The 81,351-nt window shown below is 60.0% G+C and carries 77 protein-coding genes, 1 tRNA gene and 1 pseudogene; 38 read left to right on the top strand and 41 right to left on the bottom strand.

Annotation, left to right across the window (positions count from 1 at the left end):
- The 3 genes and pseudogenes from K2Q04_RS05085 to K2Q04_RS05075 form a co-directional block, all read left to right on the top strand.
- Window positions 1-310 (top strand): annotated as a pseudogene (locus K2Q04_RS05085) (hypothetical protein); the annotation flags it as partial.
- A gap of 201 nt (window positions 311-511) precedes the next feature.
- Window positions 512-1,216: a phosphoribosylformylglycinamidine synthase subunit PurQ gene (gene purQ / locus K2Q04_RS05080; RefSeq protein WP_291160156.1), complete on the top strand. Its 705-nt coding sequence runs from the start codon at window positions 512-514 to the stop codon at window positions 1,214-1,216.
- Between the two features lie 288 nt (window positions 1,217-1,504).
- Window positions 1,505-1,738, top strand: a complete 234-nt coding sequence (locus tag K2Q04_RS05075; protein WP_291160153.1) for a hypothetical protein — start codon at window positions 1,505-1,507, stop codon at window positions 1,736-1,738.
- A 424-nt stretch (window positions 1,739-2,162) separates the two neighbouring features.
- On the opposite strand, the gene K2Q04_RS05070 is transcribed toward K2Q04_RS05075, so the two are convergent.
- Complete coding sequence (locus K2Q04_RS05070) at window positions 2,163-2,552, bottom strand: hypothetical protein (RefSeq protein ID WP_291160151.1); 390 nt, start codon at window positions 2,550-2,552, stop codon at window positions 2,163-2,165.
- 271 nt (window positions 2,553-2,823) lie between these two features.
- Here K2Q04_RS05070 and K2Q04_RS05065 point away from each other — a divergent pair, with 271 nt between their 5' ends.
- The 5 genes from K2Q04_RS05065 to K2Q04_RS05045 all read left to right on the top strand — a co-directional run bounded on the left by K2Q04_RS05065 (window position 2,824) and on the right by K2Q04_RS05045 (window position 6,977).
- Window positions 2,824-3,207: a DUF305 domain-containing protein gene (locus tag K2Q04_RS05065; RefSeq protein WP_291160168.1), complete on the top strand. Its 384-nt coding sequence runs from the start codon at window positions 2,824-2,826 to the stop codon at window positions 3,205-3,207.
- A 124-nt stretch (window positions 3,208-3,331) separates the two neighbouring features.
- The gene (locus tag K2Q04_RS05060; RefSeq protein WP_291160149.1) at window positions 3,332-3,745 is read left to right on the top strand and encodes a DUF305 domain-containing protein; all 414 of its coding nucleotides are present in this window, start codon (window positions 3,332-3,334) and stop codon (window positions 3,743-3,745) included.
- Between the two features lie 214 nt (window positions 3,746-3,959).
- Complete coding sequence (gene purL / locus K2Q04_RS05055) at window positions 3,960-6,188, top strand: phosphoribosylformylglycinamidine synthase subunit PurL (protein WP_291160146.1); 2,229 nt, start codon at window positions 3,960-3,962, stop codon at window positions 6,186-6,188.
- Window positions 6,189-6,215: 27 nt separating this feature from the next.
- The gene (locus K2Q04_RS05050) at window positions 6,216-6,443 is read left to right on the top strand and encodes a hypothetical protein (protein WP_291160144.1); all 228 of its coding nucleotides are present in this window, start codon (window positions 6,216-6,218) and stop codon (window positions 6,441-6,443) included.
- A gap of 75 nt (window positions 6,444-6,518) precedes the next feature.
- Entirely contained in the window at window positions 6,519-6,977 is a 459-nt protein-coding gene (locus K2Q04_RS05045; protein WP_291160142.1) for an FKBP-type peptidyl-prolyl cis-trans isomerase, read from the top strand.
- A gap of 107 nt (window positions 6,978-7,084) precedes the next feature.
- Here K2Q04_RS05045 and K2Q04_RS05040 read toward each other — a convergent pair whose 3' ends face one another.
- The 4 genes from K2Q04_RS05040 to K2Q04_RS05025 all read right to left on the bottom strand — a co-directional run bounded on the left by K2Q04_RS05040 (window position 7,085) and on the right by K2Q04_RS05025 (window position 9,326).
- A complete protein-coding gene (locus K2Q04_RS05040; RefSeq protein ID WP_291160141.1) occupies window positions 7,085-7,870 on the bottom strand; it encodes a glycosyltransferase family 2 protein in 786 nt (261 codons plus the stop codon).
- A gap of 168 nt (window positions 7,871-8,038) precedes the next feature.
- A complete protein-coding gene (locus tag K2Q04_RS05035) occupies window positions 8,039-8,308 on the bottom strand; it encodes a hypothetical protein (RefSeq protein WP_291160139.1) in 270 nt (89 codons plus the stop codon).
- A 21-nt stretch (window positions 8,309-8,329) separates the two neighbouring features.
- Window positions 8,330-8,650: a hypothetical protein gene (locus K2Q04_RS05030; protein ID WP_291160137.1), complete on the bottom strand. Its 321-nt coding sequence runs from the start codon at window positions 8,648-8,650 to the stop codon at window positions 8,330-8,332.
- Between the two features lie 382 nt (window positions 8,651-9,032).
- Complete coding sequence (locus tag K2Q04_RS05025; protein WP_291160134.1) at window positions 9,033-9,326, bottom strand: hypothetical protein; 294 nt, start codon at window positions 9,324-9,326, stop codon at window positions 9,033-9,035.
- Between the two features lie 304 nt (window positions 9,327-9,630).
- Between K2Q04_RS05025 and K2Q04_RS05020 the strand changes: the two genes are divergently transcribed.
- Entirely contained in the window at window positions 9,631-10,464 is an 834-nt protein-coding gene (locus tag K2Q04_RS05020) for a DUF2147 domain-containing protein (RefSeq protein WP_291160131.1), read from the top strand.
- Window positions 10,465-10,624: 160 nt separating this feature from the next.
- Here the strand turns inward: K2Q04_RS05020 and pqqA are convergent, their stop codons facing one another.
- Window positions 10,625-10,714, bottom strand: a complete 90-nt coding sequence (pqqA, locus tag K2Q04_RS05015; protein WP_015598411.1) for a pyrroloquinoline quinone precursor peptide PqqA — start codon at window positions 10,712-10,714, stop codon at window positions 10,625-10,627.
- Window positions 10,715-10,910: 196 nt separating this feature from the next.
- Between pqqA and K2Q04_RS05010 the strand changes: the two genes are divergently transcribed.
- Together K2Q04_RS05010 and grxD are read left to right on the top strand one after the other, a co-directional pair.
- Window positions 10,911-11,147: a BolA/IbaG family iron-sulfur metabolism protein gene (locus K2Q04_RS05010; protein WP_092865398.1), complete on the top strand. Its 237-nt coding sequence runs from the start codon at window positions 10,911-10,913 to the stop codon at window positions 11,145-11,147.
- 82 nt (window positions 11,148-11,229) lie between these two features.
- The gene (gene grxD / locus K2Q04_RS05005) at window positions 11,230-11,574 is read left to right on the top strand and encodes a Grx4 family monothiol glutaredoxin (protein ID WP_291160127.1); all 345 of its coding nucleotides are present in this window, start codon (window positions 11,230-11,232) and stop codon (window positions 11,572-11,574) included.
- 50 nt (window positions 11,575-11,624) lie between these two features.
- Here grxD and K2Q04_RS05000 read toward each other — a convergent pair whose 3' ends face one another.
- Complete coding sequence (locus tag K2Q04_RS05000) at window positions 11,625-12,704, bottom strand: P1 family peptidase (protein WP_291160124.1); 1,080 nt, start codon at window positions 12,702-12,704, stop codon at window positions 11,625-11,627.
- A gap of 152 nt (window positions 12,705-12,856) precedes the next feature.
- Between K2Q04_RS05000 and K2Q04_RS04995 the strand changes: the two genes are divergently transcribed.
- Window positions 12,857-13,954, top strand: a complete 1,098-nt coding sequence (locus tag K2Q04_RS04995) for a paraquat-inducible protein A (RefSeq protein ID WP_291160165.1) — start codon at window positions 12,857-12,859, stop codon at window positions 13,952-13,954.
- 184 nt (window positions 13,955-14,138) lie between these two features.
- On the opposite strand, the gene K2Q04_RS04990 is transcribed toward K2Q04_RS04995, so the two are convergent.
- The 4 genes from K2Q04_RS04990 to K2Q04_RS04975 form a co-directional block, all read right to left on the bottom strand.
- On the bottom strand, window positions 14,139-15,857 hold the full coding sequence (locus K2Q04_RS04990) for an MFS transporter (protein ID WP_291160122.1): 1,719 nt from the start codon (window positions 15,855-15,857) through the stop codon (window positions 14,139-14,141).
- 229 nt (window positions 15,858-16,086) lie between these two features.
- Window positions 16,087-16,704: a 30S ribosomal protein S4 gene (gene rpsD, locus K2Q04_RS04985; RefSeq protein ID WP_092865383.1), complete on the bottom strand. Its 618-nt coding sequence runs from the start codon at window positions 16,702-16,704 to the stop codon at window positions 16,087-16,089.
- Window positions 16,705-16,913: 209 nt separating this feature from the next.
- Window positions 16,914-17,564, bottom strand: coding sequence for a hypothetical protein (locus K2Q04_RS04980; RefSeq protein ID WP_291160117.1), 651 nt, complete (start codon window positions 17,562-17,564; stop codon window positions 16,914-16,916).
- 144 nt (window positions 17,565-17,708) lie between these two features.
- On the bottom strand, window positions 17,709-18,989 hold the full coding sequence (locus K2Q04_RS04975; RefSeq protein ID WP_291160115.1) for an RNA methyltransferase: 1,281 nt from the start codon (window positions 18,987-18,989) through the stop codon (window positions 17,709-17,711).
- Between the two features lie 207 nt (window positions 18,990-19,196).
- Between K2Q04_RS04975 and K2Q04_RS04970 the strand changes: the two genes are divergently transcribed.
- Window positions 19,197-20,417 carry an NADP-dependent isocitrate dehydrogenase gene (locus K2Q04_RS04970; protein ID WP_291160112.1) on the top strand — a complete coding sequence of 407 codons (1,221 nt, stop codon included), beginning with the start codon at window positions 19,197-19,199 and terminating at the stop codon, window positions 20,415-20,417.
- A 272-nt stretch (window positions 20,418-20,689) separates the two neighbouring features.
- Window positions 20,690-21,052, top strand: coding sequence for a nuclear transport factor 2 family protein (locus K2Q04_RS04965; protein ID WP_291160109.1), 363 nt, complete (start codon window positions 20,690-20,692; stop codon window positions 21,050-21,052).
- Window positions 21,053-21,282: 230 nt separating this feature from the next.
- Here K2Q04_RS04965 and K2Q04_RS04960 read toward each other — a convergent pair whose 3' ends face one another.
- From K2Q04_RS04960 to recA, 3 genes are all read right to left on the bottom strand, one after another.
- The gene (locus tag K2Q04_RS04960; RefSeq protein WP_291160107.1) at window positions 21,283-21,756 is read right to left on the bottom strand and encodes a hypothetical protein; all 474 of its coding nucleotides are present in this window, start codon (window positions 21,754-21,756) and stop codon (window positions 21,283-21,285) included.
- 119 nt (window positions 21,757-21,875) lie between these two features.
- A complete protein-coding gene (alaS, locus tag K2Q04_RS04955; RefSeq protein ID WP_291160104.1) occupies window positions 21,876-24,575 on the bottom strand; it encodes an alanine--tRNA ligase in 2,700 nt (899 codons plus the stop codon).
- Between the two features lie 206 nt (window positions 24,576-24,781).
- Window positions 24,782-25,918, bottom strand: coding sequence for a recombinase RecA (gene recA, locus K2Q04_RS04950; protein ID WP_291160101.1), 1,137 nt, complete (start codon window positions 25,916-25,918; stop codon window positions 24,782-24,784).
- Window positions 25,919-26,132: 214 nt separating this feature from the next.
- Here recA and K2Q04_RS04945 point away from each other — a divergent pair, with 214 nt between their 5' ends.
- The 3 genes from K2Q04_RS04945 (at window position 26,133) to fae (ending at window position 28,105) form a co-directional block, all read left to right on the top strand.
- A complete protein-coding gene (locus K2Q04_RS04945; RefSeq protein ID WP_291160098.1) occupies window positions 26,133-26,681 on the top strand; it encodes a hypothetical protein in 549 nt (182 codons plus the stop codon).
- A 199-nt stretch (window positions 26,682-26,880) separates the two neighbouring features.
- A complete protein-coding gene (locus K2Q04_RS04940) occupies window positions 26,881-27,384 on the top strand; it encodes a hypothetical protein (protein WP_291160096.1) in 504 nt (167 codons plus the stop codon).
- Window positions 27,385-27,532: 148 nt separating this feature from the next.
- Window positions 27,533-28,105: a formaldehyde-activating enzyme gene (gene fae, locus K2Q04_RS04935; RefSeq protein ID WP_092865367.1), complete on the top strand. Its 573-nt coding sequence runs from the start codon at window positions 27,533-27,535 to the stop codon at window positions 28,103-28,105.
- 64 nt (window positions 28,106-28,169) lie between these two features.
- Here fae and K2Q04_RS04930 read toward each other — a convergent pair whose 3' ends face one another.
- The 3 genes from K2Q04_RS04930 to dksA form a co-directional block, all read right to left on the bottom strand.
- Window positions 28,170-30,731: a PAS domain-containing sensor histidine kinase gene (locus K2Q04_RS04930; RefSeq protein ID WP_291160090.1), complete on the bottom strand. Its 2,562-nt coding sequence runs from the start codon at window positions 30,729-30,731 to the stop codon at window positions 28,170-28,172.
- 610 nt (window positions 30,732-31,341) lie between these two features.
- Window positions 31,342-31,614 carry a hypothetical protein gene (locus K2Q04_RS04920; protein WP_291160086.1) on the bottom strand — a complete coding sequence of 91 codons (273 nt, stop codon included), beginning with the start codon at window positions 31,612-31,614 and terminating at the stop codon, window positions 31,342-31,344.
- Between the two features lie 115 nt (window positions 31,615-31,729).
- Window positions 31,730-32,167 (bottom strand): RNA polymerase-binding protein DksA, encoded by a 438-nt coding sequence (gene dksA / locus K2Q04_RS22175; RefSeq protein ID WP_339086892.1) that lies wholly within the window; start codon window positions 32,165-32,167, stop codon window positions 31,730-31,732.
- Window positions 32,168-32,779: 612 nt separating this feature from the next.
- Between dksA and K2Q04_RS04910 the strand changes: the two genes are divergently transcribed.
- From K2Q04_RS04910 to asnB, 3 genes are all read left to right on the top strand, one after another.
- Complete coding sequence (locus K2Q04_RS04910) at window positions 32,780-33,625, top strand: MoxR family ATPase (protein ID WP_291160079.1); 846 nt, start codon at window positions 32,780-32,782, stop codon at window positions 33,623-33,625.
- Between the two features lie 177 nt (window positions 33,626-33,802).
- On the top strand, window positions 33,803-34,054 hold the full coding sequence (locus K2Q04_RS04905; RefSeq protein WP_291160076.1) for a hypothetical protein: 252 nt from the start codon (window positions 33,803-33,805) through the stop codon (window positions 34,052-34,054).
- Window positions 34,055-34,398: 344 nt separating this feature from the next.
- Entirely contained in the window at window positions 34,399-36,438 is a 2,040-nt protein-coding gene (asnB, locus tag K2Q04_RS04900) for an asparagine synthase (glutamine-hydrolyzing) (RefSeq protein WP_291160073.1), read from the top strand.
- Window positions 36,439-36,464: 26 nt separating this feature from the next.
- On the opposite strand, the gene K2Q04_RS04895 is transcribed toward asnB, so the two are convergent.
- Window positions 36,465-37,142 (bottom strand): TetR/AcrR family transcriptional regulator, encoded by a 678-nt coding sequence (locus tag K2Q04_RS04895; protein WP_291160070.1) that lies wholly within the window; start codon window positions 37,140-37,142, stop codon window positions 36,465-36,467.
- Between the two features lie 164 nt (window positions 37,143-37,306).
- Between K2Q04_RS04895 and K2Q04_RS04890 the strand changes: the two genes are divergently transcribed.
- Window positions 37,307-38,587 (top strand): HlyD family secretion protein, encoded by a 1,281-nt coding sequence (locus K2Q04_RS04890; RefSeq protein WP_291160067.1) that lies wholly within the window; start codon window positions 37,307-37,309, stop codon window positions 38,585-38,587.
- A 23-nt stretch (window positions 38,588-38,610) separates the two neighbouring features.
- On the top strand, window positions 38,611-40,197 hold the full coding sequence (locus tag K2Q04_RS04885; protein ID WP_291160064.1) for a DHA2 family efflux MFS transporter permease subunit: 1,587 nt from the start codon (window positions 38,611-38,613) through the stop codon (window positions 40,195-40,197).
- Between the two features lie 9 nt (window positions 40,198-40,206).
- Here K2Q04_RS04885 and K2Q04_RS04880 read toward each other — a convergent pair whose 3' ends face one another.
- Complete coding sequence (locus K2Q04_RS04880; RefSeq protein ID WP_291160061.1) at window positions 40,207-41,424, bottom strand: MFS transporter; 1,218 nt, start codon at window positions 41,422-41,424, stop codon at window positions 40,207-40,209.
- Between the two features lie 342 nt (window positions 41,425-41,766).
- Between K2Q04_RS04880 and K2Q04_RS04875 the strand changes: the two genes are divergently transcribed.
- On the top strand, window positions 41,767-42,168 hold the full coding sequence (locus K2Q04_RS04875; protein WP_291160058.1) for a hypothetical protein: 402 nt from the start codon (window positions 41,767-41,769) through the stop codon (window positions 42,166-42,168).
- A 386-nt stretch (window positions 42,169-42,554) separates the two neighbouring features.
- A complete protein-coding gene (locus tag K2Q04_RS04870; RefSeq protein WP_291160055.1) occupies window positions 42,555-45,605 on the top strand; it encodes an EAL domain-containing protein in 3,051 nt (1,016 codons plus the stop codon).
- Window positions 45,606-45,919: 314 nt separating this feature from the next.
- Here the strand turns inward: K2Q04_RS04870 and K2Q04_RS04865 are convergent, their stop codons facing one another.
- The 3 genes from K2Q04_RS04865 to K2Q04_RS04855 form a co-directional block, all read right to left on the bottom strand.
- Entirely contained in the window at window positions 45,920-46,288 is a 369-nt protein-coding gene (locus K2Q04_RS04865) for a hypothetical protein (protein ID WP_291160053.1), read from the bottom strand.
- 207 nt (window positions 46,289-46,495) lie between these two features.
- Window positions 46,496-46,699, bottom strand: coding sequence for a hypothetical protein (locus tag K2Q04_RS04860; protein ID WP_291160051.1), 204 nt, complete (start codon window positions 46,697-46,699; stop codon window positions 46,496-46,498).
- A gap of 361 nt (window positions 46,700-47,060) precedes the next feature.
- Window positions 47,061-47,312: a hypothetical protein gene (locus K2Q04_RS04855; protein ID WP_291160048.1), complete on the bottom strand. Its 252-nt coding sequence runs from the start codon at window positions 47,310-47,312 to the stop codon at window positions 47,061-47,063.
- 205 nt (window positions 47,313-47,517) lie between these two features.
- Here K2Q04_RS04855 and K2Q04_RS04850 point away from each other — a divergent pair, with 205 nt between their 5' ends.
- Complete coding sequence (locus K2Q04_RS04850) at window positions 47,518-48,321, top strand: SPFH domain-containing protein (protein WP_291160044.1); 804 nt, start codon at window positions 47,518-47,520, stop codon at window positions 48,319-48,321.
- A 137-nt stretch (window positions 48,322-48,458) separates the two neighbouring features.
- Window positions 48,459-49,049, top strand: coding sequence for an NAD(P)H-dependent oxidoreductase (locus K2Q04_RS04845; protein WP_291160043.1), 591 nt, complete (start codon window positions 48,459-48,461; stop codon window positions 49,047-49,049).
- Window positions 49,050-49,146: 97 nt separating this feature from the next.
- On the opposite strand, the gene K2Q04_RS04840 is transcribed toward K2Q04_RS04845, so the two are convergent.
- The 5 genes from K2Q04_RS04840 to K2Q04_RS04820 form a co-directional block, all read right to left on the bottom strand.
- The gene (locus K2Q04_RS04840; protein WP_291160040.1) at window positions 49,147-50,517 is read right to left on the bottom strand and encodes a hypothetical protein; all 1,371 of its coding nucleotides are present in this window, start codon (window positions 50,515-50,517) and stop codon (window positions 49,147-49,149) included.
- 36 nt (window positions 50,518-50,553) lie between these two features.
- Window positions 50,554-51,594 (bottom strand): hypothetical protein, encoded by a 1,041-nt coding sequence (locus K2Q04_RS04835; protein ID WP_291160037.1) that lies wholly within the window; start codon window positions 51,592-51,594, stop codon window positions 50,554-50,556.
- A complete protein-coding gene (locus K2Q04_RS04830) occupies window positions 51,591-53,579 on the bottom strand; it encodes a hypothetical protein (protein WP_291160033.1) in 1,989 nt (662 codons plus the stop codon). The genes K2Q04_RS04835 and K2Q04_RS04830 overlap by 4 nt, the downstream gene beginning before the upstream one ends.
- A 63-nt stretch (window positions 53,580-53,642) precedes the next feature.
- Window positions 53,643-56,258 (bottom strand): glycosyltransferase, encoded by a 2,616-nt coding sequence (locus K2Q04_RS04825; RefSeq protein ID WP_291160031.1) that lies wholly within the window; start codon window positions 56,256-56,258, stop codon window positions 53,643-53,645.
- Between the two features lie 647 nt (window positions 56,259-56,905).
- A tRNA-Lys gene (locus tag K2Q04_RS04820) sits at window positions 56,906-56,980 on the bottom strand.
- Between the two features lie 284 nt (window positions 56,981-57,264).
- Between K2Q04_RS04820 and K2Q04_RS04815 the strand changes: the two genes are divergently transcribed.
- Window positions 57,265-57,462 (top strand): hypothetical protein, encoded by a 198-nt coding sequence (locus tag K2Q04_RS04815; RefSeq protein WP_291160029.1) that lies wholly within the window; start codon window positions 57,265-57,267, stop codon window positions 57,460-57,462.
- A gap of 125 nt (window positions 57,463-57,587) precedes the next feature.
- Window positions 57,588-58,490, top strand: coding sequence for a DMT family transporter (locus tag K2Q04_RS04810; RefSeq protein WP_291160026.1), 903 nt, complete (start codon window positions 57,588-57,590; stop codon window positions 58,488-58,490).
- Here the strand turns inward: K2Q04_RS04810 and tgt are convergent.
- The 10 genes from tgt to K2Q04_RS04760 form a co-directional block, all read right to left on the bottom strand.
- Entirely contained in the window at window positions 58,459-59,649 is a 1,191-nt protein-coding gene (tgt, locus tag K2Q04_RS04805; protein ID WP_291160023.1) for a tRNA guanosine(34) transglycosylase Tgt, read from the bottom strand. The two genes, K2Q04_RS04810 and tgt, sit on opposite strands and share 32 nt — an antisense overlap.
- A 76-nt stretch (window positions 59,650-59,725) precedes the next feature.
- Window positions 59,726-60,919, bottom strand: a complete 1,194-nt coding sequence (locus K2Q04_RS04800) for an alpha/beta hydrolase (protein WP_291160021.1) — start codon at window positions 60,917-60,919, stop codon at window positions 59,726-59,728.
- An 86-nt stretch (window positions 60,920-61,005) separates the two neighbouring features.
- A complete protein-coding gene (gene queA, locus K2Q04_RS04795; protein ID WP_291160019.1) occupies window positions 61,006-62,106 on the bottom strand; it encodes a tRNA preQ1(34) S-adenosylmethionine ribosyltransferase-isomerase QueA in 1,101 nt (366 codons plus the stop codon).
- A 12-nt stretch (window positions 62,107-62,118) separates the two neighbouring features.
- On the bottom strand, window positions 62,119-62,526 hold the full coding sequence (locus tag K2Q04_RS04790) for a DUF423 domain-containing protein (protein ID WP_291160016.1): 408 nt from the start codon (window positions 62,524-62,526) through the stop codon (window positions 62,119-62,121).
- The gene (locus tag K2Q04_RS04785) at window positions 62,526-62,993 is read right to left on the bottom strand and encodes a peptidylprolyl isomerase (protein WP_291160162.1); all 468 of its coding nucleotides are present in this window, start codon (window positions 62,991-62,993) and stop codon (window positions 62,526-62,528) included. Before K2Q04_RS04785 ends, K2Q04_RS04790 begins: the two co-directional genes overlap by 1 nt.
- 97 nt (window positions 62,994-63,090) lie before the next feature.
- Window positions 63,091-63,630, bottom strand: coding sequence for a peptidylprolyl isomerase (locus tag K2Q04_RS04780; RefSeq protein WP_291160013.1), 540 nt, complete (start codon window positions 63,628-63,630; stop codon window positions 63,091-63,093).
- A gap of 159 nt (window positions 63,631-63,789) precedes the next feature.
- A complete protein-coding gene (locus tag K2Q04_RS04775; protein ID WP_291160010.1) occupies window positions 63,790-64,191 on the bottom strand; it encodes an MGMT family protein in 402 nt (133 codons plus the stop codon).
- Between the two features lie 9 nt (window positions 64,192-64,200).
- Complete coding sequence (gene coaD / locus K2Q04_RS04770) at window positions 64,201-64,704, bottom strand: pantetheine-phosphate adenylyltransferase (RefSeq protein WP_291160009.1); 504 nt, start codon at window positions 64,702-64,704, stop codon at window positions 64,201-64,203.
- A 157-nt stretch (window positions 64,705-64,861) separates the two neighbouring features.
- On the bottom strand, window positions 64,862-65,260 hold the full coding sequence (locus K2Q04_RS04765) for a c-type cytochrome (RefSeq protein ID WP_291160005.1): 399 nt from the start codon (window positions 65,258-65,260) through the stop codon (window positions 64,862-64,864).
- A gap of 146 nt (window positions 65,261-65,406) precedes the next feature.
- Window positions 65,407-66,000 (bottom strand): PRC-barrel domain-containing protein, encoded by a 594-nt coding sequence (locus K2Q04_RS04760; protein ID WP_291160002.1) that lies wholly within the window; start codon window positions 65,998-66,000, stop codon window positions 65,407-65,409.
- A 324-nt stretch (window positions 66,001-66,324) separates the two neighbouring features.
- Here K2Q04_RS04760 and gyrA point away from each other — a divergent pair, with 324 nt between their 5' ends.
- Window positions 66,325-69,081 carry a DNA gyrase subunit A gene (gyrA, locus tag K2Q04_RS04755; RefSeq protein ID WP_291159999.1) on the top strand — a complete coding sequence of 919 codons (2,757 nt, stop codon included), beginning with the start codon at window positions 66,325-66,327 and terminating at the stop codon, window positions 69,079-69,081.
- On the opposite strand, the gene K2Q04_RS04750 is transcribed toward gyrA, so the two are convergent.
- Complete coding sequence (locus tag K2Q04_RS04750; protein WP_291159996.1) at window positions 69,071-69,820, bottom strand: Crp/Fnr family transcriptional regulator; 750 nt, start codon at window positions 69,818-69,820, stop codon at window positions 69,071-69,073. The genes gyrA and K2Q04_RS04750 overlap by 11 nt on opposite strands.
- 258 nt (window positions 69,821-70,078) lie before the next feature.
- Between K2Q04_RS04750 and K2Q04_RS04745 the strand changes: the two genes are divergently transcribed.
- The 3 genes from K2Q04_RS04745 (at window position 70,079) to K2Q04_RS04735 (ending at window position 71,525) form a co-directional block, all read left to right on the top strand.
- The gene (locus tag K2Q04_RS04745) at window positions 70,079-70,759 is read left to right on the top strand and encodes an OmpW family outer membrane protein (protein WP_291159993.1); all 681 of its coding nucleotides are present in this window, start codon (window positions 70,079-70,081) and stop codon (window positions 70,757-70,759) included.
- A 158-nt stretch (window positions 70,760-70,917) separates the two neighbouring features.
- A complete protein-coding gene (locus tag K2Q04_RS04740; protein ID WP_291159990.1) occupies window positions 70,918-71,334 on the top strand; it encodes a cation transporter in 417 nt (138 codons plus the stop codon).
- Window positions 71,304-71,525, top strand: coding sequence for a hypothetical protein (locus K2Q04_RS04735; RefSeq protein WP_291159988.1), 222 nt, complete (start codon window positions 71,304-71,306; stop codon window positions 71,523-71,525). The genes K2Q04_RS04740 and K2Q04_RS04735 overlap by 31 nt, the downstream gene beginning before the upstream one ends.
- Before the next feature lie 289 nt (window positions 71,526-71,814).
- Here K2Q04_RS04735 and K2Q04_RS04730 read toward each other — a convergent pair whose 3' ends face one another.
- A complete protein-coding gene (locus K2Q04_RS04730) occupies window positions 71,815-72,330 on the bottom strand; it encodes a single-stranded DNA-binding protein (RefSeq protein ID WP_291159986.1) in 516 nt (171 codons plus the stop codon).
- A gap of 449 nt (window positions 72,331-72,779) precedes the next feature.
- Between K2Q04_RS04730 and K2Q04_RS04725 the strand changes: the two genes are divergently transcribed.
- On the top strand, window positions 72,780-73,148 hold the full coding sequence (locus tag K2Q04_RS04725; protein WP_092865282.1) for a YkgJ family cysteine cluster protein: 369 nt from the start codon (window positions 72,780-72,782) through the stop codon (window positions 73,146-73,148).
- 641 nt (window positions 73,149-73,789) lie between these two features.
- The gene (locus K2Q04_RS04720; RefSeq protein WP_291159981.1) at window positions 73,790-74,182 is read left to right on the top strand and encodes a GFA family protein; all 393 of its coding nucleotides are present in this window, start codon (window positions 73,790-73,792) and stop codon (window positions 74,180-74,182) included.
- 75 nt (window positions 74,183-74,257) lie between these two features.
- Here K2Q04_RS04720 and K2Q04_RS04715 read toward each other — a convergent pair whose 3' ends face one another.
- Window positions 74,258-74,875: a hypothetical protein gene (locus tag K2Q04_RS04715; RefSeq protein WP_291159979.1), complete on the bottom strand. Its 618-nt coding sequence runs from the start codon at window positions 74,873-74,875 to the stop codon at window positions 74,258-74,260.
- A 339-nt stretch (window positions 74,876-75,214) separates the two neighbouring features.
- Here K2Q04_RS04715 and uvrA point away from each other — a divergent pair, with 339 nt between their 5' ends.
- Window positions 75,215-78,133: an excinuclease ABC subunit UvrA gene (gene uvrA / locus K2Q04_RS04710; protein WP_291160159.1), complete on the top strand. Its 2,919-nt coding sequence runs from the start codon at window positions 75,215-75,217 to the stop codon at window positions 78,131-78,133.
- A 100-nt stretch (window positions 78,134-78,233) separates the two neighbouring features.
- Here the strand turns inward: uvrA and lexA are convergent, their stop codons facing one another.
- Window positions 78,234-78,821, bottom strand: coding sequence for a transcriptional repressor LexA (lexA, locus tag K2Q04_RS04705; RefSeq protein ID WP_291159976.1), 588 nt, complete (start codon window positions 78,819-78,821; stop codon window positions 78,234-78,236).
- 87 nt (window positions 78,822-78,908) lie between these two features.
- Between lexA and K2Q04_RS04700 the strand changes: the two genes are divergently transcribed.
- Genes K2Q04_RS04700 through K2Q04_RS04690 form a run of 3 tightly spaced genes read left to right on the top strand, consistent with a single transcriptional unit; the run spans window position 78,909 to window position 80,615 of the window.
- Window positions 78,909-79,094: a hypothetical protein gene (locus K2Q04_RS04700; RefSeq protein WP_291159973.1), complete on the top strand. Its 186-nt coding sequence runs from the start codon at window positions 78,909-78,911 to the stop codon at window positions 79,092-79,094.
- A gap of 53 nt (window positions 79,095-79,147) precedes the next feature.
- Complete coding sequence (locus K2Q04_RS04695) at window positions 79,148-80,023, top strand: nucleotidyltransferase (RefSeq protein WP_291159970.1); 876 nt, start codon at window positions 79,148-79,150, stop codon at window positions 80,021-80,023.
- On the top strand, window positions 79,950-80,615 hold the full coding sequence (locus K2Q04_RS04690) for an SLATT domain-containing protein (protein ID WP_291159968.1): 666 nt from the start codon (window positions 79,950-79,952) through the stop codon (window positions 80,613-80,615). Before K2Q04_RS04695 ends, K2Q04_RS04690 begins: the two co-directional genes overlap by 74 nt.
- The last annotated feature ends 736 nt before the right edge of the window (window positions 80,616-81,351 follow it).

The following is an 81,351-nucleotide window of genomic DNA, read 5'->3' as shown; positions in this document are numbered from 1 at the left end:
CGGCGGCTTCATCGATATCTCGCAGAACGCGCGCGCGGTCGTTTTCGCGGGGACGTTCACCGCCGGCGGTCTTGAAGTCGCGATCGAGGATGGCAACCTGCGCATCGTCAAGGAAGGACGCGCGCGCAAGTTCGTGAAGCAGGTGACGGGCGTCTGGACGGCCCAGAGCAAGGCCTGCGGCTACGGCAACCAGGCTCAGTTTGCTGACCTGATGGCGAGCACGAAGGCCGAGGACAGCAGATTGACCAACCTGTCCCGCGCTGAAGTCGAGGAACAAAAGAAAAAACTTTCGCCGCTCGGTTCGCCCTAAGAAAAAGCACCTAATTCAACGTCATCCCCGCGCAGGCAGGGATCCGTCCAAACCGAGGTTCATCGCAGATATCTGGCCTGGATAGATCCCGGCCTTCGCCGGGATGACGTTCGTTTCGAGGAACCAGCCCGTGACTTAGATTTCGAGTCCCTATATTCAGGTCCGTAACAAGCCAACGCTCTCCCAAAGGTGCAACGCCGAATGCTCCGCGCTTCCGTCATCGTTTTCCCCGGATCGAACTGCGATCGCGACGTCCAGACCGCGATCGAGCGGGTAACGGGCTTCGCCCCGAAGATGATCTGGCACGGCGACGCAAGCGTTCCGTCCTCCGACGTCATCGTGCTGCCCGGCGGCTTCTCCTACGGCGACTATCTTCGCTGCGGCGCGATGGCCGCGCATTCGCCGATCATGAAGGACGTCGTCGCCAAGGCAAAAGCCGGGACGCCCGTCATCGGCATCTGCAACGGCTTTCAGATCCTTTGCGAGTCGGGCCTGCTCCCCGGAGCGCTCCTCCGCAACGCATCATTGCACTTCATCTGCCGCGATGTGTTCCTGAAGGTCGAGAACGATCAGACGTTCTTCACGAAGTGCTATCGCGAAGGCGAAGTAATCAAGGTTCCGATCGCGCACGGTGAAGGCAACTACTTTGCCGACAGCGAGACGCTCGACCGCCTCGAAGGCGAAGGCCGCGTCGCCTTCCGCTACGCCAACGAGGCAGGCGAAACAACGCCCGAGAGCTGCCCGAACGGCGCCCAGCGCAACATCGCGGGCATCGTCAACGAGACGGGCCGCGTGCTCGGCATGATGCCCCATCCCGAACGCCTCTACGAAAAGGCCCTGGGCGGCACCGACGGTCGGCGCGTCTTCGAAAGCATGCTGCTGTCGACGCTCGAAGCGGTAGCCTGAGCATACCCACCGTCATGCCGACGAAGAGCCTGCCCGGGCGGAGGCTCTGGATTTCCGCGCCCGCGCGAACGACAAACGCCGGCTTCCGCCGTCCATTGTGATCATTTCGTGGCATTTGCGTTTGCCCCCTTGGACATCGCCGCCACCCTTCCCACCTGTTTAACGATTGCGGGGCCGGGCCCCTCTGGCAGCGCCATAACGGTGCTGCGATGTCGGACCGCATCGGGTGTGCCCGGTGCTGAGTCGAATTGCCCGGACATACCTCCAGTTCGATCCGGAGGAAAATTCATGTCCCGACGTTTTATCACCCTTCTCGAACGCGTCAGCCGCGTTCGTGAAATGATCGATCGTGAGCAGCGTTCGAACGCAGCGAGCCCCGTACGGCTCATCCGCATGAAGCAGCTCTATCTCAACCTTTCAGAAAAGCTTCGCCGCATGACGAAGCAGCAGCTCATCAGGATGGCATCGGCGCCGCGCTTCCACTCCGCACGCTCCGCCCCGGCGTATTCGGGCCGCTGGTAACTTCCAGAAAGTCAGCAACAAAAAAGGGGCCCTAGAGGCCCCTTTTCCATGCAGTCGAACGATCCGCTTAGCGGATGTTCCCGCGCCGCTGATTTTTGCGAGGAGCTGCATACGCAGAACTCATCGAGCTAAATACAGCGAACACGAAGGCCTTCATAACATCACCTGTTTTGAGCTAACCGGCTGGGTTCAATCCCAAACCGGGTCCCGGGATAAGGCCCCCGGGTCGCCTCTTCTACGGTGTAGATATGTGATCCGCATGACATCCGCCAGAGGGCAAAATGCAGATCTCTTATGCGCGCCGCACAAACGAGAAATAGTCAGCAATTACAATGAACTATAGGACAAAAAAAGAGGGCGGGAGTTGTGGCTCCCGCCCCAACTCGAACAGTTTGCAAGCGTGGACTTGAAACCGACGAGGAATTTATTTCGCAACTGCGCTATAAGCGAACTGCTGAACGGGTTGTATGGTCATCGTTGACGCGCCCGTGGAACAAGCGAAAGCCAGTGACCCTTTTAGCGCATCGACCTGAGCTGACGTGCCTTCCCGAACCGTCAGATTGACTCGCACCGGCTCCGACGCGGCCTTGTCGGAATCGGAATACGGATCCGCCAACATGAGCGTCAGATGGCAGGAGCCGCCGGCATTCTGGTAATAGCCAACCGCACGCTTCTGCCCGACCGCCAAGGTGATGCCCTTAAGCGGCTCAACGCGATAACCGGGTGCCTCGTCAGCAGACGAAATGCTGGCACCAGGAAGCAAAGCCAAGCCCGAGAGAAGCACAATACCCGTAAGTTTTGCGGAACGTGTCATGACAGGATCTCCACTGTCCAAGAGCGTCGAGTTCAAATCCGCGCACAATTGTCTGGACGTGACGTCGTCGCTTGAGATCCCAAATAAGGTACTGACTCCCCGCGAAAAATCCCCAGACTGCGCAAATCGGAACTGCGAGTTTTGCAGCGCGGAACGGTCACAGCCCGTACGGGTAGGACGGAAAGTGCCACATCCAATGCGCGCAAATGTATCTTCAAATTCGCAATTGCGAGGTGCGATGCGCCTTAAGCCCACCAGCTTCCCGAAAGGAATGGCGATGAAAAGTATCGCGGCCCTGATCTGCCTCGGCCTTGTTTCCATCACGCCCGCAGTCGCCGGAGAGACGGAAATGAAGGGCATGGATCACATGAACATGGACACGGCCAAGACCGCCGAGGGATCCGCCTCGTCGAAGGGCTTTGAAGCCGCCAATCAGAAGATGCACAAAGCCATGTCGATCCCCTACACGGGCGATGCCGACGTCGATTTCGTCAACGGCATGATCGCCCATCACCAGGGCGCAATCGACATGGCCAAAGTCGAATTGCAGTACGGCAAAGACCCCGAGATGCGGAAGCTGGCCGAGGACATCATCGCAGCGCAAGAGCAAGAGATAGCAGGCATGAATGCCTGGCTCGCAAAGCACAAAATGTAAGCCGCAACGCATCCAATCCGCGCAAAATTCGGATTAAATGCGAGAGTCTGGATTTCGACATCCCCAACACCAGTGAGATAGCGATGTGAGCTTCCAGCGGCCCTTGTGCTCGAAAGGAAGGCCCATGAAAAACTTCACAGCTATGAAAAACTTCACAGCTCTGACTTGCCTGGGCCTCGCTCCCGTTCCGCGCGCCATGACTGCGGAAAGGGTGAAAAAAGACAAGCCCCTCACAATGGATACGGCAGCTGTCATTACGGCGCCGCCTGCCGCGAGCGCGCTGGCCACCGCGATCTACAAAATGGACGAGGCCATGCACGCGTTGACCTACACGGGCAACCCCGACATCGACTTCGTCACCAATCTCATTCCCCACCACCAAGGCGCCTTGGACATGGCCAGGGCTGAGCTCGAGTACGGCACCGATCCCAAAATCAGAAAGCTGGCTGAAAGCATCATCAGGTCCCAGGACAAGCAGATCGCCGAGATACGGGGCTGGCTCGCCAGGCACAGCAAGGCCGCGAGCCCGGTCAACTGACGCCGATAGGCCCCTCTTATCCTTGGATTTTTGGCCGGAAAGGCCAAATGAAACGGCTGGCCGCCGATAGGGCTGGGCGGCGGCCTCACCTCCCGCTATGAGGGCCTCGGCGTTATCGCGACGTTTGGCCGTTGGGCCTACGGGAGCACGAACGCGACAAACCGTTCCCGAGCCCATATAAGCGGACGCAATTCGAGCGCTCGACGGAACCCCGATGACCGATACGACTACGCTAAAGATCACCCCTCAGATCGTTGCCGAGCACGGCCTCAAGCCCGACGAATACGAGCGGTTGCTCGAAATCCTCGGCCGGGAGCCGTTGATCTGCGAGCTTGGCATCTTTTCGGTGATGTGGAGCGAGCACTGCTCGTACAAATCCTCGCGCGTCTGGCTGAAAACCTTGCCGACGAGCGGCCCGAAAGTGATCCAGGGCCCCGGCGAGAACGCGGGCGTCGTCGATCTCGGAGATGGCGATGCCGTCGTCTTCAAGATGGAGAGCCATAACCACCCGTCCTACATCGAGCCCTTCCAGGGCGCCGCGACCGGCGTAGGCGGCATCATGCGCGACGTCTTCACGATGGGCGCCCGGCCCGTCGCCAACATGAACGCGCTGCGCTTCGGCGCGCCCGACCATCCAAAAACCCGCCACCTCGTCGGCGGCGTCGTCGCCGGCATCGCTCACTACGGCAACTGCACCGGCGTCCCGACCATCGGCGGCGAGACGAATTTCGACGAAGGCTACAACAACAACATCCTCGTCAACGCCATGTGCGTCGGCCTCGCGAAGACCGACAAGATTTTCTACTCCGCGGCGAAGGGCGTCGGTCTGCCGGTCGTCTACGTCGGCTCGAAAACCGGCCGCGACGGCATCCACGGCGCGACGATGGCGTCGGCCGAGTTCGACGAGAAGAGCGACGAGAAACGCCCGACCGTCCAAGTCGGCGACCCTTTCACCGAGAAGCTCTTGATCGAAGCCTGCCTCGAATTGATGGCGACGGATTCAATCATCGCCATTCAGGATATGGGCGCGGCCGGACTCACCTCGTCGACCTCGGAAATGGCCGACAAGGGCGGCGTCGGCATCGAGTTGGATCTCGATCTCGTGCCCCAGCGCGAAACCGGCATGACCGCTTACGAGATGATGCTCTCGGAAAGCCAAGAGCGCATGTTGATGATCCTGAAGCCGGAACGGCGCGAAGAGGCGCAAGCCATCTTCACCAAATGGGGCCTCGACTTCGCCGTCATCGGCCAGACGACCGACACCCAGCGCATGGTCATCAAGCACAAGGGCAAGGTCGAAGCCGATCTGCCCGTGCCCGTGCTCGCGAACTCCGCGCCGATGTACAAGCGTCCTTACATCGAACCGAAGAAGCCCTCGAAAATTCTCCCCGAATGGGTGCCCGCGCCGAATTCTATCCTCGGCACGTTGAAGGATCTGATGGCCGGTCCGCATCTCTCGTCGCGCCGCTGGATCTGGGAACAGTACGACCACATGGTGATGGGCGACACTGTCGGCCGTCCGGGTGGCGACGCGGGCGTCGTCCGCGTCCACGGAACGAAAAAGGGCATTGCCGTCGCTTGCGACGTGACGCCCCGCTACGTCGCCGCAGATCCCGAGGAAGGCACCAAGCAGGCCGTCGTCGAAACCTGGCGAAACCTCACGGCCGTCGGCGCTGACCCGCTCGCGATCACCGACAACATGAACTTCGCCAACCCCGAGCGGCCCGAGATCATGGGCCAGTTCGTGGCAAGCGTCCGCGGCATGGGCGAAGCCTGCACCGCGCTCGACTATCCAGTCGTCTCCGGGAACGTCTCGCTCTACAACGAAACGAACGGCGTCGGCATTCCCCCGACTCCCGCGATCGGCGGCGTCGGCCTCGTGCCGGATTGGACGAAGATCGCCGACATTCGCCTGAAGAGCGAAGGCAACGTGCTGATCGTGATCGGCCGCGAGGAAGGACACCTCGGCCAGTCGCTCTATCAGAAGCACGCAACCGGCAAATTCGATGGCGCACCGCCGCCCGTCGATCTCCAGGACGAAATCAAGGCCGGACGTCTGATCCGCACGCTGATCCGCGAGGGCCGCGTTCTCGCCGTGCACGATTGCTCGGACGGTGGTCTTCTCGTCGCCATCGCCGAGATGGCGCTCGCAGGCGGCAGCAATGGCCTCGGCGCCGAGCTCTATCCCTATGAAGGCAAGCTTCCGGCGCACGCCATCTGGTTCGGAGAAGACCAGGGTCGCTACGTCGTCGAGGTGACGCCGCAAAAGGCCGAGGAAGTCTTGGAGCGTGCGCGCCTCCTCGAATTGCCCGCACGCATCGTCGGCCGCATCAGTGGCGATGCCGTCGGCCTCAAGGGTGAAAAGCCTTTGCCGCTATCGGAACTCCGCGCTGCGCACGAAGGCTTTCTGCCGAACCTGATGCAGAGCGAGCTCGGCGTATAACGATCCTTAGCAAAAAGGGCGTCCTTAATGGTGAGCGACGGTGATCCGCAACCCACTCAGGAATTGAGCGAGATCAAAGGGGCGCTCGACGTCCTTTTCACTCTTCGCGAAGAATTCGCGACCTGGGTCGAGGAAGCGCAGAACGAAGACCGCAAGGAAGAACTCGACAACGTCTACCAGCATGTCCTGGCGATGGAGGAAGAGTACAAGCGGCGTCTCGACGATGCCCTGAAAAAGTCCGGCGCATCGGCCTAGACGCTACCTGTTCGCCCGATGAAGATCGTCACCCCCGTCGCCCTCCAAACGGTAGGAAACCTCAAAGGAACTCAAATGCGCCACGCTCGCTTTCCGGCCATAATGGCCATCGCCGCAGTTTTCGCTCTGAGCGGTGCAATCCTTCCCGACCAATACGCATTCGCTGAACCACAAGGATCGTCAATGACCACCACACCATCCGGACTCCAATACGAAGACACCGTCGTCGGCACGGGCGCGACTCCCGAAACCGGCCAGATCTGCGTGATGCACTACACCGGCTGGCTCTATCAGGATGGCAAAAAGGGCAACAAGTTTGACTCTTCCCTCGACCGCGGCAGCCCATTCGAATTCCCGATCGGAACGGGACGGGTCATCAAGGGCTGGGACGAAGGCGTCGCATCGATGAAGGTCGGCGGCAAGCGCACGCTCATCATTCCGGCCGCGTTGGGATATGGCGCACGCGGCGCCGGAGGGGTCATCCCGCCGAACGCGACGCTCATCTTCGACGTCGAGTTGCTCGGTCTGAAATAATGCCTTCGGCGAGAGCGGGCGAAAGATCGTCAGCTCTCGCTTTCATCCCGCCTGCGCCCGGCGGCAAATCTATCTGCGCACTGCAGAAACATTCCACACGCGAACGTTCAAGCGGGCGCGAGCTGCCCGTAACCTTGGTAGCTTGCGAGCTTCGCGATGACCGCGCTCAGGTCCTTGCAGCGCGGCCGATGATAGCGATCGATATTGCCCAAGTATTTCTCGCGCGTGACCGTGTTGGGATGGTCGGTGCCACGAGTCCGGATTTCCTCCGGGCTCATTTTGGTTTGGATTTGCAGCTTCCGCGCGATGCCGTCCTCGTTGAGAACGGAGTATCCGTAGTAGAAGATCGCCAAGTCATTGAGCGTCGGACTCTGATACCAGTGCCGCCCGCCGCACTCCGGATATCGCTGCCCGAAATTGTGAAGACTGCGGCTCGCTCGCAAGCCGAGATTTAGCTTTCTGAAAGACTTGGGATCGTCCTCGTAATAGCCGAAGGTCGCCTGCTCGTGCAGCGGACGGCCGTACACTGGCGCCGGACCATTCATCGGATCGACAAAGACATAATTGCCGATGAAATGCCGCGTCGGCGCGATGATTTTGTCCAACTGCTGGAAGTTGCCATAGAGAAATTCGGTCACGTTGAGCGCCATGCGCCACGACCGGCACGTCCGCTCGTAATCCTCGACTTCGCGATCAATGCAGGCGCTGTCGAAATAGGCGTTCCGGGTGGTGTGAATTTCCCACTCGGGACAGAACTTCTTGATCAGCTCACGGCTTCCGTCCGTCGAATTGTAGTCGATCATGATGCCGTGGTCGAAGACGCGCCGGTGGTGATCGAGCCACCACGGCAGCATGTATTCCTCATTGAAGAAATGGCAGATGACCGTCCGCATTTTTCACCCTGCAATGAAGTATTTTCGCGAGCGCACTCGCGCCGTTCACTCCAATGAAGATTCGACTGCGGATGTTAGGTTGATTCGCACACGCCCTGAAGTAGGACGCCAAGGTGGCCGGCAATTACGGGATCAGCGATCGCCCGCTTGCCCATACCGAGAAGAAATCTAGGCCACCCGCCGCGGCGCCTTTCCGCGGTAACGGTAGATCAAACCCGGTGGAACGATGAATTCGCCGGTTTTCAATGCGTCCTGATCGAACTCCCCGTCGCTCCGGCGCGGCGCAACTCCGGAATAGACAAAGAGACGGCCGAATTCGTCACGAACGAACTCCGAGAAATCGCGCCCATCGAGCCTGCCGATGACCGGACCCTGAAACTCCGTGTTGGGAAGGATGCAGTATTCGAGAAGCTGAGCGCGACGCTGGCTGGCGAGCATGAGAGATGCCTCTTTCGAAAGCTATTTCTTGTCGCCAAGCTGCGTTGGCGGCGAGCCCTTGAAGGGTTCGGATTTCGAATGGCGGGAAAGTTCGTCGAAGCAGGCGAGGCGAGCGCTCTCTGACTGGATCGACGAGCAATCGCTCATTTCCTTGGGCCCAACCTGCGAACGGCTATTCATGACCAACACGATACCGAGCGCTGCGAAGGCACCGATGAGAAGCGCGAAAATAAGCGCTGCCTGGCGGTCTTGGCGATCCTTCTCCTTCATCCGTTGCTCCGCTTCGCTGGTGAAGCGGCTACGAAAATCGGCGTGCTTACGAAAATCGAAGGGCATTACCATTGAACGCTCCTGCAGCGCTGCGGATGCAAGATCAACGTAGAGTGTCGCGCATAAAGATTCGACGGGAGCGCGAGAACGAAAATATAAGCATCCCATAAGCGCGACTGAGCATCGCCCTAAACCGGGACACGCGCTCACCGAACCGCAGGAAACACGGCGCAATGTGATGTGCACATCGCATTAGACGGCATCGCAAATTGTCGATGCTCGAGAATATGATTTGTCACGAACTCTAAGCGAAGCTTCGCTTCGACTTGAGCCGCTTGCGCAAAAAGAAAGGAAGCGACGCTCCGCGCTCGCCTCCCTCCTCAGTTCAACAATGGTTACAAAAAACGCCGTGTGGCGTGTCAGAACGTGTCAGCACCGGCGTTTCACTATCGCGCTATTTCCGCGCGCCCGGGTTCTGATCCATCTCCTCGCGTGAAAGAGAACCGTCGGCCGGCTTCACGTTCGGCATGGCGGTCGTGCCGGTCCTATCGCTGTTGACGCCCGGCTGATGCTGCATTTGACCTTCAGAAAGACTGCCCGAATTGGGCTTGGCCGTCGGTGTGGCCGTCGAACCACCGCCCGAAACGCCGGGATTATCCCTCATTTCCTTCGTCGAGAGGTCGTCAGCTGCGAACACAACCGAGGCCGATAGGACAAGCATCGTCGCGGCCAGAAATGGCTTCATCATCGGGAAAACTCCTGTTTTGAAAGCTAAAACGGCACTTCGATGCGAAAAATTGAAGCGCCGGGCGGACAGTGCGACCGGTCGACGCTTCAACGGGCGCCGATGTTTTTTGGTCTCACACAATCCGGTACGCTAGAGCTTCTAAGATCGTTTCATGCCCGTTCGGGAAATTCCGCACAGCGATACCAAAATATTGGCGTCCGATCCGAAACGGGTTGTCTCCTCCGGAACATCGTTCCTGGAAGGCTTAGGGCAAAAAGACCCGAGAGATGAAACGAACCAGATCATTCACCGAAGGGATCATGTCATGCGCGCAGGAAAATACATCGCATCGGCGTTCGTCGCCTTTTTAATGCCGGTCGTCTCCGGGAGCGCATCGGCAGCTTCCGACCCAACAGGCATCTGGCTGAATGATACCGGCCGCGGTGCGGTCGAAATCAAGCCTTGCGGAGACATGCTTTGCGGCAATGTCGTCTGGGTACAATCGTCAGCTGACGCAGACGGATGCGGCAAGCAAATCATCGGTGACGTTGCCCCCATGGGCGGCGGCCGCTGGGACAACGGATGGATCTATTCGCCGGAACGCGGCCGCAAATACAATGTCGAGCTGACGCCGCTCGCGAACGGCGACCTCAAGGTCCTCGGTTACGCCGGCATGAAGTTCCTGTCGAAGACAATGATCTGGAAGCGCGCGCCGCAAGATTTGCAGCTTTGCGGCCAGCCCGATAACCAGAACGATGCAAAGGCCAATACGCCCGCAGCCAAGAAGCCCGATGTCGCGACCGCTGCATTAGCTCAGCCTGCGGCTCCTGTTGCCCCGAAGGCTGCGCCGGCCGAAGGTCCGTCGACAGCAGCCAAGGAAGCGAGCGCCGAGCCCGCTTCACCGGCTGCTGCTCCTGCTGCGGATGCGCAAAAATCCGATGAAACGAAAGCGCCCGCGCCGTCGTCATCTGAAGCGACGGCCGATACGGCAAAGAATGACCACGCCAGCGACGAAGGCAAAGCCGACGACATCGGCGGCGCTCTCGGCAAAATGAAGATTGGAGACTTGCAGCTGGACAAGGTCCTGACGCGAACCAAATCCGGAAAATGCAAGCTCGATCTTCCCTGGGTGAAGGTCACCATCGATTGCGAGCAGTAGGCTCGCACTAGCCGAGGCGTTCCCCCCTCCTCGGCCAAAGAGAGACACCCGCTGCGTCTGCCTGCAGCGGGTGTCTCTGTATTCAGAGATATCTACGCACAAAAAAACGCGACGGCAGATTTCCTGCCGCCGCGTTCGAATTCAACAACGCAGTATCGACTCAGATCAGGTCGATCTCAGCCGGAAGATACGACGTAACTTCCAGGCCGACTTCCTGCTCGCGAACTGCGGGCTTGGTCCAGGTCTTCATGGTGTCCTCCATTAGACTTCAGGAACTTGACGTTCCCAATAACAAGAAACATAGCTACGCCCCTTGATAACGTCCAATCGCAATCGCGTGACAATTCGATAAGATTGGCTGATCGCAAGGCTTGCCCTACCTGATCGAACGGGGCAATGATCGCTGAGCGAAACAACCCCCCTGCTACGAACCGGAGTGCACGTAAATGCCAATGCCAGCGGCCGACATCGAACGGATGATAAAAACCCGCTTTCCCGACGCCCAGATCGTGCTCAAGGACCTGGCAGGCGACAACGACCACTGGGCTGCTCACGTCGTTTCGGCCGCCTTCAAAGGCAAAAGCCGCGTTCAACAGCACCAGATGGTCTATGACGCCCTGGGCGGCAATATGGGCGGCGTCCTGCACGCGCTGCAGCTGACGACTGCGCTTCCGCCCGATTGACTAAACGGCCCGTCTCGCCCACATCTCGAAACGAAGCGGGTGCGCCGTTTGGGCTGCCTCGCCACCAATAAGGAGCCTCAGGATGGCCTCTGATCCGGTCAAGGATACCATCGCAAAAACCATCGCCGACAATGATGTCGTATTGTTCATGAAGGGCACAAAGCAGTTCCCTCAGTGCGGATTCTCGGCAACCGCCGTGAAGATCCTCGAGCATCTCGGCGTGCCCTTCAAGGACGTGAACGTGCTCGAAGATCAGGGCGTTCGCGAGGGCATCAAGACGTTCTCGAATTGGCCGACGATCCCGCAGCTCTACGTGAAGGGCGAGTTCATCGGCGGCTGCGATATCATGCGCGAAATGTACTCCGCGGGTGAGCTCCACGACCTCATCTGCGAGAAGGGCATTCCCCACTCCCATCAGCACGCCTGAGGCGTTCCTCGGACGCCCATATCGGCATAACGATCAAAGCGCTCGCTGCTTCATTGAAGCACGAGCGCTTTTAGTTTTTCGGCGTCGATCGCCTCGACGACCCGGCCGTGCTTGCCCGTGGTGGTCTCCGCGCCGAGCATCGCATTCAGCACCGCTTCTTCGACGCTCTCCACGACGGCGAGATAAATCGCGTCGAGATCGTCGTTGCTGACGGCGGTGAACGTCAGCGCAGCAGGCTCCGGCAATTGCCCCGGATCGTTCGCTGTCGAAAAGGCCATGAAGATGTCGCCCGAAGAATTGCCTGACGGAGTTCCTCCCCGCCCGATGCCGATCGACGCCCGCCGCGCCAGCCGTTCGAGCTGCCCCGGCAACAACGGCGCATCTGTGGCGATGATGACGATGATCGACCCGCGCTCGTTCTCGTAGACCCGTTCGCCCGGCAAGGCCTCCCCCACCGGTTTGCCGCAGACCGTCAGCCAAGGCCGGATGCCGTGATTGGCCTGCACGAGCACACCGACTGTATGCTCTCCAAGACGCGTTGACGTGCGCCGCGAGGCCGTTCCCGTCCCGCCTTTGAATTCATAAGCGATCATTCCCGCGCCGCCGCCGACGCAACCTTCGGCAACCGGCCCGGACCGCGCCGCCTCGATCGCCGCCAGCACGTGCTCTTCGCTGACGTGAAAGCCTGCGATGTCGCTCAGATACCCGTCATAGGTCTCGGCGGCGACCGGAAGCGCCCAGAGATCTTCCCCGAGCGAAGGAAAGCGCTTCGCCATCCATTTCAGCGTGGCGTGATGCGCAAGACCGACCGAAAACGTATTGGTGATCGTAATCGGCCCGGTGAACCACCCCGCATCGCGCACCCAGTGGGCACCCGTCATCTCGCCGTTCCCGTTCATCGAGAAGACGCCCGCCCAGACGGGGTGCAAGAGATCGGCCGGTGCGCGCGGCAGGATCGCGGTGACGCCCGTATGTACGGCGCCCCCATTGTTGCGAAGCGTCGTATATCCGACCGTCACGCCCGCGACATCGGTGATGGCGTTGAGAGGCCCTGGCACCCCCGGCATCGGCAATTCTAAGCCTCGCGCCCGCGGCTTGCCGTTCGGCGCAAACTTCGCTGGATCGGTCATGAGCCCTCCTGACTGTGCTCTCTTTCCTTACCAGCACCGCACCGCTTCGGCTTGACCGGCCGCTGTCTCAATTTTGCCGAACGGAAGTGCTGCCTCCCGAGAATGGCGGAACGGCTTTCCGTGGCCGCAACAGGAGCCGGATAGTGCAGGTCATGTGGCTGGGCGGCACGCGCTTCATTCTCTCGCTGACCATCCTGACCGCCAGTGTCTGTCTCGCGCTCGGCATCACGATGCCGATCCTGAAGCTCACGACCTTCTCGTTCTGGACGACGGAGCATTCGCTCCTCTCGACTGTGGGCGTCCTCCTGCACGACGGCCAGACGTTCCTGGGACTGATCGTCCTGATCTTCTCGATTCTGCTGCCGGTGACGAAGCTTCTCTACCTGCTGCTCGTCTCGACCTTGCCCCCGGCTGAGATCGTACGCCACCAGAGCCGCCTGCGCGCGCTCGAATGGCTCGGCAAATGGTCGATGCACGACGTGCTCGTGCTTGCCCTGACGATCTTCTTCATCAAGAGCCAAGGCGTCTACGATGCCTCGAGCCTCAACGGCGTCTACTTCTTCACGGCAGCCGTCATGCTGATGATCCTCTCTTACGCCTGGATCCGCACTGACGGGATGGCCGCGGCGCCCGAACTCGTCCCCGTCATTCCTCAGCCCGACGTCGGCCACGCGACCCGGACATCGGGCTGGCGCAACTTCGCGCTGAGCTTCCTGATCATTCTCGCGACCGTATTCTTCGCGCTCGGCCTGATATTGCCGACGATCCGCTTCACGACCGTCTACGTCTGGACGAACGAGCATTCGATCCTGACGATCATGTACGCGCTCTTCGAGAACAACGAATACTTCCTCTGCGCCATCGTGTTCGCGGTATCCGTCTTCTTCCCGTTCCTGAAGCTCTTCTATCTGCTGACGCTGATCACCGCGCACGACATGCCGGATGATTTCCGCCGAAAGTCGTTCGCAACGATGGAATGGATCGGCCGCTATTCGATGACCGACGTCATGGTGCTGGCGCTGATGATCTTCTACGTCAACTCGTCGGGCTATACGGAAGCCCGCGTGTTGCCGGGCGTCTATTTCTTCGCGGCCTCGGCGTTGATGACGATCCTCGCGTACGGCTGGGCCAATGCCGAGCCGCCATCCGGCCGCCGGCGCCGCAAACGCCGGCCCGATGGCGGCCCCGCCATCGCGCCCAAACCCGGCATCGCCATCGCAGGCGGCCGCCCACGCCGCCACGCCGCGTAGTCAGTCGCCCGCCCTTCGTCATCCTCGGCCAAGCACAGCGAAGCTGCGTCGAAGGCCGGGGATCCAGCGTAAGAGTCGTCGAAGACGCAATATCGGGCCTTCGGCGCGCTTTACGCTGGATCCCCGAACAGCCTCGCGATGCTCGCCCGTTCGAGGATGACGGGAGTGCACCCGCAATCGACCGTCAGATCGTATGGATGTCCCGATCCTTCGTTTCCGGAATGAACAGGAAACCGATCACGGCCGTCGCCGCTGCGACCACGATCGGGTACCAGAGGCCGTAGTAGATGTCTCCTGTCGCGGCCACCATCGCGAAGGCGGTGGCAGGCAAAAGGCCGCCGAACCACCCATTGCCGATGTGGTAAGGCAATGACATCGAGGTGTAGCGAATCTTGGTCGGAAAGAGCTCGACCAGCGCTGCCGCGATGGGCCCGTAGACCATGGTGACATAGAGCACCAGGATGAACAGGATACCGATGACAGTGCCGGCCTGAGGGTTGAAGATGTCGAACGGATTGGACAACTTCACGATGCTTGCGTCACCTGCCGTCGGATAGCCCGCTTCAGTGATCGCCTGACTTCCGACCGTGATCTTGTCTTTCGGATCGCCAACGACCTTCTCAAGATCGGCAGCAGCAATTTCCTTGCCCGCGATCACAACCTTGGCCGGCTGACCAGCGGCTCCCGCCTCGGTCGTGTACTTGACCGACGCCTTTGAGAGCCAGTCGCGAGCCTTGTCGCAAGCGGTCGTATATTTGCGTGTGCCGACCGGATTGAACAGCGAACCGCATTCGGCTGGATCGGCTACGACCTTCACCTGCACGGTCTCAATTGCATGAGCGAGCGCCGGATTGGCCGTCTCGGCAAGGAGCTTGAAGAGCGGGAAGTAGGTGAGAGCGGCGATCAGGCAGCCGGCGAGGATCACTGGCTTGCGGCCGATCTTGTCGGACAGCCACCCGAAGAACACGAAGAAAAACGTGCCGAGCAAGAGCGACCACGCGATCAAAAGATTCGCGGTGTAGCCGTCGACCTTAAGGATGCTCTGCAGGAAGAACAGCGCATAGAATTGGCCCGTGTACCAGACGACACCCTGGCCGGCGACGAGGCCGAGCAGCGCTAAGAGAACGTACTTGTTGTTGGGATAGTGGAAGAAGCTTTCGGTCAGCGGCGCCTTCGAGCCCTTGCCCTCCTCCTTCATCTTCTTGAAGGCCGGCGATTCCGACAGCGACAGACGGATCCAGACCGAGACGCCGAGCAAAAGGATCGAGACCAGAAACGGAATGCGCCAGCCCCATTCCTTGAATGCTTCCTCGCCGACGATGGTACGGACCCCTAGGATGACGACGAGCGACAGGAATAGGCCGAGCGTCGCCGTAGTCTGGATCCAACTCGTATACAGGCCGCGCCGTCCGGTCGGAGCGTGCTCGGCAACGTAGGTCGCAGCGCCCCCGTACTCGCCGCCGAGCGCCAGGCCCTGCAGCAGACGAAGCACGATCAGAATGATCGGCGCCGCGATGCCGATCGACGTTGCACTCGGCAACAGGCCGACGACGAAGGTCGACAGGCCCATGATCAGGATCGTTACAAGAAAGGTGTTTTTCCGCCCGACGAGATCGCCAATTCGTCCGAAGATGATGGCGCCGAACGGCCGGACGATGAAGCCCGCAGCGAACGCGAGCAGAGCGAAGATGTTGCGCGTCGATTCATTGTAGATGAAGTCGCCCGCCGGATCTTTCAGCGAGAAGAACTGCGCGGCGATGATGGTCGCAAGCGAGCCATAAAGGTAGAAGTCGTACCACTCGAAAACCGTGCCGAGCGAAGACGCGAAAATGACCTTTCGCTCCGCTCCAGTAATGCCTGCCGTCTGTCGACCGGCGAGAGTTCCCGTTTCGACGCTTGCCATGTGCACTCCCCCCAAGAGCATCGTTTTTATGTACGACACTCTACGCACATAGCGGGTCGAGAGCGAATGACTGTTCCTCATTTGGAAATGACGAACCGCGCTATGCCGATGATTGCGCGACGCAGCAAAAAGGCCGGCGACGAAGCACCGGCCTTTTGCAAAAATCAAAACTCGCTTCGGCGCGGGCAGCTGGCTCCCCGGAGGGGAGAGGCCCACGCCCAAACAAAGATTAGCGCGAATAGAATTCGACGACGAGGTTCGGTTCCATCTGGACCGGATACGGCACATCGCTCAGCGCCGGAACGCGCGTCAGCGACGCCGTCATCTTGCTGTGATCGACGTTGATGTAATCCGGCAGATCGCGCTCGGCGCTCTTGATGGCCTCGAGAACGAGAGCAAGCTGCTTCGCCTTCTCGCGAACCTCGACGACGTCGCCGATCTTGAGGCGGTAGCTCGGAACGGTGACGCGCTTGCCGTTGACGGTCACATGGCCGTGGCTGACGAACTGGCGAGCGGCAAACACGGTCGGCACGAACTTGGCGCGGTAGACGAGCGCGTCGAGACGGCGCTCGAGAAGACCGATCAGGTGCTCCGACGTCGAGCCCTTGAGGCGCGAAGCTTCGTCGTAAGCCGCACGGAACTGACGCTCCGAGATCGATGCGTAATAACCTTTGAGCTTCTGCTTGGCTTTCAGCTGCTGGCCGAAGTCCGACAGCTTACCGGAACGGCGCTCGCCGTGCTGGCCGGGACGGCTCTCGCGGCGGTTGAGCGGGCTCTTCGGACGGCCCCAGATGTTCTCGCCGAGACGGCGGTCGATCTTATGCTTGGCGCGAACGCGCTTAGTCATCTTCTAGCACTCCATGAGTTATGCCACGGCTCGGATGAACCGTGGCTTTGGAGCGCCCCCTCCTCATCCCTCAACTTGAGGGCCGACAGGCATGGACCTTCGACAGTCCCGCCACGGGTGCGCACAAATCAAACGCGGGCCCCAAAGGACCCGCGAAGAAGACAGGGTTTACCGGCGTCCGGCCGCCTCGTCAACGGCCTATCTGCCGCTTAGTTCTTGTTAATCGTCGTTTCCGTGACCGAAGTCGACCCGGTTGCGACAGGAGCGCCCGGAGCGGCGCCGGGAGCCGGAGCCGCAGGCGGCGCGGCAGCGAAATTGGGCGGCGGGCTGGCGGCAACGTAAGCCGCAATCATTTCCTTAACCTTCTTGCGCTGCTCGTCAGAGCACGTCTGAGCCGGCGATTTCTTCTCGTCGACGACGACTTCCTTGTCGCCCTCTTTCTCGACGAGCTTGATCCGGCCCGTCAGAAGCATGACCGTCGTCAGGTGCAACTGGCTGATGTAGACCAGATTTTGCTGGGTCCACTTCTTCTTCGCCTCTTCCCGGCGCATCATCGCCCGATGATTGAGCACCTGATCGTCACGCAGATCGCAGATCTGGGCATGGGCCGAAAGCCGGCCGGCCTTGATCACCTCGCGCGCGACGTCGAGCGGAATCTCGACTTCAGCCTTCTTCGTTTTGTCGATCACGATGACCGACCCGTCAGGCTTGGAGAATTGCTGCGGCGTAAGCGACCACGCATACTCCATAAATGATCTCACGGCGTGTTCGCTGAGCTCCTGCGCGCCGGCGGGTACCACCGTACCCATCAGCGACAACGCCATCGCACCCGCAAACACTACCCCCGCCCTCGTGTTCATCCACATCTCCAGTAGCGCCTCTTCGATTTTCTTTTTTAGTGAATGCGAAATCCAGGCGCGGCCCTTGCAGTAGCCACGTTGCATATTGCCAGTAGACTATCGACTTGGCATCGCTCGGCCCAAAACTTGGCTATATGAAGGCACCTACTCCCCCCGTTTTCTGGCCCTTCCTTTGCCCTGTGAAAGCGTGGCAACTATGCCACGAAGGGTGCGGACTTCCTGCTCCGTCGCATTGAGCCTAGTCAAGAGTGTACGCAGGTTTTGTGACACCGTTGACCTCCGATGGGCGGGATTGAAGAACCCGTTGGCCTCGAGCTCCCGCTCCAAATGTTCAAATAATCCAAGCAGTTCTTCTTTGGTCGCCGGCCGGTCCCGTCCGAGGTAAAGCCCCTCTGTTAGAGGCTTCTCGTAGGTTGTAACCCGGCCGAGACTTCGCCCGGCGTCGCTGCGCATCCATTCGTATCCGGTCAGCAGCACTGCCTGCGCCAGATTGAGAGAAGCGAAACGAGAATTTACTGGAATCATGATGAACGCGTCGGCCACCGCGACCTCGCTCGTCTCGAGACCGTTACGCTCGCGCCCGAACAGCACCCCGCACCGCTCGCCACGACCGATCCGCTTCCGCATTTCGACGATAGCCTGCTCGGGAGTCAGCACGGGTTTGCGAAGATCCCGCTGGCGGGCCGTCGTGGCCCCGACCCAGTTCAGATCGGCGAGACTCTCTTCCAGCGAACCGTACGCCCGCGCATCGTCGATGATGTAGTTCGCACCCGACGCCGCGATCCGCGCTTTTTCATTCGGCCAGCCGTCACGCGGGCTGACGAGGCGCAGATCGTCGAGCCCGAAATTCGCGCAAGCGCGCGCCACCATGCCGATGTTATCGGCGAGTTGCGGCTCCATCAGAATGACGGACGGCGTCTCGCCTTCGCCTGCAACGGGCTCGCCCCGCATGTGCGCGCGACGCAACCCATGCCGCAGCTTGCGAATGACGCGGCGCGCCCAAAACCAGTAATTTTCGCCCGACCACTGCTTGGAAAGCGTTTCGAGGCAAGGCGTCGTAACCGTCTCCGTTCCCTCGCCCTTGAGACGGACGCGGCCGTCACCGACGATCACTTCCTTCTTGCTGAGGATGAACTGATCGAGCGTCTCGATCCCCTGGGCCTCGGTGCGCCGTTTGCAGCCCGGACACGACACGTTGTCGGCAACGCAGCGGAGCCCGGCGCAATACTGCAGCACAGGTTCGAGGGTTTCGCGGTTGAGACCCGGAATGGCGAGCGCCGCAAGCCCCTGGTCGATAGACGCGGAATGGCAGGCGTGCACGACCTCGGCGACCGGAGTGTCCCCGGGGCCGATTACAGGTACGCCGCCCCCGATGCGGATCTCGGGCGCGGCCTCGTTTTTCATCGTTTCGGTTTCGACGTTCAAATGACGCCTCCGCGCGCCTTAAGTGCTTGCCGTTGCTGGGCGTACAATTAGGCGGGATCGTGCCCAACATCCACGCTTCTTTTCGCTTCGAACTTGAACCAATCCGAGATCTGCCGCACGACTGCGGCGAAGGTTCACTTCGTGAGCCGCGACCCTGTCGCTATGGTCTTAATTTCCAGCTTCCATTCTTCTTTGCGAGACATCCCCATGCAAAAAATCAAGGTTGAAGGCACCGTCGTCGAACTCGACGGCGACGAGATGACCCGCATTATCTGGAAGCTGATCAAGGACAGCCTGATACACCCCTACCTCGACGTTAATCTCGAATACTACGATCTGAGCGTCGAAAACCGCGACAAGACCAGCGACCAGGTGACGATCGATGCCGGCAACGCCATCAAGAAGCATGGCGTCGGCATCAAATGCGCGACCATCACGCCCGACGAAGCACGCGTCAAAGAATTCAGCCTGAAGGAAATGTGGAAGAGCCCCAACGGCACGATCCGCAACATCTTGGGCGGCGTTATCTTCCGCGAGCCGATCATCTGCAAGAACGTGCCGCGCCTCGTCCCCGGCTGGACCCAGCCGATCATCGTCGGCCGCCACGCATTTGGCGACCAGTATAAGGCGACCGACTTCAAGTTCCCCGGCAAGGGCGTGCTGACGATCAAGTTCGTCGGCGAGGACGGAACGGTGATCGAGAAGGAAGTTTTCAAGGCGCCGGACGCAGGCGTCGCGCTCGCGATGTACAATCTCGATGAATCGATCCGCGACTTCGCGCGCGCTTCGCTCAATTACGGCCTGTCGCGCAACTATCCCGTTTACCTGTCGACGAAGAACACGATCCTCAAGGCCTACGATGGCCGCTTCAAGGACATCTTCCAGGAAGTCTACGAGGCGGAGTTCAAGGCCGAATTCACGAAGCGCAAGCTCACCTACGAGCATCGGCTCATCGACGACATGGTGGCAAGCGCTCTCAAGTGGTCGGGCGGCTACGTCTGGGCGTGCAAGAACTACGACGGCGACGTCCAGTCCGATACGGTTGCGCAGGGCTTCGGCTCGCTCGGCCTGATGACGAGCGTGTTGATGACGCCGGACGGCAAGACCGTCGAAGCCGAGGCCGCCCACGGCACCGTCACGCGCCACTACCGCGAACATCAGAAGGGCAAGGAAACGTCGACCAATTCGATTGCGTCGATCTTCGCCTGGACGCGCGGCCTCGGACACCGCGCCAAGCTCGACGGCAACGAAAAACTGCAGAAGTTCTGCCAGACGCTCGAGCGCGTCTGCATCGCAACCGTCGAAGAGGGCTACATGACGAAGGACCTGGCGCTCCTCGTCGGCCCCGATCAGAAATGGCTGTCGACGACCGGCTTCCTCCAGAAGGTCGACGCCAACCTCAAAGCCGCGATGGCGAAGACCGCATAAGCAGAAACCTTACCGGCAATTTGAGCACGAGCCGTCCGCGCATCAGCGACGACCGCATCGTCGGTCTCTATGACGGGCACGCTTCCACGTCGGCCACATATGGCTCGCGGGGCACAAATAGCCGCCGCGCGAGTTATTCCTTCCATTCCACCGGCGGCAATTCGTGGAGATCCACGCTGAAGCGTATCGGAGCCCCTTTACATCCGGCAAGTGCACGAAGGCCCCGATAGAGCGGGCTGTTTGGATTTACACGTGAAGACAAGGAGAAATCGATGACGAGCGAAGTAGCGAATAAAGCTGCCAAATGGGACGACACATTCAATAAAGGAGACACGGTGAGCCTCGGCGGTTTCTACGCTCCGGAAGCTTTGGTCATTCCCTCTGGCGGCTCGCCGGTCAAAGGCCCTGAAGCGATCGGCAACTTCTTCAAGGATCTTCGAGCCAACGGTTTCTCGGATCACAAGATCGCCGTCGATAACGTGATCGAAAATGGCGACACGCTGATTGCCAGCGGCAAGTGGCAGCTGAACGGACCGGGCGAAAACGGAGCGTCAAAGCAGTACGGCGGCAACTGGGTGAATGTCGTCAAACGCAACGGCGGCGACTTCCAGATCCTCCTCCACACCTGGAACTAAGGAAGCTTCGGCACCAGCGGCGCCACAAGACTTTTCTCAGAAATAAAAAACGCGGCGCATAAAAGTGCGCCGCGTTTTCAGTTGTCATCCCTGCGAAAGCCGGGATCCATGGCAACGGACAGCGCTACGTTTGCTCGCGGTCCACTGCGGGAAAGCGCAGCGCCTGCGCACGCAAATCGCCACCTCCGCCGGCTCCGCGAAGCGGCGTCGCCAGGCGCAAACAGAAGAGCTTACTTCTTGCCCGCAGCGATCTGCTGATCGACCTCGGCCTGCATTTTCGCCGTCATCACGTTGAAGTCGTTCTGCAGCTTATCGCACGCCTCTTTCTTGCCGTCGCAAACGACCTTCATCTGCACCGTGAGGGCGTCCCCCTCATGCACCACCTTGCGGCAGACAGCAGCGGGATAGGCTGGATTGTTCTTGGTCGTGAACGTGTACATCACGGTCGCGTTCTTCGGATCGTCGCTGAACGCAGTATAGAGTTCGCTCGTATAGACCTGCAGCAAACCCGCTTTTGTGGAATAGCGCGCGATCAGATCTTCCGCCTTCCCGCTGGCATCGCCGCAGAACTCAGTCGCCGCCGCAGTCGTCGGTCCTGCAGAAGGCATCGGCGTCGCCGGCAGCTTGACGATGGCGTCGTCAGCCCATGCTGATGTCGTGACAAGCAAAAAGGCGGCGAAACTGAGCGAACGCGTGCGTGTCATCTGCAATGGTCCTCGGGTTGGAAAGCGGCGGCTATATAGCGCATTTTTCCGGGCTGGCATTAGTGAAATGCCCGAAAGGTAACGCAGCTTCGCAGTGCAGCAAACGTCTATCCGGCGTGTCAGCTCGCGAGGCGAGCCTCGATGGCCTTCAACGCGTCGCCCGCCTTGGCGCCATCCGGACCACCGGCCTGCGCCATGTCCGGACGTCCGCCGCCGCCCTTGCCGCCCAACGCCTCGGCGCCGGCCTTGACGAGATCGACCGCACTCCACGTCTTGACGAGATCGTCGGTAACGCCGACCGCGAGGCCCGCCTTGCCGTCTTCCGTCACGCCGACAACGGCAACGATGCCGGAGCCGACTTGCTTCTTGCCGTCGTCGATGAGGCCGCGCAGATCCTTGGGGTTGAGACCCTGCACCGTCCGCGCCAGCAGCTTGACGTTGCCGATGCTACGAATGGCATCGCCGTTGGCTGCCGCGCCCGCACCGGTGCCGCCGCCACCGAGCGCGATCTGCCGCTTCGCATCCGCCAGCTGCTTTTCGAGAGCCTTGCGCTCCTCGACGAGAGTCTTCAGCCGCTCAATGAGATCCTCGGGACGCGTCTTGAGAACGCTTGCCGCTTCCCTCACACGCGCATCCTGCTCGTCGAGATAGGCACGCGCGCCTTCACCCGTCAGCGCCTCGAGCCGCCGGACACCTGCTGCACTTCCGCTCTCGGCGACAACACGGATGAGACCGATGTCGCCCGTGCGTGACACGTGCGTGCCTCCGCACAACTCGACCGACCACGCCTTGTTGGCGCCGGGGCGCGTCGAGCCCATCGACACGACGCGAACTTCCTCGCCGTACTTTTCGCCGAAGAGAGCCATCGCGCCCGTCGCACGCGCATCGTCGATGTTCATCAGCCGGGTGACGACCGGCGTGTTCTCGAGCAGCACGGCATTCGCCATGTCCTCGACCGCCTTCACCTCTTCCGCCGACATCGGCTTCGTGTGCGAGAAGTCAAAGCGCAAACGATCCGGCGAAACGAGCGAACCCTTCTGCGCAACGTGCGTGCCGAGCACCTGCCGCAAAGCTTCATGCAGAAGATGCGTCGCCGAGTGGTTGGCCCGCGTCGCCGAGCGCCGCGCGTGATCGACCTCGAGCTCCACGGCGTCGCCCGCCTTGAAGCTGCCCTTCTCGACCTTGCCGAAGTGCACGAACAGATCGCCGAGCTTCTTCTGCGTGTCCGTCACGCGGAAAATCGCGCCCTTCGGGCCCTTCACGAGACCCTGATCGCCGAGCTGGCCGCCGCTTTCGCCGTAGAACGGCGTCTGGTTGAAGATCAGTGCGCCTTCATCGCCCGCTTTCAGTTCCTTCGCCTCCGAACGGCCGGAAACGAGCGCGGTGATGATGCCTTCCGCCGTCTCCGTATCGTAGCCGAGGAACTCCGTGGCGCCGATCTTGTCCTTGATCTCGAACCATTGCCCTTCGGTCGCCGCCTCGCCCGAGCCCTTCCAGGCGGCGCGCGCGGCATCCTTTTGCTTCTTCATCGCTTCGTCGAACGCCGCCGTATCGACGGTGATTCCGCGCGGCTTCAGCGCATCTTCGGTCAGATCGAGCGGAAAGCCGTAGGTATCATAGAGCTTGAACGCGACGTCGCCGGGAAACACCGCGCCCTTCTTGAGGCTGCCGGAGCTTTCGCCGAGAAGCTTCAGACCGTTGTCGAGCGTGCGCTTGAATTTCGTCTCTTCGAGCTTCAGCGTCTCGCTGATCAGCGGCTGCGCGCGTGCGAGCTCGGGGTAAGCATCCCCCATCTCGCGCACGAGCGCGGGGACGAGGTGATACATGAGAGGCTCGACGCAACCCATCTGATGTGCGTAGCGCATGGCGCGGCGCATGATGCGGCGAAGCACGTAGCCACGCCCCTCGTTCGACGGCAGCACACCGTCCGCAATCAGGAAGCTCGTCGAACGAAGGTGATCCGCGATGACGCGTTGCGCGACATGCAGGAATTCGGGACTGGCCTCACCGCCGCTCTCCTTCGCCCCGGCCTTCGTAGCTTCCTGGCGAATGGCCTGGATGAGGTTCTGAAAGAGATCGATGTCGTAATTGTCGTGCTTCCCTTGCAGCACCGCCGCAATACGCTCGAGCCCCATGCCCGTATCGATCGACGGACGCGGAAGATCGACGCGGTTCCCCGGCGCGATCTGCTCGAATTGCATGAACACCAGATTCCAGATCTCGATGAAGCGATCGCCGTCGGCATCGGCCGAGCCGGGAGGACCGCCGGGGATCTTATCACCATGATCGAAGAAGATTTCCGAGCACGGCCCGCACGGTCCCGTGTCGCCCATCTGCCAGAAGTTGTCGTTCGTCGGGATGCGAATGATCCGGCTGTCGGGAAAGCCTGTGAGCTTCTTCCAGATCCCGAAAGCTTCGTCGTCGGTGTGATAGACCGTGACGAGCAGCCGCTTCTTGTCGAGGCCGAAGTCCTTCGTCAGCAAATTCCAGGCAAGTTCAATCGCGCGCTCTTTGAAGTAGTCGCCGAACGAGAAGTTGCCGAGCATCTCGAAGAACGTGTGATGGCGTGCGGTATAGCCGACGTTGTCGAGGTCGTTGTGCTTGCCGCCGGCGCGCACGCATTTCTGCGAAGACGTGGCGCGGGGAATGGCGCGCGTCTCCTGGCCTGTGAAGACGTTCTTGAACTGCACCATCCCGGCGTTCGTGAACATGAGCGTCGGATCGTTGCGCGGCACGAGCGGCGATGACGGCACGATCTCGTGCCCGTTCTTTCCAAAGAAATCGAGAAACGAAGCGCGGATTTCGCTGACGCCGGCCATGTGGTGCTTTCGAGCCTGATATTGAGAGTGAATTTGCCCCGAGAGCGTCTCGGAACGGCTTAAGGCCGCCGTTGTAGCGGCGGCCTCTGAACGTGTCCAGAAAAGGCGATAGCGGACGGAATGCCGCGAGGCGCGGCATTTTCAGGACGCCCAGCGCTGGCGGCCGGCTCGACGAAGGAGTGTCGCCGGCGCCAAATAAACAAGCCTTAGCGCTTCGCCTTGGCGATCTTCTTCCCCGAATCCTCGTCCGGGAGAACCCCGTCCTCGTCCGGCTCTTCCCCGTCGTCCTCGCCCGCCGCCGGATCGGCAAGCATCTTCTCGACGATGAGCCCGGCATTGGCGCGGATAGCCCGCTCCAGCTCGGCCGCCACCCTCGGATTGTCTTTGAGGTAGGTCTTCGCGTTCTCGCGGCCCTGGCCGATTCGATCGCCGTTATAGGAAAGCCACGCACCCGACTTCTCGACGAGCCCGGCCTTGACGCCAAGATCGATCAGCTCGCCGACTTTCGAGATGCCTTCGCCATACATGATGTCGAACTCGACCTGTTTGAAAGGCGGAGCCACCTTGTTCTTGACGACCTTGACGCGCGTCTGGTTGCCGACCGTTTCCTCGCGCTCCTTGATCTGCCCAATGCGACGGATGTCGAGGCGGACGGAGGCATAGAACTTCAGCGCGTTGCCACCCGTCGTCGTTTCCGGATTGCCGAACATGACGCCGATCTTCATGCGGATCTGGTTGATGAAGATCACCATCGTGTTCGACTTCGAGATCGAACCCGTCAGCTTGCGCAGTGCTTGGCTCATCAGGCGCGCCTGCAGGCCCGGAAGGCTGTCGCCCATCTCGCCCTCAAGCTCGGCCTTCGGCGTCAGCGCCGCAACCGAATCAACGACGAGCACATCGACCGCGCCCGAGCGCACGAGCGTATCGGCGATTTCCAACGCCTGCTCGCCGGTATCGGGCTGCGAAATCAGGAGTTCCTCGACCTTGACACCGAGCTTCTTCGCGTAGCTCGGATCGATCGCGTGCTCCGCGTCGACGAAAGCGCAGATGCCGCCCTTCTTCTGACATTCCGCAACGACCTGCAGAGCCAGCGTCGTCTTGCCAGACGATTCAGGACCATAGACCTCGATGATGCGTCCCTTCGGCAATCCGCCGATGCCGAGCGCAATATCGAGACCGAGCGATCCCGTGGAGATCGCTTCTATGTCGAGCTTGTCGTTGGCGCCGAGCCGCATGATCGACCCTTTGCCAAAGGCCTTGTCGATCTGCGCGAGTGCCTGCTCTAGCGCCTGCTTCTTATCCATTTTGCCCCCTTCGAGCACAGTCCAATCCGGCCGTTCCATCGTGTCACCCTCAATCCCTATGGCAAGCGCCCTACGCCATCAATTAAGGATGTGTGTACTTGATTTGTTCCGAATCTGTCAATCACGTTTTGTTCTCAAGCTCCGCGAACGCGGAGCTTCGAACGCTATTAACGCTACAGCTGTATCCGGCGAAACAGCGCCACTTGTCGCCGCGGTGCAATCTCCTGTGCATGTTCAAGCCAAGGAGGCTCCCGTGTCCAAGTTACTCGCCGCGCTGATCTCAGTTGCCGTCCTCGCCAGCTCATTCACGTCGGCCGCCCAAGCCGGCCCTGGCCGTCGCCTCGGCTTCTTCTTCGGCGGTATGGCAGCGGCAAGCATGCTCGCCCATGCCGCCGAAGAACGTCGCCGCGAACAAGCCTATGAACGCGAACGTGCCCGTCGTCAGATGATCGCGGCGAGAGAGCGTGCGGCAGCAGCCGCGGCCGCCAAGCGCGAGCGCGCCCGTCAGCTGGCGCTTCAGCAGCAGAAAGCCGCTCAGATTGCAGCGGCCGAGACGACCTCGCCGGTGACGGCCGAGGCCGACAAGCCAATCCTGAAGAAAGGCGATCGCCTGCCTTCCGCTGACAATGATCAGCCGGCGACGACCGACAATACCGCCAAGATAACGACGGCCACGAAAACATCGCCTGACAACGTCGAAACGTCTTCGACGACGCCGGGCACCGACACGGTCGCCGCAGACCAAACCTGCCGCAGGTATTCGGCCGCGACCGACAGCCTGATCGAGACGCCCTGCCACTAACCGTCATCAACAGCCGGAGGACATTCGCGGTTCGCTCATCGGCGTCAGCCGGCCGAGCGAGCCGCGAAACTTTTTTAGAAGCCCGTCAAACTCGCCATGCCGTGTCGCTGCGTTCCGCTGCACGCCTGTTCCGCTTGAAACAGCGGCACATCCCAACCCGCGCAATAGTCTCGTGAACCCAAGCCAAGGAGTTACCTCCGTGCTCAAGATCGCAACGCTCGTCGCAGCACTGGTCGCCGCCAGTGCCTTCGTATCAGAGGCTGAAGCCGCTGGAATGGGCGCCTTCTACGCGAGTTCGTTCTTCCGCAATCAAGGACGCCAGGCTGCCGAGGAGCATCCGCATTGCGCAAGTCACGAACATCGCTTTCAGGCGTTCGAAAGGGCGCGCGAGGAGCAGCTCGAAGAGCTGCGCGCTGAGCGCGCGGCCGCCGCAGCCGCGGCAAAGCGGGCGCGCCTTACGGCTTTACGTCGAGAGCAGGCGGCCGAGGCTGCGAAGGTTGCCGCAAGCAAGCGGGCTGCGCAACAGACTGCATCAGTCAGCACCGGTTCTGATGCGAAGAAGGGCGATCTTTTATCGACCGCAACCGCGTCGACTGAGCAGCCGGTTTCAGGAAGGAAGACAGTCGCAGACGCTGGTCAGCCCGAGGTCTGCCGCAGATATTCCGCCGCTGCCGACGGCCTGATTGAAATTCCTTGCAAATAGGGGCGACAAGCCTTCCCGATCCTCTGAAAACCGCGAGACGCGCCATAACTGGAACTTATGGCGCGTCCACCTGCGCTCTGGGGTATCTCGATATCCGCGTCTAAAACCGGCGCCATAACGATAATCCGAAGCACAAGGTGAACACGTAATGAGCAGTTCGACTTCCCGCCCCGCATCAGGGCGTTTCGGCATTCGCGTCGGCGAAGCCCTCGTTGCAGGCGGCCCCCCGGGAACGGCGGCTGAACCCGAAGTTGCGATCGGCGAGATGGACGGGCCGTTCGGCACCGCGTTTGCGACCCTCCTCGGCGATCAGGTCAAAGGCCACACCCGCGTACTGTCGCTCTTGAACACCGACGTTATGGTTCGCCCGCCGACGATCTGCGTCAGCAAAGTCACCGTCGACAACGAGCGTTATACGAGCATCCTGATGGGCACCGTCCAATACGCGACCGCGATGGGCGTGCTCGATGCCGTTCGCTCGGGAGACCTTCCGAAGGACAAGGTCGACGACCTCGGCATCATCGTTTCGGTATGGCTCCATCCTTCGGTCGCCACGATCGAAAAGCTCGACCACAAAGTCCTGTTCGACATCCACCGCAAGGCGACGAGCCTCGCCATTCATAAGGCGATGAACTACCAGCCTTCGATCGATTGGCTGCTCGAAAACCAGGACAAGATCATCCACAAGTACTTCGAGCGCGGCTTGAAGGGCGAGATCTAAGAACACTTCCGCGCCGGGCGGCCGGCTCCCCGGAGGGGAGTCGCCCGGCGCAGCTAAAAAGAACCTACTTCGCCAGCTCGTCTTTGACCTTCGCCGCGAGCTGCGGCAGCGAGAACGGTTTCGGCAGGAACGCGAAGTCGTCCGAGCCCATCGTCTCGCGGAAGGCTTCATTCGGATAGCCCGAGACGAAGATCACCTTGATCGAGGGATTACGCTTTCTAAGTTCCTTGAAGAGCGCCGGACCGTCCATCTCCGGCATCACGACGTCGGAAACGACGATGTCGATCTGGCCTTCGTTGGCGGCCATCAGCTCGAGAGCCTCCAAGCCGTCGGCGGCTTCGACGACCTGATAGCCTTGCCGGCGTAGCGCCCGCGCTGCGAAGTGCCGGACATCCGGTTCGTCCTCGACGAGAAGCACGCGTCCCGTGCCCGTGAGATCCGTCGCCGTAAGCTGCTTCTTGGCGGCGGCGATCGTTTGCGGAAGAACGGTTTCGACGTCCTCGCCGTCTTCGACGAAGTAACGCGGCAGGAACACCTTGAACGTCGTGCCCTTGCCGATCTCGCTCTCGGGCTGAATGAAACCGCCCGACTGCTTGACGATGCCGTAAACCGACGCGAGCCCGAGACCCGTACCCTTGCCGACGCCCTTCGTGGTGAAGAACGGCTCGAAGATTTTCTCCATCACCTCCGGCGCCATGCCGGTGCCGGTGTCCGCAACTTCGATCACAACGTACTCGCCGGGCGTAAAGCCGGGAACGCCGCTCATCTTCTGGCTTTCGCGCTCAGTCACGTTGCGCGTCTTGATCGTCAGCTTTCCCCCGTTCGGCATGGCGTCGCGCGCATTGCGGACGAGGTTCAAGACGACTTGGTAGAGCTGATTGCTGTCGGCCTTGACGTACCAAAGATCACGCTCGGCCTGAATCTTCAGATCGATTTTCTCGCCGACCTGCGTTTTGAGCACGGGCATCATTTCTGACGTCACGTCGCCGACGTCGACGACCGTCACCTGCTGCGTCTGCTTGCGCGAGAAGCCGAGAAGACCGGCAACGAGGCTCGCAGCGCGGTTCGCCGCCGACTGGATGTTCTTGATGTCCCGATACGCCGCATCGCTCGGCCGGTGCGTTTGCAGCAGAAGATCTGAGAAGCCGATGATCGCCGTCAGCACGTTGTTGAAGTCGTGCGCGATACCGCCGGCGAGGTTGCCGACCGCTTCCATCTTCTGGGCCTGCGCGACGCGGCCTTCGAGCACCTTCTGCTCGGTGGCGTCCATCACATAGAGCGCGGCTGCAGCTCCGCCTTGCACGGCGGCGAGCGGCGACATGTAGATGCGGCGCGTGAATTCGCGTTGTGCGCCGGCCGTGATTTCGATCGGCTGAATGTTGCCGCGGCCCGTGAGAGCTTCGCCAAGTCCCGCTTCGATGCGAAGTCGCTCTTCGGGGTCCGCGGTACGGCACAGCGCTTCCGCCGCGAGCACATCCTGCGCCGGCTTGCCGTCGAGAACCATTCGCATGAAGGCCGTGTTGCAATTCGCGATCCGGCCTTCCGCATCGAGCGCGGCAATGCCGAACGGCGCCGATTGGAAGAACTGCGACGCGCGCACATCCTGCTGTCCGCGATCGACGAGGCCTGCCGTCTGCCGGTTGATCGCCGTAATCGTGAAGCCGAGCTCGGACTGATCGCCGACCGGCTCGACGAGCAACGTGAGGGCGACGATTCGGCCGTCCTGCCGGGTCAAATCGAGATCGATGACGCGCTGATCGGCGTCCGCAATGGTCGCCATCAGCTTGAGAAGCCGGAGGCCCTCGGTGCCCGCGAGTTCAGCAAGGCCGAGATTGCGCACACGCAACGCGCCCGCCGGATAGCCGAGCCATTGTTCGAACGCGGCGTTGACATGAAGGATCGCGCCACCGACGGACGACACCCACATGAAACCGGCCGGCATGGCGTCGAACGCCGCGAGAGAAGCCTCGAGTTTCTCGATGTGCTGAGCCTCGCGGCTCTTTTCGCCCGAAACATCGGTGATCTGCCATGAGACCAGTCGCTGACGCGGCGAGACATCCTCGGATGATTGATCGGACGTCGCGAACGGGCGCACGCTGATGCGCACCCAAGACGGGCGGCCAGCAACGCTCGGCCGCAGTCGAACATCTTCGCGCCGCGCCTCGCCCCGCTCCGCCGCGCGCGTCAACTGGAAGTATGCCTGCGTTCCTTCCGCATCGCTCGTCAGCAAAGTCTCGAGCGCCGAGAATGGCCCCGCCTCATGTCGTCCGAGAATGCGCTCGACGGCAGCGTTCGCGTAAAGAACCGTGCCGTCGGCATTGGCAATGATGTGCGGCTCGTCGTGGGCGTCGATTGCAGCCTTGAGGAAGTCCGAGGGCGTCGCGCGTGCCCCGAGCCTGATGTGCCCGGCGGCGATACCGAAAAGCATGAAAATGCCGAACATCGCCAAAAGCGCGATGACCGTCAAAAGCAACGGCTCGCCCGAGCCGCTCGCCAGCAGCCCGAACAGAACTGAGCCACCAGCGGCGGCGACAATGATAATAGGGAGGAAACCGCCGAACCCTTCCGCTGAGTTCAGCGGATCGACCGGGGCGGCATCGATCCTCAACGCCTCGCGATCCTTCATGGACAGAGAATCTAGCTGATTCTCGAAAATCGAGACGTCGGACTGGGGCATGGACATGGAACTCAGACGCAACTGCAACTGTGCCGCAACGGTGCGGCGCTTTTCGCTTGCATAAGACTTCGCTTAAGAGAGTTAACATGCAGTCAACTCGGGGCTATCGAAGCCTTGAAGTTCGAAAGATATCGGCACAACCGGTAACCCCGGCGGCGAGGCAAAAATGGAAACCTATATTTTTTGGACGTTCTTGCTGGCCGTTGTCGCCCTCCTCTGCGCGGGGGCTGCTGTGTTCATCCGCGCCTATCTCACAGGAACTGCGCCGTCAGCGATTTTGTTTCGGCCGAAAGGTGAGCGCCGCCTTGATGTTGTAGATCAAGCCAGCGTCGATAGCCGCCGCAAGCTCGTACTCATCCGGCGGGACGATGTGGAGCATTTGGTAATGATTGGCGGCCCCGTCGATCTCGTTATCGAATCGGGAATCAATTCATCGAGTGGACGCTCAGCGACCGCATCGCCGAGCGAAGCGGCGTCGGCGCCCGTGCGCCGAAGCCCGATTTTCAGCCGCAGCCCGGAACCCGCGGACCACTCGGATCCGCCCAAATTTTAATTTCAATTAGCGCGACTGCTCGACGTCGCCGAAATCGGCCATCGTGAGCTTGCTGAGGTCGAGCCGCCGCGTTTCGCTTGCGACGGGCGCGCTGATCGACTTGGCGCCGTTGGTAACCAGACTTGCCGGCGATATCTTCCAGCCCGGCTTGGCGTCCCGCAGCTGATGAACCGCAACGGCAGCTTTCAAGGGCTCGGCCTCTGCGCGATTGAAATGCGAAAGGCCGCCTGTCGCGGCCGCGATGACAGCGGACAACACGAAAGTAATACGAGCGCTCACGACGCAACCCCATCCAGACGCATGCACGGCATGACGAAATTGAATGTGAGCCGAAATCTTTAACGAGCCGTGAAGGACTGTTCGCTTTCGATACGGCTCAGCTGGTGGCCGCGAGCTATTCCTCGCGATAGACCTTCTCGCGCCGCTCGTGGCGCTCCTGCGCTTCGACCGATAGCGTCGCGATCGGGCGGGCATCGAGGCGCTTTAGGCCGATCGGCTCGCCGGTATCCTCGCAATAGCCATACGAGCCGTCCTCGATCCGGCCCAGCGCCGCTTCGATCTTGGAAATGAGCTTGCGCTGGCGATCGCGCGTCCTGAGTTCCGTGGCCCGATCCGTCTCGGAGGTGGCCCGATCGGCAAGGTCCGCGTGCTGTGTCGAATCCTCGTGCAAAATCGCCAGCGTCTCTCGTGTCTGACGAAGGATCTCGTCCTTCCAATCGAGCAGGCGCTTGCGGAAATAAGCCTTGTGCATGTCATTCATGAACGGCTCATTCTCCGAAGGCTTGTAGCCCGGCGGGAGAACGATATCTGCAATCTTAACGCGCGCAGCCATCTTGGTGCTTGTACCCTCTGACTTTTTCGGCGCTGCCGGCTTTGCGGCAGCCAATGTTCGTGCCGGCGCGCTTGCCTGGCTCGGCTTCGGCGGCGCCTGCTTGCTAACGGGCGAAGCGGTGATCCCCGTCGGAGCCTTGGTCTGTGTCGCTTTAGCAGCGGTCTTTGCCGCCTTGGCCTTTGACGTATCGGGCTTTTTAGCCTGAGCCGCCTTTCCAACGCTCGCTAAATTTTTGTCATTCTTCGGCGGGGGCCCGGCTTTCGCGACAGGCTTCTTGGCGACCGTCTTAGGCTTCGCCGTCTTCGTTCCGGTTGCCTTGCTCATCGTCCGCCTCTCCAGAGGCTGCGTTCGCTCGAGCCGATTAGTCCTCCGCCGAAAAAAGTCGACCCTGACTCGGCCTCTTTCGGCCGCCCCTTATCTATGGGTGAGGCCCCCCGAGTCAAGCTCGCTACGAAGCCATACTAAATTTGACAGATATAGCTTTACTTCAACGATTACAGGCACTTATACTGAGGTGATGAATTCCTCAGCTCTCAGCCTTTAACAGATCCTTGCCGTGGAGCGCGCTTCAGTCACCTTGCTCCACGCTTTTAAGGCCCCCAAGACACCCTCATGAACTTCGAAGGCACCTCCTCCTACGTCGCCACGCCCGACCTCAAGATCGCGGTCAACGCCGCGATCCGGCTTGAGCGGCCGCTCCTCATCAAGGGCGAGCCCGGCACGGGTAAATCGGTCCTCGCCACGGAGGTCGCGAAGGCCCTCGATGCCCCATTGATCGAATGGCACATCAAATCGACGACGAAAGCGCAGCAAGGCCTTTACGAATATGATGCCGTTTCGCGGCTGCGAGATGGCCAGCTCGGCGACGAGCGGGTTAAGAATATCGCCAACTACATCAAACGCGGCAAGCTGTGGGACGCATTCGAAGCGCCGAAACGCAGTGTGCTGCTGATCGACGAAATCGACAAGGCCGACATCGAATTCCCCAACGATCTTCTACAAGAACTCGATCGTATGGAATTCTTCGTCTACGAAACGGGCGAGACGGTCAAAGCCAAGACGCGTCCCGTGGTGCTCATTACCTCGAACAACGAAAAAGAGCTGCCGGACGCATTTCTCCGCCGGTGCTTCTTCCATTTCATCAAATTCCCCGACGCCGAGACGATGCGCCGGATCGTCGATGTGCATTTCCCGGGCCTGAAAAACCGTCTCGTCAGCGATGCCCTGCGGGTTTTCTATGAACTTCGCGACGTTCCGGGCCTGAAGAAAAAGCCTTCCACATCTGAGCTTCTCGACTGGTTGAAGCTCCTCCTGCATGAGGACATCGACCCGGCCTTACTGAACGAGAAAGATCCACGAAAGCTCGTTCCGCCGCTCGCCGGCGCCTTGATCAAGAACGAGCAGGATACTCATCTCCTAGAACGCCTTGCGTTCATGACGCGCCGCCGCAACGAATAGATTAATCGCGGCCGAACGCTTAAGTTCAATTACCCCTCGCACAGAGGGTTCGCTTTTAACGTCGGATTCACGACCTTTTCTATTGCCTTGATTTCTCCCTCCGGTTGCGCCCCAATGAATGTGCAGCACGCGACTGCTTGCTATAAAAATAGAAGCGCGTGAAAGGGAGAAATTGAAATGAGAAAAGTTCTCGTCGCCTTGAGTGTGATCAGTGCTCTCGGACTTATCGCCTGCGACAATTCCAAGGAAAAAGCCGAAGCCGACAAGGCTGCGACCGAAGCGAAGGCTGCTGCTGACAAAGCCGCTGCTGACACCAAGGCAGCTGCCGATAAGGCTGCAGAAGACGCCAAGGCCGCAGCCGATAAAGCCGCAGCCGATGCAAAAGCTGCCGCCGACAAGGCGACCGAGCCCGCCAAACCGAATCCGTAATGCGCAATCGCTCGCGGGCAGCACTACCCCGCGAGCGCCTAACAAGATGGATGAATGCGCAAATCATCCAAGGCTACGTTACGCGGCTGACGCAATGCAGCGATCCAGCCGCTTTTTTTGAAGGATCAATTATCGAAAATGCCGGGCGACGCGCGTATTTGTCGCGAACGGTAACCACCATTGCGAGCCCTTGTGGCCATATAGGTTTCGGTAAGCCAATCCATTACGATTGGCCCAGTCGCAGAAGCGGCCGCGTCTCAGGTTCCGGCGGAGCGGGACAGCGTCGCACTTTTCATTCCTCGTCAGCAGCCCGGATGGCCTGCGAGAACCGTTGGATAATCCTTATGTGTGGCATTTTCGGAATAATCGATCTTAGGGGCAGGCGCTCCGTTCCGCTGTCCGTCTTGAAACGCGCAGCCGACGCGATGCTTCATCGCGGCCCCGACGAAGACGGCTACCTTCAGCGTCCCGGATTTGGATTTGCATCGCGCCGTCTCAGCATCGTCGGCCTCGCCGACGGCCAGCAGCCTGTCTTCAACGAAGACAAGCAGATCACGGCGATCTTCAACGGCGAGATTTTCGATCACGACGACTGGCGCCAGGATCTGAGAACACGCGGCCACGTTTTGAAGACGCACTGCGATACCGAAATTTTCCCGCACATGTGGGAAGAGTTCGCAGAAGACATGTTCGCCAAGCTCAACGGCCAGTTCGCCGTGGCCCTCGCCGACGAGCGCAAGCAGAAATTCATCCTCGCGCGCGACCGCTTCGGCATCTGCCCTCTCTTCTGGACACGCACGACCCGGTTTGGCAGCGACTGGCTCATCTTCGGTTCCGAGATCAAGACGATCCTCGCGACCGGAATGGTCGACCCGAAGCCCGACCGGCGTGGCGTCGATGCGGTCTTTAATTTCTTGGCTGTGCCCGGACCGTTCAGCTGCTTCGAAGGCATCAACATTCTGCCTCCGGGCAAATTCCTGACGATCTCGCGCGGCCGCAGCGGCGAAGACGCAACGATTAGCGAGCGCACCTATTGGGAAATGGATTTCCCGGCTGCGGGTCAAGAGGCACGCGGACAGAACGAGAAGAAACTAGTCGATGAATTCGAGAGCGTTCTCTACGAGGCTGTGAAGCGGCGGCTGCGCGCCGACGTTCCAGTTGCCTCCTACCTCTCGGGCGGCGTCGACTCGAGCACCGTCGTTGCGATGGCCAAGGATATTCTCGGCGCCGCGCCGGCGACATTCACCGTCAAGATCCGCGACCCGAAGCTCGACGAAACCGAGCAGGCCGCGATCATCTCGAAGCACCTCTCCGCCGATCCCTACATCGTGCCATGCGGATCGGACGACATCGTCGCGAACTACCAGAAATTGCTCGTCGCAACCGAAGCTCCCGTGACGGACACGTCCTGCACGTCGCTGATGATGCTCGCCGGCAAGGTGCACGAAAAGGGTTTCAAAGTCGCGCTGACGGGCGAAGGCTCCGACGAATGGCTCGCCGGCTACCCTTGGTACAAGTTCGATCGCGTCTTCGATTGGATGGGCAAAGCGTCGGGAGGCGTAGCGTCGGCGCTCGCCGAGAAATTCTTATATCGCTGGCTCGGCTGCAACGATGAGACCATCGCTTACTTTGTCCGCAACGCAGAATCGTCAGGCGGCATGCACGCGTTCCAGCGATTCTACAGTCTTCTCGGAGCGTCGCGTTCCCGTTTCTACAGCCCGAGCATGCTCGCCAAATTGAGCAGCCACGATCCCTACGCGGCAATCGCGTCCGACATGTCGCGCGCGAAGACCTGGGATCCGGTCAATCGCGGCGTCTACTGGGCGGGAAAAATCCATCTGCCCGGACAGCTTCTGAGCCTCAAAGGCGATCGCATCGCCATGAGCCAGTCCGTCGAGATGCGCTATCCGTTCCTCGACAACAATGTCTTCGATTTTCTCGCCGGCATCGACCCGAAGTGGAAGTTCAAGGGCCTCACCGAGAAGTATCTGCTTCGCCGCGTCGCCGAAAAGTGGCTGCCGAAAGAAGTCGCATGGCGGCCGAAAGGCATGTTCCGCGCGCCGCTCGACGGCTTCTTCCTCCAGCAGCGCCTGCCGTACGTCGACGAACTCTTGAGCGATGCCTCGATCAAGAAGGCCGGCTATTTCGATCCTGAAGCAGTACGTGAGTGGCGCGGAAAATATCAGGGACTGTCGCCCTGGGGATATCAACGCAGCTCCGCCGAGCTCGGGCTCGTTGCAGTGCTCGCGACGCAGCTCTGGCACCACACCTACATCGACCCGACGCTCGCCAATCTTCCGAGCTGGCGGACGATCGCAGGTGTTCCGGCCACCGAGCCCCGCGATCTCGACTTTGCCGAGAGCGTGCCAGCGCTTGCGAGCTAGCACGTCTCGGGAAAGTACAAGTTCAGTTAGCGCTGTCCGCGCGGTCCGTAGCCCGCCGTCAAAATGGCGATGGCGGACGCGACATTCTTTTCGATCTCGTCACGCGTCGGACGCTCCGTGATCGCGCCGTAAAGCCGCGGACGGATGATCGAGGCCTGTATCAGTTCCAAGAACTGCGTTGCCGCGAAATAGGTGTCGGCAATCTCGAGCCGCCCCGCCGCAACATGATGATCGAAAAATTTGCCGAGCGCGGTTGCAACCCGCTTCGGTCCACGCTCGAAGAACTCGGTTCCGACTTCGGGCATCCGTTCAGCGACACCGATGACGATCCGATGCGCGGCAACGACGAACGGCTCGGACATGATCGTCAACACCTCGATGCTGAATTCCGTCAGAACGGATTCAAACGGCTTCCCGGTATCAAGCAGTGAGAGGATCTCGGAGATGTTGCGATCGCGTCGCTCGGCGCAGATCGCAGTGAAGAGATGCTCCTTATCCTGGAAATAGACGTAGAGCGTCGCCTTTGAGACGCGCGCTTCGCGAGCGACGTCGCTCATGCTCGAAGCATCGAAACCCGCTGTCGAAAATATCCGGCCTGCGCCCTCCAAAATTTGACGGCGTTTCTGCGGATCGGTTCCCGCTGCAGGGCGACCGCCGCGCCGGTCTTCTCTCGTTGGTTCTGGGGTTAAATGCACAGATTCCATGTTTGTCATCCTTACACCTTCTGAACTCGCGGTTCAGTACTCATACAATAAAATCGAACCAAACGGTTCAGTTTCATCTTGATAATCGCCCATCTGCGTTGTATGTCAAGTCATGAACTGAACCAGCCGGTTTAATTTCGCCGGTTTGAAGGGATTTGGGTGTTATGGGTGGGAATTCGAGTAGTCGTCTGGCGCTGCGGCCCAGACCGAATGAGACCGACACCACGTCGGAATCCGATGAACGGCCGCGGCTAGCGTCCAACCCGAGCGCGCTTGCCCAGACGCAGGCGGCAAAACCCAACACCGCGCAGAAGCCGGAGCAGCCGCACGCGCGCGAATCGATATCCGAAACCACGACGGCCACCGGTCCGGCGAAGCCTGCATCGCGCCGCAAGCCGATCTTCCTCGGCATCGGCGCGCTCGCCCTCATGGGCCTCACCTACTTCGCTTATGAATACATCACCGTCGGCCGCTTCCTCGTCTCGACGGACGACGCGTACGTCGGCGCCTACATGGCGATCATTTCGCCGAAGATCCCGGCCATCGTTGCGGAAGTGCCCGTCGTCGACAATCAGCAGGTGAAGGAAGGCCAGACGCTCGTCAAACTAGACGACGGCGACTATCGCCTGGCGCTCGAGCAAGCCCAGTCCAAGCTCGCAACGCAGCTCGCCGCAATCAAGACCTTCGACGCGCAGATAAAAGCGGCGGAAGCTTCCGGCGAACAAGCCCGCGCACAACTCGACTCCGCGAAAGCCAACGTCATCAAAACCGTCGCTGACTTCAAACGCACGGACGCCTTGACCGCCAAGGATTACGCCACGAAAGCATCGCTCGATGCCGCCACCGCCGCGCGCGATTCCGCGTACGCTCAAGTGAAAGCCAATGAAGCCGCGATTCAATCCGCCGACGCCAACGTCGCTCTGCTCCACGCCCAGCGCGATCAGGCTGAGAAGGTCGCGAAGGAATTGCAGGTCGCGGTCGATCAGGCCGCGCGCGATCTCTCCTTCACCGTCATCCGCGCGCCCTTCGATGGCGTCATCGGCAATCGCGGCGTCCAGGTCGGAGATTACGTGACGCCGGGCAAACGCCTCGCCGCGGTCGTGCCGCTCGACAAGGTCTTCGTCAATGCGAACTTCAAGGAAACGCAGCTTCCCGAAATCGTCCCGGGCCAAACCGCGACGGTGCGCGTCGACGCGTTGAACGGCGAATCCCTGAAGGGCACCGTCGAAGGCGTTTCGCCCGCATCGGGCTCCCTGTTCTCGCTGCTGCCGCCAGAAAACGCCACGGGCAATTTCACAAAGATCGTTCAGCGCGTACCGGTTCGCATCACGATCCCCGCGGCGACCGCGCACAACAAATTGCGCCCTGGCCTCTCCGTCGTTGTCAGCGTCGATACGCGGACGACGCCGAAAGACGCCGGCCACGATCAAGCCGCGCTGCAATAGCTTCCGGCAAAAGGCGCCAGGCCATGGCCGAATTGACGAAATCGCCCGACGAAGCTCAGAAGCTCGAATGGATCGGCGTCACGCCGCGCCAGCTCGCGGGCTTCCTCGCCATGGTCTTCGGCATGTTCATGGCGATCCTCGACATTCAGATCGTCTCGGCGTCGTTGACGGAAATCCAGGCGGGCCTCTCGGCAAGCTCTGACGAGATTCCGTGGGTCCAGACGGCGTATCTCATCGCCGAAGTCGTGATGATCCCGCTCTCGGGCTTCCTCGCGCGCGCGCTCTCGACACGAGTTCTCTTCTTTACGGCCGCCGTCGGCTTCACGGCCGCGAGCGCCCTCTGCGCCACCGCGACGACGATCGACCAGATGATCCTCTACCGCGCGATCCAAGGGTTCATTGGCGGCGGCATGATCCCGAGCGTCTTCGCCGTAGCGTTCACGCTGTTTCCGCCGTCGAAGCGCAACATCGTCTCCCCAATCATCGGCCTCGTCGCAACGCTCGCGCCGACGATAGGGCCGACCGTTGGCGGCTATCTCACCGACGCCTTCTCATGGCACTGGCTGTTTCTTATCAACGTCGGCCCCGGCATCCTCGTCGCCATCGCCGTCTACTTCCTCGTCGACTTCGACCAGCCGAATTTTGCCCTCTTCGACCGCTTCGACTACGTCGGCCTCATCGCGATGGCGATATTTCTCGGCTCGCTCGAATACGTGCTGGAAGAAGGCCCCCGCTACGACTGGTTCGACGATCAGACGATCGCAACGTTCGGAGTCCTGGCCGTTATCGGCGCCATCGTCTTCTTCTGGCGCGCCCTGACTGCGAAAGATCCGATTGTCGAACTCAGAGCTTTCAAGAATAGGAACTTCGCGTTCGGTTCGGCTTTCAGCTTCACGATGGGCATAGGCCTCTACGGCCTGACATACGTTTACCCCGTGTACCTCGCCCAGATCCGCGGCTACAGTTCCTTGATGATCGGCGAGACGATGTTCGTCACCGGCGTCGCGATGTTCCTGACTGCTCCGATCAGCGGACGTCTCGCGAGCATCCTCGATCCACGCATCATGATGTTGATCGGCTTCATCGGCTTTGCGGCCGGAACCTACATCGCGAGCGGCATCACCACGGACTGGGATTTCTGGGAGTTGCTGCTTCCTCAGGTCCTGCGCGGTTCCTCGCTCATGCTGTGCATGGTGCCGATCAACAACCTCTCGCTCGGCACCCTGCCGCCCGATCAGCTGAAGAACGCCTCCGGCCTCTTCAACCTGACGCGCAACCTTGGCGGCGCCGTCGGCCTGGCGATCATCAATACTCTTTTGAACAAGCGTCTCGACCTGCATCTCGCGCGCTTGCACGAGCAGGTTTCGTGGGGACATCCCATTGCCGAGGATCGCCTTCAAGGCATGCAGCAGACGTTCTCGAACGCGATGCAGGCCGACGGCGACATGGCGGCGCTGAAGAAGCTCGCGATGATGGTGCGCATGCAGGCGAACGTGTTGTCGTTTGCCGATCTCTTCCTGGTGCTGACTGCGCTATTCGCGTCTGCCGCGTTCTTCACGCTGCTCATGAGAAAGCCCGAAGCGGTCCCAGGCGGCGCCGGAGGCCACTGACCAACTCTGTCACGCTCGCCGCTTGCCGTCGCTCAGTAGCGAAAGCGCCCAGAAGAACAGGCCGCCGATAGCAAGAGCGACACCGACCCACCCGGTCGACGTCCAGCCGTATCCGCCCGCGATGGCCATGCCGCCAAGCCACGGGCCAAGCGCATTCGCCATGTTGAATGCACTGTGATTGAGAGCAGCGGCCAGCGTCTGCGCCTCTCCGGCGACGTCCATCAAGCGTGTCTGCAGCGCGGTTCCGAGACCACCGCCGCAGCCGATCATGAATACCACCAGCGTCACCGCGTAGATGTTGCCGGCCGCAAATGGGAAGAGCGTCAGCGACACCAAGCTCCAAAGCAACAGCCCACCGACCGTCGGCATAAGCGCCCGATCCGCGAGGCGGCCGGTGACGTACGTGCCGACGGTCATGCCAACGCCGAAAAAGACGAGCACGATCGGCACCACGTAGGCAGGAACGTGCGTAACGTCCGTCAGTGTCGATGAGAGATACGAATAGACGGCGAACATGCCGCCGAAGCCGATAGCGCCGATTGCAAGCGTTAGCCACACCTGAGGCCGCTTCAGCGCGCTAAGCTCGCGCAGCATGCTCGCTTCCTTGGTCGGCTGGTCGGCCGGCACATAAAGCCAAATGAGCGAAACAGTCAGAGCTGCAAGAACGCCGACGATTCCAAAACCCGAACGCCACCCGAGCGCCTGCCCGATCCACGTCGCAACGGGAACACCGATCACCGTAGCAATCGTAAGACCGATAAGAACGCGGCCAACGGCCTGCGCCCGGGCGTTCGCCGGAACGAGCGACGCCGCAACGAGCATCGCGACACCGAAGTACGCGCCATGAGGAAGGCCGCTCAAAAAGCGAAAGGCGACCATCGAGCCATACGTCGGCGAAAACGCTGTCATCACATTGAAGACGGCAAAGATCGTCATCAGAGTCAGAAGCAACACCCGGCGCGACCATTTCGCGGCGAGCACCGCAATGACCGGCGCTCCGACAACGACGCCGAGCGCGTAGGCGCTGATGGCGTATCCGGCATCGGGCTCGGAAATTCCGAACGTCGCCGCAAAATACGGCAACAGGCTCATGGCCGCGAACTCAGTCGTGCCGATTGCGAAGCCGCCCATCGCCAGCGCGAAATGTACGAGATTGACCTGACGCGGGGTTAGCTGCTTCGCGTGCGGTGTCTGCACGCTGTCAAAAGCATCCGCCCTCACGTCCATGTGCACCTCTTCTGGCTGCCGAGCTTCGCCGCACCGCAAAAGAGCGAGGGCGTGAATAACTAACGGCCTATGTTACGGAATTTGTTCCGCGTCGAGGGGCGAGTCATCGCCATTTTGCAACTGCGAACTGTCGCACGCTCATAGCTCGCCGCTCATCCCGAGTGATTGCGCACGCGCGCCCCGTCGCTGCGACGGAACGCCCGCCCTCGCAACTGGAGCCTGTTCCAAGCGGAACAGCGGCGCCGGCCCCGCCGCATCAAACGAGATCATCCGGACCCTAGGCCCACCGGCTCAGGCGTCCCGGCAAAATTCTCGCGTTCGAATAATTTCAGGGAGACGGCGATGGAATTGAAGCGAACCAAATTCACGGCGGCGCGCATATGTGTCGTTCTTTCACTTGTCGCAGTCGCGCAACCGGCATGGGCGGCCGATCGCCCGATCAACAAGCTTGGAATCTCCGCACCTGTCGCGAAAGCCAGTCTGCAGAGAACGCCAACCGGCACGGCGAAGCAGTTGGCGGCGCTACGTGCGGCCAAACTTGCAAATCTCAACAACCGCAACCGAGCACAGAAGCCGACCCTGGTCCAACAAGCGCTCGCCATTGCATCCACGGCACGCGACGGCAAAACCGGATCTGAAGCCGAATCCCTTCTTGATCAGCGCACGTCTTGGCGCGCGCGCTTCACATCGGCATCCATGAAAGACGCAATCGGCAAGCTCCGCGAGGCCGCCGGCTTTCGCTGAACCTAAAGCGCCGGAAGACAAGGTGCAGAGGCTAGTCCGCATCTCTCCTGGGTCGTGCCGTGAAAAACCGCGGCGCGGCCATGCCTATACCCGCGCCATCAATTAAAAAAATTAATTCCCTCGAGCTTTCTCCGCTCCAATTTTGCCTCCCGAATTGTCGATCGGCGATTTATCCGACCGAAATCGAATCAATTGCTGCTCCGCAATATCCGCTTTGACCATAAATTAATGATATCGCTTCAGCCTGACTCAAGATTGGAACAAGTGACGGAGACTGCTGAATTAATTGGCATTTCTGCCCGTTAATTAGGCTCCCCCGCCTATCCGATTTGAAATGGGAATATCGCGCCGGTCTTCGGCTCGACGGGGAATGAAAGCTTCAGACAATGTTGAATAGCGGGGAGCCCCTTCGCTCGTTCTCGCAGATGGGAAAGCTCTATGCGGCCGATAACGACGGGCTTACTCGTGCGTTCGCCGTGGCGATCATTTTCGGCATCGTCTCCTATCTGTCTATTTCCTATACCCAGAACGCCGATGGCATAGCGACGGTATGGCCGGCAAATGGAATAACGCTCGCCGCCGTCATCCTCGCGAAACGGCCATGGCGCCGGCACCAAATTCTCTTTCTTTGTTTCATTGCAAATATCGTCGCCAATATCTTCGCGCACCGCGAGTTGGCGACCAACATCGGGTTTGCGCTGACAAATACGCTCGAGACCTATGTTACATTTCGCATAATCAACTTCAAAGAATCGAGGCCTTCCGAATTCAGCAGCCTCCGCTTTCTGATGTCGTTTTCGCTCGCCGCCATTGCAGGTTCGGCCATCGCGGCAATAGCAGCAGCCTTTGTTGCCGGGGCGACGTACGAAGCGGTCACGCTCCATGTGTTCACGTCCTGGTTCCTGGCGGACTTACTCGGTTTGCTGACCGTCACCCCGGCGATCGTCCGCCTTCGTCTGGCCCGCTCGACGCCCTCGCCGACGGCATCGAGCTGGGAAGTGTACGCACTCTTTACGACCCTCGCGATTACGATGGCCCTGGTTGTCGGCCTGCCTGAACGCTACCTCGCGTTCCTCATCATGCCCGTGCTCGTACTGATCGCCTGCCGCCTCGGCCCCAATGCAACGTCGGCCGCGACGTTGTTGATGTCGGCTGTCGTGCTCGTATGCACGGCCGTCGGCATTCAAGGTGCCGAGCAGGCTTCGCAGCTGGCCCTGTTCACAGACGTCCAGATGACGCAGCTTCTTATCCTCACCGCGTTTCTGACGGTCATGCCGCTGGCTGAAACGATTGAATCCCAATCGCGCCTACAAGAGCGCCTGTCGGCGGAAATCGCCCTGCGCGATGGGTTGAACGATCACCTTCAGACTCAGGAACACGCCATTTCCGAGCAGAAGGCCGAGCTTGAGAAGATGCACAACCGGTTGAAGGAGGCGATTGAAATCCTCCCCGAGGGCATCGTGATCCTCGATGCCGACAACCGGTACGTCGCCTGGAACAAAAAGTACGCCCAAATATATCATCGGGCCATCGACACGATCGTCGTCGGCGGCAGCCTCGAAGAAGCCGTGCGCATCGGCCTCGAGCGCCAGATGTACCCGGAAGCTTTCGGCCGCGAAGAAGCCTGGCTTGCCGAGCGACTGAAGAACCTTCGCACACCCGCTCTCCCACACGAGCAACTTCTCGACGACGGGCGTTGCTATCTGATCGAGGAATGCCGGACCAGCGAGGGCGGCCTGATCAGTCTGCGCATCGACATCACCGAGATGAAGCAGCGCGAAGCGTCGATCCGGCTGCTGTTCGAGAACAACCCGTTGCCGATGTTCGTCGTCAGCCGGGACAAGATGGCCATACTCGCCGTGAATAACGCCGCGGTTTCTCACTACGGCTACTCCCGCCGGGATTTCGCGCGTCTGTCGCTACGGGAAATCCAAAATGGCGACCTCGTTTTGCCGTTCGAAAGCAGCGTGCAGCACATTGGCCAGACCGACGATCCCCAGTCGTTCAAGCATTACCGCCGCGATGGACGCTCGATGGAAGTCGAAGTCTACGTCCGTCCGCTCGTACATGAGGGCCGCGACGCCCTTCTGATCGCCGCCATCGATGTGACCGAACGCCGGAAGGCGGATCGCAAGGCGGCCTACATGGCCCGCCACGACGCGTTGACGTCCCTCCCTAACCGCCACTTGCTTGCTGAGCGCATGCAGCTGGCGATGGCACGGGCAAAGCGCGGCGACCGCATGGCGCTTCTGTTGCTCGACCTCGACAATTTCAAAGTCGTGAACGATACGCTCGGCCATGCCGCCGGCGACGAGCTGTTGCAGGTCATGGCCGACCGCCTCACCAAGACGCTTCGCGAAACCGATACCGTGGCGCGTCTCGGCGGCGATGAATTCGCAGTGTTAATTGTCGATCTCGATCACCCATCGAGCGCGACGAAACTGGCGGAACGCCTGATCAGCATCCTCAGCGAGCCAGTACGCATCGGCACGAAGGACGTGATCTGCGGAGGCAGCGTCGGCATCGCGATGGCCCCGGATCATAGCTGTGATCCGATCGAACTCTTCCGCCTCGCCGACCTCGCGCTCTATGCAGCCAAGGAAGATCAACGAGGGACCTATCGGCTCTTCGAGCGCGAACTCGACGCCAAGGTCAAGGCGCGCAATCTTCTCGAAACCGAGGTGCGCGACGCCATCAACAACAACGAGTTCGAACTCCACTACCAGCCGATTTTCTGCGTACAGACGATGACGGCCGTCGGTGCCGAGGCGTTGCTTCGCTGGAAACACCCCCGCCTCGGTCTCGCCTCGCCCGCCGACTTCATTCCGATCGCCGAGGAAATCGGCATGATCGCCGATCTCGGAGCGAAGGTCCTGCGCCAGGCGTGCAAGGAAGCAATGGCGTGGCCCGACCAGACCAGCGTGTCCGTCAACGTCAGCGCCATTGAGCTCGAAGCCGAAAGCTTCGTAGACACCGTCAAGATGGCCCTCGCCGAATCCGGCTTGCCGAGCCACCGGCTCATAATTGAAGTCACTGAATCGACCATCATGAAGGATGTTCAGCTCGCGACCCACATTCTGCGGCAAGTCTGCGATCTTGGCGTGGAAATCGCGATGGACGATTTCGGCACGGGCTACTCCTCGCTCAGCTCGCTAACCAAAGTCCCCTTCCAGAAGATCAAGATCGACCGGTCCTTCGTCCGCGATCTCGCGATCTCGATGGAAGCCCGCGCCATTCTTTCGACCATCGTCGAGCTGGCCCGGACCCTCGGCATGCGGACGACGGCCGAAGGCGTCGAAACGGCCGAGCAGTTCGAAATCGTCAAGGACTACGGCTGCACGTTGGCGCAAGGCTTCCTGTTTCAGAAGGCGCAGCCCGCCGATGTTATACGCGAAATTCTGCGCGCTGAACCGGACACGCGCCAGAACGCCGCCTGACATCGGTAACGGCGTGTGTCAGGACAATGACAAGTTGGTCTGAACACCGATTTTCGTTCCGCGACCGGGCCCGGCCCTGCTCATGTAGCGCGATTATTTTGTCGGCCTATCATCCAAACGGATGATGCCCAACCGCGTGCGCCGCTGCTACGAATATGGGATTGCATCTACCTATGTATTCTAGCGTACTATTGCACGAAGGCCGCCCTTGGCAGAGTTTTATGACAATGCCAAAGGCGGCCTTCTTGATTTCATCGGCGACATTTATGAATGCGCCATCGGGCCGGATCGGCGGCCTCGCCGCAACCGTTGGCTCAATTGCCCAAGTGCCCATTTCTCTCGACAGCAGCGCTGAGCGCCGTCACGTTTGACGGGACAGCAACACGCGGCGTGCAGCAATTGGCGCGGGCAATATAGACCTTCACGCCGTCCGCCCTCACACCAGCGACGGCATCGCCCGAAATCACGGAAGCCTCGATACGCTCGCAGACATCGCGAGACATCCACTGCGTCTGCAGATCGCCATTGGCGAGCGTTGCAACGAGCAGCGAACGATCGTCGAGGGCCACGGGAATTTCGCGCGATGCGGATTGTTCGGGCTTGACCGGAAGGCTCGCCGTCCCGCTTGCCGACGCGACAAGAACGACGGAGGCAACAACCTTAGACGCCGTAGAACCAAACATCACATACTCCCCTCACTCAAAGCGCACTAAGCAGCATGAGAGGCTGGCATCCGCCAACCGCGAGGCGGTCGGATTCCCACACAATTCGAGTAGTACACAGGCTCCTGTGTAAAACCTCGCATCATGCCCGCCGCATTCGAACGAGCGAAAGCAAAGAAAAACCCGGCCTCTTTCGAGACCGGGCAATTCACTCAGGCTTGCGCGGCGTTAGTCGCAGTAGCGATATCCATGCCGCCAGTAGCAATCGCCGTAGGCATCGGCCGCGGCAGCACCAACGATAGCTGCACCGATGCCGAGCGCAATCCAACGGCCATTGTGCCAGTAGCCACGGCCGCGATGATGACCGTAACGGTAACGGCCACGGTCATAGCCGCCGTGAGCGTAATGCCGGCCGCCGTATCCATTATCCATGACGCGGACCTGCATCAGCTGTCGTGGAGATCGTTGCGAGCGGCAGAGCGGATGCCAGCGCGGCGGCAATACCGATATATTTTCTCATCATGTTCCTCCAACTTGGCGGGATGCACCCGCGAGTTCGTAGTCGACCAACACCCAAGAACCCGATTTGGTTTCAAACCGGCGCGTTGCGTCGTGCTCGAATTCGTATATGGAGGCGATTAAAGAGCTATTTCAGATGGCTATACGCCACCGCGGTATCGGCGCCGAATTGCAATTCCATTCATCCGATATTCATATTCCGCCGCGGTTTTATTCTTGATCGATTTTTCCAACTAGCCGCTTGCCGGAAATATGCTCGGAAAGATGCCTCGCCTCAGTACCGGCGGTACCGGCCGTAATAGTGAGGCCGGTCAGGTCTTCCGTTACCGCAGGCCCAACTTCTCGTACCGCTCTCGCAGCCGTAACGTTGAAGCAGCTCGGCGTCGCGAGCGCTTATCGGACCTCCGGCGCGCGCATTCGAGCGGGCCGCCTGCAACTCTGCTGCTTCCCCACCGCCCCCGGCATAGGCCGGAACCGCTGCCGCAAGCATGGCCGTACCGGCCGCTATCGCTATCAATCGAGACATCGCATGACCTCCAGGCTTCAGGGACTTAAGTCATCTCTATGCTTCAGGACTTAAGTTGGAAGCCGCTCAAACAATTCAAGCTCCGCGCAGGACGACAAAATTTTCCCGGCCGGGCTTGCCATGGTGATATCGTGAACGAAACGATCCTCACGCAGACGGATTTTGGGTTGCGCAACGCGGCTATGCCGCCAAAGGAGATCGGAAAATGTTCGGACCTGTCATCCCGATCGTATTGCTCATCTACATTCTCGTATGCCTGCGGATCCTTCGGCAATACGAGCGAGGCGTTGTTTTCGCACTCGGTAAATTCGCAGGCGTTCGGGGACCGGGCTTAATATTTCTTTTGACACCGTTTCAAACGATGACGCGCGTTTCGCTCCGCACTGTCACGATGCAAATTCCATCGCAGAAAATCATCACCAAGGACAACGTATCGATCGATATCGCGGCGGTCGCCTACTACCATATTTCCGACCCCGAGAAGTCGGTCATCGCGATCGAAAATGTCTACGAGGCGATCAATCAGATCAGCCAGACGACTGTCCGCAATGTCGTCGGCCGCTTCTCGCTGGATCAGCTCCTGGCGCAAACGACGGACGTCAACGAGCTGATCAAGGAAGTCATCGACACGCACACAGTGCCGTGGGGTACTGTGGTCACGGCAGTCGAAATCAAGGACATCTTCCTCCCCGACAACATGCAGCGCGCGATGGCGCGAGAGGCAGAAGCGGAACGCGAGCGCCGCGCCAAGATCGTCGCGGCCGAAGGCGAATTCCAGGCCGCAGTCCGACTAGGCGAAGCCGCCGACATCATCACTCAGCACCCGGTCGCCCTGCAATTGCGAACGCTGCAGACGATGGCCGAGATCGCGACCGAGAAGAATTCGACCATCATCTTCCCGGCGCAGTTCATGACCACGGTGCAAGACGCACTCGCGGCATTGAAGCCGGCGCCGAAATCCGAAGAGCTACTCGCCCGGCCCAATGGCGATGATGCGAAGCCGATGTGAAATCACGCGCGAGAAAAGCCGCCAAGGATAGGCAAGGCGAGGAATCCCTGGCACCCTCCCCAAGTTGCACGAGACCGCACGCTCGCGTGCGGTCGCGCCCGTTGAACGTAAGGTGTTGATCGCAAGGAGATGGCTTTATGACGGATACCATCCTCGTCTTTTACGGTTCCTATCGAAGTGGCCGGATGGGCATCCGCCTTGCAGACTTCATCGTTTCCGAACTTCGTGCGCGGGGTCATGACGTCGAACTCATCGATGCCAAGGCGGTCGGCCTGCCGATGCTGGATCGCATGTACAAAGAATATAAGCCGGGATCCGCGCCGGCCGCGATGGAGGAACTCGCGAAGAAGATCAAAGCGGCCCATGCCTTTGTCTTCGTGACGGGAGAATACAATTGGGGAATGCAGCCGGGTCTGAAAAATCTCACCGACCATTTCCTGGAGGAGTGGTTTTGGCGTCCGGCGGCAATAGCCAGCTATTCCGCAGGCCGGATCTCTGGCGCAAGATCGAGTTTTACCTGGCACGGCACGCTGTCGGAGATGGGAATGATCGTCATCTCCTCGACTCTTGCGGTTGGCCCGATAGGCCAGACGCTCAACGATAAGGGCGAGCCCCTCGGCGAACCGGGAGCCGCGCTCAAAAAGGCATTCCCACGGTTTGCAGACGACCTCGCATGGTGGACAGAAGCCGCCCGGAGCCAGCGCGCCCGCAAACAACCGCCATATTGATCAATCTTCGAGACGGCACTGATGCGCACCCCCGTGGATTGCCCCACAGGCGCCATACGACCTTTGGGTCATCCCAGATAGCCGCGATGTCTTCTGATTATTGCTGCCGGATCGTCTTCGTGGGGGTTGCTCCATTCATGGAGAAAAAGAGCCCCTTGGAGTCCGCATAAATTCCCGTCGCTGCTTCGTCTGCACACTCCCGGCACTCCACCAGGATCGCATGCAGATTATGCCGGTTCGGAATGGCTTGCGGCGGTATCACGACCTGCACTTCCTGGCCCTGCGCCATGAGGCGCAGCCCGCCGTCAGCCAGAACGTCCGCTTCACACGTACGCTTCTCAAGCGCATCGAGAGAACATTCGTGCCATGTATTCGGGTCGGCTTTGTAGGCGTATGACACCTTCCGCAATTCACCGACACCCGCATTCGAAAAGAGGTTGATGAGAAAATGCGGATACGCGACCGGCTCGCCTTGAAAGAGATATTGAGAGACGACGACATCCTCCTTCGAAGCTGTTCCGAACATGTGATCGGCTACCTTTGTCTGTCTCCTCTTCAAGACGTCGGATAGCTCGCGCAATTCTATTCGCTTGCTGATAACGGCCTCTCCGTGCAGCTCGAAGATGCTGGAGCAAAACTTCGGATACAGCCGGAGAATTTTCTGGATTGAAACATCCAAATAAGCCGGCGGCGTAACCGCACCAACGATATCTTCGATGTAGCGATAATAGGAATGCACGCTGCCGGCGATGAGGGCAGTCAGATCTCTTGCGTAATGGCCCCAGTCCGCATCTGGTCCGGAAGCAAGATAGGCGGCGATATGTTCGAGCTTAGGGCCGTGAAAATGTAGCACCGAAATGGACCGGTTGAATCCGAAAAACGGTCGCCAATTCAAGCCCGCCGGTAACGGATCAAACTTGTCGCGGAAAAATGCGTTGAAGAGCGGCTCGTCCATCCCCGGAAGGAACTTGAACAAGTTGCTTTGACAAAATGCGAAGAATTCATCCTCAACCGAACGAAACCGCTCGACGTTGAAATAGAGAACCCCGCTGTTGAAGCGATCGGTCTGGCTAAGGAGCTGCCTCGGACCAGCCGAAAAAAAGTCCGGCTTCAATTCCGACGTCTGCGGGTCGCAAAAGAAGAAGACATCGCAGTCGGTGTAAAACGCGTGTTCGTCGCCGGCCGCAATGCGGGGGATCTCCGCGCGAAGAAAAGCGCCCTTTCCGTGGATCGGATAGTTCGATGTGCGGTGCGCGTTTTCAATGACGTCCGCCAAGCGCGAACGCGCGATGATCACCTCGACGTCCAACGCCTTGAGCCGGGCGACAAGCGGATCGTCAGCCGGGCCGTCGAAAAGGCAGACCGGGTGCAGCTTCGTGTTTTTTCGCGCGCTCAGCACTGCGAGCTCCGCCCATGCGCCAATTTCGCGATTGGCGCCGAACGCGTCCAGGCAAAAGTACCACTTCAATGCGTCTCTCCAACGAACGGCCGAGGTGTAATCGCTCTAGCCTGCAGCCCCGGACGTAAGTCCCTGAGCCTGGAGCCACGCGTAGTAAGAGTTTCCGGCCGCCTCAAACGGACGTGGAAAGTGGCGCTGAAGATCCGGACGGTTTCTGTAGAGCTCGCGCGCGTACTGCGGGATTCTCTCCCCGTTATCGTACTGCGCGTAGTGCCACCATCTTTCGGGGATTCTCGTGTCGGTCCAACTCGCAACCGCACGTTTGTACCAGGCCCAGATTTCAAAGACCTCGAAACTGTCACCGGCATATCGCATCGTCGCGGTATCGCCGACCTCGCCGAGCTTCGTGAAATGATAGAATTTGAGCAGCTCACCGTTCACCTTGATCGCTCCATCGACGTCGATGGTCACACGCCGACGATTGAGATTCCAGCTGGCGACGTTGTAACCGGGGTCACGAACGATGCCCAACTCGCTGAAGAATGCGGGAGCTAGATCGCACCACTTTTGATCAACAAAAAGGCCGCTCACCGGATCCGAGAAGCAGAACTTCGTAAGGCGATCCTCCCACCATTCGGCGAAGCGGTCACCTTCAGCGTCACTGCGAACTGCAAGAAACCCCAGGTTGAAAGTACCGTGTTTCAGCGAGCCGAATTCGTTATCGCGAATGGAGCTTTCGGTAACCGCAGGATCGAGCTGGTGAGGCGTAAGAAGCGTCGAGTACTCGTCGAGCCCGTCGACGATCGACGTCATTGGTCCGAAAACAGCAACGTCAGGATCGAGGTAGATGACCTTGTCATACTGCTGCAACAGCCGGCGAAGCGCTCGCCCCTTCACGGCGGTGCAGGCCTCGACGATATCGTGCTTGAACAGCCACGCCGAGGTCGCCGATCCGAATAATTCATCGCCCCAAACGATCTCGTCGAATGGCACCGTCTCCGGGTCGAACGTGTATCCGCTCGGCTCGCGATCGGTAATGACCGCGCACATGACCCAGTCGGGATGATAGCGTTTCACCGAAGCCGCGAGAACGGCAGCTTTCGCCAGATAGCTGAACGTGAAACTCGTGAAGCAACAGACTGTCATTGGATCTCACCGAACAGTTCGCGCGCGAAACAACGAAAATCCAAGCTTCCCCGGTGAGGTTCGATTTCCGCCAGGTGTCGTTCGAAGAAGCCGTCGTTCAGGTGTTCGAGCAGCTCGTGCTCGTCGGCCAGAACCATCCCTAAAGACTTGTTTGCAGCCATTCTCGCGACATTCCCGGAATCGCGATTGGTGACAACGTAAGCGCCGGCGGCAGCAGCCTCGTAGACCGCAAAGCAGAACGTCTCAGGACAGAGAGACCAGATGATTGCGTAATCGATCTCGTGCGCCGCGAGCGCATCGCTCATGGCAGCCCGGTCTTCCAGCGAGACGCTGACCTTGACTTGCTCGATCTGAGACTCGCCGATGTCGGCCATTCCAAAATTGTAGAACTTATAGTTCGGATAAGCGCACGCATCGGCAAGCATTTTGAAAACGGGCCAACCCTTGTGCAGCGTCGGGCTTCCGATGAATGCGAATTTTATCGGCTTCGCGGCGTCTCGCGCCGGCCCAGGCCTGCTGGCCAAGGTGCAATGCGGGTGAACGATCGCCCGTCCCTGGAAAAGATGTGATGCCTTTTTCCAGAGATCCAAGGTGGCGTCGGACGGAGACACGACCGTAAATCGCGCTCTCTCGAACATCGCTGTAAATCGGGAAATGTGCTCGCGCCGGCTGTCGCCGTATTTGCAGATCGAGCAGGCTTGCGAATCCGGAGACGGCGCTCCGCAGTACTTGATGTCATTCCGCAGCAGGTTGTAGCCCGGACAAGCGGAGAAGAAATCGTGCAGCCAAAAAAATGTTTGGCTGTCGGGCACGGCATCCGTGAGCGCGAGAACCATCTCGGTCGTGAGACCGTGCATGGCGTGGACGAAAACGGCGGCCTTCGTGAAGCTGGCAGCCACCGGTTCAATAGCCGCAATCAGATTGGCCGCTGTCGTGACGCCGATCACCTCGCCGTTCAAAACCAATCGAACCAACTGACCCGCCCAGTTCTCAGACGCCGCCAAAATCGGAAGCGGCTGAACCGGATGAATGTTCAAGTATGTGCAGCCAAGAGCCAGGCACTCCTGCTGCTCCTGCCTCAGGCACAGCTGAACGCCGCCTATGCTTTCGGTATAATTGTCGTGGCTCAACGAAATCGCGATGCGGCCGTTCGTGCTTTCCACGGACGAAGAAATGACCTGCGCGAGCGCGGTTGCCGTTTTCGGCAGGTATGGTCTCACAGGAATCGTCCAGGCGGAGACGACTTCCGGCAATGACCTCATCGTCCTCAGATAGCGCGTGCGGAATCCGCCCGGCAAAGTCGGAGACCGTCCCTCTCGCCTGCCGCTTCCGATGTAGTGGTAGAAAGGGTTCAAATTCGCGGCAACAACATCGGGGTTCGCCGCCATGTAGTCGTTCGTGGAAAAATCCGCACGAGGGTTTCGTCCCTCACGCCATCCGTCGGTGATGTAATGCGCAACCGGATCGAAATCCTTTTCCGCCTCTTTGACACGTGCGATGTCGCGGTTCGTACGGAGATAGTACTCGCCATCGAACTCTTTGCAGATGATCTGATAGACGAGATCCGACGCCGATACGGCGCTCCCCTTCTTGAGACTTGGCGATAGGCCCTTCCGTCTGCCGACCGTCAGGAAGTGAAAAAAGGGATTGATCCCGGACGCCGACACTTCCGGGTTCGACTGAATGTAAAATTCGGTCGAGAAATCGGCATTGGGGTCGCGCCCCTCTTTCCAGCCCATTTCCACGTAATGATCTAGCGCATCGAAGCCGACCGCCGATGCTGCAACCGCGCGAACGTCATCGTAGCGAGCCAGGTAATACGTGGTGTCGAATTCCGAGGCTATCACCTCGCGCACGAGTCGCTCGATCGAAGCCGCATCCGATCCGCCTTGATCGCTGTTGATCACAACCGGCTGCAACTCGGCCACGCGACGCCGGTAGCGCCTGCGTTTGTCGCGCTTTCGCGGATGGCGAATAGCAGCCATCAACCTCGACCACTTACGCGAACGCTCTAACCCGTGAAAAGTGACCATTTCCCGCTCGTTGAATTATGCGCTTAAGTGCGACGGTAGGATGTTCGAAACCAACAGATCGTTGAGGGACGCCGGATCCGTCATCAGAGACAACGGAAGCAAGACGTGCTTTGCGTCGCTCGCGAGCCTTTCGGCCGGAGCGCCGAGGTCGAACGCATAGACCGGGAACCCCGCCGACAGCGCGATCGACAGCGTGTAGCAATACGTCTCCGGGCACACCGATGGCATCAAAACGACATGCGCCTTCTGGCGCTCGAGTATCGAGATTACCTCGTGTTCTTCGTAGCGGCCCGTGACTTTCAAATTTGGCGGCAACGTTTGCGCGTCGAGATCCGTGTAGCCGACGACGACGAATTCGAGCGGCAAAGAACGCTTCATTGCGTCCCGCGCGCATTCGAGCAAAACGTTGGATCCTTTGTGCGGGCCGATAGCGCCGATGACGGCGACTTTCACGGGGCCATCCGTATATGTCCGCGCGATCCCGGAATGCGTCTGACGGTCTTCCGGATGCGGCTCGACCCGGATTTCAACATCTGGAAAATACTTGCGCACCCGCCGCCGCGTGTCTTCCGAAGGCGCAACGACGCTCCGGCTAGCGAGCAGGAACCGGTGATAGGTCTCTCGCCAGGCGCGAATGTTCGTCGGGAAAAACCTGTCGGCATCCGGATGGATGCTCCTTAGCCTGTCGGGTTGGGCCAAGATGCAACGATCGCACGCCTGGACGCCGGGCTCGCCGCAATACACGCCGCTCTGATCGATGAGCGTGATCTGCGGACAGATCACGGTGTAGTCGTGGAGGTGAACGTCATAGGCAATGCCGGTCAAATCCTTCATCCGCTCGAGCTTTTCGAACAGCGTCACGGACCATCCGGCCGTGCTGTGCACCTCGATCCTGGTTACGTTCAGCTCGACGAGCAAAGCAGCGAACGCCCGTTCATCGGCATCCAGGTCGAAATTCGGAATGTTGGGCAGGTCGAGGCCCGCTCGGTCGCGGTGCAGCTGAATGCCTTTGCCGCTTTTGTCGGGATACGCCGCCAGGATCGCTTCGCCCGATGGCAAGCGCGCGGACCGGTCGCGGAGAAACTTTTCAACGCCCCCACCGAGCGCGTGAGTAAAGACCAACGTCAGCGCCGCCGGAGCCTGGCGCAGCATCCGGGCCACATCGAGCTTCGTCCGGTAAATGCGAGCCGGATCACGTTCGATGAACTTCCCGACAATCTTTTGATAATCGGGGTATTTTTTCGTCAGTGTACGGATTGCTTTTTGCTTGAGCGTCTTTTCTCTTGTTCCGAAAGACCCCGAACCGGAGTGAAAAACGAAAACGTCCAATGCGTGCTTATTGGAAAATCCTAATTCTTTGACCCTCAGGCAGAAGTCATTTTCCTCGCCATAACCCACTCCGAACAATTCGAAATCGAAATAGCCGGCGCTATCGAGTGCCGCGCGGGTGATATACATGCAAAATCCCACGCCCGTCGGAACTTCGAGAGATCGGCCCTTGTTCACGACGGCGGCCAATTGATCCAATTCCGCGAATTCAATTTCGAGAGCCGCAGGATTGGAAGCGCAGAACGTGGGATAGCTGCAAATCTCGCCATTGTTGGTGAATGGCGTCACCGTCCCGACCTTGGCTCCGTTCGCATGACCGCGAAGCCGGTCGATCCAGTGATTGAAAACCAACGTATCGCTGTTGAGGATGATGACGTCCCGGTTCGATCGGCTCATCCCACGATTGATCGCTTTTACGAAACCAAGATTCACCTCGTTCTCGATGAGCGTGATGAGACCCATGGTGCTCAGGCGAACGAGCGCCTCACTCAGCTTCTCGTCCGGCGAAGCATCATTGATGACCACCAGCTCAAACGCCGTTTGGTTCACACTGGAGAGCACCGACGCGATGCAAGCCAACGTATCGGAATATCCCTTGAACACAGGGATGACCACATCGACAACGGCCGCGCCGCTTGCCTGCTCCGCGCGTCCGCCCTTGGTGCTGAGGATCTCTTCGAAGACACTCCACGCCGGTTCCTTGGGAGCATAGGCGGGTCCCGCAGCCGTATTGTTCGCTTGCCGGAGAAAATGCTTCAGGAGCGCGCCGCCGGCAGTACCGATATCCGGATTTGAAAGGCGATAAGCCGCGGGGTCGAACTTTTGCGACGGCCTTCGGTTCTCCTTCTCTCCGACGCGGATGTAGTGCAGCAGCGGATTGAGACCGCTGGCATACACGTCAGGATTGGCTTTCAAGTAGTAAACCGTATCGAACGCGCGGTTGGGTTTCCGCCCCTCGAAAGCCCCACACAAAATGTAGTGGGCCACGGGTTCAATTCTGGAGGCGCGAACGTCGTCGTATTGTTGCAAATACCAATGACGATCGAAGAGACCGGACCTCTCCAGAGTTCTGCATGTCTTCGCGAGTTTGCTCTTGCCGAACTTGCGAGCCAGCGTTCCAAGCGCGCTTCGTCGCCGGACTGCGAGGTTACTCTTCAGCACGTACTGCATCAAAGTCGATGCTTTGAAGTCAGATAGGCGAAGCTCTTCGGAGAGGGAATTCCGTTCGATTTGCGAAAGCGCAGACCGGTCTTCGTGGTTGGAAAATGTCAGTCGAGGACTGTCCTCATCGTCGTCCCTCACAATAGAATACCCACCCTCAGTTTATCGGATCAACCGCGCTGACCTCAATGAGGCGGTTGTCTGCGTAATCGCTTTCAGGTCGTCATCACTGCAAAGGACCTCGGGCACATACCGACGCCCATATAAACTTTGGGGGAAACAGTGAGTTTCATAGTCGGCAAATCCGGCTACGCGGCACACCCACTCCGTGTCAATTGGCGAATTAAAATTGCCAATGCCCGCCCCCACGGACCGCGCTTAAGTGCCGGGAAAAGAACTAAACACACAACCACAAAGCGTCAACGATCAATTCCATCCTCTCGGGAACGACGCTTCTTCAAATTGCATTCGTGTTTCTATTGCATCATTCGACAGTCTATGCCCAACGGCTGTATCAGTGACGCTTGCACGGCAGACAGGAGTGAATTCCGGCGCGAGTGCTCGAAGGACCAAAGGTGCGTCGGCCGCGAAGGCGGCAGCGGCTCTGAATCGACTCGCACTCCCGTGCGGCCGCGTGACGAATTATTGGGCGATGCAAATAAACGGCCCGTCGGTTGTCAGGCCACCGGGCGCGCGTCTTTCAATTTCGAAAAGTCTTATGTGCGACTCCGAAGGGTCCGCTTTCGCGATCGGTCCTTCCGGCAGGCGAACGAAGTTATTGATGTTGGTGGTGAGCCCGGTTGGGATCGAACCAACGACCCTCTGATTAAAAGTCAGATGCTCTACCGCTGAGCTACGGGCCCTTTTAACGCACCAAATCAATAACTTGGACGAAAGCATTCCGTCCGGCGCCATTCCGGCCCATGCCTCGCCGCAGCCCTTGGAAGGATGCGGCGCGTCGAGCGCCGAAGCGAGCTTATAGAAACGGTGCTCGGAACCCGCAACCCTCATTCCACCAGCTCTTCTGACGGATGGTCGCAGCCCTGCATAAACGTGGGTGGCTCGCGCTCGGCTTGGGCGGTATACCACACCCAACAAGTCGCCTCGCCTTTTCGGCGCTCGCGACCGGCATCGAACAGGAATTGCCATGGCTGACACCGAAGCCCTCGCCGAAATTGAACAGCGCATCGCGATCATCCGCGACAATCTTCGCGAGCTTGTCGAACAAGCCGCCGGCTACTCAGGCGCCGCCGATGACGAACTCAATTCCGACCGGATCGCAACCCAGCAAGCTCAACTCGACGCCCTTCTCAAGGAGCGAGACGCCCTGCTCAAGAAAAAGTAGCCCCTCGCATCGCCGCGCGACTCATCGAGTGACCTGACCCGCTATCCCTCCCGCTAATCCGCAGCGCGCCGCCGGCCTACTCCTCTGGCCGCGTGCTCGCGCACCGCATCTGAAGCCTCGCAAACATGCCCGATCGGCTAAAGGCCATTCTCTTGATGTGCACGGCGGTGACGCTGTTCGCCGCCCTCGACACGGCAGCAAAGTATCTCTGCACGACAACGCCAATTCCGGTTTCGCAAATCGTCTGGGTCCGGTTCGCAGGCCAGGTCTTGTGCATGGCGCTCGTGCTGGGCCCGGCGACGATCCCGAAGCTCCTGAAGACGAAAAATCTCACGCTTCAGCTGACCCGGTCGACGCTCATGCTCGTGACGACGATCTGCAATTTCATTGCCGTCACCTATCTGCGGCTCGACCAGACGCTTTCTATCACGTTCTTGACGCCGCTGATCGTTGCAGCACTTGCCGTTCCCCTGCTTGGCGAACACATCGGCTGGCACCGTGCCGCGGCGATTTTCGTCGGATTCCTCGGTGTTCTGGTCGTCGTCCGGCCGGGCGTCAGCACCGTGCATCCCGCATTCATCGCGGCATTTCTCTCGATGCTCGCCTACTCCCTGCTGATTATCGTCACCCGCCGCCTTTCGGAGTTCGACACCTCACTCGTGACGCTGTTCTACGGAACCGTCGTCGGAAGCATCGTCTCCGCCCCCTTCGCCATCAGCGAATGGCTATGGCCGGACAGCGCTTCGACGTGGGTTCTGCTGTTGGCGCTCGGCGCACTCGGCGGCGGCGGTCACTATCTGATCATCCAGGCCTACAAGCACGCGCCGGTCTCGGCCGTGACGCCGTTTCTCTATTTCGAGCTCATCAGCATGATCACGCTAAGCTACCTCGTGTTCGGCGATCGGCCGGATCGGTGGAGCTTCGCCGGATCGCTCGTTATCGTCGTGTCGGGGCTTTACCTGATCCATCGCGAACGCATCGCACACCGGGAGAGTCTTATTGCTCTTGAGCCGTTGGAGCAGCGGTGATGCGCGCCTTCGTCTCCGCCGCCCATGCATCGAAGCGGCCGTCGTCGATCGCCGACCGCATCGCCGCCATCAGGTCCTGATAGAAGACGGTGTTGACCCACGACAGGATCATCGCGCCGAGATATTCGCCCGATTTGATCAGGTGATGAATGTAGGCGCGGGAATACTCGCGCGCGGCCGGACACGAGCTCAGCGCATCGAGCGGAGACGGATCCTCGGCATGCTTGGCATTGCGCATGTTGACCGGACCGTTCCACGTAAAGGCATAGCCGTGGCGGCCGTTCCGCGTCGGCATCACACAGTCGAACATGTCGACTCCGAGCCGTACGGATTCGATCAGATCAAGCGGCGTGCCCACACCCATCAGATAGCGCGGCTTATCGGCCGGAAGATGCGGTAGCGTCTCGCCGAGCGTCGCGATCATGGCCTCATGCCCCTCGCCGACCGCGAGCCCGCCGACCGCGTAGCCCGGAAAATCCATCCCAACGAGCGCTTCCGCCGACCGCCGGCGAAGCTCCACATCCGTACCGCCTTGCACGATGGCGAACAGCGCTTGCCCCGGTCCAGCGCCGCCGGACGCAAGTTGCATCTCGAACGCGCGTTTCGACCGCTCGGCCCAGCGAAGCGATAATTCCATCGCTCGCTCGACCTCCTTTCGCTCGGCCGGAAGCTCGATGCATTCGTCGAACTGCATCTGAATGTCGGAACCGAGCAGACATTGAATCTCGATCGAGCGTTCCGGCGACAGCATGTGTCGCGAGCCGTCGATATGCGATTGGAAGGTGACGCCCTCTTCCGTGATTTTGCGGATCTTGCCGAGGCTCATCACCTGGAAGCCGCCCGAGTCGGTGAGAATAGGCTTCTCCCAGCGCATGAATTTGTGCAGGCCGCCGAGCTTCGCGACGCGCTCCGCACCGGGCCGCAGCATCAGATGATACGTGTTGCCGAGTAGGATATCGGCGCCTGCGTCGCGCACCTGCTCCGGATAAAGCGCCTTGACGGTCGCGACCGTGCCGACCGGCATGAACGCTGGCGTGCGGATCACGCCGCGCGGCGTAACGATCTCGCCGCGACGCGCGTTGCCGTCCTGCTTCAGAAGGCGATAGCCGAATGCCGGCGAGGGTTTCTCAGTCACGTGTTCCGGTGTCGCAACGTTCATCGATCTCAATTCAAAAAAACAGTGGCCGCCGGCGAGGCGATTGATCCCCGACCGGCGGCAAGACTGGATATACCTCTTACTTCCCGATCTTCTCGACGACGCCCTTGCCAGGCTCGACGATGAGCTTGCTGAAGTTCGGCGCCGCATCGCTATGCACCAGATCCATCGTCGGAGCGCCCGTCGTGATGAAGGCGTTGATGTCCTTCGCAACGGTTTCGCCCGCCGACCATTGGATGTTGTGGCCGATGTCGGTCTCCTGGGCTCCGGAAGCCGGCAGCGGAAGCTTCCCATATTCCTTCCAGTAGAACGTTAAGCCCGACTTGGCGGCAGCCGCCTTGAGCGCCGCTTTGATCTCGTCCTGATCCTTCGCCAGATAGATGCTGTCCTGCGTCGCCCACATGACGAGGGTCGGCACCGACATGCTCTCTAGTCGCGCGGTATTGTCCTGCGCGAGAAGCCCTTTCGTCGCGCCGATCCACGTGCCGAGCTTCGTCTTCGCCGTCTCCGGGGTGTAAGGCTCCAGGAACGAGGCCTCCGCAGCCGGATCGATGGTCCAGTTTGCCGCAATCCACTCGCTGGCCTTCGGATCGGCATCGAGCGGCGTCAACTCGTAGACGTCGGCCGGAAACGCCTTGCCCTGCGCCTCCAAAGATTTCTTCCAGGCTCCTTCGATGGTCTGATTGAGAACGAAATCGCCCAGCGCCGCATTGCCGACGCTCTTCGCCCCCGTCGCATTCAAAATCGCGTGGCCGACCATCTCGGGATGCGTGAGCGCGATCTCTTGCACCACGAACGAACCCATCGAATGTCCGGCAAGATCGGCTTTGTGAATGCCCTTCTCGTCCATGAAGGCGATCACGTCGCCGGCGAGGTCCGATATGCGATAGCAGGTCTCCGGAGCCGCCGCGCATGTCTTGGCGTCGGGCATGCTGCTCTGGCCATGGCCGCGCAGATCGACCGCAATGATGCGCAGCTTGGGATCGAGCTTGTGGAGCGCGTCCATCGTCAGCATCCAGGACCGCGCGCTGTCGGTCAAACCGTGGATGAGAATGACGGGGCGGCCGTCGGCTGGCCCGACCTCGACGTACGCCATGTCGATGCCCGTCGGCAGTTTTTGCACGCAGCGCGGAACATTGACCGAAGTGCAAGCTTCGTCGGCCTTTGCAACGTCCACTGAAAAAGGAACGAGTGGGGCCGCTGCAAACCAAACGAGTGCCGCGAAGGCCCGTGCAATGCCGGTTCTCGATGTAATGCCGGTTCTCGATGTCATGGAAACACCCAGCTGTATGATGACGCGACGCAATGAGTGGCTTCGACCGGATCGCGCGGTCCTTCCTCGCTGCCGGTCCTGCTATATCAGCCGGGGGTGCGGAATAGAAGCGAAGCGTCGCCGTAGGAATAGAACCGGTAGCCGGAGCGGATCGCATGACCGTAGGCCGCGCGCATGGTGCCGAGGCCCGCGAATGCCGACACGAGCATGAAGAGCGTCGAGCGCGGCAGATGGAAATTGGTCATCAAGATATCGATGGTCTTGAAGCGATAACCGGGCGTTATGAAGATCGCCGTCTCGCCCGACCAGGGCACGATTGCGCCGTCGTCCTTCGCCGCGCTTTCGAGAAGACGGAGCGACGTCGTACCGACGGCCACGATCCGCCCGCCGCGCGCCCTGACGTCGTTGAGCGCCGACGCTGTTTCCGGCGAAACCTCTCCCCATTCGGAATGCATCACGTGCGCGTCGGTATCGTCGGCCTTGACGGGAAGAAACGTACCCGGCCCGACATGCAGCGTCACGAAATGGCGCGAGATCCCTCGCGCGTCCAACGCCGCCAGCAGCTCGGGCGTGAAATGCAGCCCGGCCGTCGGCGCGGCAACCGCGCCCTCCTTGCTGGCATAAACCGTCTGATAGCTTTCACGATCGCGAACGTCGCTCTCCCGCTTCAGCGCAATGTAAGGCGGCAACGGCATCAGCCCCACGGCCTTGACCGCATCGTCAAGCGCATCACCCGTCAGATCGAACGCAAGCTCGACCTCGCCCGCCTCGCCCTTCGCTGCGACCGTCGCGTCGAGCGCGCCGAGCATGCAGGAATCCTGATCGTGACCAAAGTGCACGCGGTCGCCCGCCTCGAGGCGCTTCGCCGGACGCGCAAAAGCCCGCCACGAATTTTCGCCCGTCCGCTTCGTCAGATTGAAATCGACCTTCGCCCGCGTCTCGCCGCGAATGCGGAAACCGGAAAGCGCCGCCGGAATAACCTTAGTATCGTTGAAGACGAGCGCATCACCCGGACGCAGCAGGCTCGGTAAATCGCGCACGCTCTGATCTGCAAGATCGGCGTCGTCACGCGCGCAACTGCCTTGAACCGGATGCACGACGAGAAGGCGCGCAGCATCGCGCGGTTCCGCGGGATAAAGCGCGATGGCGCTGTCGGGTAATTCGAAATCGAAGAGATCGGTACGCATGATCGGGCTAGCTCAGCGCTTGGCGAGCGCCTCCGCAATGGCAAGAACAGCGACGAGCAGCCAGCTGACGATCATCAAGCTCCCGCCGACGGGCGCCAGCATCTGATACGTCGCGTCGTTCGTGAACGTATGAAACGCGATCTCGCCGGTGAAGAGCGAAGCAGCAAAGAGCATCAGAAGCGCCGTCGCACTCCAGAGCTTCCGCCAGGCCGCACGCATCGCGACGGCAAAAATTCCGACCGACGCAGCGGCGTGCAGCGTCAGCATCGTCGCCGCCGTTCCGAGCGCTGGACTGTCGACCTTATGAGCGGCCGCCGCGGCAAGCCCGACGCCCGCGGCACCCGCGAGGCCTGCCCATACCAGAATGAGAAAAGGCGCGCTTTGAGGCGCGCCTTGACCGTTGTTGCCGACGTCGCGCATCAGGCTGCGTCCGCTGCGACGCGAACCTTGACCATCTTGTCCGGGTTCTGCGGCGGCTCGCCCTTGGCGATCTTGTCGACGTTTTCCATGCCGTCGATCACCTTGCCCCAGACCGTATACTGCTTGTCGAGGAACGTCGCGTCATCGAAGCAGATGAAGAACTGGCTGTTCGCCGAGTTGGGGTTCGCCGACCGCGCCATCGAGCAGACGCCGCGCACGTGCGGCTCGGCGTTGAACTCGGCCGGCAGGTTCGGCAGATCCGAGCTGCCGGTTCCGCGTCCCTGCGGACAGCCGGTTTGCGCCATGAAGCCCGGGATCACGCGGTGGAAAACGATGCCGTCGTAGAAGCCATTGCGAGCGAGCGTCTTGATACGCTCGACATGCTTCGGCGCGAGATCGGGGCGCAGCTCGATCGTGACGGGCCCTTTCGTTGTCTCGATGACGAGCGTGTTTTCCGGATCTTTGATTTCGGCCATAAGACCATCCTTTCTTGAAGTCTTTTCTTCCCTGCGTCCCCGCGGATATGGCCAGGGATATGGCCAGAGATATGGGAAGGGTCGGAAGTTATTGCACGTAGACTTTCTGCATGATGTCCGGGTTGGTTACCGTTCCGGAACCCGGTGCGCCGCGCTTGATCAGATCGACGAACTCCATGCCTTCGACCACCTGGCCGAAAATCGTGTAGCTGCCCTTGAGGCTCGCGCAGCCGATGCTGTTGAAGCAGATAAAGAACTGGCTGTTCGCGGAATTCGGGTCGGATGTGCGCGCCATCGCGACAGTGCCGCGCTTGAACTCTTCATTCGAGAACTCGGCCGGAAGATCGGGAAGCTTCGAGCCGCCTGCGCCCGTTCCCGTCGGATCGCCGGTCTGGGCCATGAAGTCCTCCATGACGCGATGCCATTTAATGCCGTTGTAGAAACCCTGATTGGCGAGCGTCTTGATCTGCTCGACGGTCTTTGGCGCGAGATCGGGCCTGAGCTGAATGACGACCTTTCCGCTCTTGAGCTCGATGACGAGCTTGTCGCCAGCGGCACGCGCCGGCATGTCTCCGAACGCGGTCATCGCAAGCAACGACGCGAGAATTACCGAAAGAAGTCTGACCATTGGCGCTCCTCGTGGATTTATGATTTCGCCGGCGTTTCCATTTGCCGATCACGGCCATCCGATGTGGCGGCGGGCAGTGTTGCCGCCCTTATGGCGATTTGACGGCTGACCCGCAAGTGACCGCTTGGCCAGCCGGCCGCCACTTACCAAGGCATTGAGCTACGGCCGGAGCTTCATACCCCGCGAGCGGCCCGCGGGCTTGCCCTCCGGCGGGGGAGGCTCCACCCGGGACGCTTTTAATAATGACGCCTCGTCGAGCGTCGCCAGCAGATGCCGGGCAAGATCCTGCACGATGCCCGCCGGAGAAACCGTTACCCCTTCGCGAACGAGCCTGGCGAACTGCTGATCGCGATGCAGACCGCGGCCAATGCCGCCGCCCTTCGCAACCACCCGATGCCACGGAACGAGGTCGCGTTCATCTTCCGAAAGCTGGGATAGCATCGTGACGGCGAGAGGCGCCGGAATGCCGGTCTCCGCCGCAAGGCACTCCGCCGTCGTCACGCGCCCGACCGGAATTTTGCGAAGAAGCGTCAGCAGCTCGGCTTTTGATCGTGAGGCCATGATGTCGGCCTATCGTGTTTTCGTCCCTTTTGCCTTGAGACGCTTCAGCACGGCTTTCGACACGAACGGCGACGGATCGCCCCCCATCGACGCGACGGCGCGAACGAGGTTCGCAGCGATATGCCGGACGGACGGCGATGCCGCCACGTAGACGGTCTGAATCTCCGGCGCCATCTCGCCGTTCATGCCCGCCATCTGCATTTCGTAATCGAAGTCGGTGCCGTCGCGAAGACCGCGGATAATGATCGACGCCTTGTTGGCGCGCGCCGCATCGACCGCGAGGCCCGAGAATGTAACGATGGCGATCTCAGTCTTCGTCGCCTCGGCGATTGCGCGCACTTCGTCTTCGAGCATCGCCACGCGCTCGGCTTCGTCGAACATCGGAGCCTTGCCCGGATTGACGCCGATGCCGATGACGAGCTTGTCCAGAAGGCCCGCCGCGCGCCGGATGACGTCCGTATGCCCGAGCGTCACTGGATCGAAAGAACCGGAATAGAAGCCGATACGGATCATGATAGCCTTCGCAATTCAGGAAACTCCTGAATAGCGTCGGCCGTGCCAATTGCCCAGAGGGATCGGCGAGCAACGGGAAGACTTTAACCGGTAGGATGAACGAACGACCAGGTCGGGCTCTCGACGCACCAATTCCCAACGCGCCGGAATAACGTTCTCAGTCCGGATTCGATTTTAGGAAGTCCACAATATCCTTGCGCGTCTTGATATCGGAAATACCCGTAAACGGCTTCATGCTGTTGTTAGGCACGACACTTTCGGGATTGGTAATGAACTTGTCGAGCGTCCCTTCATCCCAAGTGACGTTGGCTTCCTTCATGGCGGGCGAATAATTGAAGCCTTCGACGGCACCGGCCTTTCGCCCGACGACGCCATGAAGGCTCGGCCCCAGGCGGTTATCGTCTTTCTTCCACGAATGGCATGTCCGGCAGTTGTTGTTGAACACCGCGGCGCCTGACGTGCCCGTGGCGTCGTTTGCGATTTCGGAATCGGCCGCAAATGCCGCCGGAGCGAATGCAAAGGACAGCACGCCCAATCCGATAAGAAGAATACGCACGAGACCTCCTCCCATGGCGATTTTGAATTCGCCGGGTAAAATTTGCTTTTGCAGCGTTCTTGCGCTTTCAACGCAAAAAACCCCGGCAGTGTTCCCGCCGGGGCTTTCGCCAAATCAATGTTCGAATGTTTTGCGCGTGCTCGCGGTCAGTTGGCCTTCGGCGGGTCGGATGGATGCGTCGCGTCCTTTGCCTTGTCGAGAGCTTCGCGAGCCTCCTCCTTGGCCTTTTCGAGCACAGGCCCTGCCGCCTCCTTGGCGGATTCGTAGGCTTCCTTCGCGGCTTCCTTGGCCTTTTCGTAAGCGGGACCCGACTTGTCGCGGATCTCGTCGCTCTTGTCGGCGGCGCGCTGCAGCCAGCCGATCGGCGGATTGGCGCGCTTGTAAGCAGGAGCAGCGGTCAGCGTGTCCTTCGTCGCCGACGGCATCGTAACGTTGACCTTGCCGCCGGCAGATTCAATCCCGAGAGACGGCAGGCTGACGGCAACCTTCTTTTCGCCGACGCCAAGCAACCCGCCGACGCCGATGATCACGCCGACGATTTTGTTGTCGCTGTCGACGACGAGGTCTTCGATGTCGCCGATGATCTTGCCGTCCTTGTCGTGAACGTTCGCTCCGAGCAGACGGTCCCTGGCGAGATATTCCGTCGGCTTCTGTTCGGCGAAAAACGTATCGTCGGCAAGAGCCGGCATTGCGCCGGCGATCAGCGCGCCAAGCGCCAGAGCAACAATCTTAGCGGTCATTTCATGTGTCCTTTCGGGCTAGCGAGCGGGCTCGATCAGGCGCCACGCCGCCCGCGCTGGCGAGCGAATCTGTCGCCAACCTCGCGGGGCTCAGCCTGTAGATCCTGAGTGTGTCTGCAGCAAGTCGTCCACATGTTCCGATCCGGGCACCGGGCGCCCACGCAATGCTTTGTTTTAACAAGATTTTTTCAATAGCCGCGGGGCCGTGGCACGACGCCGCGCGAGTGGCTTTCGCAATTCAATTCTGCTAGAGTATAGCAACGTTTTTTGCACCGGCCGCCGGCGCATCCAGCCCGCCCGACTTTACCCCAGAAAGAGCTCACTTTGACCGACAGAAGCGACGACGACCAACCGGCTGGCCGCGAGCCGAGCGACATCCGTCCAATCCAGATTTCGGACGAGATGAAGCGCTCCTATCTCGACTATGCGATGAGCGTCATCATCTCCCGTGCGCTGCCCGACGTGCGCGACGGCCTGAAGCCTGTGCACCGCCGCATCCTCTTCGCGATGAACGAGCTTGGGCTCGACTGGAACAAAAAGTACGTCAAATCGGCGCGTATCGTCGGCGAGGTGATGGGCAAATACCATCCGCACGGCAACCTCGCGATCTACGACGCCCTCGTTCGCCTCGCGCAGGACTTCTCGGTCCGCGTTCCGCTCGTCGACGGCCAAGGCAACTTCGGCTCCATCGACGGCGATCCTCCGGCTGCAGAGCGCTACACCGAATCCCGCCTCGCCAAAGTCGCGACATACCTTCTCGACGATCTCGAGAACGATACGATCGATTTCAAGGATAACTACGACGGCCAGCTGAAAGAACCGTCGGTCCTGCCCGCCAAGTTTCCGAACCTGCTCGTCAACGGTGCGGGCGGCATCGCCGTCGGCATGGCGACGAACATTCCGCCGCACAATCTCGGCGAAGTCATCGACGCCTGCATCGCCGAACTCGAAAATCCCGAGATCACGATCGACGAGCTTGCCCAGATCATTCAGGGGCCGGACTTCCCGACGGCCGGCATCATCCTCGGCCGCGGCGGCATTCTCTCCGCCTATCACAAGGGCCGCGGCTCGATCATCATGCGCGCGCGCGTTGCGGTCGAGAACATTCGCAAGGATCGCGAGGCGCTCGTCGTCACGGAAATTCCCTATCAGGTCAACAAGCGGACGCTGATCGAGAAGATCGCCGACCTCGTGCGTGACAAGAAGATCGAGGGCATTTCCGACCTCTGGGACGAGAGTAACCGCGAAGGCATCCGCATCGTCATCGAATTGAAGCGCGATGCCGTCGCCGACGTCGTCCTGAACAATCTCTATAAGTACTCCGACCTCCAGACGACATTCGGCGCCAACATGCTGGCGATCAACGGCGGCCGCCCCGAAAGCCTCAACCTCAAGGACTTCGTCACGGCCTTCACCCACTTCCGCCAGGAAGTCGTGACACGGCGGATCAAGCACCTCCTCAACAAGGCACGCGATCGCGCCCACGTCCTCGTCGGCTTGGCGATCGCCGTCGCCAACATCGACGAAGTGATCAGGCTGATCCGCTACTCGGCGTCTCCTGCCGAGGCGAAAGAGCAATTGATGGCGCGCGACTGGCCGGCGAAGGACATGACTTCGCTGATCCTCCTCATCGCCGATCCGCGCCATACCGTTGGACCTGAGGGCACCTACCGCCTTTCGGAAGAGCAGGCGAAGGCGATCCTCGAATTGCGGCTCGCACGCCTCACCGCTCTCGGCCGCGATGAAATCGCCGATGAATTGAACAAGATCGCGATTGAGATCAGGGAATACCTGGAAATCCTCGCATCGCGCGCCCGCGTCGTCGAAATCGTCAAGGGCGAGCTGACATCGATCCGGGACGAATTCGCGACGCCGCGTAGAACCGAGATCATGGATTTCGAGGGCGACGTCGACGACGAAGACCTGATCCAGCGCGAAGATTGCGTCGTGACCGTCAGCCACAAGGGTTACATCAAGCGGGTGCCGCTGGCGGCCTATCGCGCACAGAGGCGCGGCGGCAAAGGCCGCTCCGGCATGTCGACGCGCGACGAGGATTTCGTCACCCAGCTTTTCGTAACGTCGACGCACACGCCCGTGCTGTTCTTCTCATCGCGCGGCATGTGCTACCGCATGAAGGTCTGGCGCCTGCCCCCGGCATCTCCGCAATCGCCCGGCAAGGCGCTCGTCAATCTCCTGCCGCTCGCAGAAGGCGAAGTGATCACGTCGATCCTGCCGCTGCCGGAGGATTCCACCACATGGGGCGAGCTGGAGCTGATCTTCGCGACGCTGTCGGGCAACGTCCGGCGCAACGCACTCGCAGACTTCGAAAGCATCAACCGCAACGGCAAGATTGCGATGAAGCTCGACGAGGGCGATCGCATCGTGCAGGTCGCCATCGCCAAGCCCGATCAGGACGTCCTGCTGACGAGCGCGGAAGGCAAGTGCATCCGCTTCCTCATCAGCGATGAAATCCGTCTCTTCAAGGGACGCGACTCGACCGGCGTGCGCGGTGTTCGGCTCGAAGAGGGCGACGAGCTGATTTCGATGGCGATCCTCGACCACTTCGATGCCTCAGCCGAAGAACGCGCCGCGTACCTGAAGCAGGCAAGCGCGCTGCGCCGCTCGGAGGAGGCTGAAGACGCCGAGACCGTGCCGGAAGCCGTCGCTGAGGCGGACGCGGAAGAAGTGAGCGCAGACGCCGTGACGTTGAGCCCCGAGCGTTTCGCCGCCATGCAAGCGGCCGAGCAGTTCGTGCTGACCGTTTCGACCAAGGGCTTCGGCAAGCGCTCGTCGTCCTTCGAGTTCCGCACGTCGGGACGCGGCGGCAAGGGCATAGTCGCGATGGTTGTCAACGACCGCAACGGCCGCCTGCTCGCATCCTTCCCGATCGGCGGAAACGATCAGATCATGCTCGTCACCGACGGCGGTCAGCTGATCCGCTGCCCCGTGCACGACATCCGCATCGCCGGACGCAACACCCAGGGTGTTCGCATCTTCAAGACGGACGCCGACGAAAAGGTCGTCTCCGTCGAGCGGATCCCAGAGGATGAGGCGGAAGAACGGGAAACCGTCAGCGAGTAAGAGCTGGCTTTCCCGCTTCGTGCAACTTGATGATCGACTCGCTGAGCGGGCATTTGGCAGCGAGCGCCGACCAGTCGCGAACCGATATGTGGAAGCGGCCTCGGCGCTCGATGATCTTCGTTGCGGAGAGCGCCGAGAATATGCGCGAAACCGTATCGGCGTTGAGCGAAAGATAATCGGCAATGTTATAGCGGGATAGCGGCAGCTCGAACGAGATCGACCGGCCGGACGGAATGCCGAGCCGGGTTCCGCTCTCCACGAGGAACGCCGCTACTTTCTCTTCCGAATTGAGCGCAGACATCGCCGCTGCGTGCATCTGCTGCCGTGCATTCTGAGCGTTGAGGCGCAGAAAGATCGTCTGCCAGAGCCGGTTGTCGCGTGTCGATTCTTCGGCAAACGCCGTCATCGTGATCTTCCAGACTTCGGCCGACCGATGCGACGTGAGCGCAAGCCCGGGCAGCGGCGCCTGAAGTTCGGGAACGACGACGTCGCCGGGATAGAGCAGCGCGGTGATGACGCGGACGCCGGAAACAACCGCGCATTCGATACCGACCACGCCTTTGGCGACGACATAGACGAAACCGCTGCCTAGCGCCGAAAGCGCGCAGCGGTTGCCAAGGCGCACGAACTGCGCGCGCCCTTGAAGCCTCATCAATGGCGTCAATTCCGCATCGGCCCGTACGCGCTCGCCAGCGCGTTCGCCGCTTCTCAAAGCGGAGTTGTAGGCCATCATGGACATGGTGCTCTCTCCGCCTAGGCGTTCGGCTTCTTGATTGGCGTTATCGACCGGACAAGCGGAGCGGCATTTGATGTGAATCAATAAATGCCGTGTCGCCCGTATCACAGACCTCGAGATCGCGGCATCGTTCTGATGCCGGTCAGAAGACGGCGTCTAAGAGTTCTGGGCTCGCTCCGGCGACGCACCGATAACCCCATAGAGACCGTTGAGTCGACAAATGTCTCGGCGGGACAGCAGGAACTCTGAGGGGAGCGACGGATGCGAAGAGTGGGACTAATTGTACTTCTGGCGCTTGGGCTATCGCTGAACGTGGCGAAGGCAAATGCCGGCGACTATAGCGGCGACACGCTTGTCCGCGTGCAAGGCACGCTCGTCGCGCCCGACTCGAGCGCGAAGGTGAATATCGATCCGGGTGCCGATGCCCACGTCAGCACCGAGTGGATCCCGACCCTGACGCTCACCCACTTCTTCACCAAGAACGTCGCCGCCGAGCTTTTTTGCTGCTTCGGGCGCTTCAACGCCAAGGGCGAAGGCGATCTCAAAGGTACAGACCTTGGCAGCTTCTGGGTCTTCCCGCCGATCCTGACACTCCAATATCACTTCGATCCGATCAGCGGCTTCAAGCCCTATGTCGGCGCTGGCGTTCAGTACATCCACTACTTCGACGGCGGCCGCAGTGATCTTGGCGGCGCCAAGATCAGTCTCGACGATTCCTGGGGTTTCGCCCTGCAAGGCGGCATCGACGTCGAAATCGGCCGGGGCTGGTACCTCAACGCCGACATCAAGAAAGTCTGGCTCGATACCGACGCGTCGTGGAAAGACACCGGCGTCAAAGCCGACGTCACCGTCGACCCGCTCATCGTATCCGTTGGTGTCGGCTACCGCTTCAACTTGGCAGACCTCCTCGGCTCTCGGGCAGCCCCTGCCCCGCTCAAATAACGCTCGCGCGCCGACCGCGCGATCGTTTGCCTTGAGGCCCGGAGAAATCCGGGCCTCCTTTTTGTGCGTGCGCGACGCATGCGTTTGAACGGCCTGGACGCTTCGGCCGCGTTTCAGCTAGGGATGAGATAGGGCACGAAAACGCGGAGACCGAGAGAGTGGAAGCGGGCGAATCGAAGGGGGTTATTTTCGTCGCGTTCGCTTGCAACCTCGGCATTGCCATCGCGAAATTCCTGGCGGCTGCCTGGACCCAGTCCTCGGCAATGCTCTCGGAGGCGATCCACTCCGTCGTCGATACCTCGAACCAGCTTCTCCTGCTTCTCGGCATCAACCGCGCAAAGCTGCCGCCGGATGCGCAGCATCCCTTCGGCCACGGCAAGGAAATCTACTTCTGGAGCTTCATCGTCGCGATGGTGCTTTTCTCCCTTGGCGCCGGATCGTCGGCGAAGCGGCATCCCGTCCCGTTCAAACCGGCATACGCGAAATCATCGAAACGGAAACGGGCTTCGGCAAACCGATCCGTAAGATCAACGAAATTCGGACGATGCACCTTGCACCCCAGGACATCCTGGTAACAGCGAGCGTCGATTTCGATGATTGGGTAAGCGCGAGGGCAGTCGAGGACGTGACGGCGCGACTGCAGACGGCGATCAAATCACGCTACCCGGATGTCCATAATCTCTACATCGAGGTGCAGTCGGAGCAGGCGTTCGCAGCGAGCAGAAACGCGTCTCCTATCCAAGTCGTTGGCAGCGCCGCCCACTAATACGCAGAACGCTGCGATTCCGCCAACGACTGTCCCTCTGTCCGAATTCTAAATCTTCGCATGTCGCGGCGGCGCCGCAGAGAATACGGCGCCGACTAAACACCCGCGCGGACGCCAATTCAAAACACACCCGCGTGACAAGCGGCTCATCTACGTCGTGCAAGGCCGCACGCGGTGACCGCCTCCCCGGAGGGGAGTCACCACGCGCGAATCAAAACTTCGGCCGGCTCGCGGAACCACTTCCGCACTTGGCGGCCGGCTCCCCGGAGGGGAGTCGCCAAGTGCAAACTTAGAAAGGAATCTCGTCGTCGATTGCCTTGTCGAAGCCGCCCTTCGGAGCACCGGTCTTGGCGACGCGACGCGTCTCGCCACCGCCGCCCGAACCGAAGCCACCGTCCATGCCGTAATCCGGGCCGCTCTCCTGCATCCCGACCGATGCGCCACGACCGCCACCGGCGCCATCAAGCATCGTCAGCGCGCCGTTGAAGCCCTGAATGACGACCTCGGTCGAATACTTCTCGGCGCCGCTCTGATCCGTCCACTTGCGCGTCTGAAGCGCGCCCTCGATGTAGAGCTTCGCGCCCTTCTTGACGTACTGCTCGATGACCTTGCAAAGCGGCTCACTGAACACGACGACGCGATGCCATTCGGTCTTTTCCTTGCGTTCACCGGTTGCCTTGTCGCGCCACGTATCGCTCGTCGCGATGCTCAAGTTGGCGATCGGGCGGCCGTCTTGTGTGCGGCGGATTTCAGGGTCCTTGCCGACATTGCCAACCAGAATGACCTTATTGACCGACCCTGCCATTCGTTCGTCTCCTTAAATGAAATGCGACGACCGCCAGACCGCATATTGCGTTGGCCGCCAGACCGCAGCGCCGACGGAGTTCCTACACGCCGGCACCAATTGAGTTGCATCGACACGCCGCTTTCCAAAGCGGAATCTCCCGGCGGACAATAAAGGCTCGTCGACCGGCGTTCTTCCAATCATTTGCCTTTTCCACCGGCCTTAGCGTCTGAACTTCCGGCGCGCGGCAAACAGTGGTGCGTTCTCCAAATGTTCTATATAGGGAACCGCCCCATCCGCGCAAGTGGGGTCGTGCAGGGCCTGACAGTGACACTGCGAATCCTCACCCCCTGCCCCAGCCGCCAAATTGTGTTGCGGTGCCAGGAATGTCTTCTTGACTGGCATGCAGCATCGTCTAGGCCCTTGTAGATAATAGCGCGAGCCCGCGCCCTCGGAGCACCACGCCGCAAATGGCTCACTACAATTGCCTCAACTGTCCGGGATATTGCTGTTCGTATCCGGTTATCGCGTTGAACAAGCGCGACGTCGAACGCCTCGCCAAACATTTCACGCTGAAATACGAAACGGCGAAGCGGCGCTTCACGCGCGAAGGCCACGGCCACAAATACCTGATGCGCCGGAAGGGCGATAAAATCTACGGCCGCATCTGCCAGTTCTTCGACACCAAGGAACGCCGCTGCACGATCTATAAGGCGCGACCGGCCGCCTGCCGCGATTATCCGGGCCACGGCCGCTGCGGATATTATGATTTCCTGATGCACGAGCGCCGCTGCCAGAACGACCCGACGTTCGCCGCGATCACCAATCATAAAGACTAATTTGTTTGCGCGTGGCGACACGCGTTCCGCGCGCCGGCCGCCACGCGCGGAGTTGCTTGCGGCCGGCTCCGCGAGTCGCAAGCGCCAACAAATAAAAATAAAACCCCGCCGGATCCTCGGATCGCGCGCGGGGTTCTAACCTTCGATGGATGGCCCAGATTATAACCGGACCTTGATTGAGGATGCGGTTTCCGTCAGGTAGCCGCCCTCATGAATAATCCAAATTGTTGTGGAAACAGCCCAGCCAAGCGCGGCCAAGTTCTCGAGAGCGCTCACCTTTGCTGCTGACCTCGCGAACGTCCTCGAGGTCTCGTCTGATAACCCGGTGGAGTCATCTCCTCTCCTCGCAAGATTGCGCCGTCACGCCTGCTACCTACCGCATCAGTTTGGGGCCCTTACGCGCTCACAAACTGACACGGCTCGCTTTCCAAACCGCAGCTCATCGGCCCATCGGCCGAGACGCATTTACCGGAACGGTCGGCGAAAGCAGCACCGTCACAATATGAAATGTGTGCCTCAAAACTCTTGTCGTCAACCCGTCACGAAGCGGAAATCGATCACAATATCGCCCCCGCATATTTCCTCTGATATGTAGCCCGTACTCGCCTCAGGACTGAAATCCCCAACGAAAGACGACAACGATGACAGCAAAGAAAAGCGGCGGTTGCCTCTGTAAAAGCGTGCGTTTTGAAGTCAACGGCACGCTCAATCCCATTGTGGCTTGTCACTGCTCGCAATGCGCCAAAACGAGCGGTAACTTTGCGACGATGACGAGCACCGCCGCCGGCAACGTCGAGATTCTGTCAGGCGAAGCGCTGCGTTGGTTTCAATCGTCCGAGACGGGGAACAGGGGCTTCTGCTCGCGCTGCGGCAGCAATCTGTTTTGGAAACAGACAGATGCGCCCGACATCTACATCACCGCTGGATCACTCGACAAACCGACGGAACTCAAGATCAGCGGACACATCTTCGTCGCGTCGAAATCCGACTACTACGACATCACCGACGGCTTGCCGCAAAAAGACGAATGGTGATGATCGGCCGGCGAGGGCGCGTCACGCGGCGGCAGACTCCACGAAGCGGAGTCGCCGGCGCCAACAAAAAATTTCCTACTTGATCGGACACGCCTTATCGCAAGGCACAGCCTCGCTCTTTTCGACGGACCCGCGGAAAATGGAGACCGTTTCCTTCACGCATTGCCCGCCCGACTGAACGACGCGAACGATGTTGTCGCCGGACTTGCCCTGGCAAAGAACGGCGGCATCCTGCGCGACGACGATCGGCTGATCTCTCGGCGGCTGTCCCTCATCGGCGAAGGCGCGCGATATCAGAAGATCGACGAGGCTTCCCGATCTCGAGGCCGGCTTCGGCAACTGCTCGAACGCGATCCACTCGTAGTTCACCTGGCCGTCAGGGCTCCTCACCCGGATCGAGATATCGCCGGTCTTCGAACATGAGCCGACATCCACCCGCCCATTGCCTTGCGTCGACAGCGTGCGGTAGTCGATCTTGCAGTCGAAATTCTTCTCAAGCAGCTTGGCCTGCGCCAGCCGGTGATCGACCTGATTGAACGGCACGTCGTTCTTCCACGAGAAATAGAGATTGCGCGCCGTCGGAACAGCAGCTGCAACGGAAACCGCAAGCACCAGCAGCTTGACGACCGAAACGGTCCGGTTCGCGGGATGCGCGGGGTGCGCAAAATTCAGCAGAGATGGAGCTTCGCTCATTGATATGCCCTCCCGATAGCGACGCGCACTTGGTTTCGGCGAGCCTTACAATGGCGTCAAGGCTGAATGCTGACGGCTTGCTGACAGACCCGTGAACGGATGCCCGGGAGGAAACATTCTCGCCGGGCAGGACTGAGCCGCGCTTTCGGGCCGCCGGGGGGTTGCAGCCCCCACCGGCAGCCGGCTCCAAAAGCGAGGTAAAGCCTTGAAATCCCGACGCCCGCGCATCATCTGTCAGCGCTTGCTCGGGTCGCATTGCCGCCCCAGCCCCCCTCGGGTAGACGTTACCTCATGAAATCACCTGCGAAAAAGCTGCCCGCCCGCGCCGGGTCCGAATTGATGAAAACCATCCACGTGCGCGGCGCACGTGAACACAATTTGAAAAACGTCGATCTCGAAATCCCGCGTGACGCGCTCGTCGTCTTTACGGGGCTGTCGGGCTCGGGAAAATCGTCTCTGGCGTTCGATACGATCTACGCCGAGGGTCAGCGCCGCTACGTCGAGAGCTTGTCGGCCTATGCCCGCCAGTTCCTCGAGATGATGCAGAAGCCGGACGTCGATCACATCGACGGCCTGTCGCCCGCCATCTCGATCGAGCAGAAGACGACCTCGAAAAATCCGCGCTCGACCGTCGGCACGGTCACCGAGATCTACGACTATCTGCGTCTCCTCTTCGCGCGCGTCGGCGTTCCGTATTCGCCAGCGACCGGGCTCCCCATCGAGAGCCAGACCGTCGCGCAAATGGTCGACCGCGTGCTGGCGCTGCCTGAGGGTACCCGCCTTCTCATCCTCGCGCCGGTCGTGCGCGGCCGCAAAGGCGAATACAAGAAGGAAATCGCCGAGTGGCAGAAGAAGGGCTACCAGCGCGTCAAAATCAACGGCACCGTCTACGACATCGGTGACGCCCCGAAGCTCGACAAGAAATACAAGCACGACATCGACGTCGTCGTCGATCGCATCGTCGTCAAGAAAGACCTCGGCACACGCCTCGCAGATAGCTTCGAGCAATCCCTGAAGCTCGCCGACGGCCTGGCTATCGCGGAATACGTCGATAAGCCCCTGTCGAAAGCCGAAACCGAAGGCGCGAACAAGTCGAAGAACGATACGCACGAGCGCATCATCTTCTCGTCGCGCTTCGCCTGCCCCGTCTCGGGCTTCACGATCGACGAGATCGAACCCCGGCTCTTTTCGTTCAACGCCCCCGCAGGCGCCTGCCCGGTCTGCGACGGTCTCGGCTCCGAACTCCGCTTCGAACCCGACCTCGTCGTGCCGGACGGATCGCTCTCACTTGAAAAGGGCGCGATCTATCCGTGGGCGAAAACCGGCGTCTCGTCTCCCTACTACGAGCAGACGCTCGAGAGCTTGGCAAAGCACTACAAGATTTCGATGAAGACGCCGTGGGAGCGGCTGCCGAAGCACGTGCAGCTGGCGATCCTTTTCGGCTCGGGCGACGAGGACGTCGTCTTCACCTACTGGGACGGCACGCGCAATTATTCGACCGAGAAACCGTTTGAAGGCGTCATCGGCAACATCGCGCGCCGCTTCAAGGAAACCGATAGCGACTGGGTCCGCGAAGAGCTGTCGCGCTATCAGGCTGCGCACCCATGCGAAGGCTGCGGCGGCTACCGCTTGAAGCCCCAGGCGCTCGCGGTGAAAGTCGGCGGCAAGCACATTGGCGAGGTCTGCGATCTCTCGATCAAGGCCGCCAACGACTGGTTCGTCGAAATCCCGAAAACCTTCACCAAGCAGCAGTCCGAGATCGCGACGCGCATCCTGAAGGAAATCCGCGACCGCCTGAAATTCCTGAACGACGTCGGCCTGACATACCTCACGATGTCGCGCGCATCCGGCACGCTGTCCGGCGGCGAAAGCCAGCGCATCCGCCTCGCATCACAAATCGGCTCCGGCCTGACGGGCGTGCTCTACGTCCTCGACGAGCCCTCGATCGGCCTTCACCAGCGAGACAACGACCGCCTTCTCGATACGCTCAAGCACCTGCGAGACATCGGCAACACGGTCATCGTCGTCGAGCACGACGAGGACGCGATCATGCACGCCGACCACGTCGTCGACGTCGGACCGGGAGCCGGCATCCACGGCGGCCGCGTCGTCGCCCAAGGCACGCCGCAGGACATCATGGACAATCCGGCGAGCCTCACCGGCGAATACCTGTCGGGCGTCCGCTACGTGCCGATCCCGAAGAAGCGCCGCGCCCCCGACAAATCGAAAATGCTCACCGTCACCGGCGCGCGCGAGAACAACCTGAAGAACGTCTCGGCCTCGATCCCCGTCGGCCTCTTCACCTGCATCACCGGCGTCTCGGGCGGCGGAAAATCGACGCTGCTGATCGACACGCTCTTCAAGGCCGTCGCGAGGAAGCTCAACAACGCCAAGGAGCACCCGGGCGAGCACGACAAGATCACCGGCATCGAGCACTTCGACAAGATCATCGACATCGACCAGTCCCCGATCGGACGCACGCCGCGCTCGAACCCCGCGACCTACACGGGCGCGTTCACGCCGATCCGCGAATGGTTCGCGGGCCTCCCGGAAGCGAAAACGCGCGGCTACGAGCCGGGCCGCTTCTCGTTCAACGTCAAGGGCGGACGCTGCGAAGTCTGCCAGGGCGACGGCGTCATCAAGATCGAGATGCACTTCCTGCCCGACGTCTACGTCACCTGCGAGGAATGCAAGGGCAAGCGCTACAATCGCGAGACGCTCGCCGTCACCTTCAAGGAGAAGTCCATCGCCGACGTGCTCGACATGACCGTCGAGGAAGGCGCAGAGTTCTTCAAGGCCGTGCCGTCGATACGCGACAAGCTCGAAACGCTCGCGCGCGTCGGCCTCGGCTACATCCACATCGGCCAGCAGGCGACGACGCTATCGGGCGGCGAAGCGCAGCGCATCAAGCTGTCGAAGGAATTGAGCCGTCGCGCGACAGGACGCACGCTCTACATCCTCGACGAGCCGACGACCGGCCTCCACTTCCACGACGTCGCGAAACTCTTGGAGGTGCTGCACGAGCTTGCCGACGCGGGCAACACCGTCGTCGTCATCGAGCACAACCTCGAAGTCATCAAGACGGCCGACTGGGTCATCGACCTCGGCCCCGAAGGCGGCGACGGCGGCGGCACTATTGTAGCTGCAGGCACCCCCGAGGACGTCGCCAAGACCAAGGAAAGCTACACGGGGCAGTACCTGAAGCCGGTGCTGGCACGGAAGCCGAAACCGACGACGAAGAAGCAGGCGGCGGAGTAACACTCATCCCCTCTCCCCGCCCGCGGGGAGAGGGTCAGGGTGAGGGGCAGCTCCCAGATTCCCCTCCCCCTTGCGGGGAGGGGTTAGGGGTGGGGGTCCGTTATGATGACGAATAGGTCCGCACGACCGTCTGCAGGATGCCCTGGATTTCCACGGCATCAGATGCGTAGATCTGAGACCGATGCTCCTTGTTGTGAGAAATAAGTTCGATCCGGCGCCCGCCGTCTATTCGTTTGAACTCTTTTAGCGTGGCCTCATTGTTGACTAGCGCAACCACGATCTGACCATTCTTGGCGGTCTGTGACGGCTTCACGATGACGAGATCACCATCAAGGATACCGCACTCAATCATCGAATCACCTTCGACCCTAAGAGTGAAGCAGTCTGGCTGTAGAACCAGCGCACCAACGTCAATCGACTCAGCGTCTTCGATAGCTTCGATGGGCCTTCCAGCTGCAATCTTGCCCCTGAAGGGCAACTCGTTTGGCGCCAGTCTCGTCCGCCAACCCTTGCCGGCCTTATTCAGGAAGCCCTTGTCTTCAATAGATGAAACATAGCGATGGACCGTGCCGACTGAATTCACACCGCACCCTTCGCCTATTTCAGAAAGCGTCGGAGCCCGGCCCTCGTTCTCGCGCAGATACTCACCGATAAAGTTCAGTATCCGCCGCTCCAGCTCTGTGAGCACTTGACTTTCTCCAAAATTTCTCCTTAAGTCGCGTGGAGAAATTTTGGAGAATTTCATCGACCCAGTCAAGTGCATAGGAGATTCGCAATGGCTAAGACCAAGACGCCCGGCAGCAATGTCGGTAGCAATGGCGGCATCTATCAAGAGGTTGGGCCACGGGGCGGCTCCAAACCCAACTATGCGACGGTGCCGGACAATCACAAACTTCCTCCCACGACACAGCCCGGCAGCACGTGGAAACCTGTGCACATTACACCGACCGGCGACCGCTAGAGGAGCCAACGCGTGACGAGGCGTCTCGTCGTGCTGAAGCGAGAAGGTTATCGATGAGTGTCTCGGACTGGTTCATCGCATTCAACCGCAATCTAATTGTCTCTAATGCCGGGGATATCTCATATCGCTATCGTCGCATCACCAGACAGTTAAATACCGATTTTTGGGATACCGAAAGCGAATCTTCACACAGTCTCTATGTCGGCTCCTACGGTCGCGATTCCGCGATCGACGGCATCAGCGATATCGACATGGCATTTTGGCTACCGTACTCGATATATAAGCGCTACAATGAATATTCGGGGAATGGTCAATCTGCCCTGCTTCAGTCCGTCAAAACTTCTATCCAGAAAACCTATCCGAGCACTGCACTCGGCGCAGACGGTCAAGTCTTGGTCGTCTCATTCTCTGATGGAATGAAATTTGAGGTTCTGCCGTGTTTTGAGAACAATGACGACAGCTTCACCTATCCTGATTCGAATGATGGAGGGCGATGGCGAACCACAAACCCTCGCGCCGAGATTAAGGCGATGAAGCTGCGCCATGAAGCGGTGAATAATAACCTTCGGCCGCTTTGTCGGATGATGCGCAGCTGGAAGTACAAGTGGGATGTGCCGATCAGCGGTGTTCTGATCGATACTCTGGCATACCAGTTCCTGGAAACCTACGAGTACAGAGATAAGTCCTACATGTACTATGATTGGATATGTCGCGATTTCTTCGATCACATGGCAATCCAGCCTTCTGACAAGTCATACTGGCTCGCGCCGGGAAGCGGCAGATATGTTTGGCGAAGTGGTACGTTCGAACACAAAGCTAGACGTTGCTGCAATCTTGCGAAGGATGCCATCGCCTATGAATCAAAACAGCAACACTACTCCGCAAAGTCAACCTGGCGCGAAATCTTCGGGTCCGCGTTCCCCAGTTGATATCGAGCCGCTAGTTGATCAGCTTCGCGAGCTTTACGGACGAACTGCGTACTCTCACAAAACGCACATCATCCAAGCCGGAATGGAAATTAAGCGTCAGCAAAACATCAAAACGGCGGAGATCGTTCTATCTGCGGTAACAACAACCGGCCTTATCACTTCGGTGCTTGGCACTGGTCAGTGGGGTATCATTGTTGGGACAATAGCGTCGACACTTTTGCTTGGCGTTATTTTCTACACGAAAGATTTTGACCTCGGCACAATTGCCGAACAACACAAACGAACCGCCGACGAACTGTGGAATGTGCGCGAGCAATATTTGAGTCTCCTGACCGACATAAAAGCTGGCGTCATAGCCCCTGAGCTAATTGTGAAAAAAAGGGATTCTCTCCACCAATCTTTGGATACAATCTATTCTACCGCGAGAGTTACATCAGGCGAAGCCTATACTGCCGCCCAAAAAGCCCTCAAACTCAACGAAGACTTGACCTTTTCTGACGCCGAAATTGATCTCATGTTACCAAGCAAGCTTCGCAAGCCTACCGCCCAAGATCATTCAACCGCACCGGAACCTAGAATCTCGGCACCGTAATTTACGCCCATTTTGAGCAACTCAGCTCCCACTACTCGCAATCGAGCAAACTCTCCCCCAAAAAAACCTATCCCCGCCCCCATCACCTCCCACATAATCCCCTCACCCATCCGGCAAGGGCATCGCGCGAGAAGTCTCGATGGCGCTTCAGATGCCCACGCGCATCCGCGCTGCGGCGCTCGTGTTGGGGAGTAGCCTCACCCGCGAGCCCTCACGTGTCTGCTTCTGACCCAAATCGGACACGCATCGATGGCCATGCGGTGCGCGGTGCGCCTCATAAATCGCACTGCGGAAAATATCTGTGCCGGCAACGGTCCTTTACTTGGCAACCGCCGAGCACTGGACTAGCGTTCGAGTAGATTTGTCCGCACGGGGGGTTGCAATGCAGGTTTTCAAGTTAGGCTTCGTGGCCGCGGTCATGGTGGGCGCACTTTCCGCGACGGCTCAGGCAGCCGAATGTACGAGGGTCGGAGCCATCGGCGATAACGTCACCCACGATTTGGCAGTTCTGTTCTCCACAAACGCACTTAAGAATACGATCGCCGGGCGAGGACTTATAGGGAAGGGGCCCGTGAAAACCACCTGCACCGGTTCGGGGATGATTGAGTGTCACTCCTCGCAGATGGCCTGCAAGGGCGGGACGCCCGCAACCTGCTTAGGCGCCTGGCTTTGCTTCTGAACGCGGAGCTAGACGTGGACTCGTGATGCTTTGGGCTACTTTTGGCCCGAAGCACTT

This window comes from Hyphomicrobium sp. (assembly GCF_019753045.1).
GTDB lineage: Bacteria > Pseudomonadota > Alphaproteobacteria > Rhizobiales > Hyphomicrobiaceae > Hyphomicrobium_B.
The sequence above is the reverse complement of the archived record's forward strand: the minus strand, read 5'-3'. Positions and strand labels throughout refer to the sequence as shown.

Bases quoted from the DNA above. Each gene is read 5' to 3' on its own strand.
- purQ (WP_291160156.1), top strand. From the start codon at position 512: ATGCTCCGCGCTTCCGTCATCGTTTTCCCCGGATCGAACTGCGATCGC.
- K2Q04_RS05075 (WP_291160153.1), top strand. From the start codon at position 1,505: ATGTCCCGACGTTTTATCACCCTTCTCGAACGCGTCAGCCGCGTTCGT.
- K2Q04_RS05070 (WP_291160151.1), bottom strand. From the start codon at position 2,552: ATGACACGTTCCGCAAAACTTACGGGTATTGTGCTTCTCTCGGGCTTG.
- K2Q04_RS05065 (WP_291160168.1), top strand. From the start codon at position 2,824: ATGGCGATGAAAAGTATCGCGGCCCTGATCTGCCTCGGCCTTGTTTCC.
- K2Q04_RS05060 (WP_291160149.1), top strand. From the start codon at position 3,332: ATGAAAAACTTCACAGCTATGAAAAACTTCACAGCTCTGACTTGCCTG.
- purL (WP_291160146.1), top strand. From the start codon at position 3,960: ATGACCGATACGACTACGCTAAAGATCACCCCTCAGATCGTTGCCGAG.
- K2Q04_RS05050 (WP_291160144.1), top strand. From the start codon at position 6,216: ATGGTGAGCGACGGTGATCCGCAACCCACTCAGGAATTGAGCGAGATC.
- K2Q04_RS05045 (WP_291160142.1), top strand. From the start codon at position 6,519: ATGCGCCACGCTCGCTTTCCGGCCATAATGGCCATCGCCGCAGTTTTC.
- K2Q04_RS05040 (WP_291160141.1), bottom strand. From the start codon at position 7,870: ATGCGGACGGTCATCTGCCATTTCTTCAATGAGGAATACATGCTGCCG.
- K2Q04_RS05035 (WP_291160139.1), bottom strand. From the start codon at position 8,308: ATGCTCGCCAGCCAGCGTCGCGCTCAGCTTCTCGAATACTGCATCCTT.
- K2Q04_RS05030 (WP_291160137.1), bottom strand. From the start codon at position 8,650: ATGGTAATGCCCTTCGATTTTCGTAAGCACGCCGATTTTCGTAGCCGC.
- K2Q04_RS05025 (WP_291160134.1), bottom strand. From the start codon at position 9,326: ATGATGAAGCCATTTCTGGCCGCGACGATGCTTGTCCTATCGGCCTCG.
- K2Q04_RS05020 (WP_291160131.1), top strand. From the start codon at position 9,631: ATGCGCGCAGGAAAATACATCGCATCGGCGTTCGTCGCCTTTTTAATG.
- pqqA (WP_015598411.1), bottom strand. From the start codon at position 10,714: ATGAAGACCTGGACCAAGCCCGCAGTTCGCGAGCAGGAAGTCGGCCTG.
- K2Q04_RS05010 (WP_092865398.1), top strand. From the start codon at position 10,911: ATGCCAATGCCAGCGGCCGACATCGAACGGATGATAAAAACCCGCTTT.
- grxD (WP_291160127.1), top strand. From the start codon at position 11,230: ATGGCCTCTGATCCGGTCAAGGATACCATCGCAAAAACCATCGCCGAC.
- K2Q04_RS05000 (WP_291160124.1), bottom strand. From the start codon at position 12,704: ATGACCGATCCAGCGAAGTTTGCGCCGAACGGCAAGCCGCGGGCGCGA.
- K2Q04_RS04995 (WP_291160165.1), top strand. From the start codon at position 12,857: ATGTGGCTGGGCGGCACGCGCTTCATTCTCTCGCTGACCATCCTGACC.
- K2Q04_RS04990 (WP_291160122.1), bottom strand. From the start codon at position 15,857: ATGGCAAGCGTCGAAACGGGAACTCTCGCCGGTCGACAGACGGCAGGC.
- rpsD (WP_092865383.1), bottom strand. From the start codon at position 16,704: ATGACTAAGCGCGTTCGCGCCAAGCATAAGATCGACCGCCGTCTCGGC.
- K2Q04_RS04980 (WP_291160117.1), bottom strand. From the start codon at position 17,564: ATGAACACGAGGGCGGGGGTAGTGTTTGCGGGTGCGATGGCGTTGTCG.
- K2Q04_RS04970 (WP_291160112.1), top strand. From the start codon at position 19,197: ATGCAAAAAATCAAGGTTGAAGGCACCGTCGTCGAACTCGACGGCGAC.
- K2Q04_RS04965 (WP_291160109.1), top strand. From the start codon at position 20,690: ATGACGAGCGAAGTAGCGAATAAAGCTGCCAAATGGGACGACACATTC.
- K2Q04_RS04960 (WP_291160107.1), bottom strand. From the start codon at position 21,756: ATGACACGCACGCGTTCGCTCAGTTTCGCCGCCTTTTTGCTTGTCACG.
- alaS (WP_291160104.1), bottom strand. From the start codon at position 24,575: ATGGCCGGCGTCAGCGAAATCCGCGCTTCGTTTCTCGATTTCTTTGGA.
- recA (WP_291160101.1), bottom strand. From the start codon at position 25,918: ATGGAACGGCCGGATTGGACTGTGCTCGAAGGGGGCAAAATGGATAAG.
- fae (WP_092865367.1), top strand. From the start codon at position 27,533: ATGAGCAGTTCGACTTCCCGCCCCGCATCAGGGCGTTTCGGCATTCGC.
- K2Q04_RS04930 (WP_291160090.1), bottom strand. From the start codon at position 30,731: ATGAAGGATCGCGAGGCGTTGAGGATCGATGCCGCCCCGGTCGATCCG.
- dksA (WP_339086892.1), bottom strand. From the start codon at position 32,167: ATGGCTGCGCGCGTTAAGATTGCAGATATCGTTCTCCCGCCGGGCTAC.
- K2Q04_RS04910 (WP_291160079.1), top strand. From the start codon at position 32,780: ATGAACTTCGAAGGCACCTCCTCCTACGTCGCCACGCCCGACCTCAAG.
- K2Q04_RS04905 (WP_291160076.1), top strand. From the start codon at position 33,803: ATGAGAAAAGTTCTCGTCGCCTTGAGTGTGATCAGTGCTCTCGGACTT.
- asnB (WP_291160073.1), top strand. From the start codon at position 34,399: ATGTGTGGCATTTTCGGAATAATCGATCTTAGGGGCAGGCGCTCCGTT.
- K2Q04_RS04895 (WP_291160070.1), bottom strand. From the start codon at position 37,142: ATGGAATCTGTGCATTTAACCCCAGAACCAACGAGAGAAGACCGGCGC.
- K2Q04_RS04890 (WP_291160067.1), top strand. From the start codon at position 37,307: ATGGGTGGGAATTCGAGTAGTCGTCTGGCGCTGCGGCCCAGACCGAAT.
- K2Q04_RS04885 (WP_291160064.1), top strand. From the start codon at position 38,611: ATGGCCGAATTGACGAAATCGCCCGACGAAGCTCAGAAGCTCGAATGG.
- K2Q04_RS04880 (WP_291160061.1), bottom strand. From the start codon at position 41,424: ATGGACGTGAGGGCGGATGCTTTTGACAGCGTGCAGACACCGCACGCG.
- K2Q04_RS04875 (WP_291160058.1), top strand. From the start codon at position 41,767: ATGGAATTGAAGCGAACCAAATTCACGGCGGCGCGCATATGTGTCGTT.
- K2Q04_RS04870 (WP_291160055.1), top strand. From the start codon at position 42,555: ATGTTGAATAGCGGGGAGCCCCTTCGCTCGTTCTCGCAGATGGGAAAG.
- K2Q04_RS04865 (WP_291160053.1), bottom strand. From the start codon at position 46,288: ATGTTTGGTTCTACGGCGTCTAAGGTTGTTGCCTCCGTCGTTCTTGTC.
- K2Q04_RS04860 (WP_291160051.1), bottom strand. From the start codon at position 46,699: ATGGATAATGGATACGGCGGCCGGCATTACGCTCACGGCGGCTATGAC.
- K2Q04_RS04855 (WP_291160048.1), bottom strand. From the start codon at position 47,312: ATGTCTCGATTGATAGCGATAGCGGCCGGTACGGCCATGCTTGCGGCA.
- K2Q04_RS04850 (WP_291160044.1), top strand. From the start codon at position 47,518: ATGTTCGGACCTGTCATCCCGATCGTATTGCTCATCTACATTCTCGTA.
- K2Q04_RS04845 (WP_291160043.1), top strand. From the start codon at position 48,459: ATGACGGATACCATCCTCGTCTTTTACGGTTCCTATCGAAGTGGCCGG.
- K2Q04_RS04835 (WP_291160037.1), bottom strand. From the start codon at position 51,594: ATGACAGTCTGTTGCTTCACGAGTTTCACGTTCAGCTATCTGGCGAAA.
- K2Q04_RS04830 (WP_291160033.1), bottom strand. From the start codon at position 53,579: ATGGCTGCTATTCGCCATCCGCGAAAGCGCGACAAACGCAGGCGCTAC.
- K2Q04_RS04815 (WP_291160029.1), top strand. From the start codon at position 57,265: ATGGCTGACACCGAAGCCCTCGCCGAAATTGAACAGCGCATCGCGATC.
- K2Q04_RS04810 (WP_291160026.1), top strand. From the start codon at position 57,588: ATGCCCGATCGGCTAAAGGCCATTCTCTTGATGTGCACGGCGGTGACG.
- tgt (WP_291160023.1), bottom strand. From the start codon at position 59,649: ATGAACGTTGCGACACCGGAACACGTGACTGAGAAACCCTCGCCGGCA.
- K2Q04_RS04800 (WP_291160021.1), bottom strand. From the start codon at position 60,919: ATGACATCGAGAACCGGCATTACATCGAGAACCGGCATTGCACGGGCC.
- queA (WP_291160019.1), bottom strand. From the start codon at position 62,106: ATGCGTACCGATCTCTTCGATTTCGAATTACCCGACAGCGCCATCGCG.
- K2Q04_RS04790 (WP_291160016.1), bottom strand. From the start codon at position 62,526: ATGCGCGACGTCGGCAACAACGGTCAAGGCGCGCCTCAAAGCGCGCCT.
- K2Q04_RS04780 (WP_291160013.1), bottom strand. From the start codon at position 63,630: ATGGTCAGACTTCTTTCGGTAATTCTCGCGTCGTTGCTTGCGATGACC.
- K2Q04_RS04775 (WP_291160010.1), bottom strand. From the start codon at position 64,191: ATGGCCTCACGATCAAAAGCCGAGCTGCTGACGCTTCTTCGCAAAATT.
- coaD (WP_291160009.1), bottom strand. From the start codon at position 64,704: ATGATCCGTATCGGCTTCTATTCCGGTTCTTTCGATCCAGTGACGCTC.
- K2Q04_RS04760 (WP_291160002.1), bottom strand. From the start codon at position 66,000: ATGACCGCTAAGATTGTTGCTCTGGCGCTTGGCGCGCTGATCGCCGGC.
- K2Q04_RS04750 (WP_291159996.1), bottom strand. From the start codon at position 69,820: ATGTCCATGATGGCCTACAACTCCGCTTTGAGAAGCGGCGAACGCGCT.
- K2Q04_RS04745 (WP_291159993.1), top strand. From the start codon at position 70,079: ATGCGAAGAGTGGGACTAATTGTACTTCTGGCGCTTGGGCTATCGCTG.
- K2Q04_RS04735 (WP_291159988.1), top strand. From the start codon at position 71,304: ATGCACCTTGCACCCCAGGACATCCTGGTAACAGCGAGCGTCGATTTC.
- K2Q04_RS04730 (WP_291159986.1), bottom strand. From the start codon at position 72,330: ATGGCAGGGTCGGTCAATAAGGTCATTCTGGTTGGCAATGTCGGCAAG.
- K2Q04_RS04725 (WP_092865282.1), top strand. From the start codon at position 72,780: ATGGCTCACTACAATTGCCTCAACTGTCCGGGATATTGCTGTTCGTAT.
- K2Q04_RS04720 (WP_291159981.1), top strand. From the start codon at position 73,790: ATGACAGCAAAGAAAAGCGGCGGTTGCCTCTGTAAAAGCGTGCGTTTT.
- K2Q04_RS04715 (WP_291159979.1), bottom strand. From the start codon at position 74,875: ATGAGCGAAGCTCCATCTCTGCTGAATTTTGCGCACCCCGCGCATCCC.
- uvrA (WP_291160159.1), top strand. From the start codon at position 75,215: ATGAAAACCATCCACGTGCGCGGCGCACGTGAACACAATTTGAAAAAC.
- K2Q04_RS04700 (WP_291159973.1), top strand. From the start codon at position 78,909: ATGGCTAAGACCAAGACGCCCGGCAGCAATGTCGGTAGCAATGGCGGC.
- K2Q04_RS04695 (WP_291159970.1), top strand. From the start codon at position 79,148: ATGAGTGTCTCGGACTGGTTCATCGCATTCAACCGCAATCTAATTGTC.
- K2Q04_RS04690 (WP_291159968.1), top strand. From the start codon at position 79,950: ATGAATCAAAACAGCAACACTACTCCGCAAAGTCAACCTGGCGCGAAA.